This window comes from Bacillus sp. KICET-1 (genome assembly GCF_027721405.1).
Lineage (GTDB): Bacteria > Bacillota > Bacilli > Bacillales > Bacillaceae > Bacillus > Bacillus velezensis.
This window is the reverse complement of the sequence record NZ_CP113515.1, coordinates 2,501-117,843: the sequence shown is the minus strand read 5'-3', so window position 1 is coordinate 117,843 and position 115,343 is coordinate 2,501. Positions and strand designations below refer to the sequence as shown.

Sequence of the window (115,343 nt, the reverse complement as noted above, 5' to 3'; positions counted from 1 at the left end):
AATTTGAAAAGCGCTTAGATGAAGGAAAAGTTCTTCTGTTTGTCACGGATAACGAAAAAGTGAAATCATGGGCGTAAGCTGAACAGATCCCAAGGGGTTTTCGGTCCCTTGGGATTTTTTTGCGGTTTCCGCAATAAAACCGAAAGGCACATTCTGTACATTTTCGGTGCTGTTTCTCAACTGATTTGATACAATTCAATTGTAATAAATTGGAATACGGAATCAGGAGGAGCACAATTCATGAAAAAAATGTTACTTATGCTGGCGATTTGTTTATGTATGATCCCTGCGGACGTCTATGCCGCTGATCTGGGACGGCAGACGTTAGGAACAAATGACGGCTGGGGAGCCGCTTCCGGCGGGACAACCGGCGGCGCGAAAGCCTCATCATCGAATGTATACACCGTATCAAACAGACAGCAGCTCGTTTCTGCATTAGGGGGAAGCGCCAACAGCACGCCGAAGATTATTTACATACAAGGCACAATCAATATGAATACGGACGACCGCAATAAAACGCTCGGCTTTAATGATTATAAAGATCCGGCATATGATCTCAATGCCTATCTCAAGGCGTACGACCCGGACAAATGGGGAAAAAAAGCGCCGTCAGGCACCCAGGAAGACGCCAGACAGCGATCGCAAAAAAACCAGAAGGCACGGGTCGTGGTTGACATTCCTTCAAATACGACGATCATCGGCTCGGGTTCAAATGCCAAAGTGACAGGCGGAAGTTTTAATATAAAGAACGGCGTCGACAATGTCATCATCCGCAACATTGAATTTCAAGACGCTTACGACTATTTTCCGCAATGGGACCCGACGGACGGCAGCAGCGGCAACTGGAACTCGGAATATGACAATATCACCATTAACGGCGCGACGCACATCTGGATCGATCATTGCACCTTTAATGACGGATCGAATCCCGACAGCGGTTTTCCCTACTATTACGGGAGAAAATATCAGCACCATGACGGCCAGACGGATATAGCCAACGGGGCGAATTATATTACATTGTCCTATAATAAATATCATGACCATGACAAAGGCTCCGTCATCGGAAACAGCGACAGCAAGACGTCGGATGAAGGAAAACTGAAGGTGACCATTCACCATAACTATTACCAGAACATCGTCCAGCGCGCACCGCGGGTCCGGTACGGGCAGGTTCATATTTATAATAATTTTTACGCAGGCTCGAAAAGCGCCGCATACCCGTTCAGCTATGCGTGGGGCGCGGGCCACGCGTCAAAAATATATGCCCAGAATAATGTCTTTGAAGTGCCGGGACTGGCTGCTGATAAAGTCATCAGCATCTTCAGCGGCGGAAAAGCGCTTCATGAAGACGGCACTCTTTTAAACGGCGCCTCCATTAACGCGTCAGCCGCCAACGGATTAAGTCAGTCCGTCGGCTGGACACCGTCATTGCACGGTTCCATCGGCTCATCATCAAATGTAAAATCAGATGTTATATCTAAAGCCGGGTCGGGCATATTAAAATAAGAAACAAGAGACACAAAGGAAAATATTCCTTTGTGTTTTTTAATTAACAAAAACGTTTATTAACTTAGTTAAGTAGTAAAATGGGATAGGGGATGGAAGACAACAAAATAGGAGGAGACCTGTAATGGCTTCAGAAAAAGACGCAAAAAAACAGCAGGCAGTAAAAATCATTCCTTTGCTTATTACTGTTGCTGTGGGATTAATCATTTGGTTTATTCCCGCGCCGTCCGGACTTGAACCTAAAGCATGGCATTTGTTCGCTATTTTTGTCGCAACAATTATCGGCTTTATCTCCAAGCCCTTGCCAATGGGCGCAATTGCAATTTTTGCATTGGCAGTCACCGCGTTAACGGGAACGCTATCTATTGAAAATACGTTAAGCGGATTTGGAAACAAGACAATCTGGCTGATTGTCATCGCCTTTTTTATTTCTCGGGGGTTCATCAAAACCGGGCTCGGCGCCAGGATTTCTTACGTATTCGTACAACGGTTCGGGAAGAAAACACTCGGCCTTTCTTATTCACTGCTTTTCAGTGATTTAATTTTATCACCTGCCATTCCGAGCAATACGGCACGGGCGGGCGGCATTATTTTTCCTATTATCAGATCATTATCCGAAACTTTCGGATCAACGCCGGCAGACGGAACAGAGCGGAAAATCGGCGCTTTCTTATTAAAAACCGGTTTTCAAGGAAACTTGATTACGTCTGCGATGTTTTTGACGGCAATGGCGGCGAACCCGCTGATCGCCAAGCTGGCCCACGATGTCGCAGGGGTGGACATCACATGGACAAGCTGGGCAATCGCGGCCATTGTACCGGGATTGGCGAGCTTAATCATTACGCCGCTGGTCATTTATAAGCTGTATCCGCCGGAAATTAAAGAAACACCGGATGCGGCTAAAATCGCAACGGAAAAATTGAAAGAAATGGGTCCGTTTAAAAAATCCGAACTCTCCATGGTCATCGTCTTTTTATTGGTGCTTGCGCTGTGGATTTTCGGAGGAAGCTTAAATATCGACGCAACGACGACGGCCCTGATCGGATTATCCGTTTTGCTTTTGTCACAGGTATTAACATGGGAGGACATCAAAAAGGAACAAGGTGCATGGGATACGCTGACTTGGTTCGCGGCGCTTGTGATGCTGGCGAATTTCCTGAATGAGCTCGGCATGGTGTCTTGGTTCAGCGATATGATGAAATCATCTGTTTCCGGTTTTTCATGGATTGTGGCATTTATGATTCTGATTGTCGTGTATTATTACACGCATTACTTCTTTGCGAGTGCAACCGCGCATATCAGCGCCATGTATGCGGCATTTCTCGCCGTCATCGTGGCGGCAGGCGCTCCGCCGCTGTTGGCGGCGCTCAGCCTGGCGTTTTTCAGCAACCTTTTCGGTTCGACGACGCATTACGGATCAGGAGCGGCTCCGGTCTTTTTCGGAGCGGGTTATATATCGCAAAGCAAATGGTGGTCCATCGGCTTTATCCTGTCAATCGTCCATATTGTGACATGGCTTGTGATCGGCGGATTATGGTGGAAAGTATTAGGGTTATGGTAGAAGAAAAAAGGCAGACTCAGGTCTGCCTTTTTTTATTTCGGTAAGGAATGGGAAGGGCCTGCACATGATGACTTCAGTGCGAATAGAATATTGCCGGGGTGATAATATGAGCAGCGGCCGTAATCAATACATGATATTGAAACAGAAACCTTACAAATATATGAGCAGACATATGAAACGCCGGTATGAACAATTACCATGTGAACTTGAAAGTCCGGAAACAGGGACGGAAAAACGGTTTCCGTCTTCAGATGAAAATCGATCTGCCTTGTGCGTACCCGGGCTGCGAGGTCCCGAAGGCAAAAGAGGACCCGCCGGCTCCCGCGGTCCGCAAGGGGAGGCGGGTCCGCCCGGTCCCCCGGGGCCTGAGGGTCCGCCCGGTCCCCCGGGGCCTGAGGGTCCGCCGGGAGCGGTTCCTGCGGTAGCTTTTCAAAATACAGCAGAACTAATGACGATTCCGTTAGAAGGAACACCGATAAACGTGTTAAGCACAGTGATAGCCTCGCCAACAGATCAATTGGTGAAAACGGATGCCGTCATACAAGTAAATGTGGAATTAGACCCGCTCGCGTCTCATTTCTCATTGGTCTTAGCTGTCGATCTGCAAAGAAATGGCGTATCGATACAAACACAGAGACAAGAGCTGAACCTCTTTTCTTCAGGCGGACAAATCATAGGAATTCCTTTTACGTACATCGACGAAATGAAGGCGGATGAAACAGCCGCGTACCAGCTCTATTTATCCGTCCTTTCTTCGAATCTCGTAACACAAGTCGCAGCGGCAAACCGCTCCCTCATTGCGACGGGATTCCCCATTCAAGGATCGGACTAAGGTGATGAATAGAAATCACCTTTTTTATTTAGGTTGTCAAAACACAGCCCGTATTAATATGCTGTCTTAATAGGTAAGACGGTCAACAACGGGAAGGAGAGGGAAAAAGATTGAATGAATAATCCGATTATAAACGGGAGCTTTGAAACCGGCACATTAGCGGGGTGGAGTTCGGCCAATACCCAGATTAACAGTTTGTTTGCACATTCAGGGAGATATTCCGCGCAATTTATTGGAGCTCAGCCATATGCTTACCTCAGTCAAATCGTTCCCATTTCAGCCAAGTCACTGACTCTATTCGTATCACTCGCAACGCTCGGAAATGAGCCAAGTCCCCAAGTAACTCTCCAGATCATCTATGTCAGCGCAGCAGGTGAACAAATCAGTTCCATTCAAGAAAATATTACACCCGGAAATTTGCCGAACGTGCTCTTTCACACATGGTCTGAAATCTATAAAACAAGCAGTGTGCCTTCTGGCGCGGCCTCTGCCGTCATTGTATTAAGTAAAGTTTCTTCCGGCACGGTTTTAATAGATGACGTTTCATTGGCGCAAACCGGGGGTGAACCTGGCGTAACAGGAATTACAGGTCCCACAGGAGTGACGGGTCCCACAGGAGTAACCGGAGCAAGAGGAGCGACCGGAGTAACTGGTGTAACGGGAGCAACTGGTTCAACCGGGGCAAGAGGAGCGACTGGGTCAACGGGTGCACCCGGGGTTACAGGCCCAACTGGCGCAACAGGTTCAACCGGGGCAACAGGAGGAACTGGGGTAGCAGGTTCAACCGGAGAAACGGGGTTAACCGGAGCCACTGGAGTAACAGGATCAACAGGAGCGACCGGTTCAACTGGAGCAACAGGCCCAACCGGCTCGACCGGTCCAACTGGAGTTACTGGTGCAGCAGGCTCAACTGGGCCCACGGGAGAGATCGGTCCAACCGGAGCCACCGGCTCAACGGGAGTAACAGGAGCGACAGGCCCAACGGGTGCAACAGGAGTAACAGGAGTAACAGGCATAACTGGTGTAACAGGATCGACTGGCTCAGCTGGTGCAACCGGCCCGACTGGAGTAGCGGGTCCAACTGGAGTAACCGGCTCAACGGGAGTAACAGGAGCGACAGGCCCAACGGGTGCAACAGGAGTAACAGGAGTAACAGGCATAACTGGTGTAACAGGATCGACTGGCTCAGCTGGTGCAACCGGCCCGACTGGAGTAGCGGGTCCAACTGGAGTAACCGGGTCGACGGGAGTAACAGGCTCAACCGGGCCAACGGGAGAAATCGGTCCAACCGGAGTAACCGGCTCGACCGGCTCAACTGGTGCGACGGGATTAACTGGAGAAACCGGTGCAACAGGAACAACAGGAGCAACAGGAACAACAGGAGCAACAGGAGAGACCGGAGTAACAGGTGCAACAGGAGAAACGGGATCGACAGGAGCGACTGGGGTAACTGGTATAACGGGATCAACTGGTTCAACGGGAGTAACTGGACCAACAGGAGCAGCAGGGTCAACTGGTTCAACCGGAGAAACCGGTCCAACCGGAGCGACTGGAGTAACAGGCCCAACCGGCGCAATAGGAGAGACCGGTGTAACAGGAATAACCGGCGCAACGGGCGCCACTGGCATAACCGGAGCAACTGGGGTAGCAGGTTCAACCGGCTCAACCGGCCCAACTGGTATAACCGGAGTAACAGGGGCAACAGGAGTTACTGGCCCGACTGGGGTCACGGGCTCAACTGGTGTAACTGGCGCAACCGGAGAAACTGGCTCGACCGGGGATACCGGAGTGACTGGAGCAACGGGGATAACAGGAGCAACAGGAATAACCGGAACTACGGGCTCAACCGGCCCAACAGGAGCAACCGGGTCAACAGGAACAACCGGCGCAACGGGCGCCACTGGCATAACCGGAGTAACAGGGGCAACAGGAGTTACTGGCCCGACTGGGGTCACGGGCTCAACTGGTGTAACTGGTTCTACCGGAGCAACAGGTGTAACTGGATCAACCGGAGTAGCTGGATCAACCGGCTCAACTGGCCCAACCGGATCAACAGGAGAAACCGGGGCGACGGGTGCATCCGGTTCAACCGGTTCAACAGGTGTGACTGGAGCAACGGGTATAACTGGAGCAACTGGAGTAACAGGAGAAACCGGAGAAACCGGTCCAACAGGCCCAACCGGTCCAACTGGAGTTACTGGCGCAACCGGAGAAACTGGCGCAACCGGAGAAACTGGCTCGACCGGGGAAACTGGCTCGACCGGGGAAACCGGAGCTACTGGAGCAACCGGCCCAGCAGGAGTAACGGGACCAACCGGCTCGACTGGAGCAACAGGATCGACTGGAGCAACAGGACCGACTGGAGTAACAGGGGCGACTGGAGCAACCGGCCCAACCGGAATCACGGGTCCAACTGGTGTAACGGGATCAACAGGTGTAACAGGAGAAACCGGAGCAACGGGAGAAACCGGAGCAACGGGAGTAACTGGAGCAACAGGATCAACAGGAGAAACGGGTTCAACGGGAGTGACTGGGGCAATCGGCCCAGAAGGACCAACAGGAGAAACCGGAGCAACGGGGGCAATCGGCCCAACAGGAGGAACTGGGTCAACCGGGTCAACCGGGGTAACTGGAGAAATCGGCCCAACGGGAGAAACCGGGGCGACCGGTGTAACTGGGCCAACAGGAGCCACCGGCTCAACGGGTGCAATGGGATCGACAGGAGCGACTGGGGTAACGGGTGTAACAGGATCAACCGGAGAAACGGGTTCAACTGGAGTAACCGGGGCGACGGGAGTAACCGGAGAAACCGGTCCAACCGGAGCGACTGGAGTAACAGGCCCAACCGGCGCAATAGGAGAGACCGGTGTAACAGGAATAACCGGAGAAACGGGGTCGACAGGAGAAACCGGAGCAACCGGAGAAACGGGTCCAACTGGAGAAACCGGTGCAACAGGAACAACAGGAGCAACAGGAGAGACCGGAGTAACAGGGGCAACAGGAGTTACTGGCCCGACTGGGGTCACGGGCTCAACTGGTGTAACTGGCGCAACCGGAGAAACTGGCTCGACCGGGGAAACCGGAGTGACTGGAGCAACAGGTGTAACTGGATCAACCGGCTCAACTGGCCCAACCGGATCAACAGGAGAAACCGGAACCACGGGCTCAACCGGCTCGACTGGTGTAACCGGAACCACGGGCTCAACCGGTACAACCGGAATAACAGGCCCAACGGGATCGACAGGCCCAACCGGTTCAACAGGTGTGACTGGAGCAACGGGTATAACTGGAGCAACTGGAGTAACAGGAGAAACCGGAGAAACCGGAGAAACGGGTCCGACAGGCCCAACCGGTCCAACTGGAGTTACTGGCGAAACCGGAGAAACTGGCTCGACCGGGGAAACCGGAGCTACTGGAGAAACCGGCCCAGCAGGAGTAACGGGACCAACCGGCTCGACTGGAGCAACAGGGCCGACTGGAGCAACAGGGCCGACTGGAGCAACAGGGCCGACTGGAGCAACAGGACCGACTGGAGCAACAGGATCGACTGGAGCAACAGGACCGACTGGAGTAACAGGGGCGACTGGAGCAACAGGATCGACAGGAGAAACTGGAGCAACCGGCCCAACTGGGGTAACAGGAGCAACCGGTGCAACTGGAGTAACTGGTGCAACTGGAGTAACAGGGGCAACGGGAGTAACTGGGGCAACAGGAGCAACAGGAGCAACCGGTGCAACTGGAGTGACTGGATCAACAGGTGTAACTGGATCAACCGGTCCAACAGGGGCAACGGGCTCAACCGGAGTAACAGGCGCAACCGGAGTAACGGGATCAACGGGATCAACAGGCGCAACTGGTGTAACCGGAATAACAGGCCCAACCGGTTCAACGGGTGTGACTGGAGCAACGGGTATAACAGGAGCAACAGGAGCAACAGGAGCAACAGGAGCAACAGGAGCAACAGGAGCAACAGGAGCAACAGGAGCAACAGGAGCAACAGGAGCAACAGGAGCAACAGGAGCAACAGGAGCAACAGGAGCAACAGGAGCAACAGGAGCAACAGGAGCAACAGGAGCAACAGGAGCAACAGGAGCAACAGGAGCAACAGGAGCAACAGGAGCAACAGGAGCAACAGGAGCAACAGGAGCAACAGGAGCAACAGGAGCAACAGGAGCAACAGGAGCAACAGGAGCAACAGGAGTAACCGGAGCAACGGGTTCAACCGGAGTAACAGGGCCAACAGGAGCAACTGGAGTAACTGGAGCAACAGGAGTAACCGGAGCAACAGGAGTAATGGGAGCAACAGGAGCAACTGGAGTGACTGGGGCAACGGGGATAACCGGAGCGACTGGCGCAACCGGGGTAACAGGCCCAACCGGTCCAACGGGAGTAACGGGAGCAACCGGAATAACCGGAGAAACCGGAGTAACGGGAGTAACCGGGAATACTGGAGCGACGGGAGTAACAGGTGCTACCGGTGTAACCGGGGATACTGGAGTAACGGGAGCCACCGGGCTCACCGGCTCGACCGGAGAAACAGGCTCGACCGGTGTAACCGGGGCGACCGGAGTAACGGGAGCAACCGGGGTAACCGGAGCTACTGGAGCGACTGGAATAACGGGAGCCACTGGAGAAATCGGAGCGACCGGAGTAACAGGCGCCACCGGGATAACGGGAGCCACTGGAGTAACCGGTGCCACTGGAGCAACCGGCGTCACTGGAGATCCCGGCGCGACTGGAGCAACCGGCACCACGGGAGTAACGGGAGCAACCGGAATAACCGGAGTAACAGGCTCGACCGGAGTAACGGGAGTAACCGGGAATACTGGAGCGACGGGAGTAACAGGTGCTACCGGTGTAACCGGGGATACTGGAGTAACGGGAGCCACCGGGCTCACCGGCGCAACCGGAGTAACAGGCGCAACTGGGATAACGGGAGCCACGGGAGAAATCGGAGCCACCGGAGTAACAGGGGCTACCGGGATAACGGGAGCCACCGGAGTAACAGGAGCCACCGGAGTAACAGGAGCCACCGGAGTAACAGGGGCCACCGGAGCCACTGGAGAAACCGGGGTAACGGGAGTAACCGGGGATACTGGATCAACAGGAGCCACCGGAGTAACGGGATCAACCGGGGTAACCGGAGCTACTGGAGCAACCGGGGTAACGGGAGTAACCGGAGCTACTGGAGCGACCGGAATAACAGGAGCCACCGGAGCTACTGGAGCAACCGGGGTAACCGGAGCTACTGGAGCGACCGGAATAACAGGAGCCACTGGAGTAACCGGCGCAACCGGGATAACCGGAGAAACAGGCTCGACCGGAGTAACGGGCTCGACCGGAGAAACAGGCTCGACCGGTGTAACCGGGGCGACCGGAGTAACAGGAGTAACCGGCGCCACCGGGATAACCGGAGATACTGGAGCGACCGGAATAACGGGAGCAACCGGAGCAACAGGAATAACAGGAGCAACCGGGGTAACCGGAGCAACCGGGGTAACGGGAGCCACCGGAGTAACCGGAGTAACAGGAGCGACCGGAATAACGGGATCAACTGGAGCAACCGGAGCAACCGGAGCAGGCGCGATCATTCCTTATGCTTCAGGTCTTCCCACTGCCGTGACGACCATTGCCGGCGGATTAATCGGAACGGTGAGCCTTGTCGGGTTCGGCAATTCTGTGACGGGCGTCAATGTCGGAGGGGGAGGTGCAATTGATCTTACCGGGGCCGGAGGGACTCTGCTGAACTTTGCTTTTTCTGCTCCGAGAAGCGGAACCATTACATCAATTGCCGCCTATTTCAGTACAACCGCAGCATTGTCGCTTGTCGGCTCGACTGTTACGATAACCGCACAATTATACAGTTCCACAGTGCCGAACAATACGTTCACGCCGATCCCCGGAGCATCCGTCACTTTAGCTCCTCCCCTCACCGGCATATTGTCAATCGGCAGCATCAGCAACGGAATCACGACAGGGCTGAACATTGCGGTAACTCCTCAAACCCGGCTGTTAATGGTATTCTCCGCCACTGCGACCGGCCTTTCGCTTATTAATACAGTGGCGAGATATGCAAGCGCGGGAGTTACAATTTCCTGATAGATTACAGACTGACTTCGGTCAGTCTTTTTTATGTGTTATATCAATTGTGTAAAAGTAAATATATACCTATCATCACCTTTTTGGTAAGCCGCAAGAGAAAAAGATCACGAAAATTCTCAAAAATGAGAAATAAAGATTTAAAAAAATGGTATGATTTTAGGAGGAAAGGACGGCTGGTGCTGTGTTGGAAGCGAAGCGGTTTTATGTCTCTCTGCAAATGAAAATCGCCGGATTAATTACGGCTTTATTAATACTTGTTATCGGAACGCTCACGGTTATATTTGCCTTTCAGCAATTAAAGGAAGGGCAGAAGCAGGCTGAACAGCTGGCGGTGCAAACGGCAAAAACCATTTCATACATGCCTCCCGTAAAAGAGGCGTTCCGGCTTGCGGATCAAGAGGCTTTTACAAAGTTAGACGTCATTGAACAAATGAAAGAACAGGCAGGCGCGCACGCCGTCTACATCACTGATCAAAAAGGGCATGTTGCATTTCATTCGGCCCGAAACAGTATTCCGAAAGAAAATCAAAATCTGCAAAACAAAACCGTCATGTTCGGCGGGTCTCCGGTTTCCGACGGAATGAAGGCCGTCCGGGGAAGCGCCCCGGTTATTTTGGAGGAAAAAAATCATAACGAAGTCGTCGGAACGGTGACAGTCGAGTTTCTACAAGATGAGATAGAAAAAGATATGAAAGCGCATCTGCGGCATTTAGGCTATTTTGCATGTTTGGTGTTTCTTATCGGCATCGGGGGAGCGGCGGCGCTCGCAAAAAGCATCCGTAAAGATACACTCGGCCTTGAACCGCATGAAATTGCAGCGCTGTACAGGGAACGCAATGCGATGCTCCTTGCGATTAAAGAAGGGATTATCGCCGTAAACAAAGAAGGCGCGGTAACCATGATGAATTTATCTGCGGCTGATATGCTGAATCTTCCGGAACCGATGATCGGAAGGCATATAAAAGAAATCATGCCGGGCGCAAAGCTCATGCCGGTGTTGGCAGGGGGAGAAATACCGCCGAACGTGGAGGTGCGTGCCGGAGATAAAGTATTTATCTTAAATGTGAAAGAAATGAAACAGACCGGACAAGTATACGGAGCGGTGATCAGCTTCCGCGAAAAAACGGAGCTCAAGAAACTGATCAACAAGCTGACTGAAATGAAAAAATACTCGGAGGATCTCCGGGCGCAAACGCATGAATTCTCGAATAAGCTTTACGCGATACTCGGTCTGTTAGAGCTGGGAGAATATAATGAAGCCATTGAACTGATAAAAGAAGAGTACGCCATCCAGAATGAACAGCATGAAATCCTCTTTCAAAACATTCATTCACAGCGGGTTCAGGCCATACTATTAGGAAAAATGGGAAAGGCGTCTGAGAAGAAAGTGAAGCTTTCAATAGATGAAAACAGCTTTTTAGAATCGCTGCCGGAGCATGTGGGTTCATCCCAGCTCATTACGATCATCGGAAATCTTATTGATAACGCTTTCGAAGCCGTCGCCGAAAAAGAGAAAAAAGAGGTATCCTTTTTCATGACCGATATCGGCAGGGATATCGTCATCGAAGTGGCGGACTCAGGAGACGGCGTGCCTCAGGAAAAAACAGAAACGATATTTGAAAAGGGCTACTCTTCAAAGGGGACTAGGAGAGGATACGGCTTAGCCAATCTGAAAGAAGCCGTCAGTGAATTGCAGGGATCGATAGAGATTTCGCAGCAAAAGAGCGGCGGTGCTGTATTTACGGTGTTTATACCGAAAGAAAGGCCAAAGGGGGAATCGGTGTGATTAACATCGCGATTGCAGAGGACGACTTTCGAATAGCGCAAATTCACGAAAAATTTATCGAACATCTTGATGGATTCAATGTCATCGGCAAAGCAATCAATGCCAAAGACACCATATCGCTGCTTGAGAAACGGCAGCCTGATCTGCTGCTTTTGGATATTTATATGCCGGATGAGCTGGGAACAGATCTGCTCCCGCTTATCCGCGGCCGTTTTCCTTCCGTTGATATCATCATTATTACGGCTTCTGCCGAAACAAGGCTGCTGCAGGAAGCGCTCAGATCAGGCGTTTCCCATTATGTCATAAAACCGGTGTCGGCACATAAATTTACAGAAGTGCTTTTGAAGTACCGTGAAAAAAGAGAATGGCTGCACTCACAGCCGGAGCTGAGCCAGTCCGTGATCGACATGTTTTTCGGAAGCGGTCAGAAAGAACAAAAACAGCACAATGATCTGCCGACAGGCATTAATTCGATTACGCTTCAAAAAATCAAAAACGCGCTCAGGGCGGCCCAAAAAGGGATGACGGCTGAAGAACTGGGCGAAAAAATGGGCGCCTCCAGAACAACGGCGCGGCGCTATGCCGAGTTTCTCGTTTCTCGGGAAGAAGCGCTCGCTGAATTAGAGTACGGCATTATCGGCAGGCCGGAACGGAAATATTATTTAGCACATGAATAAGGGATGGGAGAAATGAAGCGGTTGGGAGTGCTTCTTGTCATGCTGGCGGCGCTGGTTTCTTTTGACGGACGGCAGATGGAGGGCTTCCGCTCAGCTGAAGGGCCGGTTGAAATTGTCGTCCCGGCAGCGCCTCAAGGGGGCTGGGACGTAACGGCAAAAGCTTTGCAATCGGTAATAGAGCGGAAGCAAATATTAGGCCGGCCCGTAAAGATCATCTATAAACCCGGCGGAGGCGGAGACAGCGGCTGGAAATATGTAAACGAACGAAAAACGGATGTCATCAGTATGAATTCAAGCCTGCTGTTAAGCAATGAAATTTTGGGACAAAGCCGGCTGAAGGCAGCTGATTTTACGCCTTTGGCCATTATCGCAAAAGAGTGGCAGACCGTCGCTCTTCCGAAGGATTCAAAGATAAAAAGCGGAAGTCGGCTGCTCGGCGATATTAAAGCAAATCCGGGCGGCATAAAAATCGGATTTGCGCCCGGCCTCGGAAATGATGACCAGCTCTCCTTTGCGAGAGCGGCGGAAATGGCCGGAATTTCTCCGTTTGATATCCGCTTTTTTCAATACGGGAGCAGCAATGAAGTCATTGAAGCTCTTATCAGCCGCGAGATAGACGCCGCCTCAATGACCATTTCAGAAGCGAGAGACGCCTATCGGAAAGGGAAAATCACATTGGCGGCCGTTACGTCTGACAAAAGGCTCTCCGGCTTCAGCGATGTGCCGACATGGAAAGAGCAGGGGGTGCCGTTTGTCTTTGCGCACTGGAGAGGCATCATGGGGCCGAAAGACATGACCGAAGGCGAGATCGTCTATTGGGATCAGGCTTTGAAACAGATTACCTCATCCGCGGAGTGGAAGCAAATGCTGAAAAAACGGGATTGGGAGAGCTTTTATAAAAACAGCAGCGGCGCAAAACGCTTTTTAGAAGAGCAGACCGAGTTTTATAAAGAGATGATGAGCAGCGAAAAATAAGCCTTCCGCATATTTGCGGAAGGCTTTTGATTTATAAATGAACAAAATGAACGAAAAGGTTATAAAAAATTAAAAATCTTTAAAATCCAAAATATTTACTTCAATATCCAATTCTCATAAGATAGCAAAAAGGCGGATAAAGGGGATCGGGCCTTTAAAATGTAAGCGTACTCATGATAAGGGGGACATACTGTGTTAGCAATCTTAGGCTTTCTTATGATGCTTGTTTTTATGGTGCTGATTATGACAAAACGGCTTTCAGTGTTAACGGCGCTCGTATTAACGCCGATCGTGTTTGCGCTGTTTGCCGGGTTTTCTTTTAACCGGGTCGGCGAGATGATGATCTCCGGTATTGAACAGGTGGCGCCGATCGCAGTCATGATTATGTTTGCGATTCTTTATTTCGGCATTATGATTGATACCGGTTTATTTGATCCGATGGTGTCGCGTATTTTAAAGCTGGTTAAAGGCGACCCGCTCAAAATTGTAGTCGGAACAGCCGTTTTGACCATGCTTGTCGCACTGGACGGAGACGGCTCGACGACGTATATGATTACGACAAGCGCAATGCTGCCTTTGTATATCATGCTCGGAATCCGTCCGATTATTTTAGCGGGAATCGCCGGTGTCGGCATGGGTATCATGAACACGATACCATGGGGCGGCGCGACGCCGCGTGCGGCGAGTGCGCTCGGCGTTGACCCGGCAGAGCTGACGGGGCCGATGCTGCCTGTCATTGCGAGCGGAATGGTGTGTATGATTGTGGTCGCTTATGTACTCGGAAGGATGGAAAGGAAACGGCTCGGGGTGATCGAATTAAAGCAGCCGTCCCATACAAATGAAACGGCTGCGGCTGCGGAAGATGAATGGAAGCGGCCGAAACTGTGGTGGTTCAATTTAATGTTAACGCTTTCTTTAGTGGGATTTTTAGTGTCAGGAAAAGTGAATTTAACCGTGCTGTTCATCATTGCGTTTTGTATCGCGCTGATTGTCAACTATCCGAAGCTTAACGATCAAAGGGAGCGTATTTCAGCCCATTCGAGCAATGTGCTTGCGATCGGTTCGATGATTTTTGCCGCAGGCGTATTTACCGGAATTCTAACGGGGACGAAGATGGTCGATGAGATGGCCATTTCCCTCGTATCGCTTATTCCGGAACAGATGGGGGGATTTATTCCGGCGATTGTTGCCTTAACGAGCGGTATCTTTACGTTTCTGATGCCTAATGACGCCTATTTTTACGGCGTGCTGCCCATTTTATCCGAGACCGCCGTGGCGTACGGTGTAGATAAGGTGGAAATCGCCCGCGCTTCGATTATCGGCCAGCCGATTCATATGTTAAGCCCGCTCGTGCCGTCGACGCATTTATTAGTCGGGCTTGCCGGGGTCACCATTGATGAACACCAGAAATTTGCGATGAAATGGGCGGTTCTTGCCGTTATCGTCATGACGGCTTTTGCGCTCATCATCGGCGCAATCACGATTTTTTAACATAAAACACCCGGTTCGTCGCACACTAAAGGCATCAGAGGAGGTGCCATGATGAGTGATCCGTTTATGCCGCTTTTTTCAGTGAGAAGCGGCGCCGGTTTTAAAGCGGCGGACGGCGTTTACGGACTGACCGTGCAGATTGCGAATGTTTACTTTATCGAAAATCCCTCAGCTCCGCGGGAAATCATTCTGGTTGACGCGGGAATGCCGCAATCGGCGGAGATGATAACAGAAGAAATGAAACGCCGGTTCAAAGAGGGGTATCAGCTGAAGGCGGTCATTTTGACACACGGCCATTTTGATCATGTCGGTGCGATTGAAGAGCTGCTTGAGCTTTGGAATGTGCCGGTTTACATTCATGAAAAGGAGCTCCCGTACGTCACGGGGAAAGCGGATTATCCGCCTGCCAGGCCCGATGCGAAAAAAGGGCTTGTCGCAAAGCTGTCACCGCTGTTTCCGCGCCATACGATCCGCATTCCGTCCGTTCAGGCACTGCCTTCAGACGGTACCGTTCCGTTTCTTGAAGAATGGAAATGGGTGCATACGCCCGGCCACACACCCGGCCATATTTCATTATTCCGGGATAAAGACCGCGTTCTGCTTGCCGGTGATGCCGTGATCACTGTTGAACAGGAATCGCTTGCGGACGTTGTCATTCAAAAGCAAGAGCTTCACGGGCCGCCCGCCTATTTTACAGCGGATACACAGACGGCGGCCGCATCCGTTCAGAAACTGGCCGAACTGGAGCCGGAAGCGCTTTTGACGGGTCACGGAATTCCTATGACGGGAAAAAACTACCGTGAGGATTTGCTTACACTGGCTGAAAAATTGCATTCCGTTTTGTAAAACACCTGCGAAAATCACAGGTGTTTTTTCTTTGCAGTTTCCAGTATGATACAAAAAAACCATTGTGTTCACTCCTAAAAACGATACAATGGGAAACAGATGTAAATTGAAGGAGAGAGTTTTTTGAAACATACGGAAATACTTTGGGATGAGGCGAAGGATTTTATTGATGTCTGCTATCAGGAACTCGGAATGGAATCGCAAATCAACGCGCGACTACACGCGATAAAAGATGAGATAGAGCGGACGGGAAGTTACGTTCATACGGCGGAAGAGCTTGAACACGGGGCGAAAATGGCGTGGCGCAACAGCAACCGCTGTATCGGGCGTCTGTTCTGGCAATCGCTGAACGTCATTGACCGGCGCGGTGTGAACACGAAAGAAGAGGTGCGCGACGCATTATTTGAACATATTGAAATCGCCACGAACGGCGGAAAAATTAAACCGACGATTACGATTTTCCCTCCTGAGAAGAATGGGGAGAAACAAGTGGAGATCTGGAATCACCAGCTCATCCGCTATGCGGGATATGAGACTGAAAAAGGAAGAGTCGGTGATCCGGCATCATATGAGCTGACGGCTGTCTGCGAAAAACTCGGCTGGCGCGGGAAGCGGACCGATTTTGATATTCTGCCGCTGCTTTTCCGGATGAAAGGGGACGGGCAGCCGGTCTGGTATGACCTGCCTCAGACGCTCGTGAAAGAAGTGCCGATCACCCATCCGGATATTGAAGAGTTTGCCGATTTAAATCTCAGATGGTACGGGGTTCCGATTATCGCCGATATGAGGCTTGAAATCGGCGGATTGTCGTACAACGCGGCGCCTTTTAACGGATGGTATATGGGAACCGAAATCGGCGCAAGGAACCTTGCTGACGAAAAACGGTATGATATGCTCAAAAAAGCCGCTGCGGTCATGGGGATTTCCGCCAGCCTGAATACCGACCTGTGGAAAGATCAGGTGCTGGTGGAACTGAATAAGGCAGTGCTCTATTCATACAAAAAACACGGTGTCAGCATTGTCGATCACCATACGGCGGCGAATCAATTTAAACGCTTTGAAGAACAGGAACAAGACGCGGGCAGAAAGCTGACGGGCGACTGGACTTGGCTGATTCCGCCGATCTCGCCGGCTTCCACCCACATTTTCCATAAATCATATGACAATACGATTGTGAAGCCGAATTATTATTATCAGGACAAGCCTTATCAGTAACTGATGGAAAAGGTGCGGTACCCTTTCAGACGGTGTGATTCTTCGATGGTTACCCCTGTGACATTTGAGAAGGGGCTGCCTTTTCTGACCGCTTCGGCAAATTGTTTTAACGACTCTTCAGGACCTTCGGCAAGGATTTCCACCCGGCCGTCACCACGGTTTTTTACCCAGCCGGCTATCTTATGTCTGTCGGCTTCCATCTGGACGAAGTAGCGAAAACCTACGCCCTGAACCCGGCCGTCTGCCATCATATGATATTGAAGCATGGAAAAACCACCTTTTTCTTACTATGATAAAGGAAAGATATGAGATTTCGCAAAGGATGTGAACGAGGTGACGCAAGACTATTCTGTCTTATCTATCAATCTCGGAAAGCCCGCGATTCATGAATTTGCCGGCAGACAAATCAATTCCGGCATCATAAAGCGGCCCGCAGATTCTCCCGTCATGCTGTATAAAACCCATTTTGACGGGGACGGGCAGGCTGATCTGAAGAATCACGGAGGCCCCGATAAAGCGGTGTGCGTGTATCCCGCCGAGCATTATTCATATTGGGAAACAACGCTCGCGAGAAAACTTCCCGCCGCCGCGTTCGGAGAGAATGTAACGGTCAAAGGACTGGCCGAACAAGACGTATGGATCGGAGACGTCTTTCAGCTGGGGGAAGCCGTCGTTCAAGTAAGCCAGCCGCGCCAGCCCTGCGTCAAACTCGCGCTCAAATATGGCATCAAAGATATGGTGCTCCGTGTACAGCAGACGGGATTTACCGGCTTTTATTTCAGGGTGCTTGAAGAAGGATATGTCGATCCGCGTCCCGTCCTCAAGCGTCTGTCGAGAGGCAAAGAAAGCATTTCCGTCTGGTATGCGAATGAAGTGAAATACCGTGATTCCGGCAATCTGTCAGCGATTGAAGAAATACTGCGGGAAGAAGCGCTGTCAGAAAGCTGGAGGGAGTCCTTCCTTAAAAAAAGGGACAGGCTCACTAATGTATAGAAAAAAAGCCGTGCTGCACTGACAGCACGGCTGATTTACGTTATGCTTGTTTCTTTGTTTCCAGCAGATTGGCAAGGAAGTACTTTTTGAAGCTTTGAAGCTTTCTTCCTTCATAGTGGGTAATTCCTTTTTTCTTTAACTCTTCTACATACCAGCCTTTACTGCCATAATGCATGTCAGAAAACTCCTTTCTCCGTTCTCCCGCTGGGGAGAGTTTCTTCAGTTTTTGCCAAACTTTTGGCATTGTAACATCTATAAAAAGACGCTGAAAAGGGATAACGCAAAAACTGAGACTTTCGATTCAGAGATGTAAAGCTTTCTTACATATATATGTAAAGGGCGGTCTTTTCATGCTTAATGGCCGGTTAATTTTAACAGCACCGTTCCGAGTGTCATGATTCCGAAAACGACGCCGAAATAAATCAGCATCCCCTTCTTTTTCTTCACTCCGTAAACGGTGAGAATGATGCTTTCAATAAAGAAAATAAACCCGAAGATAATAAACCACATGTTGAAAAATGGCTCCTTTCACAGACATAAGTCCAGTGTAGCACAACTCTTATAACGGGGCATAAAAAAGCCGGGCACTGTATCAGTGTCCGGCAAGTTTGACGAGAAGCTGGGCCAAATGCTGTTTTTCATTGTCATCCGCAATGTCCCACAGTTCTTGTAAAAGTTTTTCTTCCGCATTGCGGGGCTCCTCGTGTTTGGCGAGATAGTCCCCGAGGATGGCGGCGCTTTTGATGATTTTGCTGTCATCCAGACCCAGTTTTTTTCCGGCGGAAATTTTCTGATGAAGGTACGCCTTAAATTCCTCGAAATCCTCTAAAATCTGCTGTTTCGTTACGCCGTGCATGGCGTGTATTTCGTTTTCGATTTTGATTTTTTCTTTATCTTTTTTCATGCGTCTCCCTCCTTCGGGTTAGTTGTTGTATACCTGTTTGGGAGGGAGATGAAACATTACAGTGCAGTTAAAATAATCGGTTTGTCTTTTGTGATCACGATGGTGTGTTCCACTTGGGCGACAAGGCTTTTATCCGGCGTTTTATACGTCCAGCCGTCTCCCGTTTCAACAATCGTTTCCGCTTTCGTGGAAATAAACGGCTCAAGCGCGATCACGGTTCCGTTTTTAAGAAGCGCGTTATCAAACGGATCGTAGTAATTCATGATGTGGTTCGGCGCTTCATGGAGGTTTCTGCCGATTCCGTGGCCCGTCAGCGTTTTAATGACGGTAAATCCGTTGGAGCGGGCTTCATGGTAGACGGCTCTGCCGATCTGATTTTGGCGTTTGCCGGCTTTTGCCTGATCCAATCCTTTCTGAAATGCGGATGCTGCGCAGTTACAAAGCTTTTGCAGACGTTCATCGCCTTCTCCGAGCACAAATGAAATGCCCGTATCGGAATAAAAACCGCCGAACTCCGCCGAAATATCGATATTTACAAGATCCCCGGCTTTTAAGATTTTAGAGGCGCTCGGAATGCCGTGAGCGACTTCGTCATTTACACTGATGCATGTCACGCCCGGGAAATCGTATTCCTTCTCCGGAGCGGAAGCGGCTCCGTGCTCGTCAAGCACCGCCTTTCCGATCAGGTCAAGATCTTTCGTACTCATGCCGGGCTCGGCTTTTTTCTTCATTTCTTCACGCGCCAGCGCGACGATTCTGCCGATTTTTTTAAGCCCTTCTAATTCTTGATCGTTCGTTACAATCATTGTCATTCCCGCTTTCTATTTTTAATCATCTGATTCAAGCTTACCACAACTGGTTTATAAATAGAAAACCAACAAGCCTTATGTGAATAAATGAAGGAAAATTGGTATAGATCACTAGATAACTTATGTGGTATATTTAAGAAAAAAGAAGGGGGATGGGTAAAATGCTTCAATTTTTGCAAAAACTCGGAAAATCATTTATGCTTCCGATTGCCGTTCTGCCCGCCGTTGGTATTATTTTGGCCATCGGCAGAGAGGACTTATTAAATATTCCGTTCATTTACGCGGCGGGGACCGCGGTATTTGATCATCTGCCGCTCATTTTCGCGATCGGAATCGCGATCGGGATTTCCAAAGACAGCAACGGGGCCGCCGCTCTGTCGGGAGCAATTTCTTATATCATGCTGGACGCGGCTGTAAAATCAATCAATTCGACAAATAATATGGCCGTTTTCGGAGGGATTATCGCGGGGTTAATTGCGGGATACACGTATAATCGCTTTAAGGATACAAAGCTGCCCGAATATCTCGGGTTTTTCAGCGGGCGCAGGCTCGTTCCGATTGTAACGGCGCTGATTACCATTATTTTGGCGGGGATCTTCGGATTTGTGTGGCCGCCGATTCAGTCGGTGATTACGTCCTTCGGGGAATGGATGATCGGGCTTGGCGGGATCGGCGCCGGGATTTACGGGATTTTTAACCGGCTTTTGATTCCATTCGGTCTTCATCATGTGCTGAATAATATTTTTTGGTTCCAGTTTGGCGATTTTCACGGAAAAACGGGAGATCTGGCCCGCTTCTTTGCGAAGGATCCGACGGCGGGAACTTATATGACGGGATTCTTTCCGATTATGATGTTCGGGCTTCCGGCCGCATGTCTGGCAATGATTGCCGCGGCTAAGCCAAGTAAGCGCAAAGCGACGGCCGGAATGATGATCGGTCTCGCGCTGACGGCATTTATTACCGGAATTACAGAGCCGATTGAATTTGCATTTATGTTTTTATCACCGCTTTTGTACGGGGTTCATGCTATATTAACCGGGTTCTCTTTATTTATCGTAAATGTTCTCGGAATCAGGTCGGGTTTTTCATTCTCGGCGGGGGCGATCGATTATCTCCTCAGCTACGGCATTGCCGAAAAACCGCTTTTGCTGCTCGTTGTCGGGCTTTGTTATGCGGTGATCTATTTTGTCGTATTCTATATGCTCATCAAAACGTTAAACTTGAAAACGCCGGGACGGGAAGATGATGAGGAAGAGGAAGAAGTGCTTAGTGAAGATACGGCCGGTTCCGTCGAAGAACATGCCATGCTCAAGGGGCTCGGCGGCAGGCAAAACCTCGAAACGATTGATCACTGTGCGACCCGCCTCAGGCTGACCGTGCAGGATACGTCTCTCATTAATGAGGCGGCGCTTAAAAAAGCGGGAGCAAAAGGGGTTATCAAAACGGGGAATAAAACGGCGCAGGTCATTATCGGGCCGAACGTCGAATTTGTCGCGGAAGAGCTGAGAGAGGCCGTCAGCCGTGATGACCAGAAGCAGACTTGAAAAATCCGGATCACCTATGTGATCCGGATTTTTTTTGAACATATATCAAGTTTCACATAATGTACAAAAAACAATGTTTTCTTCTATGTTAAGATTCATGTAGAACAAGTATGGAGATGATGTAAGGTGACATGGATTGCAGTTGTTTCAATTGTTGTCATAAGCCTGATTAAGATTTTGCTGACATGCCTTCCTACCGGAGCGGTGGAATGGATTCTCCGCAAGTTTGAAACCCATTCAAAGCTCAGTGACGCGTCCGCTGCCGTTTCCCTCGGCGGAAAACGTCTGGAAGGCGAAGACAAACGCCGGGTGATTGATGATTTTAACGATGCCGTGTTTATCGAACGGCATTATATATACCCAGGGGATGAAGAGCGTTATCTTCATCCGCAAAACGGAGCCGATCCGCTTGTCATTAAGACGAGAAAAGGAAAAAAAGATGTGACGGTGTTTGTATACAGCTACGAAGATCATGTAGATGTCGTCAAACAGCAGAAAAAGAAAGTCGTCGCTTATTCAGTTCTTTCCGACAGCCTGCAAAAGCGCTCTATGGCCGCCGCCGGGAGCTGAACATAAAAAAGCCAGATCATTGATATGATCTGGCTTTTGTTTATTCTTTTTGATCATCTGCTGAGGAATCTTCACGCTTCGTATAATCGAATTGTGAAGGGTCCACTTTCTTAAAGCCTTTCGGCTGATAGAAACGAAGCAGATCGCCGTTGATGATCTTATCAGACATTTCAAGCTCAGTCTTGACGAGAGAGTCTTCTTTTTTGTCGACTTCTGAATCATCTAAAAGTCTTCCGGTTTTCGTATCGTAATACTTGCCGGACACTTTCGTATAGTTCGGTGAGATGAAGTCTCCGTTACGGAACGGAATGACTTCTCTGTGCTCTTTCGATAAGATATCTGAACCTGACATGAGATAATCTTTCGTATCGACGCCGAGCAGGTGAAGAACGGTCGGCGCAACATCGACTTCACCGGCAAATTTATGATTGCGGCCGCCTTTCACGCCGGGAGCGTGGATAAAGAGCGGCACCCGCTGAAGCTGGGCATTGTCGTATTCAGTGATCTCATCTTTGCCGAGCACTTTCGCCATCGCTTTATTATGGTTTTCGGAGATGCCGTAGTGGTCTCCGTACATCACGATAATCGACTTATCGTACAGGCCGTCTTTTTTCAGGTCATTAAAGAACTGTTCGATTGATTCATCCAGATAGTTCGCGGACTGGAAGTAGTTATTGACGACTGAATCGCCAAAGTCTCCCGCCGGGAAGTCCGTGTCTTCTTTATCCATTCCGAACGGGAAGTGGTTGGACAGCGTAATGAACTTCGTATAGAACGGCTGCGGCAGGCTCTTTAAGAGCGGCATGGATTCTTTGAAATACGGTTTATCTTTCATGCCGTAGTTTTTCGTGTTTTCTTCGCTCATGTCATAATAAGCGGAATCGAAAAACTTATCGATGCCTTCCGCTTTGTACATTTCGTTACGGTTCCAGAAAGTCTGCGTATTTCCGTGGAAAGCGGCAGACGTGTACTTTTTGCCTTTTAGGATCGCAGGAACGGACTGCAGCGTGTTTTGCGCTTTATTGACGAAAACCGAACCTTGCGAAAGCGGGTACAGAGAGTTCTCCATCATAAATTCCGCATCAGATGTTTTACCTTGTCCCGTTTGGTGGAAAAAGTTATCAAAGTAGAATGTTTGATTATCGTGCGCCAGTTTGTTTAAAAACGGCGTCACTTCCTTGCCGTTAATTTTATAGTCAATGATAAAGGATTGCAGAGACTCTAATGAGACGTAGATGACGTTTTTTCCTTCGGCTTTTCCGAAGTAGACGTTGTTCGGCACGTCATAGTTGGCCTTCATATAGTTTTCTACATCCGTTACATCGCTTGAATCGGCAAGCGCGCGCTGGCTGTTTGATTTCACATTCTGCACGGCATCGTAAATCGTAAAGTTGTACGTGCCCAAGTATTTCACCAGATAGTTTCGGTCAAATGAGCGTGTCAAAAGCTCGGGACGATCGGATTCCGCGACGGCGAGGTTGATCAGGAACACAAGCACGGCGGAAGCCAAAACGATTCTGAATGATTTCTTCGCCGGTTTTTCAGCCGGTTTTTTCATCTTAAGGGCCAAAATAATCAAAATGACGGTATCCAGGAAGTAGAAGGCGTCTGTCCATCTCATTAACGAGAACGCGCTGTCTCCGAGCTGGCCGCCGTTTGTCTTTGCCTGCATCATGACCGGGATGGTAATGAAATCATTAAAGAATCTATAATAGACGATGTTTGCAAAAAGCAAAAAAGACAATAAAAAATGAATCACAATAATGGCTGTCTGCTGTAATTTTTTCTTGAAAAGAAGCCCAAATCCAAGAAAGAACAAGCTGGAGCTCAGCGGATTCACAAAAAGCAATATTTTCTGGATCGTGTTGTCTATGCCGAGGTTAAAGTTTAAAATATAAGCGACATATGTTTTCACCCACAATAACACGACCGCTATCAAGAAGAAGGCAAGTCCTCTTTCTTTTATAAATGTTTTCATTGTTACACTCCTTTTTTCCGATCACGGTTTACACGGAACGATAGAAAAAACGAACGTAATCAATATACCATGAAACCAGCAAATAGAAAAGGTGGAAAAGGCTCATCGGAAAAAGGGCGAAAAACGCTGTCGCAACGGGGGTTGATCTGTTGAATGACAGCTTTAAAAAACGCAAATGGCACAAACTGGGATTTGTGTTTCCGTATGATCACACCCGGTTCTATTGAAAAAAGAGGTGAACAGTGATGGATATTGCCCATATCGTGGCTGAAGATAAAATCAAGCGCGCCATTAAGGATGGAGAGTTCGCCGGCATCAAAGGAATGGGAAAGCCCCTGCCCAAAGACGATGCCGCACATCTTCCGGAATCGCTCAGAATGGGCTACCGCATATTAAAAAACGCCGGGATCGCCGAGGATGAGGGCGCGCTGAAGAAAGAGCTGATGACGCTCGATTATTTGATCGCCAAGTGCCGCAATGAACAGGAGCGGGATCACCTGCGGAACAAACGGACGGAAAAACAAGTCAGACTCGATAAACTGACGGAGGAGAAAGCCATGTTCTCAAAACCCGCATCTTCTCATTATAAGGAGAAAGTGTACAGACAGCTGGGCCGCCCGTAAGCCGGCTCTTTAGATTTTTTTCTGAAAAGGAATGTGCTCCATAAGGCGCGGGTAGGAAATGTGGAGCAGGCCGTTTACGCACTGCGCCTGTAACAGGCGGGGCTCAGCCGGTTCAGGAAGCTCAATCGTCTCATCGATTTCCCCGTAATACCGGTTTTGGCAGACGCCCATGTTCTTTGGAAAAAGGGGTGTGATGTTTCCTCTTATATGCAGCCGTGTTCTTGACAGCAGCCTCAATGTCAATTCTTCTTCGTAAACGCCGGGCATTTCCACAATGACAAATGTGTGCTGTTCATCCTGATAAATATCATAAGTCAGGGTGTTTTTTTGTAAGGAGAAAAAATCTTCGGGAGATTTCCGTTTCAGGACATTGGTCCAAAAGTCGCTGGGCTTGTGCTCGTTCGTAATCTCAAGCCACTTTCTCATTTTTTCGATATCCACTTCGGCAGAACCTCCCTATATTTGATTTGCGATCGGCATTGACGGGTTGGCGATCTGATCTTGGTCGCTCACGTCAGGGTCAAGATGGCCCGAATTCAAACATCCGGCGGCCGGCGAAAAATCCCCTAAAGAAAAGTTCGCGCCGACAAATTTGCTGTTGGCGGTGTGGCTGTTTTGTACGGTCTGACCGATATCGACGTTTCCGTTTTGCGTTGCTCCGTTTACTTTTATATTGACGACGTTAATTTGGTAAGGCATTCATAAAAACCCCTTTAATCTATAATGGGCGGCACCGGCGTAATATTTGCGGTATCTGCGGTTCCGATGGCTGTCTGGTCGTTGACATCAGGATCATTTAACAAGTTCTCCATCATCGATTCTATAGGTGACGTATCGCCGAATGAAGAGTTCAGTCCTTGTGATTTGTTATTTGTGGTGGGACTGTTGTATGCCGCTTCCCCAATCGTAATAGATCCGTTGCCAGAAATACTGTTAATCTTCAAATAGTACAGGTTGATAACAGTGGATGGCATCTCTTCACACCTCTTTAACTTAGTTGTACAGTACTGTATGCTTTTTGTGCTCCTGTTGTGAATTCCGCCCGGACATGTTCCCGATAAAACAAGAAGTCAAGGCCCGGTTCCGGCGGGGCTTTTTTTGTTTCAGGGTCTTTCGCAGTATATTTGTGATGAAAGCGCTATAAAAATAGATTGACGACATGTTTATACATCATTACAATAGAGTCATAAACATGTATATACAAGTTTGCAAGACGAAATGAAAACGGTTACGGAGGGGTTGGCATGGGTGAGTTTAACCGGGCTGCGCGGCAGATCGCTGAAGCTGTCGGCGGAATCGAAAATATTGAGGCGGCGACTCATTGTGTGACGCGTTTGCGGTTTGCGTTAATAGATGAAACCAAAGTAAACCAAAAAATGCTTGATGCAATAGACATTGTCAAAGGATCTTTTGCAGTAAACGGGCAGTTTCAAGTCGTGATCGGGCAGGGGACGGTCAACAAAGTATATGCGGAATTAGTGAAGGAAACGGGGATGGGTGAAGCGTCCAAAGATGACGTGAAGAAGGCGGCAGCGCAAAAAATGAATCCTTTACAGCGTGCTGTGAAAACGCTTGCGGACATCTTTATTCCGATCTTGCCGGCGATCGTCACGGCCGGGCTGTTAATGGGTCTGAACAACATTTTAACGGCGGAAGGCATTTTCTACAGCGCCAAATCGATTGTCCAAGTATATCCGCAATGGGCGGATCTCGCCAATATGATTAATCTGATCGCGGGGACGGCTTTCGCTTTTCTGCCGGCTTTAATCGGCTGGTCGGCAGTGAAGCGGTTCGGAGGAAGCCCGCTTTTGGGCATCGTGCTCGGGCTGATGCTGGTGCATCCTGATCTGTTAAACGCATGGGGCTACGGGGCTGCCGAGCAGAGCGGCGATATTCCGGTGTGGAACCTGTTCGGCCTTGAGGTGCAGAAAGTCGGGTATCAAGGTCAGATGCTTCCGATTCTGCTGGCGTCTTATTTACTTGCCAGGCTTGAGCTCTTTTTGACGAAACGGACGCCGGAGGGCATTCAGCTGTTAGTCGTCGCGCCGGTGACGCTTTTGGTCATCGGTTTTCTATCCTTTGTTATCATCGGTCCGATTACCTTTGCGATCGGTAACGCGCTGACGGCGGGATTGATTGCCGTTTTCGGCCAATTCTCCGCCATCGGAGGCCTGCTGTACGGAGGGCTGTATTCGGCGCTTGTGATCACGGGGATGCACCATACGTTTCTCGCGGTCGATCTTCAATTAATCGGCTCAAAGCTCGGCGGCACATTTTTATGGCCGATGCTCGCATTGTCAAATATCGCTCAAGGATCGGCGGCTCTGGCCATGATGCTGATTACAAAAGATAAAAAACAGCGGGGGCTTTCACTGACGGCCGGCATTTCCGCATATTTGGGCATTACCGAACCGGCGATTTTCGGCGTGAATCTGCGTTGCAAATTTCCGTTTGTGATCGCCATGATCAGTTCGGGGATCGCGGGGATGTTCATCTCCGTCAAAGGCGTTCTCGCAAGCTCGGTCGGAGTCGGCGGCGTCCCGGGGATCTTCTCTATTATGAGTCAGTACTGGGGTCCGTTTGCGATCGGAATGCTGATTGTGCTGATTCTCCCGTTTGCGGGGACATACGGGTATGCGCGGCTGAAACGGCAAAAATAGAAAACCTGCGGGGCGCCTTCTAACAGGCTGTCCCTTTTCCTTTCCATTCAAAACAATACAGGCGGTGAAGAAAAATGAAAACAGACAGCACACCATGGTGGAAAAAGGCAGCGGTATATCAAATTTATCCGAAGAGCTTTAATGATACGACGGGAAACGGGATCGGTGATCTGAACGGTATTATCGAGAAGCTTGATTATTTGCAGAAGCTTTTGATTGATGTCATTTGGCTTACGCCGATTTACGATTCGCCGCAGAATGACAACGGTTATGACATTCGCGATTACTGCACCATTTATGAAGAATACGGAACGATGGAGGATTTTGAACGCCTTCTTGATGAAGCGCACAAAAGAGGAATCAAGGTCGTCATGGATCTTGTCGTAAACCATACATCAGTCGAGCATCAATGGTTCAAAGAAGCGGCCTCGTCACCCGACAGTCCGTATCGGGATTTTTACATTTGGAAAGACGGAAAGGAAGACGGCCGGGCGCCGAACAACTGGGAATCAAAATTCGGCGGTTCCGCTTGGGAGCTCGACCCGGCGTCAGGCCAGCACTATCTGCATTTATTTGATGTGTCGCAGGCTGATTTGAACTGGGAAAATGAAGAGATGAGAAAACAGGTTTACGACATGATGCATTTTTGGTTCCGAAAAGGGATCGACGGCTTCCGGCTGGATGTGATCAACCTCATTTCTAAAGACCAATCGTTTCCTGATGCCGAGGATGGGCGTGACGGGCGCCCTTATTATACGGACGGGCCGCGCGTGCACGAATTTCTCCATGAGATGAACCGGGAAGTGTTTTCGAAATATGACAGCATGACGGTCGGTGAAATGTCCTCGACAACGGCGGACCACTGCATCCGGTACACAAACCCTGAGAATAAAGAACTCGATATGACCTTTAACTTTCATCATTTAAAAGTGGATTATCCGAATGGTGAAAAATGGGCGCTCGCTCCGTTTGATTTTCTGAAGCTGAAACGGATTTTAGCGTTTTGGCAGACGGAGATGCAAAAAGGCGGAGGCTGGAATGCATTATTCTGGTGCAACCATGACCAGCCGCGGGCCGTATCCAGATACGGAGACGACGGCGTATACCGCACAAAATCAGCCAAAATGCTGGCGTCGGCCATTCATATGATGCAGGGCACGCCTTACATTTATCAAGGTGAGGAGATCGGCATGGGCAATCCGAAATTCGATGACATCGGCTCATACCGCGATGTCGAATCATTGAACATGTACAAAAAGATGAAGGAAGAAGGCGTGCCCGAAAATGACATTATCGCCATTTTAAAAGAGAAATCAAGAGACAATGCAAGAACCCCCATTCAGTGGAACAGCAGGCCGCACGGCGGTTTCACGACGGGAACGCCTTGGATTCCGGCGGCGGATGATTATCGGGACATTAACGCGGAAGCGGCTTTGCGGGACCCGGATTCAATTTTCTACCATTATCAGAAGCTCATCAAGCTCAGAAAGGAATATGACATCGTGACTGAAGGAACGTTTGAGCTGCTTGCTGAAGACGATCCGGCGGTTCTGGCGTACGTCAGACACGGCAAGGATGAAAAACTGCTGTGCATCAACAACTTCTACGGGAAAGAAGCGGACTTTACGGTTCCGCTTGAAGACACGGACGGCTGGCGGTTTACGGTGCTGCTGACGAATGATGAACCGAGGGAAGGGCGGCCGGAACGATTGACGCTCCGTCCGTATGAATCGATCGTTTATCATCTGACAAAAGCGTGATACACTAATCTGGGTGGTCAAATGAAAGTGAATAAATACATCACAATCTATAAAGATATGGTGCGGCAGATCGAAAGCGGCCAGCGGAAGGCTGAAGACGTTCTTCCGTCTGAAAATGATTTGTGCGATCAATACGGCACATCACGAGAAACCGTCCGCAAAGCGCTCAATATGCTGGCGCAAAACGGCTACATCCAGAAAATCAAAGGCAAAGGTTCCGTCATATTAGACAGAGAAAAAATGCGTTTTCCCGTCTCAGGCCTGATCAGCTTCAAAGAGCTTTCGGAAACGCTCGGAAAAGAGACGAGAACGACGGTTCACCGTCTCGGGCTGATCCTGCCTCCCTCAGAAGCCGCAAAAGAGCTTGGTGCAGAAGCGGATGAAAAGGTGTGGGAAGTCGTCAGATCAAGACGGATTGACGGAGAACATATTATTTTGGACAAGGATTACTTTGTGAAAAAACACGTGCCTCTATTGACGAAGACGATTTGTGAAGATTCGATCTATGAGTATCTTGAAGGAGAGCTCGGCTTGTCCATCAGCTACGCGCAAAAGGAAATTGTCGTGGAGCCGGCGGGGGAAGAGGACCGGAAGTATTTGGATCTCGGCGGATTCAGCCATATGGCGGTCGTGAAAAACCTCGTCTTTTTGGAGGATACCAGCCTCTTTCAGTACACGGAAAGCCGGCACAGGCTCGATAAATTCCGTTTCGTCGACTTTGCGAGAAGAGAAAAATAAGAACGGACTGCCGCGGCAGCCCGTTTTTTTGTCAGTATCAAAATGAATACTATCCAACAAAAATGTGCGTACTGGTACTTTCAAAAATATTGGCTACAATAGTACATAACGATTGAAAAGGAGAGATCATGAATGTCAGATAAAAAACAGCAGATCATCGAAGCGTATCAATTCAGACACGCCACAAAGGAATTTGATCCTGAGAAAAAAATTTCAGAAAGCGATTTTGAATTCATTTTAGAAACGGGAAGATTATCCCCAAGCTCACTCGGTTTGGAGCCTTGGAAATTTGTCGTCGTTCAAAACCCGGAGCTTCGTGAAAAACTCCGCGAGTTCACATGGGGGGCGCAAAAGCAGCTGCCGACCGCAAGCCATTTCGTACTTCTGCTTGCCCGGACGGCAAAGGATATCCGTTTTGACGCCGACTATGTCAAAAACCACCTGCGGGAAGTCAAAAAAATGCCGGAAGATATGTATGAAGGCTATATCAGCAAAACGGAAGACTTCCAGAAAAATGATTTCAATCTGCTTGAATCAGATCGCGCACTGTTTGACTGGGCATCCAAACAGACTTACATCGCCCTCGGCAATATGATGACAGCCGCTGCGCAGATCGGAATCGACTCCTGCCCTGTAGAAGGCTTCAACTACAAAGAAATTCACCGGATTCTTGAAGAAGAAGGGCTTCTGGAAAACGGAAGTTTCGACATCTCTGTTATGGCCGCATTCGGCTACCGTGTCAGAGAACCGCGCCCGAAAACAAGATCTGCCTCAAAAGACATTGTAAAGTGGGTATAAGATAAAAAAAGCTGCCGGGCGTGTCCCGGCAGCTTTTAACGTTTATTTGGTTTTGCTAAAAAACAGGCGGTGATCCAGGATGTAACGGGAATGATGATGCCGATCCCGATTCCGGCACAAAGAATGGTGACGGCTTCCGCACTGAATACTTTTGAGTTCACAATTTTTTCAGCTGAGTATGATAAGTCTTTAAACCAGATAATTAAAGCCAAATAGCTGCCGAAAAAAGCAAAGAATAACGTATTCGTATTCGTTCCTAAAATATCTCTCCCGATGCTTAATCCGAATGTGTACAGATCTTTTCTGCTCATGGACGGATTATGACTGTGAATTTCCCGCATGGGTGAAGTAATGGAAATCGCGACATCGGTAATCGCCCCTATCGTGCCCATGATGATCATCGCAGCGGTCACCTTCACAAAATCCACCCCGACAAAAAGCGTGAATATACCGATATCACCCAGTTCTTCTTCACCAAATCCTTGAATCGAAGTATGTTTCGTTACGGCCATAATAAAAAACAGCAGCAATACAATCGTCAGCATTGCAGAAATAAAGGCGGTTACGGTTTTGACGTTTCCCCCGTTAATATAAAAAAGTGTAATGCTGCAAATCACGGCGGAAGAGAGCAATGTTAAAACAATCGGATTGATATGCGGGTCTGTCATTAAAATGATGGTGAGAAAGAGAACACCGAAATTTAAAAATAACGCAATAAATGATCTCGCTCCCTTTTTACCGCCGATCATGACCATCAATAGAAATAAAATCGCCGCAAGAATTACGATGACATTCATGAGCTTGCCTTCTTTCGTTTAATGAAAAAGATAGAAGCATACAGACTGGCAGGTATGGTTAAAACAATTCCGATCCCCCCGGCCAATGCTCTGGCTATTTCCAAGGAAATGTTCATAGAAAGAGTGAATCCTATCGGTGAATCATTTTTCAGATACAAAAGCATCATCGGAATAGAGCCGCTTATATAAGCAAAAAACAGAATGTTGGTCATCGCCCCCATTATGTCTTTTCCGATCTCCATCCCGGACCGTTTAAGCGCTTGTAATGAGATACTCTTGTTTTCTTCATATAACCCAAAGACAGATGACGTCATGGTAATGGCCACATCCATGACCGCTCCCAGTGATCCGATGAATACCCCAGCCATAAACACCGTGTGATAAGGGCGGGTTAAATACTGCATTTCTTCATATCTGAGCCCTTTCTCTCCGGCAGCCGTCATCACAAGATACGTAATCAGCAGGGAAACAAATGTGCCTGCGAGCGTCGCGGCTATGGCCGCATATGTTTTCGCGTGAAAGCCGCTGACAAGCAGCAATGATATGACAGTAAAGATGAGAATACAGATACCGCAGATGAAAATGAGCCCGATGTTCTGGTGCTTCCGGTACAAATCTAATGCAAACGACAGCAAAACAGCGTTAAAGATCAGGCTGATGATCGAAAAGAAGCCTTGTTTTTTACCGACGATAAGCAAGGTGAATATGAAAATCCAAGCGATCAGCAAAAGCTGTTTATCCCGTTTTTTATCTATAATGCTTCCCGATATATCCTTATTTGACGTGTTTCCTTTATCAATAGAAACGAATACTTCATCGCCGATTGAATATTTCTGATCATTCGCTCCGGAGGATGAATATTGATTGGACAAATGAATGAGCTGTCCTTTCCGACTGCCGTTTTCAAGTTTGGCTGTGATCCTCTGATTGAAAATCCTATCTTTGTTTTTATGCATGTCCTGCACGTCAGATTGATGCTCCAATGTTGTTTTCGTCACTTTGGCAATCGGGCGCTCATAAAAAGAAGCGTTGTAATTGACGAAAATGAGCGAGCCGATAAAACAAAGTGCTGTTATTGCGTAAAACAGCTTTTTTTTGTAAGTCATGCTGTTTCGTATCTTTCCTGTTATCTTCAATAAAAGTCCTCCAAACAGGCGGCGCCGGGAAAGCCAGACCCGCCATGAAGTGTCATACCATAGATTGTACGTCTGTGCGATATTTTATCATTCGGACATGCGGCTGTCGACTCAGAAAGGGACCGACAGAAAAGCTCCCCTGATATCAGATCAGGGGAGCTCTTGTGCCGAACCGCCCGATAAAAGCGGTTTTTTTATGCTTCGTTCACTTTTTTTGCTTTTCTTCTTTGATACAGATACAGTGCCGTTCCGAGCGCGCTGATGAGAAACCCTGCAAGGAGAATGGTATACATAGTTGTGGCCGTATCAGGAAGCAGGCCGCCCGGCGATACTCCGTCCTGCGCAGGGCCGGATGATGGGTTTTGTCCGTTTGGCTGCTTTCCCGAGCCGTGATCTCCGCTTGCCGGCGGCGCGCTCTTCGTGTTTGCGTTTAATATGGTGTATTCACTGAAATGATTTGTATAGCCCGTGACGAGATCGTGTGAAACCGAACCGTTTTCTGTTTTTGTATAGACGTGCTTTTTCCGGTCTACATGATAAATGCCCGGCTGTTTCGCTTTTTTCGTATTCTCAATGCGCAGGGTGAGCTTTACCGGCGCTTTGAATGTTTTTACTTCTTTGTTGTTCTGCTTCATTGTAAAATCGTACACATTTGAAAGCGACCCGCTTACTTTTCCTTTCGGCGATACGCCGAACCTTGTATCAGCTGCGGCTGCGTTTGCCATCGGCATTTTCATGCTGAACTTGTCATGCAGGATCGTAAGGGAAGAATCAGTTGTTCTGTCCTTTAACAGTCCGATCTGTTTTTTGGTCACACTGAGGTCAATCTGCTTTTTGGCGCCGTCATTCTTGTCGTAATACACGATCGGAGTGTTGGCGTTTTTGGCATAGACGGCAAATGCGCTGTCATCTTCAAGGGTCCATGAGCCGTTTTTTTGTTTCGTCGGCAGGTACACCTCCTGCGCGCGGCCGTCAACTTTCGGTTCCACCGCTTTTCCCGCTTTTTCAAGCTGCTCGGTGAAGACCTCATAGTCGACAAAGCCAAGGTCTTCTTTATGGGACGCTTCGTTAAAGACGGAATATCCGTCTCCGCCTTCACCGACAAAGTTACTGGTGGCGACTCTGTATGTCTTCTTATCAGAAATCGGCTTTACGCTGCCGTCATCCTGTACGGCCGCGGCTTGAAGAACGCGGTGTCCCGGCTTTTTATTCAGTGTAAACGTGTATGTTAAACCGGCAACTTGAGGGAAGGCGCCGCCTTGAGCCTCAATTCCGCTTAACCCTTGTTCCAGGGCTTGTTTGATCTGTTTTCCGGTTAAATCCGCGACGTAAAGCGTGTTGCCGAACGGCATCACATTCAGTACATCACCGAGTGTGATGTCTCCTTTATCAATGCCTGCGCGGATGCCGCCCCCGTTTGTAATCGCAAGTTGGGCGCCGGCCGCTTCCTTCGCTTTTTGAAGCATGCCGTCTGCGATGAAGTTCCCGAGATTCGTTTCTTTGGAGCGGACATGCTCACGCTGGCCGTCAAGTGCGACCTTCGTTGAGCCGACTTTTTCATTTTTGACTGAGATGAGCTCTTTTTTAAACGGATCAAGCTCTTCTTTCAGATCCGGGTCTTCTTTCGTCTGCTCGTTCACAGGCAGCGCCTGAAGAGAGGATTGTTTCGGCAGGACGACGCCGTTTTTGTCAAATGCGACATCAACCCGGCCTAGGTATTCACCGTATTCTTTTGCTTGTGCGACGATGGTCGGCTCTTCGTTTTTGACTATCTCCATTTTATCTACAAGCGTATGCGTATGTCCGCCGACGATCAAGTCGATGCCTTTTACCTTTTTGGCGAGATCGAGATCACGCTGATGCCCGATATGGGTCAGGGCGATAATTTTATTGACATGTTCCTTATTCTGTATTTCTTTTACCGTATCTTGTGCGGATTGGAAGGCATCATGAAAGACAATGCTTTTTCCCGGGCTTGATGTGACGGACGTATCTTCTGTCGTTAAGCCGAATACGGCGACTTTTTCTCCGTTTACATCAAGCAGAATGTATGGATAGATGCCTGCTTTTTTCTTTTTCCCTGCCGTAAATGTGTCTGCTTTTTTCATGAATGGTCTGAGTTTTGACTCTTTGGACACATCGACATTTGAGCTGACGAGCGGAAAGTCAGGCGCTTGAAAATTGTATTTTCCGGACGGATCAACCGCGCTCCCGTTACCGCTCAGGAAGCTGGCGAGAGCACCCGGACCTTTATCAAACTCATGATTTCCGAAGGTCATTGCGTCGTAGCCCATGCTGTTCATCAATTTTAAATCAGCCAGCCCCTGCCACTTTGTGAAATAGAGATCGCCTGAGAAAACGTCTCCCGCATCCAGTAAAATGCTGCGGTCGGTTTCGATTCTGATTTCTTTGATTTTCGTCATCCGCCTCGCCGCGTTATCAAGGTGGGCGTGCGTGTCGTTTGTATGCATAACGGTGAGTTTCCATGCATCATCTTTCGGCGGCTTTGTGCCCGGTTCATCATCTTTGAATTGGAGCTTGTACTGTCCGTAGCCCGCGTTTTGTGATTCACCGATATAGGCGACGTCATCTGCGCGGTCGGCAAACGGCTTTGCAGCCAAGGAAGATTCAAATGTCAGGTTTGTCCCTTTGACCGGAAGGATGGACCAGTTATGATCAGCCTGCGGATTAATCGTTTTCTGCTGGATGATGTAATCCATTAAGACCTGCCTGTTCTCATCGGCAGAAGAGTATACGATTTTATCATTGCTTAAGTGAGGGAATCCTCCGCCGCCTGAAGCGCGGTAATTATTTGTGACGATCAGAAATTCCTGCTTGGCGCTGACGGGCTTTCCTTGATAAGAAAGGTTGACGATCCGGCTTGCATCGGGATGAATGACTGTTCCGTTTTCGTTGTATTTCGCCGGTTTTGTGACATCGACCTGATAGGTGACACCGTCAATGACATCAAAATTGTATGAGCGGTAGGCGTCATTTAAAAGCGCTTGGCTGCCGCCTTTTGCCTGATCGATCTGATTAAATTGCCCCGCGGACATTTCGAGCCAGTCTTTCACTTCGCTTCCGTTCAGCTTGACGATCTGAACCGTGTTGTCATACAGGTACAAATCGCCGATGTTTTTGATGGCGAGGTCGCCAGCGGAAATGTTTGTATAGTAATTTGAGCCGTTCCGCCCGCCGGCTTTAAACGGAGCGCCCGCCGAGAGGATAGGCAGATCTTTATATTTCGTATCCTTCATCTTATTTTCGGCGTACCATTTTTGCGCATCCGTTACGATTTGAATGGACGGATCATCTTTGACTTGGGCGAAGAAACTGTTGATATCGGCTTTTGTCTGGCCGACAGGTTCTCTGATATATTTGAGCGTGCCTTCATGCGCTTTTTTGACGGTATTGACGACGGTTTCGTTTTCCGAAGTCACATTTCCGGCAATCGGCTCGATGCTGCCTTTTGCATCTTCCACATGCCACGCGCCGTCTGTTTTCTGGAGCCGGAGGTCGATGACGCCAGCATATTTGCCCCAGCTGCTGGACATGACAACGGGGATGCCGTTAATCGTGCCTTTATCGACGTCGAATTGATCAGCGCCTTTGTATTCGGCATCAGGGAACAGCCCGTGCTGATGCCCGGATACGATGGCGTCAATTCCGCTGACTTTTGTTGCCAGATCAAAAACGGCATTTTCCGCGCCGGAAGACTGCGCTTTTTTTTCGATGCCGCTGTGGGCGAGGGCGATGACGATATCGGCTCCTTCAGCTTTCATTTTCGGAACGGTTTTCTTTGCGGATTCCACAATGTCTTCGACCTGAACGCGGCCTTCGAGATTTTTCTTATCCCACGTCATGATTTGGGGAGGAACAAAGCCGATGTAGCCGACTTTTATCTGATGCTTTCCGCCGTTTTCATCTGTAACGGTTTTCTCTTTTATGACATAAGGCGTATAGCGGTTTTCGCCGCTTAATGTTTTTACATTGGCGTTGACGATCGGATATTCGGCGCCTTTGATCGTCCCGTCCAGAAATTCAAGCCCGTAATTAAATTCATGATTGCCGAGTGTTCCTGCGTCATAATGCAGACTGTTCATCACTTCAATGATCGGATGGGTCTTTGCGCCTGAGATAATATCATTTTTCTCATATTTTACGGCGTATTCTCCGAGGGGATTCCCCTGAATCAGGTCTCCGTTATCGACAAGCAGCGTATTCGGATTTTCGCGCCTGTGCTTCTCAATAAGCTGAGCCGTTCTGGCCAGCCCGAATTCCGTTGTCGGTTTGTCGCTGTAGTAATCGTAGTCCATCATGTTAGCGTGAACGTCAGTTGTGGCTAAAATGCTGAGATTCACACTGGAGGATTTGTTTTCTTCTGCTTTAATGGGTGATGTTGGGAGGATTAGACTAAGTATCATAACTAGGGGCAGCAGAATACGGAGTGTCATATTGACGCTGCATCGTCTTTTCTGTATTCTCACCTGTTCTCCACCTTTCAACAAATTTTGTCATGCAGTACCATTGTAAGAATATTTTGTGAAAGTTCATATAGATTTCATGATGATTCTTGTAAAAAGATGAAAAATGAGGATAATGACCTATGTAAAACGGATGAGCGGCAAACGCGTTACCTATGTTTGATGTTAGTGTGGCTGGGGTACATGGATTTATGTAGACTTCATCAAGCAGGAGGTAGTAACTATGGGTAAAAAAATTGCAGTTGTATTAACGGATTATTTTGAGGATGTCGAGTATACTGAACCTGCGAAAGCTTTTAAAGATGCGGGTCATGAATTAACCGTAATTGAACAGGAAAAAGGAAAAACAGTCAAAGGCAAACAAGGGGAAGCGGAAGTGAAAGTGGACGCGTCCATCGATGATGTGAATCCGAAAGACTTTGACGCATTGCTGATCCCGGGCGGATTCTCGCCTGACATGCTGCGTGCGGATGACCGTTTCGTCCAATTTGCCAAAGCGTTCATGGATGATAAAAAACCGGTGTTCGCCATCTGCCACGGACCTCAGCTTCTCATCAACGCGAAAGCATTGGACGGGCGCAAAGCGACAGGGTTTACTTCAATCCGAATCGACATGGAAAACGCGGGCGCGAATGTTGTGGATGAAGAAGTCGTCGTCTGCCAGAACCAGCTGGTCACAAGCCGCACACCGGATGACATTCCGGCATTCAACCGCGAATCATTAAAACTGCTTGCGTAATATAATAGCGGAGCGCCGTATCAGGCGTTCCGCTTTTTTTGTGAAGATTCCCGGATGACCAGCTCAGGCGCCAGAATAATGCGTTGTTTTTTGTGCTGGGAACTGGTGATTTTATGATGCAGCAATTGAGCCGCTTCTTTTCCCGACTGCCGCGGAAAGGAAGAAACGGTTGTGAGCGGGGGATAAGAAATTTCAGCTTCCGGCACGTTATCAAAACCGACAATATCAATATCTTCGCCCGGGATGAGCCCGGCTTTTCTGATCCCTTGCATGACACCGAACGCGACCAAATCACTGAAGCAGAAAATCGCGGTCGGGCGCTCAGACCGGCGGAGGAGCTCCGTCACGGCTTCACAGCCTGCTTCGCGGGTCGGCGCGCTGTCAATGACATATTCATTTTTCACTTCCAGATCCGCTTCACGGAGCGCTTTTTTAAACCCTTTCATACGCTTCGTCCATGTTGATGAGTGCTTCACGCCGCCCAGAAACGCAATCTCCTGATGGCCTTTCTCAATGAAATGACGCACTGCCTTATAGGTGCCTTCCTCATAATCGGCTCCGACAAAATCACAATCTGCATCGGCAATCTCCCTGACGGCGAGCACGACCGGAATGTCAAGCTGCTCAAGGCGGGAAAGGGTTTCCTCAGCTGTACCTGAAACCGGACACAAAATCAATCCGCCGACCCTGTGCTCCAGCATGGTCGAGATCAGCTGCTCCTGCTTGGCGACGGAATCAAATGTCGTGCCTAACAGCACCGTTAATCCGACTTCCTCAAGCGTATTCTGAACGCCGATCAGAAACTCTGAGAAAAACGTATTGGAAATGTCAGTAATAATCAATCCTACCGTTGTGGACGTCTGTGATCGTAAATTCGCGGCGACCCGATCATATACGTACCCCAGCTCCCGCATGGATTGCAGCACTTTCTCACGGGTCGCTTCGGAAATTCGCGGATTGTTGCGGACGATTAATGAAGCGGTGGATGTTGAGACGCCGGCATGTTCAGCGACCTGCTGCAATGTCACCCGGCGTTTTTTTTGCTGTTTCATACGTCGCATTCCTCACTTGGTTTTTATTCGTTACATCCATTATAAGCGTTTTGGCGCATGAGAAGAAAGAGAGAGGGGAGAAAATGACAAAGCGCCGGAAGACGGAGTGTCCTTCGGCGCTTCTATTACAATAGGTTATTCAAACATTTGCTCTTTAATATACTGAACCGGCATTTCACGGCCTGTCCAATATTCAAACGCCATGGCGCCCTGCCAAAGCATCATGCCGAGGCCGTTAATGGTGTTGCAGCCGGCCGCTTGAGCTTGTTCAAGCAATTTCGACGTAACGGGGTTGTAAACGACGTCTGTCACAATCAAATCAGGACGGAGCATGGATGTATCTTCAATGACGCTCAAGCCTTCAAGCGGTTTCATGCCGACACCCGTTCCGTTTGTGAAAATATCGCTTGAAGCGATTTCAGCACGCAGCGCATCTTGATCTTCGAGCGGGAAGACTTTCGCTTTACAAGAAGATCCCTTCATTTCTTCATTGATAATGCGGACGTTTTCTTCCGCTTTTTCGAAAAACGCGTCATTACGGGCGAAAATAGAGATTTCTCCGAGGCCTTCCAATGCGGATTGAATCGCTATCGGAGTGGCGGCCCCGCCGGAACCGACCAGCGTCATTTTTTTGCCTGTGATATCGATGCCGTGTTCTTTTAAGTTGCGGACGTATCCCATACCGTCAGTCGAGTGTCCGATCAGTCTGCCGTTTTCATTAACGACTGTATTCACCGCGCCGGTGAATTTCGCTGAATCCGCGAGTTCATCGAGGTAAGGGAGAATGTTCATCTTGTTCGGCATCGAGACATTGAATCCTCTGACGTTTAAGGCGCGCATTCCCGTTACCACATCTTCCAGCTGTTCATTGCCGACTTCAAACGCGAGGTAAGCGTAGTTCAATCCTAATTTTTTAAACGCCAGGTTGTGCATCGCCGGAGATAAAGAGTGTCCGATCGGTGTCGCGAATAATCCGATAAGCTGAGTTTTTCCGTTAATCCGTCCTAAATCTTTCTTCATGATGTATTCCTCCGTTAGTCCATTCATTTGTTTTTCATCCCGCTTTGAGGGCAGAAAAACGCTGATTACATATGTTTATTTAAAATGCTGAGTACGCTGCGCAATTCTTCAACGGGAATCTGTCCGGGCGCTGATGCTTCTTTGCCCGCTCCGAACGTGCACGCTGAGCCGAAGACTTCGCCGGCCAGGCGGCTGATCAGGCCTGTTCCCGCCATTGACATCGTGATGATCGGCCGGTCTGCGTATTGTGTTTTCATCGTGTGAGTGGCATCCAATAAGACGAAAACATCTTCAGTGCTTTGCGGCATCACCGCGATTTTCGGAATGTGCGCGCCGTACGCCTGCATGTTCCGCAGCCGGGAAATGATTTCTTCTTTTTTCGGTGTCTGATGAAAATCATGATTGGACATGACGACATATACGCCGTTATCTTCAGCGGTTTTCACAATTGATTTGACTTCCGCTTCTCCCGTAAACAACTCAACGTCTGCAAGGTCAATATGTTTTGTTTCGATGGCGGTTTTCAGCAATTCAATGTAAAAGCGGTCATCAATAACTTTATTTCCGCCTTCTTTATGGGTTCTGAATGTGAAAAGCAGCGGTGTTGCGCCTGCGGCTTTCCGCAGCTTTTCAAGCATGCCTTTTACGGCGTCCAGGCTGTTAACATGCTCGTATACATCCGCCCGCCACTCAATGATATCCGGGCGAAGCCTGTTGACGGCTTCCATTTCTTCGAGCAGTTCTTTCTCTCCGGCCGCCATCAGCGGCACAATGATCTTCGGAAGCCCTTCGCCGATGACCGTGTTTCTGATCGTGATAGATTGCATGATAAATCCTCTCCCTTAAAAAATAGTCAGGCTTTCATCACTTGCTTAAAGCGGATTCCGATAAACAATGCGAGAAGGGCGCTGACGGCCGCAATTCCGATATCAAGCAGAAAAACAGGCGTCAGGCCGGCCGCTTTGGATATCGCTCCCGTTACAAGCGGAATGACAATAAAAGATAAGCTTGATGCTATATTAACAAAAGATGTGATCGTACCTTTATTTTTAGGGAATAAAACAGCCATAACCGTCATCGCCAATTGCAGAATGCCCGCAGTTGAAAGTCCGATGACAAAGGAGCTGATGACTGATACGGCCGGCTGATGAATGAAAATCAGAGCAAGCAGCGCGATTGCCGCGATCACAGGGTACAGCACCATTACCGTAATCGGCTGAATCACTCTGTTTAACAGCACAGCCAGCAATAATACGGATACAAGCGCCCCGATGCTGTAATAGCTCAACAATTTGACGGCCTGCACCTCAGGCATGCCCAAAACGGATTGCCCGAACTTAGGAAGCCATACTTGAACGAGCATAAACAGCGCCGTAGATGAAAAGCCTAACAGAATAATCGCAAGGCCTTCGCGCCATATCGACGGCTGTGATGTGAACGCGTCATCAGACGGAGAGGCTTCCGTCCGGCCGCCGTCTTCTTTTTGCTTATGATTCGGAAACGGAACTTTTAACAGGAAAAAGCCGTTCAGGAAGAAAATAATGCCCGGTACGAAAAACGTCCAGCCGTAAAACAAATGCCTGTCCGCAATAAACGCGATAAAAAATGGAAGCACCGTCGCGCCGATGGATACAAACGCTTTGATTAACACGGTTGCAGAGCTTGCATTTTTCGGAAATCCTTCAATAAGCGCCGGATATGTCCCGGAATCCAAAAAGGAATTGGCGATCCCGGCGAAAATGGCGAAGATAAACGCGGCCGTATAGTTTGTCGAAAGCGGAATTCCGATTAGGAAAATCAGATACAGAAAGGCGCCCGACACGATAAACGGCCGTCTCCCGAATGTATCCGAAAGCTTCCCGGCAAACAGAAGCGAAATCAGCTTCCCGATCCCGATGGCGGAGACCAAATAGCTGACACCGGCTGCGGAAGTATGAAGCTGTTTTGATAATGCCTCCATATTGGATGCGATAATAATATTGATCATGCCCAGCAGGAAATAGTTAATATAAAGACCCGCTGCCATTTTGGTGTATATGTTTTTCATGATGACATCCCCTAATGCGGTTAATAAAGAATTAAATTATTTTTTAAATTGATAAAAGAACAGCGCCATTCCCCTTTATTGAACCACTGCCTTTCTTTGAAAACTGTTTGATAAAACGGTTGCAAAACAAACTTGAATAACGCTGAGATCACAACGAGTATATCGTTCTACTAAATAAAAAAAGACAAGCGGCCCGCTCATTTAGTATATCGTTCTACCAAGTTCACAGTTACTATACTCCTTCTTTTTATATGTGTCAAACCGATGAACTTTTTTTACTTTTTTAAATCAAAAAAAGACCTGCCGTTTTTCGGCAGGTCTGACATGGGTTTATTTTCTGAGAGAGGCGAGCTCCTCGGCAATGGCCTGCATTTCACTCGGGCTGAATGATGCTTTTTTCATGACCATTTGATGAAGGTATGTAAGATCTTCTATTTTTTCATCACTGAAATCTTCCGCTCTGATGACGCCGACATTGAGCATGTTGAGCTTTTGCGAAATGTCTTCAATCATTTTGTTTAACGTTTCTGTTTGTTGGCTCGGCAAATTCATGCATCCTTTCATGACCGTTTTCGTATCCTTTATTCTAACAGAATTCATTTAGAATAAAAGCTTATTTCCACAGCCGCAGAAAAGTTGCTAAGATGATGATAAGGTTTTTGATCCTCAAAATGCGGGGAAAGAATAGGGAGGTTATCGATATGATACATGTGCTGTTTGTCTGTCTGGGAAATATTTGCCGGTCGCCTATGGCAGAGGCGGTATTTTCTGATATGGTGAAGAAAAACGGGCTGAACGGGCAGATTAACATTGATTCAGCGGGAATCGGCGCCTGGCATGCGGGAAATCCGCCGCATGAAGGGACAAAGGAGATCCTCAAGAAGAAAGGGATCAGCGCAAGCGGCATCACGGCGAGGCAGGTGCGTGAGTCTGACCTGACCGATTTTGATTACGTCATTGCGATGGATGCAGAAAATATCGGACATCTGCGCAGCATGGCCGGTTATAAAAAAGCGGCGCCGCGTATTGCAAGGCTGCTTGATTATGTACCGGAGTCGGACCTTGCGGACGTGCCCGATCCGTATTATACCGGGAATTTCAGCGAGGTGTACGCTTTGGTCGAGTCCGGGTGCCGTCATTTGCTGGAGACAATAAAGAAAGACCATCATTTATAAGGGGGATTGACCGATGAAGCAGACACGCATCATGGCAAAAGCGATTCTGATCGGCGCTGCCGCCGGCGGAGCACTGTCCTTATTACATAAGCCGACGAGAGAGGCATGTTTCCGGAACATGGACGCGTGCAGGCGCCGTGCGGCATTTTACCGGAAACATCCTGAAGCCCTGAAGCAGCAGGCTTCCGCAAAAATGGATCATGTGAAAATCTTCGCCAATACCGTATCGGAAGATCTGGGTTTTTTAAACGGGCAGATCACCAAGCTGAAGCAGACGACGCCGCAGGTCATTGACCTGTTAAAAGAAACGAAGGAGCATTTTTCGAAAAACGATCATTGAGGTGGGATGTCATGAGTTTTATAAAGGAGCTGTTTGCAAGGTTTTCTCTGCATGAAGGACAAAGTAAATCGGCGGAGCTGGCGTATTTTTTCCTGCTGTCATTGTTTCCGTTGATGATTTTCATGCTGACGCTCACCGCCTATCTTCCCATATCTGCAGAAGACGTGCTCGGGGCGGTCGATCAATACGCGCCCGACAGCGCCATGTCCATGGTGAAATCCATTACGGAGCAAACGCTGAACAAGCGCAGCGGCGGACTTTTGTCATTCGGGATTATCGCCGTCATCTGGTCGGCTTCGAATGGTATGAACGCGATTGTCAGAGCATTTAACCATGCCTACGAAGTCGAGGAAAACCGCTCATTTATCATCATTCGCCTGACCTCAATTTTTTTAACCATCGCGATGGTGGTTACGATTTTAATCGCATTGCTTCTGCCGGTGTTCGGCAGAGAAATCGGAATGCTGGCCGCAGATTTCATCGGCGCCTCCGGCCTGTTTTTGCAGGTATGGTCGGTTGTCCGCTGGGGTATCAGTCCGCTTATCCTTTTAATCGTGTTTACCGCGCTTTACATTTTCGCGCCGAATAAAAGGCTTTCCCTCCGTTTTGTGCTGCCGGGAGCCGTATTCGCGGCAGCCGGCTGGATTATCGTCAGTATGCTGTTCTCATTTTACGTCGGCACCTTTGCCAACTACAGCGCCACATACGGGAGCATCGGGGGAATTATCGTCCTTATGATCTGGTTTTATCTTACGGGAACACTGCTGATTTTAGGAGGAGAAATCAACGCGCTTTTACATAAACGTAAAAAGCTTCCTGATGAAAATCCGTACCGCGGGAGCAAGCTATAGAGGAACGGATGACGTTCAAGCTGAAAAACGGAGGGGAATCGATTATGACCAAGCATACGAAAAAAGGCGGAAGCCATAATAAACAAAACTCAAAAAACGGCCCGAAGAATAAAACAAGCGGAAGCGCTAACGGGCAGAACGGATACCACTAGAAAGAAGCCGCCTGACTCAGATCAGGCGGCTTTTTTATGAGGCCGGAAAAGAATGGGATTTGGATGCGGGACTGTGCTTTGTTTTCCCGAAGACGAGCGCAAGCCAAATACAGACCAGGATCACCGTAATAAAGTAAAACAAGTTGGCGCTTTCAAACCGCTGCATATACCAGCCGCCCGCCACCGGGCCGATCATGCTGCCGAGGCTGAAGGAAATGCCGCAGAGCAGATTGCCCGCCGGCAGCAGATGGGACGGCAGCAGGTCGCTCATATAGCTGATGCCGAGGGAAAACATACTGCCGACCGCCATTCCCGCCGTGAAAAAGCAGCAGCCGATGACAGAAGGTGACGGAAACAGTCCGGCCGTCAAAAAGCAAAGGGCACCCGTTAATAAGATGACGAGCAGGACACGTTTTCTCCCGAATCGATCGCTTAATAAACCGAGAGGGAACTGGAATACAATACTTCCGATAGCAAAAGCGGGCAATATCATCGCGACGGCATCAACGGATATGCCTAAACGCAGGGCGTACACGGGAAAGCTTCCGTTCAGCGCCGTTTCTAAAAAACCGTACCCGAAAGCCGGGAGAAAAGCGACCCAGCCGAAAAGAAGAGCGCGGTAAAACCGTTTTGCGCTGTTGTCCCCGGATGTTTCATCCGGACCTTGCGCCGGGTACTCGTTACGTAAGACAAACACAAACAGCCAGGCGGCAAGACTGATACAGCCGGATACGATAAACGGAAGGGAAGGACTTGTTTTCACAAGAGGGACCATGAACGGGCCGACAGCGAATCCAAGCCCGAAGGACAGTCCGTACAGCGAAATGTTTCTTCCTCTGTTTCGGGGCGTTGACTTTGACGTCACCCACGTTTGGGTTGAAAAATGCAGCATATGATCCCCGATTCCGATAAGCAGCCGCAGAAAAAACCATAACCATATGGATTGAAGCCAAATAAAACTGAATAAGCTGATGATAACAAGAAATCCGCCCATGACCATCAGAGGTTTGAATCCGAGCTTGCGCAGCGGGGCCTCCATAAACGGCGACGCCAGAAGCACACCGATATAAAGGCCGGTTGCGTGAAGTCCGTTTATAGCGGCTGATTCCCCGTTCGTTTCAAAAATGACGGAGATCACCGGCAGAAGCATGCCTTGGGAAAATCCGGAGATGGAAACAAGCAGAACCAAAATAAAGAAGTACAGTCGTGACATCGCGTATTTCTCCTTCTTCAGTCTCTTTCTTGATCGTACACGGATTTGTCGCGTCCGGCAACCTGAAAATGCCAATTCGGGCTGCCGCGGAAGTGTAATTGAGGGAGTTTTTGAGAAGGATATAAAAAGACTCATTCGAAAAAAGGAGCCAGGCAGATATGAATCGGATTTTTTTCTTTACGGCTGCGGCGGGAGTGCCGCTTTCAGTCATCGGCGGCCTGATGCACTGGCCGTCAGCGGTTTTGTTTATTATTTATTGCTTGACGATTATTGCGCTTGCAAGTTATATGGGGAGAGCGACTGAATCTCTTGCCATTATCGCGGGACCGCGGATCGGCGGTCTGCTGAATGCCACGTTCGGCAATGCGGTAGAGCTGATTATATCGCTTTTTGCCTTAAAAGAAGGGCTGACGGGCATCGTGCTTGCTTCACTGACCGGTTCGGTGCTCGGCAATCTTCTGCTCGTCGCGGGGTTGTCGTTTTTTATCGGCGGTTTGAAATACAAGCGGCAGGAATTCAATATTCATGATGCCCGTCATAATTCTGGCCTGCTGATTTTTGCCATTATCGTAGCTTTTGTCATTCCCGAAGTGTTTTCCATGGATATGGGGGAAAAAAACAAGCTTGATTTGAGTGTCGGCATCAGCATCATCATGATCCTTTTGTATGTGGCAGCTCTTTATTTCAAGCTCGTCACCCATCGCGGTGTTTATCAGCCGAACCAGCCGGAGGCAAAGGAAGAAGAGGAGCAGCCTGAATGGTCGGGGAAAAGAGCGACAGCCGTCTTATTTATTTCAACCATTATCGTCGCCTACATATCTGAAAACCTTGTCCATACGTTCCATGCGGTGGCTGAACAGTTCGGCTGGAGCGAGCTGTTTATCGGAGTGATTATCGTCGCAATCGTCGGAAATGCCGCAGAGCATGCGTCGGCGATTATTATGGCGTACAAAGACAAAATGGATGTCGCCGTTGAAATCGCGGTAGGCTCGACTTTGCAGATCGCCATGTTTGTGGCTCCGGTTCTTGTGATCTGTTCCATCTTTTTTCCGGTCAATATGCCGCTTGTATTCACATTGCCCGAGCTTGTCGCGATGATATCATCCGTCCTTTTGATGACGATGATTTCAAATGACGGTGATTCGAACTGGTTTGAGGGGGCTACGCTCCTTGCCGCCTATGTCATCATGGCGATCGGTTTTTTCCTGCTTTAACCTGTAAAAAATGCGGATAACAACGATTGCGGAGGAAAAGACTAAAGGAAAATGCTATAGAAAGAGTGATATGATGAGAAAGCTGTTTCATGCCACATTGATTCTGCTGTTATCCTTTAGTTTTTTCGCAATGCCGTCTGCCGGTGCAAAGAAACCGTTTAAGGTTCCTAACTCTGTCGTAAGCATTTCAAAGGAAAATACGTATCCGAATGCTTCACAGGACCAGCCGATGCTTCAGCCGAGCAAACTGGCAAAGGAATTGTTAGATACATCCGAGATCAACATCGAAAATCCGCATCTGATAAAAATGCTGAATGAATCCTCGGTTTCCGGTTCACCGCTTGCCATCGGCTACCGGGCGACAATATTTCTCGGGAAATGGGCGCTCGGCTATCAATCGAACGAAACGGTCGCCAACTGGGAATATAAAAAAATCAATACGAACAGAGCGGATAACCGGGGCGGACAGCAAACCGCGATTATCTCATACGCCCAAGAACAGCAATACAAAATCAAAGGCGGGCTCACAGCGAAGGTGCCGAACGCAGAAGACGTAAAAAGTATGATGATGCAAAAAGCGATGAAGAAAACAAAACTGCCGCTCGCTTTTGAAACGGTTATCGGCGCAGGCACAAAACGCGATCAAACCTACAAAATTTCTCCGCAGCGGCTCGGCTACCTGCACGCCTACGCTCCGGCCGTTAATGAAAAAGGAAAAGTAACATACGGTGAAGTGTATTTGGTGCTGAAAGGCAGCAAGCGGAAACTTGTCGTCAAAAATGTGACTTCGCAAGGAATCGGGGCTTGGATTCCGGTTCAGGATCACGTCACATTCGGTTTTCAAATGACAGCGCAGCCGAGATAAATAAAAAAAGCTGATTCCGGTTCGGGAATCAGCTTTTTTGTGTATGATACATTTCCTCAAGCAATTGCACATTGTTGTTGTACAGCTCCCGGGCAAGAACGCGTCTCACCGCAAGGCTCGCCGAGAAGTATTCTGTGTCTTGAACCATGCCTTTGACGGTAAATTCTATGCCTCTGGTTAATTTGTTCAGACTCATAATTCCATGCACTTGAAACGGTTCCGTCGCATTGAGAAATTCATCCCGTTTCAATGAATCGCGAAGCTCATCATTGAGCATGTCACACGCTTTTTCTAAGATGGCATATACCCGTTCAGGATCTTCCTTGTAACTGATCACGACGGACTCGGTAATCCGCATATAATCAATGTTATAGTTTTGAAGCTGTCTGACCTCACCGTTAGATATGGTAAGCAGCTTGCCGGTCCACTCACGGATCTGGAGGGAACGGAGTCCGATTTCTTCCACTGTGCCGTTGAACAGATTGTTAATCGTCACGTAATCGCCTTTATGCAGCTGGCGTTCATATATTAAAAAGATACCGGCCAAAATGTCCTTGATTAACGACTGGGCGCCGAAACCGATAACGATACCGGCAACGCCCGCCCCGGCTAAAATTCGGCCGAAATCATGAACAAATAAAGAAATGACGTAAAAGATAAAACCGATCGTCGCCGTATACTGGGTGATGGACCGGACGAGGCTCTCAATCGTCTTCCCTTTCCGTTCCTCTAAGAAATCTGTGCGTTTAAATAACACCTGGACAAAGCGGTTGATCAGATATACACCGGCGTAAAGAACGAGAGCGACGATGATGATCTCAACCACTTTGCTTTTCAAAATATCCGTAATTGTCGTTTCCATCTTCTGTTAACCTCTGGCTTTTCGTAATGAAAAATCCGTGTCCTGATAATAACTGTTTTTGACAAGGACGTTCGGTCCGAGGCACCGGACGTTTGTGCAGCGGCAGTTCAGCTCTTTGCTCAGCTTCGTCTGTCTCCACTTGTCATATGCATCGGGAAGGCTGTCTGTTTTAATATTGCCGAGCGGCGGTGTATCGCCGAAATCCGTGACAATGATATTTCCGTCAAAAATGTTCACATTCAGGCGGGAGCGGCCGTCAGGGTCGTTTCGCACCGTAACGTTTTTCGCTTCCCGCAGGCGGCGGAGGAGCTTCTGGTCTTCTTCATCAGGGCTGCATGCGTAAAACGGGAGCGTGCCGAACAGCATCCATGTCTCTTCATCGCGAATGTCGAGCAGATGATGAATGGCCTGTCTCATGTCCTTCAGGCTGAGTGATTCAAGCGCGCTGGCGAAATCACTCGGATACATCGGATGGACTTCGTGCCGCTGGCATTTCATTTCTTCCGTAATCTGCCGGTGAATATGTTCAATATGCGGCAGCGTGCGTTTGTTCAGCATCGTTTCCGCTGAAACCATTACGCCTGCTTCGACCAGCGTGCGGCTGTTTTCAATCATTTTGTCAAAATAGCGCGCCCGCTGTTCAAATGTCGGTTTCTTCTCCATCATCGCAAATCCGATATCAGCAAAGTCCTCGACCGTTCCCCAGTTGTGGGAAATGTGAAGAACGTCCAAATAAGGAATAATCCGTTCGTAGCGCCCGATATCAAGCGTCAGGTTTGAATTGATCTGTGTGCGCACGCCGCGTTCATGCGCATATTTCAAAAGCGGGACGACGTATTCCTTTACCGATTTCAGCGAAAGCATCGGTTCGCCGCCCGTAATGCTGATAGAGCGCAACAGAGGAATTTCATCAAGCCGCTTTAATAAAAGGTCGATCGGCAGCGCATTCGGGTCTTTCGGCTGGAGCGTGTACCCGACGGCGCAGTGCTCGCATCTCATATTGCACAAAGTCGTCGTTGTGAATTCAACGTTCGTCAGTTTCATATCTCCATACTGGTCGACATCCATGTACGCTTCCCAAGGATCGTACTCCGGTGTAATCGGACGCAGTGCTGTGTTTTGTGTCATGACTATCTAACTCCTTTATAAATGGGCATACTAACGTCTGCCAACTGTTAATTTTAGACCTGATCTGCCAAGATCGCAAGTAGCGGAACCATTGAAAAACGCCAAAAAATACGCTACCATTATAAAAAATGAATGGAGTGGAAGTATGGGGAATGCAGTAAACAGCAAAGATCAGCAGCTCGATTACTTAAAGAACAGACTCGATATGTTTATGAATGTCATTGATTCATTAGACCCTGAATCAACGGACGTTGAAGATATAGACCGGCTCATCGGCATGCTTGATGATCTGGAAGCAAAATACGAACGCTTTAAAAAGGATTGGGAATAACCCCCGGCGGATGCCGGGGTTTTTCTTTTTCCATAATGCGGCTGTATAAAAGGGCAGGGCCTACTGCAAAATAAGGAAAAATGCAGAAGGAGTGCTGGTCATGAAATGGTTTTGTTCAATTTGCTGCATGGCCGTTTTACTTGCGGGAGGCATCAACAGCGCAGAAGCCGTGCCGAATGAACGGATAAACTGGGGATTTAAACGCAGCGTCAATCATCAGCCGCCGGATGCCGGCAGACAGCTGGACAATCTGGTCAAAAAATATGATGCCTTTTATTTGGGCAATACGAAAGAAAAGACCATCTATTTAACGTTTGATAACGGATATGAAAATGGGTACACCCCGAAAGTGCTTGATGTGTTAAAAAAACATCACGTCACGGGCACTTTTTTTGTCACGGGTCATTTTGTGAAAGAGCAGCCTGATTTGATTAAACGGATGTCAAAGGAAGGCCATATCATCGGCAATCATTCTTTTCATCATCCTGATCTGACGACAAAAACGGGCGATCAGATTCAAGACGAACTCGATTCCGTCACGGAAGCTGTGTACAACATTACCGGAAAGCGGGACAACCTGTATCTCCGTCCGCCGCGCGGCGTATTCAGCGAATATGTCCTCAAAGAAACGAAGCGTCTCGGTTACCAAACCGTTTTCTGGTCCGTCGCATTTGTCGACTGGAAGGTTAACGAGCAAAAAGGGAAACAATACGCCTATGATCACATGATAAAGCAGGCGCATCCCGGCGCGATCTACCTTCTTCACACCGTTTCAAAGGACAATTCAGAAGCTCTGGACGATGCCATTACCGATTTGAAAAAAGAAGGCTACACGTTTAAAAGCATTGATGACCTGATGTTTGAGAAAGAAATGAAGCTGCCGCGCCTGTAGAAAACACCTCTCCTGGTAATGGAGAGGTGTTTTGTTATTTGATACATTTAATCAAAGCGGCCCAATCCAGATCCCCGAAGCCTTGTGCGACCCCGCTTTCAAAATGGCTCTTCGCCAGTTCGGCAAGAGGGAGTTTTGCGGAAACCTGTTCTGCGGCGGCGAGCGCCAGATTGGTATCCTTCAGCCCTAAAGACATTTTGAAACCGGCCGGCTCAAATTTCTCCTCAGCCATGATCGTGCCGTAATTTTGATAGACGGGAGAGCCAAAGAGCGCGCCGGCGATTTCTAAAAATTGTTTCCGTTCTAACCCGTATCTCTCCATCATTAAGAATGATTCAGATAACGCCTCCAGCATGGACACGAGCAAGAAATTGACGCTGATTTTCGCGGCATTGGCCGTTTTTGTTTCTTCACCAGTGTCAAATACTTGCTGACTCAGGATGTTAAGCAGCGGTTCGGCCTTTTTCTTCGCTTCTGCCGGTCCGGCTGTGATGATGCGGAGTTCGGCCTTCTCAGCGGCATCGGGGCGGCCGAGGACGGGAGCGGCGATAAAGGACTGCCCTCTGCCCGAATGTGCGGCGGAAAGCTGTTCTGACAGCGCTGTACTGATCGTGCTCATCGAAATATGAATGCCGTTTTCAGATAACCCGGCAATAATGCCGCAAGCTCCGAAAGTCACGTCTGTTACGGCTTCATCGTCTGACAGCATGGATAACACGATATCTGCATGTTCAGCTGCCTGGCGGGGCGTTTCGGCATATTCGGCCCCTTTTTCCAGGAGGTCAGCCGCTTTTTCTTTCGTCCGGTTATATACAGTCAGGCTGTATCCGGCTTTCATGATATTTTCGGCGATGGGGCGGCCCATATTGCCGAGTCCGACGATGGCGATCTTCATTTCACAGTCCCTCCAATGAAAAGTTTTCCACCATTATACATGCAAAATGGCTATTCTGCTGTGTACAGGATTGCCACTTTCAGTTCAGGTTCTGAAGACCACCCGGAGTCTGAGGCGGCTTTCCCCTTATAAAATCCGGTAAACCGCGTCTTGATGATTGTTTTCGAACGGGGCTTTACAGTGAACGTTTTTGATTTGAATGTGACGTCCTTTATGTTTTCTGATAAATCCGGGGTGACAGAAATGGTTTGTTCCCCTTTTCCGTAATGATTGATATAAAGCGTGCAGCTCATGCCCGCTCTTTTTCGCTCAACCAAATGACTGCATTCGCTGCGGTGCTTCAAATATTCGACAGCCTCTTTTTCGGGCGCGAACTGTTTTAAGGAAAAAGCGGCATATTCAGTGGCGGGACTGATACCGGAAGCGGCCCCCATACTGAGAAAGATCAGAAACAGCCCCGCCGCGGGAAGCGTCCGCCTGAACGCGGCGGCACACCAGATTAACGCCGCAAAGTAAAGCACGACCCCGGGAATGACGGAGATATGGGCTCCATCTTCCGGCCAAGAGGAATAGCCGAGCGACTCAAAGATGTAATCAGACACCGTACGGCCGTTATACAGCGGGGCAATGGACATGACACTGAAAGCCAGGAGGACAGAAGAAATGATTTTGTGAGAAAAGATGGTAACGGCGCACACCTCTTTACGTTTTTTTCCAGACTATCATGTTTTCTTAAAAAAAAGAACAGCCGGCAGCCGTTCTTACTTGAATATATTAAACCAGCCTTTGCGGGCGAACCAAAACAGCATGGCGGCCACAAGAACGGCCATTACGCCCAAAACGATAAAATACCCGTATTTCCAATGAAGCTCAGGCATGTTATCGAAATTCATGCCGTAAACCCCCGCGATGAACGTCAGCGGGATAAAAATGGTCGAGACGATGGTTAATGTCATCATAATGGCGTTCATCCGGTTTGAATTCAGCGTCACATAGCTGTCCCGCAAATCTGACGTCATATCACGGTTTGACTCGATCAGCTCGGCCAGTTTTAACAGGTGGTCATAAATATCGCTGAAATATGCCTTCGTTTCACGGCTTTCTTTTACATGGTCAAGGCTCAAAATCCGGTACATTAAATCGCGCATCGGAATGATCGTCCGCCTCAGGTTCAAAAGATCAGTCCGCAATTCAAACACTTCATTCATTAATGTGCCGTAAGATTTATGGGTTCTGCTGTCTTCAATTTCATTCAGCCGGTCTTCAATTTTGTACAGCACGGGGAAATATTCATCGACAAGCTGATCCATAATCATATAAGTGATGTGCCCCGGCCCTTTTTTGGCTAATCCCGGAGAAGCGAAAAACCGTTCTCTCACCCTTGAGACGCCGGGCGATTCGTGCAAATGGAAGCTGACGATGAAACGGTCGGACTGAAAAATGTCCACCTCTTCCATTTCCAGTGTGTCCGGGTTCAAGGCGTGGAGCACATAAAAACGGTAGCCGTCATAATGGTCGATCTTCGGCCGCTGCATGTGCTGAAAGCAATCCTCGATCGCAAGCGGATGAAAGTGAAAATAATCCCGCAGCAGCTCGGTTTCATGCATCTCAGCGCCGAAAAAATCAATCCAGTACCATGCGATGTCCGGTTGTTCTGTACGTGATAGGGGGATATTATCTAATATCTCATTATGTGTTGTGATTGCGGTTATATGTATCATAAACAACCCTCCGCCTGCCATTATATCATGCGGCGTTATGAAGAAAAGTATACGAATTGCCGCCCGGCCGCTTCATGATATACTTGGACAAAAAGGGGTGGAGCATATGTGGAAGGAAACGGTTTCGGTCACGCCGCCGTATCATTTTGATAAAGTCCTTGAAAGGCTGTCGCTCGATCCGCTGAATGCGGTCGATCTTCATGCAAGATCAATCAAAGTGCCGCTCAGAACACGGGACGGCAAACTGTCCGTCATCACGGTTCAAGCGGAAGGCACCGCCGCAGACCCGGTCTTCCTCGTCAGCGGAGAAACGGACCGCGAGGAGATGATTGAACGGATCAAACACATTTTTCAATGGGAACAGCCGCTTCAGCCTGTGCTTGATCATTTCTCAAAAACAAATCTGTCGGCGCTTTTTGAGGAGCATGCGGGAACCCCGCTCGTCTTGGAATATGACGTCTACAACTGTCTCATGAAATGCATCATCCACCAGCAGCTCAACCTGTCTTTCGCATTTACCTTAACGGAACGGTTCGTCCATGCCTTCGGTGAACAAAAAGACGGCGTCTGGTGCTATCCCGAGCCGAAAACGATCGCGGCGCTTGATTATCAGGACTTGCGGGAGCTCCAGTTCAGCATGAGAAAAGCGGAATATGCGATTGACATTTCACGCATGATTGCAGGCGGAGCGCTCAATCTGGCGGAACTTACCCATTTATCGGATGAAGACATTATGAAAAAGCTGATCGCCATCAGAGGCATCGGCCCGTGGACCGTCCAAAACGTCCTCATGTTCGGCCTCGGCCGCCCGAATCTGTTTCCTTTGGCGGACATCGGCCTGCAAAACGCCGTCAAACGCCGCTTCGCCCTAGAGGATAAACCGTCAAAAGACGTGATGCTCCAGGTAAGCAGCGAATGGGCGCCGTATTTAAGCTATGCGTCCTTGTACTTGTGGAGAAGCATTGAATGATGAGGATTTTTGGAAACTTCCAGTGAAAAACATGAAGGAACCGCCGGCTGCATGTTATACTGAACAGATGTGATATTTCAAATCAGCCGCTTTCCCATGAGAAAGGCTTTATATAGAAACGGAGAGAAAAAAACGTGAATCAACATCAAAAAAAGGCGCCTGCCGAATTGAAAATCGGACAGACATTTCCGCTGACCATCAAACGTCTCGGCATTAACGGAGAGGGCGTCGGCTATTTTAAGAAAAAAGTTGTCTTCGTTCCCGGCGCTCTGCCCGGTGAAGAAGTCGTTGCCGAAGCGACAAATGTGCAGCCGAAATTTTCAGAAGCACGCGTCAAAAAAATCCGCAAGCCGTCTGAACACCGTGTCACGCCGCCATGCCCGGTCTACGACCAGTGCGGCGGCTGTCAGCTTCAGCATCTGGCATACACCCAGCAGCTTCGCGAAAAACGCGACATCGTCATTCAGTCTCTGGAACGTCATACGAGATTCAATGTCGAAGAAATGAACATTAAAGATACGATCGGAATGGACAACCCTTGGAATTACCGGAACAAAAGCCAGTTCCAAGTCGGACGCTCGCAAAGCGGCAGCATCATTGCCGGCTTATACGGACTTGATTCCCATAAAATCGTCCCGATTAAGGAATGCATTGTCCAGCATCCGGCAACAAACAAAACAACGGGTATCGTCCGTCGTATTTTAGAAAAACACAACGTGTCCGTTTATAACGAACGGACCAAAAAAGGCGATGTCCGCACCATCGTGACGAGAGTCGGTTTTGAAACAGGCGAAGTGCAGGTCGTGCTTGTCACTGCGAAAGAGACACTGCCGAATAAAGATGAGATCGTCAAAGCCATTCAGAACCGGCTGCCGGAAGTGAAATCGATTATTCAAAACGTCAATGGCGCGCGCACATCCGTCATTTTCGGTGACAAAACAAAAGCGCTGGCCGGAAGCCATGCCATTCAAGAAGTGCTCGGTGACGTGTCATTTGAACTGAGCGCCCGCGCTTTCTTCCAGCTCAACCCTGAGCAGACGGTCAAGCTGTATGACGAAGTGAAACAAGCGGCTCAGCTGACAGGAAAAGAAAAAGTCGTAGACGCGTATTGCGGCGTCGGTACGATCGGCATGTGGGTTTCAAGCGGCGCAAAAGAGATCCGCGGCATGGACGTCATTAAAGAATCAATTGATGATGCGAAGAAAAACGCCAAAAAACACGGCATCAAAAACGCGGCATATGTCACAGGAACAGCCGAACACTGGCTCCCGAAATGGACGAAAGAAGGCTTCCGTCCTGACGTGGTCATCGTCGACCCGCCGAGAACGGGCTGTGACAGAACATTTTTAGATACCATCAAAAAAGTAAAACCGAAACGCTTCGTCTACGTATCCTGCAATCCTTCCACACTGGCGAAAGACTTGCAGACGCTGTCGAAGGACTATCGCGTCGAATATATTCAGCCTGTGGATATGTTTCCGCAGACGGCTCATGTGGAAGCCGTGGCGAAGCTTGTATTAAAATCGTCTAACTAAAATAAACAATTCGTAATCAGACCTGGATTTCGGTAAATAAACAATTCCGATTTCCGGGTTTTTTCATGTTTTGCCCTTGTCCTACCTGTTTTTTGTCTTTATTTAACTGATAAAAAGAGTTGAAAAAACGTATGGAAAAGCAAGTGAAAAACAGCCAAGCAGGCTGCTTTCTATTAACACTTTCTTTTTTCCGTTTGGAAACGGCATTACAGACAAAATATGAAGATCTTGTTGTGAACCAGCAGCAATAACAAGTCGTTCAAGTTCCATGAATACTTGTAATTCCCGTTAATATTTTGTAAACTCCTTTCTTAAAGAATACTATTAGCAATAGTTGTAATAAATGATAAAAAGGAGGTGGAATCGAATAAGAGATGTATTGGAACTTCAACAACTGTTTGAAGGTTCTGATGTAGAAGCTGCAAAAGGCAAAGGTGGCTTACTTTAATGTATAACGTATTAGCATTACAACAATTAAATAATAGCGCCGAGGCGGAATCGTAAGTGATAACAACTATTACAGTAATACCTGCGATGGTTATATCCTTAATAAGTAATTATCGCGACAATCATGCTTCATCATATAATGATGTTAGATTGACACTTGGCTAAAAAGTATTGCAGAAAAGGAAATGGATAATGAAATGGGTAAAGTATATAAAAAAAGTTGGTTTCTCACGGTTTTGGCATTTTTAGTTTCACAGCTTTATTTTAATTTTGCAGAATTAACGGGATGGGGTCCTAATTATAGAGAAATGAATGGATTCCCAGCAAACATAGCTGAACTGGATTTCTTTCAAACATATCTTTCATTCTATGATAATCCATGGTTTAATATTGTCACTGTTTTCTTGGGGGTTTTCACTGTTATACACATAATCACAGGTATAACAAAGGATATTCGAAATGAAAGCAATAACTTCTGATGCCTTATTTAATGATGAAAGAAAATGAACACTTTCTTATTAATCTTATGAGTGAGGACTGCGACACTTAGTCAGCAGTCTATTTTATTGGTTCTGGATCAGGATTACCGAATCGTAATCTTATACAACATATATAGGTGATTGTATAAAGATATTAACATAAGGGGTTTGAAAGCCAATCGACCCTTAGTACATATACTGTATAGAGCCAGAAGCCACTTGTTGCGTTGGTTATTTCTAAACCATGAGCAAATCTCAAATGGTCCAGATTGAAGTTTTGAATTCTGTTAAGTTCGAGTTTATTTTCTCTTCCCATCCCCTTACTCCATACCATCCCCAACTCATTTTGCTTAATCATATTATTTCTTGAAATTCGTTTTCCGCAAATGATATTGAGATACGGATATGGTGCAGCGTTAAATATTTTATCTTCGATAACAGGACAATTATTTTGCATTGGTAATAGGGAGAACTCATATGATATTCTATTTAGGTTGGAATCCTTTTTGTCCAAAAAGAGCAAAAGTAAGGCCCTAAGAAAGATGAAGGTCAGCGCTACTACTAATAAACCACAATATAAAAAAAATAGGTGTAGATAATCATCACACTTTTTTCTCTTTCGAACCGATTATATGGTTAAGGAGTTGTAAGGTGTTCTATCATATCTATTCTACTTCAGTTTGCTTTTCACTTTTTAACGAGTAAAAAGTGAAATGTTCAAAATTTACTATCGTTTGATAAGAAGTGCTGACACATGCTATAAGTGTAAAAGAAGCATGGTCAGTTTTTAATTTTGGGATAAAGGTTTGGCTGTATCCCATCATGAAAGGATTTGGATTTGTTATGACAGATAATTTCTGGCGTGAATTACCGCGGCCATTTTTTGTACTGGCACCAATGGAAGATGTGACGGATGTCGTTTTTCGCCATGTTGTGAGTGAAGCAGGCAGACCTGATGTGTTTTTCACAGAGTTTACAAACTCAGAAAGCTATTGTCACCCGGATGGGAAGGATAGTGTACGCGGCCGTTTGACTTTCACGGAGGATGAACAGCCGATGGTTGCCCACATATGGGGAGATAAGCCTGAAAACTTTCGCCAAATGAGTATTGGGATGGCGGAATTAGGGTTTAAGGGCCTGGATATCAATATGGGCTGTCCTGTCCCTAATGTGGCGGGGAATGGAAAGGGAAGCGGCCTGATTTGCCGTCCTGAAGTTGCGGCAGAATTAATACAGGCGGCGAAAGCAGGAGGTCTGCCGGTAAGTGTGAAGACGAGACTTGGCTACACGGATGTTGACGAATGGCGCGGCTGGCTGACACACATACTGAAACAAGACATTGCGAATCTTTCCATTCATCTGCGTACAAGAGCGGAAATGAGTAAAGTAGATGCGCATTGGGAGTTGATTCCGGAAATTAAGAAACTTCGTGACGAGATTGCGCCAGATACCCTTTTGACGATCAATGGGGATATTCCTGACCGGGAGACCGGCTTGAAACTCGCTGAACAATACGGTGTTGACGGGATTATGATTGGACGAGGCATTTTTACTAATCCGTTCGCCTTTGAAAAGGAGCCGAGAGAGCATAGCAGTAAGGAATTGCTTGATCTTTTGAGATTGCACCTGGATCTCCATGATGAGTATTCAAAAGAAGAAGCTAGAGCATATAAACCGCTCCCCCGCTTTTTCAAGATATATCTCCGCGGATTCCGGGGAGCAAGTGAATTAAGAAATCAATGCATGAATACAAAGTCAACAGATGAAGTGCGTGCATTGCTCGATGACTTTGAGAGAAAGTATCTTGATGGGATGGAGCAAGAGTGACATAAACAACCTTCATCCGGCCCGGATTTCGATTTGAATTCCGGGTCTTTTTGTGTGCAGTTTTTACCCAGACAGATCCATGGCCAGTTTCGTCATGCAGAAATAAACGAATAATGGTACATTGATAGGAGATACATCATAAAGGGGGAGAGAAAAATGAAACGACTGTGCATCATCCCCTGCGGCAAGAAAAAAATTTGGGATGTCCATTCAGATACAGGTCCGGTAAGGGCGGAAGACGCTTATCTCAGCCCGTTGCATCAGGCGTGCGAGCGATATGCGAAAGCATTTTTCGATGAGTGGGTGATTTTGTCGGCGAAGCACGGATTCCTTTGTCCGGATGATATTGTTCCAGGAAATTACGATGTCACTTTTGGAACCGGTCATCCGGAGATCATGGCAGCGGACGAGCTGCGCCGTCAATTTCATGAAAAAGGCTTTTCCGACATCGAAGAGCTTGTCATGCTTGGCGGGAAAAAATACCGAAGCGTCCTAAACGCCGTCATCGGAGAGCATCAGCATATCACCTGGCCTTTGTCATCGTATAAAGGCATTGGCTACATGCTTCAAGCGCTGAATCGGGCTGTTGAAGAAAAGCATGAACTGCAAGCACGCGGATATGAAAAAAAGAGTGTAACTACTCAAACGCCGCGATAGACTGTATGCAGAAGAATGAAGCAGTTAAAAGATTTCCGAGGAAATAAATACGTCGATCATTGTCAAAGACAGGGTGATGCCCGGTCTTTTTTGTATGCCTTAAAACGAGACAAAGGGAACAGATCGAGACAAAATGAGACACCTGTCTCAAACTGTCTCCATTGTAAAAATAAAAACATTCATTTTACGGGCTTCAAAGGCTGGCATGCTTCTTGCATTTATAAGTGTGAACCCTAAATAGAAGGAGGCGCACAAAATGGAATTGTTAAAACGAGAAGGCTTGTCATTAACTGAGGAGAAAGCGCTGTGGATGTACCAAAAGATGCTGGAAATCAGGGGCTTTGAAGACAAAGTGCATGAACTTTTCGCACAAGGAGTGCTTCCCGGATTCGTCCATTTGTATGCCGGTGAAGAAGCGGTAGCTGCGGGGGTGTGCGCTCATTTAGATGATGGCGACAGCATTACAAGCACACACAGGGGACATGGCCATTGTATCGCCAAAGGCTGTGATCTGGACGGCATGATGGCGGAAATATTCGGAAAAGCGACCGGACTGTGTAAAGGCAAAGGCGGTTCTATGCACATTGCGGATCTTGATAAAGGCATGTTAGGCGCAAATGGAATCGTCGGGGGCGGATTCACGCTCGCATGCGGATCAGCGCTCACGGCTAAATATAAACAAACTAAAAATGTAAGCGTTTGCTTTTTTGGGGACGGAGCCAATAACCAAGGGACTTTCCATGAAGGGCTGAACTTAGCGGCAGTATGGAACCTTCCTGTCGTGTTCATCGCCGAAAACAACGGCTACGGCGAAGCCACGACATTTGAGTACGCGTCAGCCTGTGATTCAATCGCCGATCGGGCGGCTGCCTATAACATGCCGGGAGTCACGGTGGACGGAAAAGATATTTTAGCGGTTTATCAGGCGGCCGGGGAAGCGATAGAAAGAGCAAGAAACGGCGGAGGCCCGTCTTTGATTGAATGTATGACTTACAGAAACTACGGCCATTTCGAAGGGGATGCCCAAACTTATAAAACAAAGGATGAAAAGACTGAGCATCTTGAAGAAAAGGATGCCATTCAAGGCTTTAAAAACTATCTTCTAAAAGAAACAGATGCAAATAAACTGTCAGACATCGAACAGCGTGTCAGCGAATCGATTGAAAAAGCCGTCTCGTTCAGCGAAAAGAGTCCATATCCGAAAGAGTCTGAGCTGTTGACAGACGTCTACGTGTCATATGAAAAAGGGGGAATGTGAGATGGCGAGAGTCATAAGCATGTCGGACGCGATCAATGAAGCAATGAAGCTTGCGATGAGAAAAGATGACAATGTGCTTGTAATCGGTGAAGATGTCGCCGGGGGAGCGGCGGTCGATCATTTGCAGGATGATGAAGCATGGGGCGGTGTATTAGGGGTCACAAAGGGGCTCGTACAGGAATTCGGCAGAAACAGGGTGCTGGACACACCGATTTCTGAGGCGGGCTACATGGGTGCGGCCATGGCTGCGGCATCCACGGGGCTGAGACCGATTGCGGAACTGATGTTTAACGATTTTATCGGCACGTGCTTTGATCAGGTGATCAACCAAGGGGCGAAATTCCGCTATATGTTCGGCGGTAAAGCGCAAGTGCCGATCACCGTCCGCACCACATACGGAGCCGGGTTCCGGGCAGCCGCTCAGCATTCGCAGGCGCTGTATGGCCTGTTCACCAGCATCCCGGGTCTGAAGACGGTTGTGCCGTCCAATCCATATGACGCCAAAGGTTTGCTGCTTTCGGCAATAGAAGACAATGATCCGGTATTCTTTTTTGAAGATAAAACATCCTACAACATGAAGGGCGAGGTGCCGGAAGATTATTATACAATCCCGCTCGGAAAAGCGGATATCAAACGCGAAGGCAGCGACATCACGCTGTTTGCGGTCGGCAAGCAGGTCAATACCGCGCTTGAAGCGGCTGCGCAGCTTTCTGAGAAAGGCATCGACGCCGAGGTGCTTGATCCCCGGAGTCTGTCTCCTTTAGATGAGGAAGCGATTTTCACATCGTTAGAAAAAACAAACCGGCTGATCATCATAGACGAAGCCAATCCGCGCTGCAGCATCGCCACGGATATTGCTGCGATTGTCGCCGATAAGGGCTTTGATTTGCTTGATGCGCCGATTAAGCGGATTACAGCGCCGCATACACCGGTGCCGTTTTCGCCGGTGCTTGAAGATCAATATTTGCCGACACCAGACCAAATTGTCAGCGTCACGCTTGAATTGCTTGGCGAGCCGGCAATGAATTAAAGGAGGGATATAGAATGGCTGTAAAAGTAGTAATGCCGAAGCTGGGAATGGCGATGAAGAAAGGTGAAGTATCCGTCTGGAATAAAAAAGTCGGCGACCCGGTTGAAAAGGGAGAAAGCATCGCCAGCATCAACTCGGAAAAAATAGAAATGGAAATAGAAGCGCCTGAAAGCGGCACGCTTCTTCATATTAAAGTCAAAGAGGGAGAAGGAGTCCCGCCGGGAACGCCCATCTGTTATATCGGGGAAAACGGCGAAGAAGTGCGGGAGAAGGAGGCGCAGGCTCCTGAAAAAGCCGGGAAACCGCAATCTGAACCTGAACATATGCCCGCTCCCAAAGCCGGGCAAAAGCGTAAACACCGCGTGAAAATATCTCCCGTTGCCCGAAAAATGGCGGAGAAAGCCGGGTTGAAAGTTGATACGCTGAACGGGACGGGGCCCGGAGGCAGAATCGTAAAAGCTGACGTCATCAAGGCCATGAAGACGGAATCTGAACCGCAGTCTTCGGTTCAGACGGCACAGCCGGAGGGAAAACCGGCTTCAACGATGAGAAAAGTGATTGCAGACCGAATGCACAAAAGCCTGCAAAACAGCGCCCAACTGACGCTGACGATGAAAGCGGACATTACGGAGCTTGTGAAATGGCAGCAGCAGCTCGCCGACAGCGCGAAAAAGCGGAGCGGTGTTAAACTGACGGTCACACATTTCGCATCCCGAGCCGCGGTGCTTGCGCTGAAACAGCATCCTGAGCTGAACAGCTCTTATCAAGAGGAGCGGATCATCACCTATCCATATGTCCACCTCGGGATGGCGGTTTCTCTTGAAAACGGTCTCGTCGTGCCGGTGATCCGGGATGCGGAAAAGCTTTCATTCCTTGAGCTTGCGGATCACATCAGCACATCGGCACGCCGGGCGCGGGAAGGCAATGCTTCCGGAGATGATCTGCACGGATCGACATTTTCTATTACAAATCTCGGGGGTTACGGAATTGAGCATTTCACCCCGATTCTTAATCCGCCTGAAGCCGGTATTCTCGGAGTAGGCGCAAGCTATGAAACGCCGGCGTTTAAAGGAGATGAGCTTGTCAAAAGCACCATGCTGCCGCTGAGCCTTACCTTTGATCACAGAGTATGTGACGGCGCACCGGCTGCGGACTTCCTGAAAACGGTCAAAGCGCTGCTTGAAGAGCCGGCCGGATTGATTTTATAGAGAGGGTGAAGAGATTGACACTAGCCATTATCGGCGGCGGGCCTGCCGGATATGCAGCTGCCGTGACTGCCGCGCGGAGGGGAGAAGAAGTCGTTCTGATCGACAAAGGGCCGCTCGGAGGCACTTGTCTCAATGAGGGATGCATCCCGACAAAGTCGCTTTTGGAAAGCGCGAATGTGCTCGATAAAATCAGGCATGCAAATACATTCGGCATCGAACTGCCGCAAAACATTACACTCAATTGGGCCCGCATGCAGGGGCGCAAACGGCAAATCGTCAGCCGGCTCGTGCAGGGAATTCAATACTTAATGAAAGCAAATCAGATTAAAGTCATCAGCGGGACAGCTTCATTTCTCACAGAGCAGACATTGCTTGTTGAAGGAGAAGGAGGCGCAAAAGACATTCTGGAAGCGGATCGGATATTGATTGCATCCGGATCTGAACCGGCGGAGCTGCCGTTTGCCCCATTTGACGGCGATTGGGTGATCGACAGCAAAGATGCGCTTTCTTTACAGAAAATCCCTTCTTCTCTGCTTATTGTCGGGGGAGGTGTGATCGGCTGTGAATTTGCCTCTTTATTCAGCCGGTTTAAAACGAAAGTGACGGTGATTGAATCGGCTGACCGGCTGCTCCCGGCAGAAGACGGGGAAATCGCCGCCGTTTTCGAAGACTCTTTAAGAGACAGCGGGGCTGATATTCAGACAAAAGCCGCCCTTCAGCGGATTGATAAAGAAAGGAAAACTGCCGTATGGACAAAAGACGGCAAAGAAATTGAGGCGCAGGCTGATCACATTTTGGTTGCAATCGGGAGAAAACCGCGTTTGCAAGAGCTGAATCTGGAGCAGGCCGGCATCCGGTATTCTCCGCGCGGCATTGAAGTCAATGACCATATGCAGACCAATGTGCCTCATATATACGCATGCGGCGATGCGGCCGGAGGAATGCAGCTCGCGCATGCCGCCATTCATGAAGGAATCACAGCCGCCGCGCATGCTACGGGAAAGGACAGCAAAGTCGATATGCGGGCGGTGCCCCGCTGTATTTATACATCGCCGGAAATGGCCGCTGTCGGGCTGACGGAAACACAGGCGAGAGAAACATACGGAGATGTGAAAATCGGAGAATGTTCATTTTCTGCTAACGGAAAAGCGTTAATTAAACATCAGCATGGCGGCAAAATGAAAATCATTGCCGAACCGGAATTCGGAGAAATCGTCGGCGTGTCAATGATCGGGCCGGACGTGACGGAATTGATCGGTCAGGCGGTCATGATGATGAACGGTGAAATGACGGCGGATATGTCGGAGCACTTTATCGCGGCGCATCCGACTCTGTCAGAAACGCTTCAGGAAGCCCTGCTGAATGTCACCGGACTTGCGGTGCATTCCGTATAACCGGAATACCCTTTCTCAGATGAGAAGGGGTATTTTTCGTTGAAAGCGCTTTATTTTTCCCCTACAATATATGAAAAGATGGTCTGAACAGGGGGGAGCGAATACAATGAATGTCATTCGGAATGATTTTAAAACCTGGAAGCGCTTTGTGAAAGAAGGCGTGCTTGATGAATCCCGTATTCAGAAGCGGGTGGCGGCCTCATGGCACCGCTGCAAAAAAGCCGATGTCAACCCTTATCTCGAAAAGGGGCCGAATGTAATGCCGGCAGATCATTTAGAAAGGCAGGCCGAAAAGCATGCGTTATTTTTAGCGGCCTCAACGCCGCACGCAGAAAGAATGAAAACGGCGATGCGGGAAATGGAAATGATGGTTCTTCTGATTGATTCTGACGGCGTTGTCCATTCAGTTGACGGCCACCCGCGCACCATTCATGAAGCGAACCGCATCAATTTCTTAAAAGGCGCCCGCTGGACGGAAACGGCCGTCGGCACGAATGCGATCGGGACAGCTCTTTATACAAATGAACCGGTCATGATACACGGCTCTGAACATTATTCGCTCGCTTCTCATCAATGGAGCTGTTCCGCCGCGCCCATCCGTTATGAAGACGGGCGGCTGGCGGGTGTCATTGATATTTCCTGCCCCGCCGCCCGCGCTCAGCCTTTTATGCTCGGAATTGCCTCCTCCATCGCTTATACGGCGGAACGGGAGCTTGCCCTAAAGATCAAAATGACAGAACTTGACATGATCAGCAAATTCGCCGGGCTTACCCGGTCTCACGATCCGATCGTGCTTTGCAATGAAATGAGCCGGGTTATCGCCGCAAGCCGTCCCGTTCAGCATTTTACCGGACATATGCTGCGCGAGCTTGAGGAACAGGGCTATCATATCAAGCAGACGAAGCGGGAGGAGAACGGCTTCTCATGCATTTACTTATCTAAACGAGAAGAAAAGCCGTCGTTTATATTTCATGGTGCGGCAGGCAAAAGCCCGTCATCCCGACATATGCTCCAGCAGCTGGAGCTTGTCGCCCGAACGGACGCAACCGTTTGTCTTACGGGAGAAACCGGGACGGGAAAGGAGATTGCCGCCCGGGCGATTCATAACAACAGCTCCAGGAAAAACGGCCCGTTTATCGCTGTCAACTGCGGGGCGGTCCCCGAAAAGCTGATTGAAAGCGAACTGTTCGGCTACTCGGAAGGCGCCTTCACCGGAGCCAAACGGAAAGGACATAACGGCGCTTTGCAAAAAGCCGATAAAGGCACGCTTTTCCTCGATGAAATCGGAGAAATATCACACTCCATGCAGGTCGCTCTGTTACGGGTGCTGCAGGAGCGGAAAGTCACCCCGGTCGGCGGGACAAAAGAGATTCCCGTTGACATCAGAATTATCACTGCCACCCACACTGATCTGAGACAGCTTGTCGAATGCAAAAAGCTGAGAGAAGATTTATTTTACCGGCTTCACGTCTGTCCGATCCACCTCCCTCCATTAAGAGAACGCACCGAAGACATTCCCGGCCTCTTCCTTGAATTTCAGCGAAATCGCGGCTGGCGGGGGGAGCTTCCTGATGATTTTTTAGACCTATTAAAGAGCCGGAAATGGCCGGGGAACATCAGGGAATTGTTTAATGTATTTGAACGTCTTTCCGTCATGTTCCCGGACGGACGGCTGTCAGGGCGCCCCATCGCAGCCCTGCTTGAAGCGTCAGGTCTTAAAGAGGCGGCCGAGTCTTATGAACAGGAAGAAGCGTCCCCCGTCTCCATCCGGGAGCACATTCAGAAAAACATCATCGTAAACGCGCTTGAATCAGCGAAGGGGAATGTTACACAGGCCGCCAAAATGGCCGGAATCCCGCGGAGCACGTTTTACAAACGCCTCAAAAAATTCAAACTCACCGCCGGACAATTGTAAGAAACAAGCATACTTCTCTTGGCTGCCGGACACGTTATGTGTGAGGCCTAAAGGAGGTTTGAGACGTGAATACACAGCGTGCGAAAGACATTTCGGAATCCGCCGCCATGGCGTATGTGACGTATGAAGGAGTTCCGATTTATATTCAGCATGTCAACGAAGACAAGGAAACAGCCAGGATTTTTCCGATCGGAAATCCACAATTTGAGCAGGAAGTGCTGCTTTCTGATTTACAAGAGCATTTTTGAGAAGGGGTCTGCTGATGACAGCAGGCCTTTTTTGTACCTGTGGGAACTTTCCCGATTTTTGAGAAAAATAACTAAAAATGATCAAATGATCTAACTCCTCCAAACCCGGTACAGATCGGACCTTCTCATGATATAAATAAAATGTAAACGTTATCAGAGGAGGGCTTCACATGACAGACAAATCATTCTCAATCGTTATTGCAGGCGGCGGCAGCACATTTACCCCCGGAATTGTATTAATGCTTTTGAACCACCTGGAAGAGTTTCCGATCAGAAAGCTGAAACTTTATGACAATGATAAAGAAAGGCAGGAGCGGATTGCGGGTGCGTGTGAGGTATTCATAAAAGAAAAAGCGCCGGACATTGAATTTTTGGCGACTGATGACCCAGAGACGGCTTTTACGGATGTTGACTTCGTCATGGCGCATATCCGCGTCGGAAAATATGCGATGCGCGCACTCGATGAACAAATCCCGCTGAAGTACGGCGTGGTCGGCCAGGAAACATGCGGGCCGGGCGGAATCGCATACGGCATGCGCTCTATCGGCGGTGTTCTGGAGATTCTTGATTATATGGAAACGTACTCGCCCGACGCATGGATGCTGAATTACTCCAATCCGGCGGCGATTGTGGCCGAAGCTACACGGCGCCTCAGACCGAATTCAAAAATATTGAACATCTGCGACATGCCGGTCGGAATTGAGGATCGCATGGCGAACATCCTCGGATTATCTTCACGAAAAGAAATGAACGTCCGTTACTACGGCTTGAACCACTTTGGCTGGTGGACGTCCATCACCGATCGAGAGGGCAATGATTTAATGCCGAAGCTGAAAGAGCATGTCCGTGAATACGGCTACGTTCCGAAGACGGAGGCCGAACAGACTGAAGCAAGCTGGAATGACACATTCAAAAAAGCGCGCGACGTACAGGCGGCTGATCCGGATACGCTTCCGAACACATATCTGCAATATTACTTATTCCCGGATGATATGGTGAAAAAATCAAACCCGAACCATACGAGAGCCAACGAAGTCATGGAAGGGCGGGAAGCTTTCATTTTCAGCCAATGCGATATGATTACGCGCGAACAATCATCGGAGAACAGTGAAATTAAAATTGATGATCATGCTTCCTATATCGTCGACCTTGCCCGGGCCATCGCTTACAACACAGGGGAGAGAATGCTGTTAATCGTTGAAAATAACGGCGCGATCGCAAACTTTGATCCGTCAGCCATGGTTGAGATTCCTTGTCTCGTAGGTTCAAACGGACCGGAACCGCTCTCAGTCGGGAACATACCGCAATTTCAAAAAGGCCTGATGGAACAGCAGGTGTCTGTCGAAAAACTGACGGCTGAAGCGTGGGAAGAGCGGTCGTTTCAAAAGCTGTGGCAGGCGCTGATCCTGTCAAAAACAGTGCCGAATGCCCGTGTGGCAAGACTGATTCTTGAAGACCTGATGGAGGCTAATAAAGACTACTGGCCTGAGCTTGATGTAAGCCCGTCTCCTATTTCCTGATGACAATCTTCCCCGTTTTCTTTATCTGTTATTCTATATAATAGAAAGAAAACGGGGGGATTTTTGGGATGAGTCTTGAAGAACTGGTTAATCAGCATTACGCGAAATTAAATGACAACGATTTTTATATTTTAAAATATATATTGAATCATAAGCATACGTGCTACCATCTCGGTATCAATGACATGGCGAAAGCCTGCAATGTCTCTCGGTCTTCCATCCTGCGGCTCGCCCAAAAACTGGGCTTCAGCGGCTATAGTGAATTCCGTGTTTTTCTGAAATGGGAGGATCAGCCTGAAGAGGGCGAGAATATGACGTTTGAAAAGCTGCTGGATGATATTGAAGCCAATGTAAAATACGTGAAGTCAAAAGATATGACGGAGATGTGCCGGCTGATAGATGAAGCAAAACGGATTTTCGTTTACGGATCGGGGACGGCTCAGAGGGTGTGCGCCCGTGAGCTGCAGCGGATGTTTGTATCCCGGCGGAAGTATCTGATTTTAATTCAGGACATCACAGAGTTTGATATCATGTGTGATGATTTTAAGGTTGATGACGTATTCATCATTATTTCTTTATCAGGCGAAACACCCGAATTAATTCCGCAGGTAAGGACCCTGTCCGCAAAGGGAGTTCCGTTTATTTCAATCACCAATCTGAAAAACAACGTCCTGGCGCAAACGACGCCGTATAATCTTTATGCGACCAGCAAGCCGGTGACGTTAAGCGATAAAACGGAAATCGTCGCATTTGCCCCGTTTTTTCTGGTGGGCGAAGCGTTATTCCGTGCATATGTTGATTATAAAGAGCTCGAAAATTTTGATAAATAGCGGGAGGTCACGTGAAATGATGCAAAAAGTCCAGCGCTTCGGCAGCGCGATGTTTGTGCCTGTTTTATTATTTGCATTTTCCGGTATTATTGTCGGTCTGAGCACGCTGTTTAAAAATAAAACGCTGATGGGGCCGCTGGCTGATCCTGACGGGCTTTGGTATCAATGCTGGTACGTCATTGAACAGGGCGGCTGGACCGTCTTTAATCAAATGCCGCTCCTGTTTGCGATCGGCATACCTGTCGCTTTAGCGAAAAAAGCGCAGGCACGAGCCTGTTTGGAAGCGCTTACAGTTTATCTGACATTCAATTACTTTATCAATGCGATTCTGACGGTTTGGGGCGGGGCTTTTCATGTCGATATGACTCAGGAAGCCGGCGGAGCGAGCGGGCTGACGATGATCGCCGGCATCAAAACGCTTGATACGAATATTATCGGCGCCATCTTTATTTCATCTATTGTCGTGTATTTGCACAATCGTTATTTTGATAAAAAACTGCCGGATTTTCTGGGGATTTTTCAAGGATCTTCCTACATCGTTATCATTTCTTTCTTCATTATGATACCGATTTCACTTGCGGTGGCATACGTATGGCCGATGGTTCAGTCCGGAATCGGATCGCTGCAAAGTTTTCTCGTTTCTTCCGGGGCGATCGGCGTGTGGATTTACACGTTCCTGGAGCGGATTTTAATCCCGACGGGTCTGCATCATTTTATTTACTCGCCGTTTGTTTACGGTCCGGCTGTGGCTGAAGGCGGTATCGTCACCTATTGGGCGCAGCATCTCGGGGAATACTCTCAAAGCGTCAAACCGCTGAAAGAATTGTTCCCGCAGGGGGGATTCGCGCTTCACGGCAACTCGAAAATCTTCGGCATTCCGGGAATCGCGCTCGCTTTTTACGCCACGGCTTCAAAGGAAAAGAAAAAAATCGTCGCCGGCCTTTTGATTCCGGTCACCTTAACGTCCATTGTCGCGGGAATTACAGAGCCGATTGAATTTACATTCCTTTTTATCTCGCCGTTTTTATTTGCAGTTCATGCTTTGCTTGCCGCTTCCATGGCAACCGTCATGTATATGGCCGGCGTCGTCGGAAATATGGGAGGCGGTTTGATCGAAGCTGCGACCTTGAACTGGATCCCGCTGGCGTCAAGCCACGGCTTGACGTATGTATACCAGATCATCATCGGGTTGTGTTTTACCGCTATTTACTTTTTCGTCTTCCGTTTCCTCATTCTCAAATTCAACATCGCCACACCGGGCAGAGAAAAAGAGGAAGGGCAGGAAACAAAGCTCTATTCGAAAAAGGAGTACAGAGAACGGAAGCAGGCTTCAAAAGAAACAGCGGCGGCAGACGAAACACAGCGGGATACAGCCGCTTTGTATATTGAAGCGCTGGGCGGAAAAGACAATATTACGGAGGTCACCAACTGCGCCACCCGTCTCCGCGTCACTGTCGCTGATGAATCAAAGGTCAAAAGTGACGCCGATTTCAGAGAGCTGGGAGCCCACGGCGTCGTCAGAAAAGGCAGGGCGCTTCAGGTCATTGTCGGATTAGGCGTTCCGCAAATGCGGGAGCGTATTGAACAGCAATTGGATCAATAAGGTCAAAACCTTCCCCTCCCCGGGAAGGTTTTATCTTTTTCGCAGATTATTGAAAAAACGGCACACCAAATTTCTTTATTCATTTGCCGGAAAGGCATAAAATAATAATATTGAACAAAGGATTTGGAGGCTTACACATGTCAAAGGCTTTATCATATGTAAAACCGTATTCCCTTTTGGCGGGAATCGCTCTGTTTTTCATGCTCATCGAGCTTGCGGTAGAGCTGATACAGCCCCTGCTGATCGGGAAAATCATTGACGAAGGAATTTTAAAGCAGGATCTCGGTACGGTTTGGCTGTGGGGCGGCGTGATGATCGGACTGACCGCTGTTTCATTCGCATCGGGCATTTTAAATTCATTCTACTCCGCCCACATCAGCCAGAGCTATGCGTATGATACGCGAAAAGGGATTTTTCAAAAAATTCAATCCTTCTCTTATTCGACGTTTGCGCAATTCTCATCCACATCGTTTATCACCCGGCTGACAAACGATGTGACACAGGTCCAGAATATGCTTTTCATGAGTCTCCGATTTATGCTTCGTGCGCCGTTAATGATCGCGGGCGGCATTATTCTCTCGCTGACCGTTAATGCGAAACTCGGGTTTTTTCTGCTGATCACGGTGCCGATTTTGCTTTTGTTTTTGCTGTGGGTGCTGAAAAGAGGCGGCGCGCTGTTTCGGTCTGTGCAAAAGCGGCTTGATCAGGTCAACACGATCATGCAGGAAAACCTGACGGCGATCAAACTGATTAAAGCGCTCCTCCGTGCAAACCACGAAGTGAAACGTTTTTTGAAATCGAATACGAAGCTGATGGAAAAAACGGTCTCCGCTTTTCGTCTCGTGGAAGCGGCGATGCCGATTTTAATGCTGCTGATGAACATTTGCATTTTGTTTATCTTATGGTTCGGCGCCAAAAGCATTGCTCAGGGCGGAGCGCAGGTCGGCGATGTCGTTTCCGTCATTAACTATGCGACGCGGATTACAGGCGCGCTGTCCGTCCTTCCTTTTCTCATCATGGTATTTTCCCGGGCGAAGGCTTCCGGAGAAAGAATCGGCGAGGTGCTGGAAACAGAAGGCGGCGAGGGAACGGGGCAGGACCCGGCACGGGCGCTTGCAGGCGGGATTGAGTTTCGCGAAGTGTCCTTCCGCTATCCGGGCATGGAAAAAGACGCGCTTCATCACGTGTCCTTTTCTGCCAGCCCGAAAGAAACGGTTGCCATTATGGGCGCGACAGGCTCAGGAAAATCAACGCTTTTTCAGCTGATTCCGCGCCTGTACACGGCTGATTCGGGCAGTATTTTCATAGACGGCAAACCGATCGGTGAATTCTCCGCTTGCGGGCTGCGCAGGGAAATCGGCTATGTGCCGCAGGAAGTGCTTCTGTTTTCGGGCACCATCCGTGAAAATATCGCCTGGGGGCGGGAGGATGCTTCACTAGATGAAGTAATGGAAGCGGCCAAAGACGCGCAAATCCATGACACGATTATGAAGCTGTCAAACGGATACAACACGGTGCTGGGACAGCGGGGCGTCAATTTGTCAGGCGGGCAGAAGCAGCGGATTTCCATCGCGCGCGCTTTTATCAGAAAGCCGTCCCTCCTGCTGTTAGATGACAGTACGAGCGCGCTCGATCTTCAGACGGAAGCGAAGCTTTTACAAGCGATCAGATCCTATGAATGCACGACACTGATTATTACGCAGAAAATAACGACTGCGATGAAGGCTGACACCATCTTATTGCTTGAAGACGGCGAACTGCTGGCCAAAGGCACGCACAAAGAGCTGATGGCACAGTCTCATCTGTACCGGCAGATTTATGAATCACAATTCGGAAAGGAGGGAGCTGACAATGCAAAAAGACATTCGTAAACCTTTCCGATATCCGAAAATACCGCTCAAATCAAATGAAGGCGGCAGAAAACGCGCGAAAGCAAAAGATACAAAAGGCATGCTGCGCAGAATCTGGTCTTATGTAGCCGAGAAAAAAGGGCTTTTAACCCTTGTGATCATCATGGTAGTCATAAGCGCCATATTCGGCCTGCTCGGACCGTTCGTCATCGGGAAAGCGATTGATCATTTTATCGTCGGACAGACGACAGACGGATTGGCGGGGGTGCTGTTCATGCTGTTTGTGATTTACCTCGTGCAATCATTGTCCTTATGGTTTCAAAACTATTGGATGATCAATATCTCGCAAAGCACCGTGTTTAAAATGCGGAGCGAGCTGTTTACCCATCTGCATGAGCTGCCGATTCCGTTTTTTGATAAACAGCGGCTCGGGGACTTGATGAGCCGGGTCACCAATGATATCGAAAATGTCAGCTCCACTTTAAATACATCCGTCATTCAAGTGCTGTCGAGCGTCATTACATTCGTCGGCACAATCGCCGTCATGCTGTACATGAGTCCGCTTTTAACATTGATCACGCTTTTGATTATTCCGATCATGCTTTTGAGCATTAAATGGATCACCAACCGGACGGGACTGCTGTTTAAACAGCAGCAGAAAAACCTCGGCGAGCTGAACGGTTTTATTGAAGAGTCGATATCAGGGGCGAAGGTCATTAAAGCCTATTCGAGGGAAGACCGCGTCATGGAACAATTTTTAGAAAAAAACGCGGCGTTACAATCATCGGGGTTTTGGGCGCAGACAATTTCGGGATTCATTCCGAAAGTCATGAACTCTTTAAACAATTTAAGCTTTACGATTATAGCGGCGGTCGGCGGGCTGTTTGCGCTGAAGGGATTGATCTCGATCGGTGCCATCGTCGTATTCGCCGAATACTCGCGGCAGTTCACGCGCCCTTTAAATGATTTAGCCAATCAGTTCAATACGATGTTATCGGCCATCGCCGGGGCTGAACGGGTGTTTGACGTGCTGGATGAAAAAGAGGAGCGGGAAGATGAAGAGCATGCGCTGTACCAGCCGATCAAAACGGGAGAAATTGAATTCCGAGATGTCTCCTTCGGCTATCAGGAAGACAGCTTGATCTTAAAACACCTGTCCTTCAGCGTTCCGAAAGGACAGTCAATCGCCTTCGTCGGACCGACCGGAGCGGGTAAAACAACCGTTACGAGCCTGATCGCCCGTTTTTACGAGCCGAATAACGGAAAAATCCTCATTGACGGAACGGACATCAAAAAACTGACGAGATCCAGTCTGAGAAAAAACATGGGGTTTGTCCTGCAGGATTCCTTTCTCTTTCAGGGCACCATCAGGGAAAATATCCGTTACGGCCGTCTGGACGCATCTGATCAAGAGGTGGAGGCAGCCGCAAAAGCCGCCAATGCCCACGGATTCATCGAACGGCTCCCGAAAGGCTACGATACCGTCCTTACCCAAAACGGCGCGGGCATCAGCCAAGGACAAAAACAGCTTATTTCCATCGCGAGAGCTGTGCTGGCGGACCCGGTGCTGCTCATTTTGGATGAAGCGACGAGCAACATTGATACGGTGACGGAAGTGAAAATACAAGAAGCGCTCGGCCGTTTAATGGCGGGCAGAACAAGCGTCATCATCGCTCACAGGCTGAACACGATTCAAAAAGCCGATCAGATTCTTGTGCTGAAAGACGGCGAAATGGCTGAAAAAGGAACTCATGCCGAACTTCTCAGCCAGAACGGGTTTTACCGGGAATTATATGAAAGCCAGTTCCGGGAATCATAGATAGGGAAAAAGACCTCCGACAGAGTGCGGAGGTCTTTTTTTCGCGAAGGCAAATAGTACTTTTAAGTTATTTTCGTTAAATGTAACAAAATTACTTGACGTAAATAAGTTATGTATATATACTAGCTTACATAAAGTAAGTGATAATAATTTTCAAGGAGGATTTTATGAATAAATCATTCGAAACAGGAACACTGCTTTTAAGGGTTGTAACAGGTATTATCTTTTTTGTTCACGGTTTATCCAAGTTTCAAGGATTGGAAGGAACTGCGCAATTTTTCCAGAGCATCGGGATTCCGGCCTTTATGGTCTATGTCATCGCGACGATTGAGCTTGTCGGCGGGGTTCTGATCTTTTTCGGTTTGGCAACGCGCATTATCGGCGTTCTGTTTGCCGTCACATTAGTCGGCGCCATTTTCACGGCGAAGCTTTCCTCACCATTTATGGGCGGATCGGAATTTGATTTCATCTTACTGGTTGCGTCAATTCACTTAGCGCTTTCAGGAAGCCGTCTGCTTTCATTGGATCAGCTCCTTTTCAAATCAAAAAAGGGAGAAACTTTTTCAGCATAAGAAAGAAGGCGTTCAAATGACCGGCATTCATCAAGATACGGCAATCGGTTATGTCAAATTGACCATTAAAAATATGGAACGCTCGCTCGGCTTTTACCGGAATGTAATCGGCTTTCAAGTCATCTCGCAGACAGATCGTTCAGCAAGACTGTCAGCAGACGGAAAACGCGTTCTGCTGGTGCTTGAAGAAAATCCAAGCGCCGTCGTTCTGCCGGAGCGGTCTGTCACCGGCCTGTACCATTTCGCGATCCTTCTGCCTGACCGGAAAGAACTCGGCATCGCATTGGCCAGGCTGATTGAAAACGGCATCGCGCTCGGTCAGGGGGATCACGCGGTCAGTGAGGCTCTTTACCTGTCTGATCCGGACGGCAACGGTATTGAAATATACGCCGATCGTCCCCGCAGCACGTGGCGCCGGGATGCAGAGGGCAATTATGTCATGCAAACGGCGCCCGTCGATGTGGACGGGCTTTTGGAAGAAGCCGGAGCTGAACGGAAAAGCCGTCTCCCAGAAGGAACTGTTATCGGCCACATCCATCTTCATGTGACGGATTTACAGGAAGCCAAAGCGTTTTACACCGATATCCTCGGTTTTGACATTGTCGGCAATTACGCGGGCATGTCCGCTCTGTTTGTTTCGGCAGGAGGGTATCACCATCACATCGGTCTGAATATATGGGCCGGAAAACATGCGCCGCCGAAACCGGGAAACGCAAGCGGGCTGGATTATTACACCATCGCGCTGCCGCATCAAAAAGAGCTGTCACGTGTGACAAAAGCGCTGACCGATGCCGGCTTTGAGATCGAAGAAAAAGAAGAGGGCGTATTCGTCAAAGACCCTGTATCAGGGGCGGATATCGCATTTACACTGTAAGAAACAATCCTTGCCGTCTAACCGGCAAGGGTTTTTATTTTTCCGAAGTTTTCTTGGGAAGGCTCGGGAAAGAAGAACGTCGATTTGCAATATACACACGGCTTTTGTGTGACTGGAGAGAGCGAACATCTCAGTGAGGCGCAAAAATGACGCGTGGAGCCCGCCATCGCCGGCCCGGGCTCAGGGCATCCGCTGGATTGAAAATGGTGTCCGTTCGGCGGATCAGGGAGCAGTATGGGCAGACTTTGAATAGAAAAAGGGAAAAGCCGCATCCGGTCACAAGTTGCGGCTTTTCGTATACAATTTACAATTGTGTGAAAAATGTCCAAAACAATTGTGCTTCCTGATTCTTCCTGATATGATAAGCCGAAAAAGGAGAACCTGAACAAATGAACTCAAATGCAGCACAGACGGAACAGTCTATGAAGCATAACGGAAACCGGGTGACGGTCAAGGACTTTATCATTCTTGCCAAACCGGGGATTATCATCTCAAATTCACTCGCCGCATTGGGCGGATTTTGGATCGCGTGGCTTCAGTCGGAAAGCACGGGCGGAGGGCCCGGTATATTTGCCGCCATGGCGGTTGCTATGATCGGAACGGCGTTAGTCATGGCATCAAGCACTGTTTTTAATAACTTCTTTGACCGCGGCATGGACGCAAAGATGGCGCGAACCCGCACCCGCGCAAGCGTCACGGGGAGAATACCGCCGCCGGTCATGATCCTGTACGGCACATGTCTCGGCGCATGCGGATTCATCATGCTTGCTTCGCTAAATGTACTGACCGCCGTTCTTGGGCTGCTTGCCTTTTTGCTGTATGCCGTCGTTTATACGCTTTGGTTTAAAAGACAATCCGTCTGGAGCACATTTGTCGGCAGCTTTCCGGGGGCGGCTCCGCCTTTAATCGGTTATTGCGCGCTGACCGGGTACATTGATATGCCCGCAATTTTGTTATACGCGATTATGTTTTTGTGGCAGCCGCCGCATTTCTGGGCGATCGGAATCAGGCGAAAGGAAGAGTATCGTGCCGCCGGCATTCCGCTTTTGCCGATCATAAAAGGCAACCGCGTCACAAAAATAAAAATGCTGCGCTATATCGCCGTTCTGACTGTGGTTTCTCTGCTCGTTCCTCTTTATATAGACGTCAGCCCGTTTTATACCGCGTCCGCTCTCCTGCTCGGAGCCATCTGGCTGTACCGGAGCGTCAAAGGCTTTCAGGCGGCGGATGACACGCAATGGTCGAAGGGGATGTTTTTTTATTCGATTGTGTATTTCAGTCTGCTTTTTCTTATTTTAATGGCTGATTCGTTTATCAATGCGGTTCTCAGAACGTAAACAGGCGGCCTGCAGATACAGAGCCGCCCCGTTTTGTTTATGCTTTTTTGATGAGAGCCAAAATATCTTCAAGCCAGGAAATATAATTCCGTTCCCGCTCAAGCGCTTTTGTCAGCACGAGATAATGGCCGAAATCAGGAGAAGAAAAAGAATCCGCCTCCGCGGACGATGTCATCAGTTCTTGATAACTGTTTTCCAGATCGGACAATTTCTCCTTCCGCTTTACGAGCTGGTCGGTGAATAGCTCATCCGCTTCTTCCTGCGTCAAAGCTGAGATGAAATAAGCCTTCAGCATAAATTCATCCTTCACCGTTTCCGGAATCGGGTCTTTTTTCGTCAGCCAGGCAGCAAGCTCCAGCTCTCCCTTGTCAGTCAGCGTGTACATTTTTTTCTCAAGCTTCGTTCCTTGAATCGCAGTGCGAAACGTAATAAATCCCTCAGCCGTCAGTTTTTTTAATTCCGGATAAATCTGGCTGTGCTTTGCGCTCCAAAACTGGCCGAGCTCTTCCTTAAAATAGCTCGATATATCATATCCGCTCAATTCGCCTTTTCGCAAAAGCCCTAAAATCGCGTACTTTAAAATTCTCATGTTGTCCTCCAAGCCCATTCATTTGACAGCTAGTATACCATACGGCCGCTTAAAAACGCAGAAGCGCCGGATGCTTGTCATTGAATCCGCGGCGGCAAAATCAGAAAAATATGCAGAAAGGGGTTATCGAAACGGCAGCGGAACTGGAAAAAGCCTTTCTCGTGTCTTTGCCTCATTCATATGACATCATGATATAATCATTGTAAAAATTAATAAATACTGGGAGGGACATATGAAGACGGTGATTGTGTATGCAAACCCGGATGAGAACAGTTTCAATGCGGCTCTCGTAAAATACGTCGCCATGGCTTTAAAGGACAGCGGCCAAAGCTATACGGTCATTGACTTATACGCCGACCAATTTGATCCCGTGCTGAAGTACGGCGGCGAAAAAAAGCGCTCTGACATGAACCGGGACGCTGAAACGAAGAAATACCGGAAACTGATGAAAGAAGCGGATCATCTCATTTTCATCTACCCGCTGTGGTGGGGAGGCGTTCCGGCGATTATGAAAGGCTTTTTTGACAGAGTGCTTGTCGCCGGAGAAGCCTACACATATGAAAACGGCCGCGTAAAAGGACTGCTCCGGGCAGAGACGGCACAGGTCTTTTATACGGCGGACTCCCCGGGCTGGTACTTAAAGTGGTTCCGGAAAAACTCGGACTGGATTACGCTGAAAAAAGGCATTCTGCAATTTTGCGGCATTCAAAAAGCCGAGCGGAACCTTTTTTCTGTCGTCAAAACGAGCACACCCGAGCTGCGGGAAAAATGGCTGCGCCAAGCATACGCTAAAGTCCGGCGCGCTTGTGAAAAAGGAGCGGCCGCATGCAGATAAAAGAAATTTTCGTGATTCGCTGCCTGTCCTGTTTAAGTGTCGTTCTGCTTCACGTTGTTTCAATGGTGCTGATGATTCAGGAAGAGTCCTTAGCCAGTGCCGCCCATACGGTTGATGCTTTTCGGACCCTGTTGATGTTCAGCACGCCGGCGTTTATCTTTATTTCGGAATTTCTGCTTGCCAGGTCATACCCGGGAGGCGTTCCCGCTGGTTTTTTAAAGAAAAGGGGCAAAGTCATTTTCGTGCCGTTTCTGTTTATTGCCGCGGTGGATGCCATTTTAATGAAAAGCGTGGCGGAAGAAGGAGCCGGATTCGTTTCAGTGATCGGTAAATTTTTAGAAAATGTGTTTTTAGGAAACTTCATCGGCTACTTCATTCTTGTGATCTTTCAATTTTACATTCTCCATATGCTGCTGCACCGCTGGCTGAACAACACATCTCCCGTGTGGGTGCTGTCTGTTTCGTTTATCATCAACGCCGTCTATCTGGCTTACTTTTCCATCTTTCATCCGCCGGCATCATCGGGGCTTGATTCTATTTTTCCGTTCTTTTGGGTTCCGTTTCCGGGCTGGGTGTTTTATTTCTGTCTGGCATTTTATTGCGGAAAGGAATATCCGCGTTTTTTAGCGCTCATCAATCAGTACCGTTATGCGGTTTACTTCAGTGCGGCCGTATCGGCAATATTGATTGTGGCCGTTTCATATATCAGCGGCGGCTCCATTTCCTCTAAGCGTCCGGATATTATGATTTACGCGGTCAGTATGATCTTTCTGTGTTTTCATCTGTTTTCAAAGCTCAAAAAAGTGCCCGCGATTGTGATGATGATCAGCAACTATTCGTTTTCAATCTATCTGCTGCACTCCTACTTTTTAATCAGCGGATATCTTCTGGAAGGCTATTTGCGGTCGATGCCTTTGCCGGCTGCCATCCTTCTTTTATTTTTGATCTGCACGCTCGGTCCCATTTTCGTATCTTGGGTGTGCAACCATTTCAGATACGGATACCTGTTTGTCGGGAAAGTGTATCAGCCGAAGCAGACCAAAAGAAATACGGCGGCGCATCAAGGCCGCACAGTCTGAAAAAAAGGCGGCGTTTCGGCCGCCTTTTTGATACGGGTCCGATTTATCAGGCACGAGAACGGATAGTTGTACATCCTGCAAACAAAGACCCCCGCCTGCGGCCGTTTTGACGGATGCATTTATGACAAAATAACGCCATCGATTTTCTCCCTTGTGAAGACCGATATAATGTATACTTATAGGAAATACTTTCAAAAAAAGTGAAAAAGAGAAAAACTGTGAGCTTGGATGAACGACTAAAAAGGAGCGGGGACATTATGAATGACTGTGTCAAAACATTCGGAGAACTTTCGGCCGAACTTTATTCCTTTGCGGGGGGAAAAGGAAGCATTCTCTCTAAAATGTATCAAAGCGGGTATCCTGTGCCTGAAGGGTTTGTGATTTTGCCGTCAGCCTTTCAGGACGGACAGCTCCGCCATCAGGCGAGAGAGGCTATTGATCAATATGTGAATTCCATCCGCAGCCGCCATGCATCTGCGTTGTTTGCCGTACGCTCATCCGCGCTGAGCGAGGATTCCGCTCAGGCTTCCTTTGCCGGAGAATTCGATACGGTGTTGAATGTCAAAACAGATCAAGACATGTCCAGGGCGATTGATGAAGTCCGCCGATCGGTACAGTCAGAAAGGGTAAAAGCGTACAGCGCCGTTCAGGGAATGGAAGATGAGCATGAAATCGCAATCGTCATCCAGCTGATGATACCGTCTGAGATATCCGGAGTGCTGTTTACCGCAGATCCGATTACGGGGAGCAGGCGGGAGATGACAGGCAATTACGTCTACGGTCTCGGGGAGCAGCTCGTTTCCGGGGAAGCTGATGCCTATTCTTTTAAACTGGCACGGCCTAAGAAAAAATATGACGGCCCCGGGGAATTTCGCAAATATGCGTCAACGCTCTATAAACTGGCGAAAAAGCTGGAAAAAGATCTTGGAGGGCCGCAGGATATTGAATGGGCCGCCGCGGGCGGGACATTGTATATTCTTCAATCCCGCCCGATTACGACCTTACAAGCCGGAAATCTGGAAACCTATGAATGGAATGATTCTTTCAGCGGTGATTTTTTATGGACAAACACAAATATAGGAGAAGCGATTCCCGATGTGATGACGCCGCTGACATGGTCGCTCCTCCGGAATCTGGATGAAGAGTCGGGCATCATTCCGGGCTATTATGTCTGGTCCGGCAATATTTGCGGCAGAGCCTATAACAATATGAGCCAGCCTCTTTCCGTTCTCGCCGCTTTCGGTCTGAATCCGAAAGGCGGAAAAATAGGAAAAATGATGAGCGATACATTGGGAGAAATCCCGGCGGAAATGAAGATTCCTTTATATCCGTTCTCAAAGTATGAACTTTTGAAGATCATCTCGAAAAAACTGAAACCGTATCTGTCGAAAATGAAGCACGCGAAAAAAAACATGTCCTCCTATTTGGACGAATCGCCGGAGTGGTGCCGGAATATTGAGGAAAAGCTGAAACGTGCCGAAACGGAGCGGGCATTATTAGCGATATGGAACAATGAGATCTATCCGTATTTATGCAACGCGTGGTTTGCGTTAATATCCGGCGGGCGTGATTCTGCGCAATCCTCTTCGTCGTTAACCTCTCAATTAACAAAACTCGCAGGGATAGAAGATGCGAATCTCCTGCTTTCCAATCTGAGGGGAAAAGGCGGACTGGCCAGCCTGGAGCCGATTATCGGCATTGATCAAGTCATAAAAGGCCGTATGAGCGAGGAAGAATATCTCAGGAACCAAGGCCACCGAGGCCCGCATGAATACGAACTTTCCATACCGCATCCGGGAGAAAACCGGGATTGGCTGACGAAGCAGATCAAAGAACACAAGGAGTCGGGTATTGATGCCGAACAACTGCTTTTGAAACAGCAGCGGGCGCATGAACAGGCCTTCCGAAGATTTGAAGAAAAGTTTCCTCATAAGGTCAAATGGCTCAAAGCCAAAATGGAAAAAGCGTCAGAATACGCGAATATGAGAGAAACAACCAGATCCGAATTTGTCAGGGTGTACCGGACAGCCAGAGCATTCGCGCTCAGAGCGGCGGAAATGACCGGCATGAAGGACGATATTTTCTTCTTGTATCTGCATGAAATAACCGATCTGCTCGCGGGGAAAGAGCCGGCGGTTGCGTCGATTCAAGCGAGAAAGCAAAACTATGAAACCTATAAAAAACTGCCGCCGTTCCCATCCGTTATTAACGGAAGATTCAATCCGTTTAAATGGGCTGAGGAGCCTGACAGAAGAGCGGATTATTACGATGCTTTTATGCCTGCGGAAACTGATGATGCGCATACTTTAAAAGGTTTCGCGGGAGCGGCCGGGAGAGTGGAGGGCATTGTCCGTGTCCTTGATGCTCCGGAAGACGGGGATTCTTTTGCGGCGGGGGAAATTTTAGTGACTTCGACAACCAATGTAGGCTGGACCCCGCTTTTTCCAAGAGCGGCTGCCATCATAACGGACGTCGGCGCCCCTTTGTCCCACGCGGCGATCGTCGCCCGGGAACTTGGGATTCCCGCCGTTGTCGGGTGCGGAAATGCAACGTCAAAACTGAAAACGGGGGACAGGGTGGCCGTTGACGGCGGGCAAGGCATCGTCCAGCTGGAACCGCGGCAGACTCCGGCCACTTCTGAAGAGGAAAATGGTAAACTGATAGAATAAAATCATGGGAAAGGAGCCGCGCATGAATAAAGCAGTTATTAACGGGGAGCAAATCAGAAGTATGAGCGACCTGCATCAGACATTGAAAAAGGAACTTGCCCTTCCTGAATACTACGGTGAAAACCTTGACGCTTTATGGGATTGTCTGACCGGCTGGGTGGAGTACCCGCTTGTTTTGGAATGGAGACAGTTTGAACAAAGCAAGCAGCTTACAGAAAATGGCGCCGAGAGTGTGCTTCAGGTCTTTCGTGAAGCGAAAGCGGAAGGCTGTGACATCACCATCATACTTTCATAATACGATCAGCGGGAGAGAGACAGATATGGAAAAACAAACCCTCAACTATCCGATTGGAGAATATCAGCCGGCTGAATCGATTTCGTCCGGACAGAAACAAGAATGGATCAATGCGCTGGAACACGCTCCGGCCAAACTGAAACAAGCTGTCAGAGCGATGTCGGACAGTCAGCTTGATACGCCGTACCGCGAAGGGGGGATGGAATGTCCGCCAAGTGGTTCACCATCTGGCGGACAGCCACATGAACGGCTATACCCGGTTTAAATTGAGCTTAACGGAGAATGAACCGGAAATCCGTCCTTATGATGAAAAAGGCCGGGCCGATCTTCATGATTCCAAAACCGCCGCTTGCGGGGATGCGCTTGAGCTGTTAACAATCCTGCACAGAAGATGGGCCGCTCTTTTGCGCTCCATGACGGAAGCCCAATTCAAACGGACGTACTTCCATCCTGTATCTAAAGAGACGGTTACGTGGAACAGGCGCTGGGGCTATATGTCTGGCACTCTGAACATCACATCGCCCATATTACTGAGCTTTCCCGGCGGATAGGCTGGCACCTGTCTTAGAGGATGCCGGCTTCCGGAAAAACGCCAAAACAGCCGCAGACACAATCGTGCATAATGAAATGACGGCGGCTGCCGTATAAAGATGATGGTAGCCGCTGGAAATGCCCGCTTCAATCGCATCAGAAACCGCTTTTTTGACGGCGGGAACGGGGATTCGGCTTACCTGCTCCTGCAACGAAGAAAGTCCGCCGCCGATATCGGGCGTTTGCGCCTGATCAGCGGGAATGCCGCTTTTCGTTAAACGGTTTTTAATGTCCTCTCCGATCCGGTCAAAGCCCGCTGTAATGAAGCCGGCATATAAAGCCGGAGCGAGCGTCAGCCCGACCTGCCTTACGAGTGACAGCGTGCCGAGCGCTGTTCCTTTGCTTTGTTCCGCCGTTTCTGATACAAGCACATTCAGCGGAGCCCCGAGCAGAAATCCGAAACCGATCCCCGCAATGACACTCGCCGTGACAAATTCCCATTTATCCGTCACCCATAACGGAAACAGGCTGAAGCCCCCAAATGCGATGGCGCCTGATACAACCGCGGAGAAGACCGGCCCTTTTTTATCCGTGACCGCCCCGCCGAGCCACGCTCCGATGCCTGACGCCAACGCAAGCGGCGTCATCCAATAACCCGCTTTCTCCGCCGATACGTGCAAATATTGCTCCGCATAAGAAGGAATAAAAATGACCGCAGCGAGCAGCCCTCCCGATAAAAATCCGATGACAAGCGTCCATTGAAACACTTTATTTTGCAGCAGCGAGTAGGCGAGAATCGGATCGCCCCCCCGGTTTTCAACCCGCTTTTCGACCTTAAGCAGCACCAGAAAGAGAAGTGCCGCTCCCAAAAGATAGCCGTACACCTTTACGTCCATTATGCTTTCTGACAGCTTCGCCCCATTGAGATTCGTGATACCGATCATACAAGATAAGATCGCAAGAGACAGCAGCATTGTGCCGGCGAGGTCAAGCCGTTTCGCCTCAGGCTCTTTCGTTTCAGCGATAAACAAACCGCCGCACACAACCAAAGCGGCGGCAATCGGCAGGTTAATCAAGAACAGCCAATGCCACGACCCGGTTACATCAAGCAAAAAGCTCCCGATATTCGGTCCGAGGACGGCCGCCATACCGTTCATCGCCCCTAAAAGCCCGAGAGCTTTCCCCTGTTTCTCCTTCGGAAGCACGGCCAGCACATGCGAACTCCCGATTATAAAAATTCCGCCGCCGCCAAGCGCCTGAATGAGCCGTGCCGCCAAAAACATCGGGAAGCTCTGACTGAGTGCGACAAGCAAAGAGCCGAGTCCGAACAGCCCGACCTCCATCATAAACAGCTTTTTCCGCCCGTATCGGTCCGACAGCTTGCCGACAATCGGCACACTGACACTGAGTCCCAATGTGTAGAGGGTCACTCCCCACGATCCCCATGAAGGAGAAACATCAAAAGAGCTGTTAATCGTCGTCAGAGCAGCGGAAATAATTCCGTTGTCCAGCGCCGCCATGAACACACCGATCGTAAAAAGAGTGATGGCCCGGCTCTGGTTTTTTTCTGTTTGCAATAGCTCCCCCATACTGATCAATCCTTCCGTTTTTAGTTCACTTCGAGTATATTATTCACTTTAAGTGAATTAAATGTCAAACAAAAAAAGGCCGCCGATCCCGGCAGGCCTTTTTCATCTCTATGCCTGATTGGAAGATTCAAGCGCTCTTGCCAAAATGGCGAGCCCTTGATTGACCGTTTGTTTTTCTTCGACGGTCAGCGTTTCCAATGAACGCTTCAATTTTACATGTCCTTTTTGATAAAGGCTGCGGAAAATATCTTTTGCATTTTCCGTTAATTGAACGACGACTGAACGGCGGTCTTCTTCTGACGGAGCGCGTGTAATGAAACTTGATTTTTCCAAACGGTCAAGCAGCCCCGTCGTATTTGAAAGGGAAGCGCCCATTTTCTCCGCTATGTCACTCACCTTAAGCGTCCCGTGGTTGTTCAGAAGCATCAGCACCTTCATTTGCGGCATGCTCATATCAAGCTTCATCCACTCCGACACATCGCCGAGTCCCGCCGATGTCATCACTTTCATATACAGCACCCAAATATCCCGTTCCTCAGGAGAAAAAATATCGCCGCCTAATACTGTTGTATCATGCAGATTATAATCCATCGTCTCACTTCCTCATTCATACTCCTGCATACCATATTACTGATTTTAATCAGAGAAAGAAAGTTGCAGGCGAGTTTTGTTTGAATGTGAGGTGGTAGTGTATAATATGTTGGAGATTATTGGGGGAATTATAATAAATAAGCTATTTTATGATGATTGGAGAGAACATTGCTGACTAAAAAGAATGCCTTATCGATATTAAAAGTATTATTTCCTATTGCAGTTTTGCTTTTAGTCATTTATCAGTCCAAAAAGGAATTGACAGACCTTTCTTTTAAACGAACGCTGTATATTATTAACGGGATTGAGCGTTACGATTTATTTATTCTCGTTCTGCTCGGTCTCCTTGCCGTCAGCGCGATGTCCTTTTATGACTTTGTGCTGAAACGGACGCTTCGCCTCAACATTCCGAATTGGAAAGTATTCAGGGTCTCCTTTGTCGCCAATTCCTTTAACAATGTCCTTGGATTCGGCGGTCTGGCGGGCGTCGGGCTGCGGACGATGCTTTACAAAGAGCATACGAATGACGTAAAACGCCTTGTCGCAGGCATCGCCTGGCTTACGTCCTCAGCGCTGCTCGGGCTGTCCGTCTTCAGTATCCTGACCATTGCCCGCATTCTGCCGGTCGGAGAGATTACAGGTGAGAAACCGTGGCTATGGGCTGTAATCGCCGGAGTGGCGCTTATTGTGCCGGCAGCCTTAATCGCCGCTTGGATCAACAATAAAAAAGCTCGCGCAGAAGACGGTGAAGCAAAACCGAGGCATCCGGTTTTTTCTTACATCGGGGCATCGTTTGCCGAATGGTTTGCGGCGGCCGTCGTCATGTATTATTCCCTGTATGTCATGGGGATTCACGCGGATGTCCGCCATGTATTCGGTGTATTTGCCATTGCTGCTATCGGGGGAATCATCAGCCTTGTGCCGGGAGGATTCGGTTCGTTTGACCTTCTGTTTCTGCTCGGCATGCAGAATATGGGCTTTCCGCAGGAGGCGGTTGTGACATCCATCGTCATCTACCGGATTGTGTATTCATTTATTCCGTTTGTGTTCGGGCTGTTCTTTGCGGCCGGCGATTTAACGGAAAATACGCTTAAACGGCTGGAATCAAATACGAAGATGGCGCCCGCTGTGGAAACGACGAACGTGCTTCTCGTATTCCAGCGCGCCATCTTAATCAGAGTGCTTTACGGTTCGCTGTCGCTGTTGGTTTTTATGGCGGGAGTCGTTGTGCTGGCGTCCGTCGCCCTGCCGATTGACAGGGAGACGGTCATCCCGCATATTCCGCGCCCGGCGCTCCTTGCGTTTAACGCGTTATCGTTAAGCGCGGCTTTGATTCTTTTAATCTTGCCGATTGAATTATACAAACGGACGAAACGTTCTTATTCAATGGCGGTTGCCGCGCTGGTCGGCGGTTTTGTGTTCAGTTTCTTAAAAGGATTGAACATCAGCGCGATCTTTATTCTGCCTGTCGTCATCGTATTGCTGGTGTTGTTAAAGCGGCAGTTTATCAGAGAGCAGGCATCGTATACGCTCGGCCAGATGATTTTTGCCGCCGCTCTGTTTATTATCGCCTTGTTTAACTACAATCTCATTGCCGGCTTTATTTGGGATAAAATGAATCGGCTGCTGCGCCACGATTATTTCGTTCATAACAATTCGCACATTACATATGCCACGATGACGGCCATTATTGTTGTGCCGCTGTTTTTCCTTGTGTTTACGTTCTTTTATCATAAAAGATCGAAGCCGATCGGAGAAGAGGCCGATCCTGAACGGCTGAAGTCCTTTTTGGCAGAAGAAGGCGGAAATGCCCTCAGCCATCTCGGCTTTCTCGGGGATAAGCGGTTTTATTTCTCAAGCGACGGCAAAGCGCTTTTATTGTTCAGCCAGATTTCCAGAAGGCTTGTCGTGCTCGGTGATCCGTCAGGACAGAGAGACTCTTTTCCGCTTGTGATTGAGGAATTTCTGAATGAAGCGCATAAGCAGGGGCTGAGTGTCATGTTTTATCAGATCGAACGTGAAGATCTGGCGCTGTACCATGACTTCGGCTATAACTTCTTCAAGCTTGGAGAAGAAGCGTTCGTGGATATGGAGGCATTTACGCTGTCAGGTAAGAAAAAAGCGGGGCTGCGGGCGATTAACAACAAATTTGACCGCGAAGGCTACACATTTCATGTCGGGGAACCGCCGTTTTCCTCCGAGTTTATCGCCAAGCTGAAAGACATTTCGGACGAATGGCTCGGTCCGAAAAAAGAGAAAGGTTTTTCCCTCGGTTTCTTCGACAGGGATTATCTGGAACAGGCGCCGATTGCTTACGTGAAAGACGCGGAAGGGGAGATCATTGCTTTTGCCAACCTGATGCCGATGTATCAGGAAGGCGAGATATCAGTCGACTTGATGCGTTATCGGAAAAGCGCGCCGAACGGTATTATGGACGCGCTTTTCATCCGTCTGTTTCTCTGGGCGCAGGAAAAAGGCTATACCACCTTCAATATGGGCATGGCGCCTTTGTCAAACGTAGGTACGGCTTTTACATCTTTCTGGTCGGAAAGAATCGCGGCCGTCATCTTCAACAACGTCCGGTATATGTACAGCTTCAGCGGGCTGCGGGCCTTTAAAGAAAAATACAAACCGGAGTGGCGCGGGAAATACTTGGCGTACCGCAAAAACAGATCGCTGTCCGTCACGATGATCCTCGTCACCCGCCTGATCGGAAAAACCAAAAAAAGACGCCGTTAAAAGGCGTCTTTTTTTTTGAATAATTGACTAAAAATTCTAATTTCACTCTGTTATACTGAATAACATGATCATAAGGTGAAAGGAAGGCTGATGAATGAAACAGGCAACCGTGTTTAAATATGAAGCGTTTTCCGATATTCCGGATTTGGGAAATCCCGCGGGAATCGTCTTTAACGGAGATGATTATTCAGATGAAGAGATGCAGATGATCGCCGAAATGGCAGGGTACAATGAAACCTCATTTCTCTGTAAAAGCGGAGAAGCCGATCTGCGCATCCGCTATTTTACACCCGGCCATGAAATGAATTTATGCGGACATGCTACCGTCGCCTCTCTTTACGCATTAATTGAAAAGGGAAGGCTTCAGGCTGATCAGGCATATCAAATTGAAACAAAAGCCGGCATTCTTCCCGTAAAAGCCGCTGAACGAAACGGCCGGGTATACATCACGCTCGAACAGGCTCCCCCGCAATTTCTGCCGTTTACGGGCGACAAAGAAAAGCTTGCGGCCTCGCTCGGGATTACGGCTGAGGATTTTCACAGCGAGCTGCCGATTGTTTACGGATCAACGGGGATCTGGACACTGATTGTTCCGCTGAGATCACTTAAAGCATCACGGAATATGGTGCCGGACAACGCACAATTCCCCGCTATTTTGCGCGATCTTCCGAAAGCGAGCGTTCATCCGTTTTCTCTGGAAACCGTTCATCCGGAAAGTGATCTGCACGGACGCCATTTTTCTTCCCCTTTCTCCGGTACGACCGAAGATCCGGTCACGGGAACCGCTTCAGGCGTCATGGCGGCCTATATGCGGCAATACGGAGGCTCCGAAGCCGAATGCCTCACGATTGAACAAGGCCATGAAATCGGGAAAGACGGAAAAGTGGAAATCAGGATTACAGAAGATAACGAAAAGATGAACATCGAGATGACGGGAACGGCCGTGTATGCCGAAACAATCAATTTTCAGCTTCCGTAACGGTTTACAAAAGCCGGTCGTATCCGTTATATTATAAATGATAATCATTTTCATTTGGATAGGAAGGTGAATCGGCATGCCGAAAACCGAACAATTACAGCAAAACGAAAGTCTTGTACATACAATCAGAAACAGAAGATCCATCCGGTCGTTTAAACCGGAAACCGTACCTTCTGAAGTCATATTAGATATGCTTGAAACGGCCGTTTACGCACCGAACCACAGACTGACGGAGCCGTGGCGTTTTATCTACGCAGCAAGCGAAGCGGGAAAAGCAAAGCTTGCGGACAGCTACGTCTCATTTTTCAAAAAGATAAAAGATGATTTCAACGAGGAAAAAGAGCGGAACATGAGAAAAAATCTCAGCGCCGTTCCGGGATTTTTGCTGGTTGTCTTAAAAGAAGATGAAAATGAATTTACGAGAAACGATGATTTCGCGGCGCTGAGCGGCATGATTCAAAACCTTCAGCTTCTCGCACATGAAAACGGCATCGGCATGGTCTGGAAAAGCGGCCGCATTATGTATGACAAACAGGTGCACCAAGACTTCGGCCTTGCTGACAATGAGCGCTTTGCCGCCATCATTCAAACGGGCTATCCGGATGAACAGCCTAAGGCGAAAGAACGGACGCCGGCAAAAAGCCTGTTTACCGAACTGTAAAAAAAATCCCCGTCTCTATACAGAGGCGGGGATTTCGTATTAGCGGGTTTTGCTTTTAGCTCTGTTGTCAGCGGCTTTCATCCGCGCCTGCGCTTCACGGTCAGCGGAATCAGCAAGCTCGCTTGAATATTCCTCATATGTGCCGTCTGTTTCGCGTTTCAAAGCATCCGGAACTTGAGGAAGTTTTTGTTTGTTTTTATCACGGTTTTTGTGAGTATGATTTCTGCCCATATCAATCGCCCCCTGAAAAAAGTGATATCAAACAAACATAGTATCTGCCCGGTCCCGATCTTTATTCAGTTTATTTCCGTTTGGCTGCTCTTTCCGCTTTTTTGAATTCACCGGAATAAAGGACTTCCTGCATTTTTTTCAGATTGGCTCCCTGTTGATGTTTTTCGCGCTTCTTTTCCATAAAAGAAGACCCTCCTTCAAAACAGAATACCAATAGGATTGGCTTTTATTTCCGTTTTTATGCAGATAAGAGATCCTTTAAAGCGAAATCAAGCTCTCCATACGTAAATTGAAAACCGGATGTCAGCGCCTGCTTAGGCAGGGCGCGCTGGCCTTTTACGATCAGCAGGCTCATTTCTCCCAAGGCCTTCTCCAGAAAAAGTTCCGGTACGGGAATCCAATGGGGGCGGTGCAGGACGCCTGCGATCGTCTTTCCGAATTGCTTCATTTCTACGGGGTTCGGCGATGTCACATTCATGGGACCGGACAAGTCATCATGCTCCGCCGCAAAAGCAATAAGTTCCGCGGCGTCATCCACATGAACCCATGACAGCCATTGCCGTCCAGAGCCGATGGTGCCGCCGGCTAACAGCTTATAAGGGAGAACCATGAGCGGCAGGGCGCCTTTTTCACCGAGCATCACCCCGAATCTGGCATATACCGTCCGGATGCCGAGCGCTTCAATTTTCTGGCCTTCACGTTCCCACATATGAGCCGTATGACTGAGAAAGTCTTCATTTGACGTATCGGACTGTTCGGTGAATGTTTTCTCTGTGCTTGTGCCGTAAATGCCGACGGCGCTGGCCTGAATCAAAGCCCGGGGTTTTTTCGGCTGCTGCTTCATAATCCGTCTGACTTCTCTCGTCGCTTCTATTCTGCTTGAGATGATTTGTTCCTTCGTTGTGTCCGTCCAGCGGTCAAAGATGGATTTGCCGGCGAGGTTCACCCATACATCAATAGGGGGAAGCTCGCGCTCAGGCGCCGCGTTTTCGGCCAGCCATTGAACACATGTCACATTTTTTTGTTCGGTTTCTCTCTGTTTTCTTGATAAAATATAGACATGATGTCCCCGGCGGGTAAACACATCTGTCAGATGCCGGCCCAGAAAACCGGTGCCGCCTGTCATCGCGATATTCATATCCATCTCTCCTTACACGTTGATACATATACTGTACCTCATTTGCCAAAAAGAAAAACGCCTGAACATCGGGGCGGGAAAGGAGACCGGGATGCCGTTTATTACAAAAATATCGACCCAAAAGAAAAATACCGAGCGCTTCAACATCTTTCTTGATGAGAAATATGCATTCAGCGTCGACGCCGACGTGCTTGTGCGTTTTGACCTGAAGAAAGGGAAAGAACTGGACGAGCTTGACATTCTTGAAATCCAGCACGGCGATGACGTGAAAAAAGCCTTTAACCGCGCCGTAGAATTTTTATCATACCGGATGCGCTCTGAAAAAGAAGTCCGGGATCATCTGAAGAAAAAAGAAACACCGGACATGGTCATTTCTGAAGTCATCCATAAACTGTACGATTACCGCTACTTAAATGACAAAGAATTTGCCGAAGCTTATGCGAGCACCCACAAAAAAACAAACGGCAAAGGCCCTGACGTCCTGTTCCGCGAGCTGAAAGCGAAAGGAATAGACGACGATACCATCAAGGAGACGCTCAGCGCGTTTACATTTGATGAGCAGATACAAGAAGCGCTGAAACATATCGGCAAAATCCTGAAAAAAGACAAAAAGCTGTCCACAAAAGAGATCAGACAGCGGGCGCAGATGCAGCTTCAGCGAAAAGGTTTCCCTTTCGACGTCATCAATGCCGCTCTGGAACAGACGGAGTATGAAAATGATGATGAAGCCGAGATGGAAGCTCTGAAGGCTCATGCGGAAAAAGCGATCAGGAAATACCGCTATGACGGCAGTTATGAAAGCGGAATGAAGGTCAAACAGTACTTATTCAGAAAAGGATTCTCGATTGACGATATTGATCAATTCTTGCAGGAAGAGGAGTAAACTGAAATGGACAAACGATACAGTCAAATGACGCCTCATGAACTACAGACAGAAATTGCGGGACTGACGGAAAAAGCGCGAAAAGCGGAACAGATGGGCATTGTAAATGAACTGGCCGTGCTTGAACGGAAAATGACGATGGCCAAAGCTTACATGCTGAACCCGGAAGACTTTCGGCCCGGCGGGGTTTATCAGATAGAAGGTTCTGATGACACTTTCCGCATTGATTACATCAACGGCGTATTCGCCTGGGGACACAGATCTTCCCCGTCTGACGGGGAAGAAGCGCTGCCGATTTCCGTTTTAAAAGAAAAAAAATAACAAAAGAGGCCGGTTCCGGCCTCTTTTTCTTTTCGGGCACATTCGTTTCAACCTTTCAGTAAAAAATGATTGAATTCATTTTTGATATCTTTTAAGATGGAATTCGTTGTTTTTTAAATAAAAAGGAGGCGATTTGCGTTGAATATCAAAATGAAACAGCCATCTGTGAAATTAATGATTTTTGTTTTAATGATTTGCACATTTTCCATCGGGTATACGGAATATGCTGTCATGGGTATTCTGACGTCGATTGCCGATGACTTTCATATACATGTATCTTCAGCGGGCATGCTTGTTACGGCGTACGCGGCAAGCGTCTGCCTGACGGGCCCGATCGTAACCATTATCGCGGTTAAGCTGCCGAGAAAGCCGGTTCTGCTAGGGTTGATGGGCATCTTCGTCCTTGCCAACCTGATGAGCGTCTTTGCGCCGAACTTCGCCGTGCTGGCGATTTCCAGAATTTTATCCGCATCCATCCACGGAGCTTTTTTTGCGATCGCCATGGTGTTTGCGAGTGAAATGGTGCCGCCTGAAAAACGTTCCGCCGCCGCGGCTTCCATGAACGGCGGATTAACCGTGGCGCTGATGCTCGGTGTCCCGTTCGGCTCTTATTTAGGGGATGCCCTTAACTGGCGGGCCGTCTTTTTCATTATTTCCGTTTTAGGCATGATCGGGCTGGTCGGACTGATGCTGGTCGTACCGAACCGGAAACCGAAAGTGATTCCGATGCTGATGAATGAATGGAGTGTCTTTAAGCATAAACAAGTGATTTTTTCCTTTGCGATCACCATTCTCGGCTACTCAGGCGTATTTATCGCTTACACGTTTATTGAGCCGATTTTAAGAGATTCAGCGGGGTTCGGCACAGTCGGCATTACAGGCGCGTTATTCGCCTACGGTCTCGGCGGAGTGGCGGGGAATTTCTTCGCGGGGAAAGTGCCGCTCAAACTGCTGACGCGCACGATGATCGGTGTGATGATCGGCTTGATCGGCGTCTTGGCGATTTTCCCTTATATCGCCGTTTTTCCAGCCGCCGCGGTTTCAGCGACATTTTTATTCGGCGCATGTGCGTTCGGCACGCCGCCGCTTTTGCAGACCAAGGTTATTTCTTCCTCTGAAAACGGCACGACAATCGCCGCTGCGGTGAGCGTTTCCGCCTTTAACCTGGCAAACGCGCTTGGCGCCTGGATCGGCGGGTTGATTCTCGGGGGAACGGGATCTTACTCATGGCTGTTTGCCGGCGGTGCGCTGATGACGGCTCTCGGCCTTGTGCTTTCCACGTTCGCTCATCTGTCTGAGAAGAAAGATGTCTATGAATACCAAGTGCATAAAGGATAACAAAAAGCTTGCAGGGGATATTCCGCCTGCAAGTTTTTTTCAGTGTTTCAATGTAATGCTGATCACCGTATGTTTATCACTCTCAGCTAAGGAAATACTCCTGGTTTCCGGTACTCCGTCTTTTTCAAAAACGACGGTATAGGTTCCTTTCGCGCCGCTTTTCCATGCAATCTCGCCGTGGTGATCAGTCTTGCCTATTATCTCTCCGCGGTCTATATTCGGCTGATGATCTGACTCCGCCGCTTTCATCACGGTGACCGTCACACCGGCCGCCGGTGAACCGTCTGCATCCTCAACATGGAGCGTAACGGGCAGTGCTTTTTTGGCGGCGGAATCATCCGCTTTGCCGCATCCGCATAAAACGGCCGCGGCGAGAAAGAAAACAAAAGCTTTATTGATTTGACCAATATTGAATGTTGTCGAATACACTGTTTGTCACCCTTGTTCCCAGATTGTAAGACGACCCGCCGTTTGTATGAATGGCAATGGCGGTCTGGTCGGTGTCGCTGTAATTGCGGTAAACGGGCGATCCGCTCTGGCAGCCGAACGTATCTGTCGTGTAGGTGAGTTTATATGTCTCGGCAGAACGTATCGGCTTGCTGTCCGACCACATGGAACCGGACACTTTGTCGCACGGATACCCTGTCACGGTTGAGGAAAGCCCGGCCGGACTGGAACTGTTGGTCGTCCGGTAGCCGTACCAGCCGACAGTATTCCCGGGCGACCCGTTTACTTTGATTGCGCCGTAGTCATAGTTTGTGTCACCGTTTTCTGTCCACCCTTTGACACTGTAGAATGTCTTTCCTGAATAAGAGCCGTACGGGTACGATGACCCGTTGCGGCCGGGAGCTGCCGTAATTTTCGATGCCCAGCCGTTTTTCTGATCATACACGCAATGTCCCGCCGTAACGATCGTGTCGGCATTGACAAAAAAACCGGTGCATCCGTAAGTGCTTGTGCTGCCGCTGTATGTAACGGTCAGCTGTGCTGTCGCGCGATATGGAAATGATGTTGTAGGAGAAATTCTGATTCGTTCGTCTGTCCCAATAATACTGGAAGGCTTTAATGACTTGATGTCAGCTTTGCTGTTTTGTGCAAGCTGTCTTTTGGTGAGACCCGTTCCTTCATAAGCGGGGGATGTCTGTGTTGTTTGTACAGGCTGATTCAGATGTGCGTCAAACTCCTCACCGCTGTTTGATACAGATGTCTGCGGGCTGCCCGCTGCTTCAGCTGAAACAGCAAATAATGAAACTGACAGTAAGAATGCGGTAAGGCTCAGCAATCGTTTGGAAACTGTCTTCATTTTATAAAACCCCTCCTTTTTTGTCTACCGGCTTTCGGTTGAACATTTAACATATTATGGAATTTATTTAGCGTTATGACCTCAAAAGAATGTTTTTCTCCGCAAAAAAGAGACCGGATCATTCCCGGTCTCTTACGGAGTGTGTTATCGTCTGCCTGAAGCTCTCATGCGCTCTTGCGGGTGCGAATTAATTGAACCGTCCGCCCGTTTAGAAGCGTAGTCATCCTTTGCCCGCGGTTCGCCTTCAAACTTATTATTGTTCTGATTAGGAAATCCTTTTGCCTTGTTCCGGACCATTTGTTTTCCCCCTCGGCCAATATCAAAAGGTTGCGCCTTCTGGACTGAAGACGTAAAGTTAGTATATGCCTGTGACAAGCTGCGTAAAAGCAGCAGGTTTTCCCAAGGAAAGGAGACAGAGACATGAATACATATATCGACAAACTGACGAATTTGCTGCTTGAGAAAAATGACATGCTCAGCTATTTGCAAGCGCGAACTTGGGTTGAGCTTTTATGGGGAGATTTCGAAGCGACTTACGCAAAAGCCGGCCGCCCGTATCAAGGAGAGCAAATGACGGAACGCGTCGTCAAGGAATGGATCGAATCATACGGCAGCAAGCTCCATATGTTCCAGAGCGTTCGGGAAGACGTTTCTCATTATTTGGATCAAAGCAGGGGTCTCCTGCATTAACATAGCAGTGCGCCCGCCGGATATATTCCGGCGGTTTTTTCTTTTGATAAAAGAAATGGGAAAATCATGTTTGACGACCCGCGGAATGTGGAAATGTGTAATAACTTATAAAATAGCGGGGAGGAACCACAATGAACATGAAAAAGGGGTTAACCGCATTTATTCCGGCCGCAGGACTTTGCTTATTTTTAGCCGCAGGCACCGTTTTTTTCGATCCGGCAGCGAATGCCGCAGCAGTTCACCAGACAAAAATAGACACCGCAGCAGATACATATATCGTGAAAGCAGGAGAACTTAACGTCCGCAAAGAACCAAATAAACAAGGGCCGATTATCGGCACGCTTCGTTCAGAGGATTCTGTAAAGGTTAAACGGCTTCAAGGAGCAGATTGGGCTGAGATTGACTACAAAGGTCACAAAGCCTATATTTCCACGCATTTTCTGATGAAGCAGCCGGTGAAGGCGGTGACGGCGAAACAAACCGCTTTTTATACGCCGACTTTGGAAACCGGCAAACAAGGGTCCGTTAAAGCGGGTGAAACCGTCAATGTGCTCGGCTGGGGGTTCAGCCATGACGGAGGGTTTGACCGTAAATGGGCGTACGTCACATACGGCGGGAAAGCAGGTTATGTGAAAACGGCCGACTTAACTCAAAAATAAAGATTCAGGCAGGCGAATGAGCCTGCTTTTTTTCTGAAACCTTCCGCCTTTCCTTTCGTAAAAGATGAAAAGGAGAGTGAGGGATATGATAATGGTGATCGGCGGCCTTCTGATGGCTGCGGCCGGCATTTTAGTCACATTTTTTCCGCCGAAGTCGATCAACAGCCTGTACGGATATCGGACGAAGCGCTCTATGGCGGATGAGTCGCAGTGGAGAGAAGGAAATCGATTCAGTGCGCTCCTCATGATTTTGTTCGGCCTTATTTCGGCGGCAGCTGGATTTGCGGGCAGCCTGCTTATCCGGCTGACTCAGCCGTTCGCCCTGATCGTTCAGGCCGTATTGTTGATTGCGATCAGCGTACTGATCATCGTCTTAACAGAAAGAAGATTGAAACAAACGGGGAGGAGAATCGATGAATGACATTACGTTTCACATGATCGAAACAAACGGAGTGACGCTGCACACGGCTTCAGCCGGTCCGAAAGACGGTCCTTTGGCGGTGCTGCTGCACGGGTTTCCGGAATTCTGGTACGGCTGGAAGAGCCAGATCAAACCGCTGGCGGATGCCGGATATCATGTTGTCGTGCCTGATCAGCGCGGCTATAATCTCAGTGACAAACCGGAGGGCATTGAAAACTATACCATTGATACGCTCAGAGACGACATTATCGGGCTGATCACGCATTTTACAGATGAAAAAGCCGTCGTCATCGGACACGATTGGGGAGGAGCCGTGGCCTGGCATTTGGCATCCACGCGGCCGCAATACGTTGAAAAATTGATCACGGTCAATATCCCGCATCCGGCGGTTATGCGGAAGGTCACACCGTTCTGCCCGCCGCAGTGGAAGAAAAGCTCTTATATCGCGTTCTTTCAGCTTCCGGAAAAGCCGGAACGGAGATTGTCTGAAGACGATTACCGCGTATTGGATCACGCGATCGGCTTATCCGAACGCCCGGCGCTTTTTTCACGGGAAGATATCGGCAGCTACAAAGAAGCTTGGGGCAGAAAAGGAGCGCTCACGGCGATGCTGAACTGGTACCGGGCGATCAGAGCCGGCGGTTTAGGCCCTGCCGTTCCGCTTAAAATGCCCGTTCCGTACCGATTAATATGGGGCGTCAATGACCGCGCGCTGAGCAAAAAGCTCGCCAAGGAAACAAAACGGATGATTCCAAACGGCGACTTAATCTTTATAGACGATGCCTCACATTGGGTCATTCACGAAAAACCGCGCATCGTCAGCCATTTGATTCATGAATACCTTCAGCAATAAAGTCTGTCCCGCGTACAGACTTTTTCTTTTTTTTCTCATATCTGCCGAAAAACATGACAAAATATAAACCATATGCAGAAAAAATTTTCTTTCCCTGTAACAAAAAAAGGGTTTAAACGTCATTAAAAAAAGGAAAAGCCTTACTGAAGTTTTGCGGACAATTCCTTTAAGGACGTCCTAAAAAAAGAATAATACAAAGAAGGTGCCTTCATGAAACAAAGGTTAATCTCAATTATTATTCCGTCTTACAATGAAGGGAACAACGTCAAGCTCATCCATGAATCTTTAAAAAAAGAGTTTCAGACGATTCATTATGACTATGAAATTTTCTACATCAATGACGGAAGCGCGGATGACACCCTTCAGCAGATTAAAGAACTGGCCGCCAGAAACCATCGCGTCAAATACATATCTTTTTCCCGCAACTTCGGGAAAGAAGCGGCCATTTTGGCAGGATTTGAACACGTGCAGGGCGAAGCGGTAATCGTGATGGACGCCGATCTGCAGCATCCGACCCATCTGCTGAAAGACTTCATTCAAGGCTATGAAGAAGGGTATGACCAAGTCATCGCGCAGCGCAACCGAAAAGGGGACAGCCCCGTGCGTTCCGTGCTTTCTTCCCTGTATTATAAATTTATCAACAAAGCCGTCGAAGTGGACCTGCGTGACGGGGTCGGAGATTTCCGCCTGCTGAGCCGGCAGGCCGTTGATGCCCTTTTGAAGCTGAGTGAAGGGAACCGTTTCTCGAAAGGGCTGTTCTGCTGGATCGGGTTTGACCAGAAAATCGTATTTTATGAAAATGTCGAAAGGAAGAACGGCACGTCCAAATGGTCATTCAGCAATCTGTTCAACTACGGAATGGACGGTGTCGTCTCCTTCAACAACAAGCCCCTGAGGGTGTGCTTTTTCACCGGTATTCTGATATTGCTTCTGTCGATGGTTTATATTGTAACGACCTTTGTTCATATTCTGACACATGGCGTGTCCGTACCCGGATACTTCACCATTATTTCCGCCGTGCTGTTTTTAGGGGGCATCCAGCTTTTGAGTCTCGGCATCATCGGAGAATACATCGGCCGGATTTACTATGAAACAAAAAAACGCCCGCACTACTTAATTAAAGAAGCGAATATAACGTATGGAGAACAAAATGAAACGAATTATACAAAAAAGCGCAAGTGGAACCATTAAACAGCCGCCGCTGTGCGCAGGGTCTGGGGACGTTGTATGAAAAAAAATAAATGGATCTTGCCGGCAGCCTGTGTGCTGGCTGCGGCAGCCGCTCATATTTTTTTCTTAAAAGAGTGGTCGGCAGGCCGCTATATGACGGGGTCTGGAGACGGGATCGCCCAAATGGCGGTCTTCAAAAAGCTGCTGTTTGATCAATATATGAACGGCAGGCTGTTTTACAGCTATTCGTTCGGACTGGGCGGGGGAGTGTACAGTCAGCTCGGCTATTATTTCTCTACTTCTTTTCTATTCCTGTTTATCTCCGCCGCTGTCCGCTTTTTGCAGCTTATTCAGCTGACGGGCGAGGCTGATGCGCTGTTCTGGGCGCAGGCCTCCGTTTTTATCAGCATCGCCAAGCAGAGTTTTATCATATTCACGGCGGCGTGTGTGTTCCGTTATTTCGTCAAACGGACGGTGCCTGCTTTTGCCGGCGCCGTGTTGTACGGGGTCTCGATTATCTACTTCCGGCATGAGGTATATTGGGACTTTTTCACTGACAGTATGGTGTGGCTGCCGCTGCTCGTGCTCGGCGCGGAAAAAATCATCAGGGAAAAAAAGCCGGCGTGGTTTATCTTCGCCTGTGCGCTGACATTGATCAACAACTTTTATTTTGCGTATATTAATTTGATTTTCATCGGCATTTATATCTTATTCAGGTGGGTGATCCCCCTTGAAGGCAATGAGGCGAAAAGACTCACTCAATGCAGGATATTTATTCTGTCGGGTCTTCTCGGGTTCGGCATAAGCGCAGTTTCCTTTATTCCTGTCGTATACGGATACCTTCATAATCTGCGGCCGCCGTATTCAGAGCATATTGCATGGCTTGATTTTTCCGACAACATTTTATTTTCAAGCCGGATTATCATCCTGCCGGCGGCTTTTTTGCTCTTTCTATTTACATTTTCTTTATACAAAAACCGCTTGTTCCGGCTGTTTGCGGGAATCAGTCTGCTGTATATTGTGTTTCACTTCAGTCCGTTTGCGGCAAGTGCCTTTAACGGTTTTTCAGCTCCGCAGAACAGGTTTGAATACGTCCTGTGCTTCACGATTGCCGGAACGGTTTCAGCCGGGCTTTCTAAGCTTTCAGACATCAGCATGAAGAGTATGCTGATGTCCGCCGTACTCGTCGTTCTGCTCTATTGGAGCCAGGTGAGGCGGTACAGTCTGGATATTTCTGATCACGCCAACCTGCCCGTCATTCTTCTTCTGGTGCTGACCATAGCCGCTTTCTTCGCTGCAAAGACAAGGCTGAAAGGCGCGGTGCCCGCCGTCTATGCCGTCATTTTGCTTACGGCGGTGCTTACGGCTAATACATATGAAAAATATGCTTTATCAGAAGGCGGGAAGATTTATACGGTATCGCATACATTTATGACGGGTGCTGACTATAAAGGCAAAGAGCAATCAGAGCTCATTCAGTGTCTGAAAGAAAAAGACCCTGATCCGTTTGCCCGTTTAGATTGGATGAACGGTGTTTTCAATAACACCCCGATCATATACGGATTCAACGGATTCAGCGTATACTCAAGCATACTGAACCGCAATCTGCTGTCCTTTTACTGGAACGACCTCCGGATTGACATGGGCAGAGAAAGCGTCAGCCGCTATGCGACATTAGGAAACAGGGCTAATTTATACAGCCTGCTTTACGGAAAATATTATATGACGGAAAAAGCAAACGAGGCCGGCGTGCCGTACGGGTTCAAAAAAATCATGGAATCATCCCATTATGCGGTTTATCAAAATCAATATATGCTTCCGTTCGTACGGACAGCCGATCGCGTATATAACGAGGGCGGTCTGAAAAAAGCGCCCGCCCTTGCCAGGGAACGGGCAATGCTTGACGGGATCGTCATGGAATCAAGCACAACCAACACGAAAAAAGCGCCTGAGGCGAAAAATATGATCCGCCATGCAGAGGTAGCGGCCGAACATGGCGATTATCATAACGGCATCCTGACGGTAAACGAAGACGGCGGCGGCCTGATCATTAAGCCGCAAGCCGCTAAGATGGACGGCGGCGATTATTACGTCAGCTTTTATTTGAAGAATAAAGCGAAGGACCAGGGCTTTACATTAAAAGTGAACGATTACACGACAACGAGAAAATCGAATCAATCCATTTACAAAACAGGTGTCAACGATCTTACTGTGAGAGTGCCGAAAACAAAAAACATCCAAATCCGTCTGCCGAAAGGATCGTATCAGCTTGACAGACTGGCGCTTTATGAAGAACGGTACGATACGCTGAAAAGCGCATACCGAAAAGCGGAAAAAGAACCGCCGGCCGATCTCAGCTGGCGCGGAAATACGCTTCATATCTCGTATGATAACAAAACCCGCGCGCCGTATATCATGCTTCCGATTCCATATGAAAAAGGCTGGGAGCTGAAGATAAACGGCAGAAAAGAGCAGATTGAAAAAGCGGATTATTCCTTTATCGGATTTAAAGCGCAAAAAGGAAAAAACGATATTCAATTAACGTATTACCCGCCGTTTTTTAAACCCGCGGCCGCTCTATCGGTAATCAGCCTCGTGTTTGCCGCTATATATGTGAGAAGACAAAAAAAGCCCGGCTCTTAAACAGAGCCGAGCTTTAATTTTTTCTGCAGTTTTTCCTCGCTGAAAATCCAGCCCGTGTAAGAAGAAAGAAGCTCTAAATCATGACTGAGATGGACGATAGCGACAAAAGGATAGTGGCCTTTGCTTCGGTAGCGCAAATCAATAAAGCGCACCTCATAATGATCTTTAAAGGTATCGACCTCCCACCTGTAAACGGGGGAAAATGAAAGAAAGGCTGCAATATTTTCGTCCTGTTTCGCGGCCTTCATCACATCGGTTTCCGGAACGGGCACGCGGTTGAATGTATCCAATATCACGACATGGCCGTCAAGGCTTCTGCCGACATAAAAGGCATGCGCCGTCGTCACGGCGATACGCCACTGCCTGAATTTCATCGTCGGCGAAATAATGATGGTTTCAATCTCCTCTTCAATCATTTCGCGCAGCCTTCGCTTTATCCGCAGCTGCATCAAAAACCGGACGGCGTAATATCCTGCGAGGATGATATAAAGCATCAGAAATGTCACGCCCGGATGACCTCCGATATACCACACGGCAATCGCGGCCAAATGGCTGACGAAAATAAACGGATCAAAGGTATTGATTAAACCGAGAGCGATCCATTTTCTCGAAAACGGGCGGATGGCCTGCGTGCCGTACGCGTTAAAAATGTCAACAAACACATGCAAAACGACAGCCAGAAGCGTCCACAGCCACAGGTGCAATAAGTTCGCTTCCGGATAAAACATAAACAAAATACCCGGAATCAGAACGGACCAAAATAAAACGGCGGGAATGGAGTGCGTGAACCCTCTATGATTTCGAATATAAACGGCATTATTTTTCAGCTTCAATATGGTATCAATATCAGGTGCCTGAGAGCCGGCAAGAGCGGCGATCATAACTGCCTGAGACATGGGGGTGTGCATGCCGACGGCAGGATCAAGAGTTGCGATTCCGCCAAGCGCGATACCCATGACAACGTGAGTGCCAGTATCCATTGTTGACCTCCTAGCAGGCGTTAAAAATCAGTCGCCCGCATATTTCGTATTATAAGATATTCCCCATTTTCTGTTTGCCCAATCATGGCGTTTATCCGCCGTTCTCATATGTTTCCGCTTTTTCTTTATCACTATTTAATGTAACATATTATCGTAACGTGCCCTAAGTTTACACCAAAATACGGTGTCAAGAAAAGCGGAACCCGAAACATCTGAGGAGAAGATATGAACGCACTTGAAGAAAAAATGAAACAAAAAGATATAGACAAATTTCGCGAGGACTTAATTACATGGTTCGAAAGAGAACAGAGAATTCTGCCGTGGAGAGAAAATCAGGACCCGTATCGGGTGTGGGTGTCAGAGGTGATGCTGCAGCAGACGCGCGTAGAAACCGTCATTCCTTATTTCCGGCGGTTTGTTGAGCAATTTCCGACCGTTTCGGCGCTCGCTGAAGCCGATGAGGAAAAAGTGCTCAAAGCCTGGGAAGGGCTAGGTTATTACTCCCGTGTAAGAAATCTGCAAAGTGCCGTAAAAGAAGTGCATGAGCGGTACGGGGGAGTCGTCCCTGCCGAGGAAAAGGAATTTGGCGGACTTAAAGGCGTCGGCCCTTATACAAAAGGCGCCGTGCTCAGCATCGCATACAACAAACCGATTCCCGCCGTAGACGGCAATGTGATGCGTGTCATGTCGAGAATTCTTTCCATATGGGACGATATCGCAAAACCTAAAACGAGAACCATTTTCGAACAGGCGATATCCGCTTTCATTTCTCATGAAAAACCATCTGAATTCAATCAGGGTTTAATGGAGCTCGGCGCGATCATCTGCACCCCGAAATCGCCGTCCTGTCTGCTTTGCCCCGTACAAAAGCACTGTTCGGCATTTGCGGAAGGGACAGAGCGGGAGCTGCCCGTTAAAAGCAAAAAGAAAAAGCCCGGAATAAAAACAATGGCAGCCGTTGTGCTGACAGACGATCAAGGCGATGTCTATATTCATAAACGGCCGCCAAAAGGCTTGCTCGCCAACTTGTGGGAGTTTCCGAATACCGAAACCCAGAAAGGAATCAAAACCGAAAGAGAGCAGCTTGAAGCCTATTTAGAAAAAGAGATGGGAACAACCGCTGAAATCGGGGAGCTGGAAGGTATCGTAGAACATGTTTTCACCCATCTCGTCTGGAATATTTCGGTCTTTTTCGGTAAAGTAAAACAAGTGTCGGATACAACGGAATTCATACGGGTCACAAAAGAGGAGCTCGAGGAATACGCATTTCCCGTTTCCCATCAAAAGATATGGAAAATGGCGGAAGAAAGCGGCCGCCTGTAAAAAGCGTCAGTCATAGCTGACGCGAGTGCCGTGGCCGTAATCCGCTTCATTCCGTTTCAGTCCGCCGCGGGATTCGATTTCCTGAATCAGTTCCCGGTATTTGGACTGGCCTTCTTCGTTTAAATACGGCATAATTTGCTGGAAGGCATGATGGAAATAGGCGAGCTCTGAATCTCTCCAATCTTTTTTGGGCATCATGGCCAATTCGCCCATATCACGTCCGACATACATATAAAAGACCCCTTTCAACACATATTGCTTTTATTGTTTGTTGAATGAAAAGAACTATACACAGCAAGGAGCTGAGGAAAAATGGAACAAAATAAATGCGCACTGGTCACGGGAAGCAGCCGCGGCGTCGGGAAAGCAGCCGCCATCAGACTCGCGGAAAAAGGATACAACATAGTCATCAATTACGCCCGCAGTAAAAAAGCGGCATTAGAAACCGCCGAAGAAATTGAAAAACTCGGCGTTAAAACGCTCGTCATTAAAGCCAATGTCGGCCAGCCGGCAAAAATCAAAGACATGTTCCGCCAGATTGACGAAACATTCGGCAGACTGGACGTGTTCGTCAATAATGCGGCTTCAGGCGTGCTGAGACCGGTTATGGAACTCGAAGAAACACACTGGGACTGGACGATGAATATCAATGCGAAAGCATTGCTTTTCTGCGCCCAGGAAGCGGCAAAGATGATGGAGAAAAACGGAGGCGGCCACATCGTCAGCATCAGCTCGCTCGGCAGCATCCGCTATCTTGAAAACTATACGACGGTCGGTGTCTCAAAAGCCGCTTTAGAATCGTTAACCCGTTATCTGGCGGTTGAGCTGTCTCCGAAAAATATCATCGTAAACGCGGTGTCAGGCGGAGCGATTGATACGGACGCGCTGAAGCATTTCCCTAACAGAGATGAACTGCTGGAAGATGCCCGCCAAAATACGCCGGCCGGCAGAATGGTCGAAATTAAAGATATGATCGATACGGTGGAGTTTTTAGTTTCTTCAAAAGCGGACATGATCCGCGGTCAGACCATCATAATTGACGGCGGACGCTCTCTGCTCGTATAAGTTTTAAAAAAGATGAATAGCCTTATCGTCTCCTGCGCATTCTATAGTGCGTGGAGGTGATAACAATGGCAAACTCAAAATTCAGCAAAACAGACGTTCAGCAGGTGAAAAGACAAAACCAGCAATCAGCTTCCGGTCAGGGTCAATTCGGCACTGAATTCGGCAGTGAAACTGATGCGCAGCAGGTTAGAAAGCAAAACCAATCTGCTGAACAAAACAAACAGCAAAACAGCTAATCACTGAAACGAAAAAGCACTTCATCTTCGGATGGAAGTGCTTTTTTCTGTTGCTGAAACGACAAAACTTGTGATTCCTCTACAGAATGAGTCAAAGGGTTTTCCCGCGGAAAATCGAAATGGTAAGGAGTATCAACCTAAAAGCCTAAGGAGGAACCCGATGTCAGAGTTTGAAAAGCTTGTAAGTGAACAGATGAAAATCATGGATCAGCTTCTCGAGCTGCAGTCAGAACTTGACCGCTGCCGCCAGGTGGAAGCGGAACTCATCAGTCTTGAAAGAGATGCAAAGCTGGACAATGTACAGGACGAAATTGCGACAAAGCGAAAAGACCTGGCCGGCATACAGGAGTTATTCCAAAGGCAGACAGAGCAAGTCATCCAGTCTTATCGCAGCACGGAAAAGCCGTCTTCCTATGTGCAGAAATGAATGTGCCATTCCGGAAGCGGAGTGGTTCTTTTATTTTCATTTTTTAATTCGTAACGTTATAATAGTGAAAAGACTTGTCGGAAAGCAATTGCGGCTGCATTGACTGCAGGGCTTTACAGAAAGTAGGGGAGAAATATGGGATATCCCAAGGAAGGAGAAACCATTCAAATTCACAGCTATAAGCATAACGGGCTGCTTCATCGAATTTGGAATGAAACGACGATTTTAAAAAGTACGGAATTGTGTATCATCGGAGCCAACGACCGGACAATGGTGACGGAATCCGACGGACGGACGTGGGTGACGAGAGAGCCGGCGATCTGCTACTTTCATGCCCGTCAGTGGTTTAACGTCATCGGAATGCTGAGAGATGACGGGGTACACTATTATTGCAACATCAGCTCGCCGTTCGCTTATGACGGAGAGGCCATCAAATATATTGATTACGATTTGGATGTCAAGGTGTTTCCGGATATGACGTATAACATTCTTGACGAGGATGAATACGATGACCACCGCAAATCAATGAATTACCCTAAAGAGATCGACAGCATTCTGAAGGAGTATCTGAATACGCTGCTGCACTGGATTCATCAGCGGAAAGGACCGTTTGCTCCGGAATTTGTTGATATGTGGTATGAACGGTATCTGCGCTATACAAAATAAAGAATACAATAAAAAACCTGTTGGGGTGTCAACAGGTTTTTCACATGGGCTCACACGCCTTAAAGAGAGAGGGGGATAAAGTGTGGGCGTAATCAGACGCTATATGCAATTTGTAAAACCTTATAAAAAACAAATTTTTATCACAGTGTTAATCGGCATCATAAAATTCTCCATCCCGCTGGCTCTCCCGCTTCTGTTAAAATACGTGGTCGATGACATTATTCAAGGGAGCGGAACGGCAAGCGCTAAAACATTATCGCTATTTACGATAATGGGTATCATGTTCGTGCTGTTTTTAATTCTGCGTCCCCCGGTAGAGTACTATCGGCAATACTTCGCGCAATGGACGGGCAGCCGGGTGCTCTACGATATCAGGGGGGTATTGTTTGATCATATTCAAAAATTGAGCCTGAGGTTTTATGCCAACACGAGAACGGGCGAAGTCATTTCCCGGGTGATAAATGATGTCGAACAGACAAAAGACTTTGTCATAACGGGACTGATGAATATCTGGCTTGATATGATGACGGTGCTGATCGTCATCTGTATTATGTTTACACTCGATGTCAAGCTGACATTGATATCTGTCATTTTGTTTCCGTTATACGGAATTTCAGTGAAATACTTTTACGGCCGCCTCCGAAAACTGACACGTGAGCGTTCTCAGGCACTCGCCCAAGTTCAGGGACATTTGCACGAAAGAGTTCAGGGGATGCCCGTTATCAGAAGTTTTGCCATTGAAGATTATGAACAAGCCAATTTTGATGAAAAAAACGGACATTTTCTGGACAGAGCGATCCGTCATACGAATTGGAACGCAAAAACGTTTGCAGTCGTGAATACCATTACGGATTTGGCGCCGCTGCTTGTTATCGCGTTTGCGGGTTATTTTGTCATAAACGGTCCCCTGACGGTAGGGACGATGGTTGCGTTCGTCGGCTACATTGACAGAATGTACAATCCGGTCAGAAGATTGATCAACTCATCGACGACGCTGACCCAGTCGATCGCTTCGATGGACCGCATATTTGAATTTATCGACGAGCCGTATGAACTGACTGATAAACCGAATGCAGTAAAAGCTGACGGCATTAAGGGCGAAGTTGAATTCCGAAATGTCTCGTTCCGTTATGAGGAAGGAAAAGAAACGATTTTGCAGGACGTTTCCTTAAAGGTGACAAAAGGGGAAACCGTCGCGCTCGTCGGAATGAGCGGCGGCGGAAAATCGACGCTTGTCAGCCTCATACCGCGTTTTTATGATGTATCCGGCGGCAGCCTGCTGATTGACGGCACAGATATTCGCGATTATGAAGCGAGAAGCCTCCGCAATCAAGTCGGAATGGTGCTTCAGGATACGTTTCTGTTCAGTGAGACGATTCGTGAAAATATCGCCATCGGTAAACCGGGAGCGTCTCTGGATGAGGTGGTTGCGGCAGCGAAAGCGGCAAATGCCCATGAATTTATTATGAACTTCCCCGAAGGCTACGAAACCAAAGTCGGCGAACGGGGCGTCAAATTGTCAGGCGGGCAGAAACAGCGGATTTCTATCGCGCGTGTATTCTTAAAAAATCCGCCGCTGTTAATCTTGGATGAAGCGACATCGGCTCTTGATCTTGAAAGTGAACACTACATTCAGGAAGCGATGGAAAAGCTTGCGAAAAACCGGACGACTTTTATCGTCGCCCACAGGCTGTCCACGATTACGCATGCGGATAAAATTGTCGTCATGGAAAACGGCGCCGTCGTCGAAACCGGCACGCACGAGGAATTAATGGCCCAAGGCGGCCAGTACAGACACTTATTTACGATTCAGAATTTGAACTGATACAAAAACTTATGCCGTCCGAATGGGCGGCATACGTTTTTTTGAATGCAAAAAAACCCGGTTTTACGGAAGCACCGGGTTACTCTTCGTCTGTTTCTAATTCGCTGTCTTTCGGGTGGTATGTCTGAAAACTTGTAATTAATGTATCGAGATGCTCCAGCTGCTCGCGGTATTCCGCAACCGCAGCCATAATGCTGAGCATATTGTAATCAAGCAGTTCATCCTCGCAGTTCTGCTGATTTTTCAAGAAAGACTTCGTCAAAAGCTGTTTATATCTTATGCTTTCTTCAGCATCGTCATCATGCGGCTTGATCTTGCCGACCGTCCGCATCAGAATCCTTTCGTGCCAATGAAGCAGATAATCAATTTCTTCTGTCAGCGTCTCCTGAAATTCCTCCGGCATATGATAAATCTCGTTTTCATAGCGGTGCAGCTTTTTCAGCGTATCAAGCGCCCGATTTGCCGTAATAATCGCCTGTCTGAACAATACAAGCTTGCGCGACTTTACATACGTCGTTTTCTTAAAGTAGCTTCTCTCCTCTTTATAAAGAAGGTACGTATGATCAAGCTTCATCATCTTTTCCTTCAGCTTCTCAATATCCTCTTTCAATATCGAGTGTTCCGTGGATTGGCGCATCGTCAGCCTGATCCATTTCATGATCTCATCGGTATATTCAACCGTATGATGAGTCAGCTTCGTTTCGTATTTCGGCGGAAGAAACACAAGGTTCACAATAAAAGAAGACAGCACGCCTAAAATAACGGTGCTTGTTCGTATCAGAGCGAACGTCAGGAAGCTGTTTCCCGGTGTTTCTAAAATCGCGATAACCGTCACGAGCGCAATTGAAATGGTGTGTTCAATTTTCAGTTTTAACATGATCGTGATGACAATCACTACGGTCAATCCGATCATAATCGGACTCGGTCCGAAAATCAGTCCGAATGCCGTAGCGATTACAGCGCCGATGATATTTGCCTGAACCTGATCAATAATGATAAGAAAAGACCTGTAAATAGAGGGCTGTATGGCAAATATAGCTGCAATCCCGGCAAATATCGGCGACGGAAGTCCGATCCATGATGCTAAGTAGAGCGCGAGCGTAATCGCAATCCCTGTTTTAAAAATGCGGGCACCAAGTTTCATTGGTTTGTGCGTGCATTCCTTTCTCTAATAAATTATGTGCCGAACGAACGGCTGACACTTACATTTCCCTGTCGGCTGATTTGCTAAACAATAAAGTAATATACAGGGATCATACCAATTATTCAAGGTCTTTTTTTGAAAAAACCATTATCTCACAAATCGGACAAAAGAAACAAGCGGAAGCCCCGGGCTCCCGCTTGTTTCAGCAGTTATTTTTTCATATGTCTGAACGCATCTTCAACGGCTTGTAGAGTGGCGTCGATATCCTCTTCAGTATGTGCGGTTGTGATAAACCAAGCTTCATACTTTGATGGAGCGAGATTGATGCCGCGCTCAAGCATCAGCTTGAAGAACTTGGCGAATGCTTCTCCGTCCGTATTTTCCGCCTGCTCGTAATTGACGATCTTTTCATCAGTGAAGTATACCGTGAGCGCGCCTTTTAAACGGTTGACGGTGATGGTAATGCCATGTGTCTCCGCATGGGCGAGGATGCCTTGCTCAAGTCTGGCGCCGAGCTCATCAAGCCGCTCATATACGCCCTCTTCCTTCAGGACTTCCAGGCAGGCGATGCCTGATAAGATAGATGCCGGGTTTCCGGCCATCGTGCCGGCTTGATATGCCGGGCCGAGCGGAGCAACCTGCTCCATGATCTCTTTTTTGCCTCCGTAAGCGCCGATCGGCAAGCCGCCCCCGATAATTTTACCGAGCGCCGTTAAATCAGGCTTCACTTGAAGAAGATCCTGCGCGCCTCCGTACATAAAACGGAACGCCGTGATCACTTCATCATAAATGACGAGCGCGCCCGCTTTATGGGTCAATTCATTTACCTGTTCTAAAAATCCTTCTTCAGGTTCAACGATGCCGAAGTTGCCGACGATCGGCTCGACGAGAACCGCTGCAATTTCCGAACCCCATTTATCCAGCGCGGCTTTGTAGCTTTCAATGTCATTGAAAGGAACGGTAATCACCTCATTGGCGATGCTTTTCGGCACGCCGGCGGAATCGGGGGTGCCGAGCGTAGACGGGCCGGAACCCGCAGCGACAAGCACGAGATCAGAGTGGCCGTGATAGCAGCCGGCGAATTTAATGATTTTTGTCCGGCCTGTATAAGCGCGTGCAACCCGGATCGTTGTCATCACCGCTTCAGTGCCTGAGTTTACGAATCGTACTTTATCAAGTGAAGGAATGGCCTCCTTCAGCATTTTGGCGAAAGTGACCTCATGTTTGGTCGGCGTCCCGTACAGCACGCCGTTTTCAGCCGCTGTTTTAATCGCTTCAGTAATATGCGGATGGGCATGTCCGGTAATAATCGGGCCGTAAGCCGCTAAATAATCGATATACTGATTCCCGTCTACATCCCAGAAATAAGCGCCGTTCGCTTTTTCCATCGCAACGGGTGAACCGCCGCCTACCGCTTTATAGGATCTGGACGGGCTGTTCACGCCTCCGACGATATGCTCTAACGCTTCCTTATGAAGTTCAACTGATTTTGTATACAAAAAATGACCCTCCTAATATCTCCTTACATCATGTTCTATTGTAGCATGCTTCATTGCGAGCACAACGGTTCATGCTTCCAGAAAAGAGCGGGAGGATAACGGTTGTAATCTTAACGTGAATTGGATACGCTTAATAAAAAACCCGGAGGTATAAGAAATGACGATTGAAATCGGACAAACAGCACCGGATATGAAATTAGTGAATGACAGCGGGGAAGAAGTAGCATTGACGGATTTTAAAGGGAAGTACGTCGTTCTCTATTTTTATCCGAAAGACATGACACCCGGATGCACAACGGAAGCATGTGATTTCCGTGATCAGCACGAAAGTTTCGCGGGACTTGATGCGGTTATCATCGGAGTAAGCCCTGACAGCCGTGATAAACATGAAAAATTTAAGCAAAAACACGATCTTCCTTTCCAGCTCCTCGTTGACGATGAGCACAAACTGGCGGAAGCTTTTGATGTGTGGAAGCTGAAGAAGAATTTTGGGAAAGAATATATGGGTATCGAGCGATCTACTTTTTTGTTAGATAAAGAAGGCCGTCTTGTGAAGGAGTGGAGAAAGGTAAAAGTGAAAGATCACGTTGCCGAGGCGCTTCGCGAATTGGAACAAATTGCGTCTAATTAATGGACAAATGCTGAACTCACGGGGTTTTCTTCAGATTACATTTGACAGGAGACCGGAAAAAGATGTACACTAATTATAAACATTATAAAGTAAGAATCTTTTTTAGAAGAGAGGTGCATGACGGATGGCTGCACATGAATTAAAAGAAGCCTTAGACACGTTGAAGGATACGGGAGTCCGGATTACTCCTCAACGTCATGCCATTCTGGAATATCTCGTGGATTCTATGGCACATCCGACAGCGGACGATATATATAAAGCCTTGGAAGGGAAATTCCCTAATATGAGTGTTGCGACAGTGTATAACAATTTGCGTGTATTCCGGGAAGCGGGGCTTGTAAAGGAACTGACGTACGGAGATGCGTCCAGCAGATTTGACTTTGTCACCTCTGACCATTATCACGCCATTTGTGAAAGCTGCGGAAAAATCGTAGACTTCCATTATCCCGGGCTTGACGAAGTGGAACAGCTTGCGGCTCACGTCACGGGGTTTAAGGTAAGCCACCACCGTTTGGAGATTTACGGCGTCTGCCAAGAATGTTCCAAAAAAGAAAACCACTAAACGAAGCTGACCGCTTTGATACGGTCAGCTTCGTTTATTTTACACTGTTTTTTCTGTTATAAGACTCATCGAACGCTTTGCCTTCCAATCCTTTATCCAATGTAAGCGGCTCTCTGCAATGCATGCACATATCCACTCTGCCCAGAATCTTCGTTTCTTTCTCGCAAGCGGGGCACATCACCCGGACCGCTTTTGTGGACAGCATGCCGATCCAAAAATAAACGGCGGTGCTGAGCCCGATCGACAGCAGGCCGAGAATCATAAACAAGCTGGCAAGCAAAACAGACTGCTTAAAGAACAGCCCGATGTACATAATGATAAACCCAACGAAAACCAAACTTAACGCAAACGTTCTGATCTTATTAATTTTGCTTGAGTATTTCGCCATGTCCATCCCCCTCTCGTTTAACTATAGCACAAAACAGATGGCATATTCTTCATGTTTTCGTAAGAAAAGGGAAGAATAAATATGGCACCTGAAAGGAAATTTGTTATAATAGTGCAATGTGTTTAGAAAAAAGGACTTTCATGTTTTATCATAGAAATGTAGAAACAATAGCTAGTGAAACAATCGCATTGGAGGAATCGTAATGGACAATCTTCTCCGTCCAATTTACCAAGAAAGAGCAAGTCATCCCGATACGCTGGCCGTCCTTATGATTGAGAGAAGGAGTAAAGCATCATCCATCACGGATAACTTTGATGCGGTCATGCTTGTCATTGTCAAACAGGCTGATGAACCTCTTTTTATAAAGCATTATGAATTCGAACAAAAAACCGCTTCTTTACATATTGTAACGGATGCTCTGCTTCAGGAATGGATTCTGCTTGGGACAAATAGAAGAGTCATAGATTGGATCATCAACGGCAAAGTGCTGTTTGACCGCAATGAATATATATCTGAACTCAATGACCGGCTCAGCACTTTTCCTTTCGCCGAGCGGAAATTAAAGATCGGAATGGAATACGGCAAGCTGATCAGAAGATTTGTAGAAGGAAAAGCGTTTTTTGAAGCTGATCATTTTCTGGATGCATATTATGCGGTAGTGCATGCTCTTCACCACTTGGCCCGCATAGAAGTGATTGACCGGGGGTTTTATCCCGAAACGACAGTCTGGAACCAGGTCCGTCACATTGAGCCGCAGGTATATAAGCTATATTCCGAACTTGTCGAGAGTCACGAAAGTTTGGAGAAAAGGCTCGAATTATTATTCTTAGCAAATGATTTTCTCATCCATTCAAAAGCTGAAATCGGTTCTGCGCACCTTTTTCAAGTGATGAAAGAAAAAGAAATGTGGCAGTTTGGAGAATTGCTGCAGCACCCTGAACTGCTGCACTTCACCCAAGATCTTGGTGTCATGCTTGATTACCTGACGGAAAAAGGCTTTGTTGAAGTATCTCAAATAGAGACCAAAGGGCAGGAAGTATATCATCGAGGATATTCTTTCAAAAAAAGTGTTGACGCTGAATCATAGGCATGGTATATTATTAAACGTCGCTGATGCGCTTCAACAAAAAGCTCACAGCGGCGGAGAAATAAAAACAAAAAAACATTTGACAGCAACTTGCTGGAATGTTATACTGAAAAAGTCGCCTCGAGATGAGGTTGAGATGATCTTTGAAAACTAAACAAGACAAAACGTACCTGTTAATTCGAAGTTTTAAATAAATCGCACAGCGATGTGCGTAGTCAGTCAAACTACTTTATCGGAGAGTTTGATCCTGGCTCAGGACGAACGCTGGCGGCGTGCCTAATACATGCAAGTCGAGCGGGCAGATGGGAGCTTGCTCCCTGATGTTAGCGGCGGACGGGTGAGTAACACGTGGGTAACCTGCCTGTAAGACTGGGATAACTCCGGGAAACCGGGGCTAATACCGGATGCTTGTTTGAACCGCATGGTTCAGACGTAAAAGGTGGCTTCGGCTACCACTTACAGATGGACCCGCGGCGCATTAGCTAGTTGGTGAGGTAACGGCTCACCAAGGCGACGATGCGTAGCCGACCTGAGAGGGTGATCGGCCACACTGGGACTGAGACACGGCCCAGACTCCTACGGGAGGCAGCAGTAGGGAATCTTCCGCAATGGACGAAAGTCTGACGGAGCAACGCCGCGTGAGTGATGAAGGTTTTCGGATCGTAAAGCTCTGTTGTTAGGGAAGAACAAGTGCCGTTCAAATAGGACGGCACCTTGACGGTACCTAACCAGAAAGCCACGGCTAACTACGTGCCAGCAGCCGCGGTAATACGTAGGTGGCAAGCGTTGTCCGGAATTATTGGGCGTAAAGGGCTCGCAGGCGGTTTCTTAAGTCTGATGTGAAAGCCCCCGGCTCAACCGGGGAGGGTCATTGGAAACTGGGGAACTTGAGTGCAGAAGAGGAGAGTGGAATTCCACGTGTAGCGGTGAAATGCGTAGAGATGTGGAGGAACACCAGTGGCGAAGGCGACTCTCTGGTCTGTAACTGACGCTGAGGAGCGAAAGCGTGGGGAGCGAACAGGATTAGATACCCTGGTAGTCCACGCCGTAAACGATGAGTGCTAAGTGTTAGGGGGTTTCCGCCCCTTAGTGCTGCAGCTAACGCATTAAGCACTCCGCCTGGGGAGTACGGTCGCAAGACTGAAACTCAAAGGAATTGACGGGGGCCCGCACAAGCGGTGGAGCATGTGGTTTAATTCGAAGCAACGCGAAGAACCTTACCAGGTCTTGACATCCTCTGACAATCCTAGAGATAGGACGTCCCCTTCGGGGGCAGAGTGACAGGTGGTGCATGGTTGTCGTCAGCTCGTGTCGTGAGATGTTGGGTTAAGTCCCGCAACGAGCGCAACCCTTGATCTTAGTTGCCAGCATTCAGTTGGGCACTCTAAGGTGACTGCCGGTGACAAACCGGAGGAAGGTGGGGATGACGTCAAATCATCATGCCCCTTATGACCTGGGCTACACACGTGCTACAATGGACAGAACAAAGGGCAGCGAAACCGCGAGGTTAAGCCAATCCCACAAATCTGTTCTCAGTTCGGATCGCAGTCTGCAACTCGACTGCGTGAAGCTGGAATCGCTAGTAATCGCGGATCAGCATGCCGCGGTGAATACGTTCCCGGGCCTTGTACACACCGCCCGTCACACCACGAGAGTTTGTAACACCCGAAGTCGGTGAGGTAACCTTTTAGGAGCCAGCCGCCGAAGGTGGGACAGATGATTGGGGTGAAGTCGTAACAAGGTAGCCGTATCGGAAGGTGCGGCTGGATCACCTCCTTTCTAAGGATTTTAACGGAATATAAGACCTTGGGTCTTATAAACAGAACGTTCCCTGTCTTGTTTAGTTTTGAAGGATCATTCCTTCAAAACATAGGAACACCTGCTAAATGCGCCACTTCCTGTGGCAACGCATGTGTTAGCATGTCCTATGCGTTGTTCTTTGAAAACTAGATAACAGAAGTAATTCACATTCAATTAGTAATGCAAGATATCACGTAGTGATTCTTTTTAACGGTTAAGTTAGAAAGGGCGCACGGTGGATGCCTTGGCACTAGGAGCCGATGAAGGACGGGACGAACACCGATATGCTTCGGGGAGCTGTAAGCAAGCTTTGATCCGGAGATTTCCGAATGGGGAAACCCACCACTCGTAATGGAGTGGTATCCATATCTGAATACATAGGATATGAGAAGGCAGACCCGGGGAACTGAAACATCTAAGTACCCGGAGGAAGAGAAAGCAAATGCGATTCCCTGAGTAGCGGCGAGCGAAACGGGACCAGCCCAAACCAAGAGGCTTGCCTCTTGGGGTTGTAGGACACTCTGTACGGAGTTACAAAGGAACGAGGTAGATGAAGAGGTCTGGAAAGGCCCGCCATAGGAGGTAACAGCCCTGTAGTCAAAACTTCGTTCTCTCCTGAGTGGATCCTGAGTACGGCGGAACACGTGAAATTCCGTCGGAATCCGGGAGGACCATCTCCCAAGGCTAAATACTCCCTAGTGACCGATAGTGAACCAGTACCGTGAGGGAAAGGTGAAAAGCACCCCGGAAGGGGAGTGAAAGAGATCCTGAAACCGTGTGCCTACAAGTAGTCAGAGCCCGTTAACGGGTGATGGCGTGCCTTTTGTAGAATGAACCGGCGAGTTACG

109 protein-coding genes, 2 rRNA genes and 3 pseudogenes (2 of these 114 running past the window's edge) are annotated in these 115,343 nt (G+C 48.3%); 76 read left to right on the top strand and 38 right to left on the bottom strand.

Features of this window, described 5'->3' with window-relative positions; all coding sequences use genetic code 11:
• From OVA33_RS00580 to nosA, 11 genes are all read left to right on the top strand, one after another.
• Positions 1-77, top strand: the 3' end of a protein-coding gene (locus OVA33_RS00580) for a YflT domain-containing protein (protein WP_003155650.1). The gene continues 271 nt to the left of window position 1, outside the view; 77 of the gene's 348 nt are visible here — the last part of the coding sequence; its start codon lies beyond the left edge, outside the window; its stop codon occupies positions 75-77.
• A gap of 163 nt (positions 78-240) precedes the next feature.
• Positions 241-1,506, top strand: coding sequence for a pectate lyase (locus OVA33_RS00575; protein WP_025649933.1), 1,266 nt, complete (start codon positions 241-243; stop codon positions 1,504-1,506).
• 124 nt (positions 1,507-1,630) lie between these two features.
• Positions 1,631-3,067, top strand: coding sequence for an anion permease (locus OVA33_RS00570; RefSeq protein ID WP_015417012.1), 1,437 nt, complete (start codon positions 1,631-1,633; stop codon positions 3,065-3,067).
• A gap of 106 nt (positions 3,068-3,173) precedes the next feature.
• The gene (locus tag OVA33_RS00565; RefSeq protein WP_063637005.1) at positions 3,174-3,899 is read left to right on the top strand and encodes a hypothetical protein; all 726 of its coding nucleotides are present in this window, start codon (positions 3,174-3,176) and stop codon (positions 3,897-3,899) included.
• Between the two features lie 114 nt (positions 3,900-4,013).
• The gene (locus OVA33_RS00550) at positions 4,014-9,998 is read left to right on the top strand and encodes an NTTRR-F1 domain (protein ID WP_194266094.1); all 5,985 of its coding nucleotides are present in this window, start codon (positions 4,014-4,016) and stop codon (positions 9,996-9,998) included.
• A 184-nt stretch (positions 9,999-10,182) separates the two neighbouring features.
• Positions 10,183-11,787 (top strand): sensor histidine kinase, encoded by a 1,605-nt coding sequence (locus tag OVA33_RS00545; protein WP_063637083.1) that lies wholly within the window; start codon positions 10,183-10,185, stop codon positions 11,785-11,787.
• Positions 11,784-12,464, top strand: coding sequence for a response regulator (locus tag OVA33_RS00540; RefSeq protein ID WP_003155619.1), 681 nt, complete (start codon positions 11,784-11,786; stop codon positions 12,462-12,464). The genes OVA33_RS00545 and OVA33_RS00540 overlap by 4 nt, the downstream gene beginning before the upstream one ends.
• A 12-nt stretch (positions 12,465-12,476) precedes the next feature.
• The gene (locus OVA33_RS00535; RefSeq protein WP_063637084.1) at positions 12,477-13,439 is read left to right on the top strand and encodes a tripartite tricarboxylate transporter substrate binding protein; all 963 of its coding nucleotides are present in this window, start codon (positions 12,477-12,479) and stop codon (positions 13,437-13,439) included.
• 192 nt (positions 13,440-13,631) lie between these two features.
• Entirely contained in the window at positions 13,632-14,930 is a 1,299-nt protein-coding gene (locus OVA33_RS00530) for an Mg(2+)/citrate complex secondary transporter CitM (RefSeq protein WP_014417175.1), read from the top strand.
• Between the two features lie 51 nt (positions 14,931-14,981).
• Entirely contained in the window at positions 14,982-15,776 is a 795-nt protein-coding gene (locus OVA33_RS00525; RefSeq protein WP_014417176.1) for an MBL fold metallo-hydrolase, read from the top strand.
• Between the two features lie 123 nt (positions 15,777-15,899).
• Positions 15,900-16,991, top strand: coding sequence for a nitric oxide synthase (gene nosA / locus OVA33_RS00520; protein ID WP_029974070.1), 1,092 nt, complete (start codon positions 15,900-15,902; stop codon positions 16,989-16,991).
• On the opposite strand, the gene OVA33_RS00515 is transcribed toward nosA, so the two are convergent.
• The gene (locus OVA33_RS00515) at positions 16,985-17,257 is read right to left on the bottom strand and encodes an acylphosphatase (protein ID WP_017419098.1); all 273 of its coding nucleotides are present in this window, start codon (positions 17,255-17,257) and stop codon (positions 16,985-16,987) included. The two genes, nosA and OVA33_RS00515, sit on opposite strands and share 7 nt — an antisense overlap.
• A 67-nt stretch (positions 17,258-17,324) precedes the next feature.
• On the opposite strand from OVA33_RS00515, the gene OVA33_RS00510 reads away from it, so the two are divergent.
• Positions 17,325-17,984, top strand: coding sequence for an MOSC domain-containing protein (locus OVA33_RS00510; RefSeq protein WP_017419099.1), 660 nt, complete (start codon positions 17,325-17,327; stop codon positions 17,982-17,984).
• Between the two features lie 40 nt (positions 17,985-18,024).
• Here the strand turns inward: OVA33_RS00510 and OVA33_RS00505 are convergent, their stop codons facing one another.
• The 4 genes from OVA33_RS00505 to map form a co-directional block, all read right to left on the bottom strand.
• Positions 18,025-18,159 carry a YflJ family protein gene (locus OVA33_RS00505; RefSeq protein WP_003155609.1) on the bottom strand — a complete coding sequence of 45 codons (135 nt, stop codon included), beginning with the start codon at positions 18,157-18,159 and terminating at the stop codon, positions 18,025-18,027.
• A 179-nt stretch (positions 18,160-18,338) separates the two neighbouring features.
• Positions 18,339-18,494 (bottom strand): hypothetical protein, encoded by a 156-nt coding sequence (locus OVA33_RS00500; protein WP_003155608.1) that lies wholly within the window; start codon positions 18,492-18,494, stop codon positions 18,339-18,341.
• Positions 18,495-18,576: 82 nt separating this feature from the next.
• Positions 18,577-18,888 (bottom strand): DUF3243 domain-containing protein, encoded by a 312-nt coding sequence (locus tag OVA33_RS00495; protein WP_003155607.1) that lies wholly within the window; start codon positions 18,886-18,888, stop codon positions 18,577-18,579.
• A 56-nt stretch (positions 18,889-18,944) separates the two neighbouring features.
• Positions 18,945-19,694 carry a type I methionyl aminopeptidase gene (gene map, locus OVA33_RS00490; protein WP_014417181.1) on the bottom strand — a complete coding sequence of 250 codons (750 nt, stop codon included), beginning with the start codon at positions 19,692-19,694 and terminating at the stop codon, positions 18,945-18,947.
• A 164-nt stretch (positions 19,695-19,858) separates the two neighbouring features.
• Here map and nagE point away from each other — a divergent pair, with 164 nt between their 5' ends.
• The gene (gene nagE / locus OVA33_RS00485; protein WP_017419100.1) at positions 19,859-21,241 is read left to right on the top strand and encodes an N-acetylglucosamine-specific PTS transporter subunit IIBC; all 1,383 of its coding nucleotides are present in this window, start codon (positions 19,859-19,861) and stop codon (positions 21,239-21,241) included.
• Positions 21,242-21,367: 126 nt separating this feature from the next.
• Complete coding sequence (locus tag OVA33_RS00480) at positions 21,368-21,811, top strand: YfmQ family protein (RefSeq protein WP_017419101.1); 444 nt, start codon at positions 21,368-21,370, stop codon at positions 21,809-21,811.
• Between the two features lie 40 nt (positions 21,812-21,851).
• Here the strand turns inward: OVA33_RS00480 and OVA33_RS00475 are convergent, their stop codons facing one another.
• Entirely contained in the window at positions 21,852-23,789 is a 1,938-nt protein-coding gene (locus OVA33_RS00475) for a lipoteichoic acid synthase (RefSeq protein ID WP_017419102.1), read from the bottom strand.
• Between the two features lie 245 nt (positions 23,790-24,034).
• On the opposite strand from OVA33_RS00475, the gene OVA33_RS00470 reads away from it, so the two are divergent.
• Complete coding sequence (locus OVA33_RS00470; RefSeq protein ID WP_063637086.1) at positions 24,035-24,412, top strand: DnaJ family domain-containing protein; 378 nt, start codon at positions 24,035-24,037, stop codon at positions 24,410-24,412.
• A gap of 9 nt (positions 24,413-24,421) precedes the next feature.
• Here OVA33_RS00470 and OVA33_RS00465 read toward each other — a convergent pair whose 3' ends face one another.
• Genes OVA33_RS00465 through OVA33_RS00455 form a run of 3 tightly spaced genes read right to left on the bottom strand, consistent with a single transcriptional unit; the run spans position 24,422 to position 25,386 of the window.
• On the bottom strand, positions 24,422-24,853 hold the full coding sequence (locus OVA33_RS00465) for an Hsp20/alpha crystallin family protein (RefSeq protein ID WP_017419105.1): 432 nt from the start codon (positions 24,851-24,853) through the stop codon (positions 24,422-24,424).
• Positions 24,854-24,868: 15 nt separating this feature from the next.
• On the bottom strand, positions 24,869-25,111 hold the full coding sequence (locus tag OVA33_RS00460; RefSeq protein ID WP_003155595.1) for a spore germination protein: 243 nt from the start codon (positions 25,109-25,111) through the stop codon (positions 24,869-24,871).
• Positions 25,112-25,125: 14 nt separating this feature from the next.
• Positions 25,126-25,386, bottom strand: coding sequence for a spore germination protein (locus OVA33_RS00455; RefSeq protein WP_007408496.1), 261 nt, complete (start codon positions 25,384-25,386; stop codon positions 25,126-25,128).
• Positions 25,387-25,656: 270 nt separating this feature from the next.
• Between OVA33_RS00455 and treP the strand changes: the two genes are divergently transcribed.
• The 4 genes from treP (at position 25,657) to OVA33_RS00435 (ending at position 30,368) form a co-directional block, all read left to right on the top strand.
• The gene (gene treP / locus OVA33_RS00450) at positions 25,657-27,072 is read left to right on the top strand and encodes a PTS system trehalose-specific EIIBC component (protein ID WP_017419106.1); all 1,416 of its coding nucleotides are present in this window, start codon (positions 25,657-25,659) and stop codon (positions 27,070-27,072) included.
• 74 nt (positions 27,073-27,146) lie between these two features.
• Positions 27,147-28,832 (top strand): alpha,alpha-phosphotrehalase, encoded by a 1,686-nt coding sequence (treC, locus tag OVA33_RS00445; RefSeq protein WP_110085582.1) that lies wholly within the window; start codon positions 27,147-27,149, stop codon positions 28,830-28,832.
• A 21-nt stretch (positions 28,833-28,853) separates the two neighbouring features.
• Positions 28,854-29,570 carry a trehalose operon repressor gene (treR, locus tag OVA33_RS00440; protein WP_128974031.1) on the top strand — a complete coding sequence of 239 codons (717 nt, stop codon included), beginning with the start codon at positions 28,854-28,856 and terminating at the stop codon, positions 29,568-29,570.
• 132 nt (positions 29,571-29,702) lie between these two features.
• Complete coding sequence (locus OVA33_RS00435; RefSeq protein ID WP_061861964.1) at positions 29,703-30,368, top strand: NAD(P)H-dependent oxidoreductase; 666 nt, start codon at positions 29,703-29,705, stop codon at positions 30,366-30,368.
• A 35-nt stretch (positions 30,369-30,403) separates the two neighbouring features.
• Here OVA33_RS00435 and OVA33_RS00430 read toward each other — a convergent pair whose 3' ends face one another.
• The 3 genes from OVA33_RS00430 to OVA33_RS00420 form a co-directional block, all read right to left on the bottom strand.
• A complete protein-coding gene (locus OVA33_RS00430; protein WP_017419109.1) occupies positions 30,404-31,165 on the bottom strand; it encodes a YibE/F family protein in 762 nt (253 codons plus the stop codon).
• Entirely contained in the window at positions 31,162-32,301 is a 1,140-nt protein-coding gene (locus OVA33_RS00425; protein WP_013351380.1) for a YibE/F family protein, read from the bottom strand. The genes OVA33_RS00430 and OVA33_RS00425 overlap by 4 nt, the downstream gene beginning before the upstream one ends.
• A 194-nt stretch (positions 32,302-32,495) precedes the next feature.
• Positions 32,496-36,788, bottom strand: a complete 4,293-nt coding sequence (locus OVA33_RS00420; RefSeq protein ID WP_117363983.1) for a multifunctional 2',3'-cyclic-nucleotide 2'-phosphodiesterase/3'-nucleotidase/5'-nucleotidase — start codon at positions 36,786-36,788, stop codon at positions 32,496-32,498.
• A 220-nt stretch (positions 36,789-37,008) separates the two neighbouring features.
• On the opposite strand from OVA33_RS00420, the gene OVA33_RS00415 reads away from it, so the two are divergent.
• Positions 37,009-37,524 (top strand): type 1 glutamine amidotransferase domain-containing protein, encoded by a 516-nt coding sequence (locus tag OVA33_RS00415; RefSeq protein ID WP_003155578.1) that lies wholly within the window; start codon positions 37,009-37,011, stop codon positions 37,522-37,524.
• Between the two features lie 20 nt (positions 37,525-37,544).
• Here the strand turns inward: OVA33_RS00415 and OVA33_RS00410 are convergent, their stop codons facing one another.
• From OVA33_RS00410 to OVA33_RS00390, 5 genes are all read right to left on the bottom strand, one after another.
• Positions 37,545-38,576 carry a LacI family DNA-binding transcriptional regulator gene (locus OVA33_RS00410; protein WP_063637089.1) on the bottom strand — a complete coding sequence of 344 codons (1,032 nt, stop codon included), beginning with the start codon at positions 38,574-38,576 and terminating at the stop codon, positions 37,545-37,547.
• Between the two features lie 135 nt (positions 38,577-38,711).
• Positions 38,712-39,596, bottom strand: a complete 885-nt coding sequence (locus tag OVA33_RS00405) for a shikimate dehydrogenase (protein ID WP_007408504.1) — start codon at positions 39,594-39,596, stop codon at positions 38,712-38,714.
• Between the two features lie 65 nt (positions 39,597-39,661).
• The gene (gene aroD / locus OVA33_RS00400) at positions 39,662-40,423 is read right to left on the bottom strand and encodes a type I 3-dehydroquinate dehydratase (protein ID WP_017419113.1); all 762 of its coding nucleotides are present in this window, start codon (positions 40,421-40,423) and stop codon (positions 39,662-39,664) included.
• Positions 40,424-40,449: 26 nt separating this feature from the next.
• On the bottom strand, positions 40,450-41,643 hold the full coding sequence (locus tag OVA33_RS00395; protein WP_003155573.1) for an MFS transporter: 1,194 nt from the start codon (positions 41,641-41,643) through the stop codon (positions 40,450-40,452).
• A gap of 330 nt (positions 41,644-41,973) precedes the next feature.
• The gene (locus OVA33_RS00390; RefSeq protein WP_003155571.1) at positions 41,974-42,189 is read right to left on the bottom strand and encodes a DUF1128 domain-containing protein; all 216 of its coding nucleotides are present in this window, start codon (positions 42,187-42,189) and stop codon (positions 41,974-41,976) included.
• Between the two features lie 155 nt (positions 42,190-42,344).
• Between OVA33_RS00390 and OVA33_RS00385 the strand changes: the two genes are divergently transcribed.
• The 4 genes from OVA33_RS00385 to OVA33_RS00370 are packed head-to-tail and all read left to right on the top strand — an operon-like array spanning position 42,345 to position 44,161.
• Complete coding sequence (locus OVA33_RS00385; protein ID WP_012117078.1) at positions 42,345-42,818, top strand: low molecular weight protein-tyrosine-phosphatase; 474 nt, start codon at positions 42,345-42,347, stop codon at positions 42,816-42,818.
• A gap of 13 nt (positions 42,819-42,831) precedes the next feature.
• On the top strand, positions 42,832-43,158 hold the full coding sequence (locus OVA33_RS00380; RefSeq protein WP_017419115.1) for a hypothetical protein: 327 nt from the start codon (positions 42,832-42,834) through the stop codon (positions 43,156-43,158).
• A gap of 11 nt (positions 43,159-43,169) precedes the next feature.
• Complete coding sequence (locus OVA33_RS00375; RefSeq protein WP_007408509.1) at positions 43,170-44,009, top strand: YihY family inner membrane protein; 840 nt, start codon at positions 43,170-43,172, stop codon at positions 44,007-44,009.
• 8 nt (positions 44,010-44,017) lie between these two features.
• Positions 44,018-44,161 (top strand): hypothetical protein, encoded by a 144-nt coding sequence (locus OVA33_RS00370; protein ID WP_017419116.1) that lies wholly within the window; start codon positions 44,018-44,020, stop codon positions 44,159-44,161.
• 34 nt (positions 44,162-44,195) lie between these two features.
• Here the strand turns inward: OVA33_RS00370 and OVA33_RS00365 are convergent, their stop codons facing one another.
• Positions 44,196-45,374 (bottom strand): MFS transporter, encoded by a 1,179-nt coding sequence (locus OVA33_RS00365; protein ID WP_063637090.1) that lies wholly within the window; start codon positions 45,372-45,374, stop codon positions 44,196-44,198.
• 158 nt (positions 45,375-45,532) lie between these two features.
• Between OVA33_RS00365 and cax the strand changes: the two genes are divergently transcribed.
• Together cax and OVA33_RS00355 are read left to right on the top strand one after the other, a co-directional pair.
• The gene (cax, locus tag OVA33_RS00360) at positions 45,533-46,588 is read left to right on the top strand and encodes a calcium/proton exchanger (protein WP_007408511.1); all 1,056 of its coding nucleotides are present in this window, start codon (positions 45,533-45,535) and stop codon (positions 46,586-46,588) included.
• Positions 46,589-46,658: 70 nt separating this feature from the next.
• Positions 46,659-47,453, top strand: coding sequence for a YfkD famly protein (locus tag OVA33_RS00355; protein WP_117363985.1), 795 nt, complete (start codon positions 46,659-46,661; stop codon positions 47,451-47,453).
• 28 nt (positions 47,454-47,481) lie between these two features.
• Here OVA33_RS00355 and OVA33_RS00350 read toward each other — a convergent pair whose 3' ends face one another.
• Positions 47,482-48,315 (bottom strand): mechanosensitive ion channel family protein, encoded by an 834-nt coding sequence (locus tag OVA33_RS00350; protein WP_017419118.1) that lies wholly within the window; start codon positions 48,313-48,315, stop codon positions 47,482-47,484.
• A 6-nt stretch (positions 48,316-48,321) separates the two neighbouring features.
• Entirely contained in the window at positions 48,322-49,443 is a 1,122-nt protein-coding gene (gene yfkAB, locus OVA33_RS00345; protein ID WP_017419119.1) for a radical SAM/CxCxxxxC motif protein YfkAB, read from the bottom strand.
• A 145-nt stretch (positions 49,444-49,588) separates the two neighbouring features.
• Between yfkAB and OVA33_RS00340 the strand changes: the two genes are divergently transcribed.
• Both OVA33_RS00340 and pdaA read left to right on the top strand, forming a co-directional pair.
• Positions 49,589-49,774: an SE1561 family protein gene (locus tag OVA33_RS00340; RefSeq protein ID WP_003155558.1), complete on the top strand. Its 186-nt coding sequence runs from the start codon at positions 49,589-49,591 to the stop codon at positions 49,772-49,774.
• A gap of 100 nt (positions 49,775-49,874) precedes the next feature.
• On the top strand, positions 49,875-50,666 hold the full coding sequence (gene pdaA / locus OVA33_RS00335; RefSeq protein ID WP_003155556.1) for a delta-lactam-biosynthetic de-N-acetylase: 792 nt from the start codon (positions 49,875-49,877) through the stop codon (positions 50,664-50,666).
• A 34-nt stretch (positions 50,667-50,700) separates the two neighbouring features.
• On the opposite strand, the gene OVA33_RS00330 is transcribed toward pdaA, so the two are convergent.
• The 3 genes from OVA33_RS00330 to corA form a co-directional block, all read right to left on the bottom strand.
• Entirely contained in the window at positions 50,701-51,561 is an 861-nt protein-coding gene (locus OVA33_RS00330; RefSeq protein ID WP_063637091.1) for an NAD(P)-dependent oxidoreductase, read from the bottom strand.
• A 50-nt stretch (positions 51,562-51,611) separates the two neighbouring features.
• Entirely contained in the window at positions 51,612-52,259 is a 648-nt protein-coding gene (locus OVA33_RS00325; RefSeq protein ID WP_017419121.1) for a hypothetical protein, read from the bottom strand.
• A 63-nt stretch (positions 52,260-52,322) separates the two neighbouring features.
• Positions 52,323-53,282 carry a magnesium/cobalt transporter CorA gene (corA, locus tag OVA33_RS00320; protein ID WP_003155549.1) on the bottom strand — a complete coding sequence of 320 codons (960 nt, stop codon included), beginning with the start codon at positions 53,280-53,282 and terminating at the stop codon, positions 52,323-52,325.
• A 106-nt stretch (positions 53,283-53,388) separates the two neighbouring features.
• Here corA and OVA33_RS00315 point away from each other — a divergent pair, with 106 nt between their 5' ends.
• The gene (locus OVA33_RS00315) at positions 53,389-54,252 is read left to right on the top strand and encodes a DNA-3-methyladenine glycosylase family protein (RefSeq protein ID WP_063637092.1); all 864 of its coding nucleotides are present in this window, start codon (positions 53,389-53,391) and stop codon (positions 54,250-54,252) included.
• 134 nt (positions 54,253-54,386) lie between these two features.
• Positions 54,387-55,787, top strand: coding sequence for a 23S rRNA (uracil(1939)-C(5))-methyltransferase RlmD (rlmD, locus tag OVA33_RS00310; RefSeq protein ID WP_007408520.1), 1,401 nt, complete (start codon positions 54,387-54,389; stop codon positions 55,785-55,787).
• Positions 55,788-55,889: 102 nt separating this feature from the next.
• On the opposite strand, the gene OVA33_RS00305 is transcribed toward rlmD, so the two are convergent.
• A complete protein-coding gene (locus OVA33_RS00305) occupies positions 55,890-56,057 on the bottom strand; it encodes a hypothetical protein (RefSeq protein ID WP_224443563.1) in 168 nt (55 codons plus the stop codon).
• 374 nt (positions 56,058-56,431) lie between these two features.
• Between OVA33_RS00305 and OVA33_RS00300 the strand changes: the two genes are divergently transcribed.
• The 18 genes and pseudogenes from OVA33_RS00300 (at position 56,432) to cyoE (ending at position 76,655) form a co-directional block, all read left to right on the top strand.
• Positions 56,432-56,713, top strand: coding sequence for a YfzA family protein (locus OVA33_RS00300; RefSeq protein WP_017419125.1), 282 nt, complete (start codon positions 56,432-56,434; stop codon positions 56,711-56,713).
• A gap of 843 nt (positions 56,714-57,556) precedes the next feature.
• Positions 57,557-58,540, top strand: a complete 984-nt coding sequence (locus OVA33_RS00295; RefSeq protein ID WP_057080401.1) for a tRNA dihydrouridine synthase — start codon at positions 57,557-57,559, stop codon at positions 58,538-58,540.
• A gap of 156 nt (positions 58,541-58,696) precedes the next feature.
• Positions 58,697-59,197, top strand: coding sequence for a DUF6884 domain-containing protein (locus OVA33_RS00290; protein WP_025650251.1), 501 nt, complete (start codon positions 58,697-58,699; stop codon positions 59,195-59,197).
• A gap of 256 nt (positions 59,198-59,453) precedes the next feature.
• Complete coding sequence (acoA, locus tag OVA33_RS00285; RefSeq protein WP_003155540.1) at positions 59,454-60,455, top strand: acetoin:2,6-dichlorophenolindophenol oxidoreductase subunit alpha; 1,002 nt, start codon at positions 59,454-59,456, stop codon at positions 60,453-60,455.
• A 1-nt stretch (position 60,456) separates the two neighbouring features.
• Positions 60,457-61,485: an acetoin:2,6-dichlorophenolindophenol oxidoreductase subunit beta gene (gene acoB, locus OVA33_RS00280; protein ID WP_025650250.1), complete on the top strand. Its 1,029-nt coding sequence runs from the start codon at positions 60,457-60,459 to the stop codon at positions 61,483-61,485.
• Between the two features lie 14 nt (positions 61,486-61,499).
• Positions 61,500-62,693 carry a dihydrolipoamide acetyltransferase family protein gene (locus tag OVA33_RS00275; protein WP_063637093.1) on the top strand — a complete coding sequence of 398 codons (1,194 nt, stop codon included), beginning with the start codon at positions 61,500-61,502 and terminating at the stop codon, positions 62,691-62,693.
• 14 nt (positions 62,694-62,707) lie between these two features.
• On the top strand, positions 62,708-64,087 hold the full coding sequence (lpdA, locus tag OVA33_RS00270; protein ID WP_063637094.1) for a dihydrolipoyl dehydrogenase: 1,380 nt from the start codon (positions 62,708-62,710) through the stop codon (positions 64,085-64,087).
• A 106-nt stretch (positions 64,088-64,193) separates the two neighbouring features.
• On the top strand, positions 64,194-66,002 hold the full coding sequence (locus OVA33_RS00265) for a sigma-54-dependent Fis family transcriptional regulator (RefSeq protein ID WP_063637095.1): 1,809 nt from the start codon (positions 64,194-64,196) through the stop codon (positions 66,000-66,002).
• A gap of 65 nt (positions 66,003-66,067) precedes the next feature.
• Complete coding sequence (locus tag OVA33_RS00260; RefSeq protein WP_003155535.1) at positions 66,068-66,250, top strand: H-type small acid-soluble spore protein; 183 nt, start codon at positions 66,068-66,070, stop codon at positions 66,248-66,250.
• Positions 66,251-66,420: 170 nt separating this feature from the next.
• Positions 66,421-67,770 carry a maltose-6'-phosphate glucosidase gene (gene glvA / locus OVA33_RS00255; RefSeq protein WP_003155532.1) on the top strand — a complete coding sequence of 450 codons (1,350 nt, stop codon included), beginning with the start codon at positions 66,421-66,423 and terminating at the stop codon, positions 67,768-67,770.
• 68 nt (positions 67,771-67,838) lie between these two features.
• The gene (locus OVA33_RS00250) at positions 67,839-68,600 is read left to right on the top strand and encodes a MurR/RpiR family transcriptional regulator (protein WP_007408530.1); all 762 of its coding nucleotides are present in this window, start codon (positions 67,839-67,841) and stop codon (positions 68,598-68,600) included.
• A gap of 16 nt (positions 68,601-68,616) precedes the next feature.
• A complete protein-coding gene (locus tag OVA33_RS00245) occupies positions 68,617-70,203 on the top strand; it encodes an alpha-glucoside-specific PTS transporter subunit IIBC (protein WP_063637096.1) in 1,587 nt (528 codons plus the stop codon).
• 137 nt (positions 70,204-70,340) lie between these two features.
• Entirely contained in the window at positions 70,341-72,074 is a 1,734-nt protein-coding gene (locus OVA33_RS00240; RefSeq protein ID WP_017419135.1) for an ABC transporter ATP-binding protein, read from the top strand.
• Positions 72,055-73,872, top strand: coding sequence for an ABC transporter ATP-binding protein (locus OVA33_RS00235; RefSeq protein ID WP_128974032.1), 1,818 nt, complete (start codon positions 72,055-72,057; stop codon positions 73,870-73,872). Before OVA33_RS00240 ends, OVA33_RS00235 begins: the two co-directional genes overlap by 20 nt.
• 167 nt (positions 73,873-74,039) lie before the next feature.
• Positions 74,040-74,444 (top strand): DoxX family oxidoreductase CatD, encoded by a 405-nt coding sequence (locus tag OVA33_RS00230; protein WP_012117101.1) that lies wholly within the window; start codon positions 74,040-74,042, stop codon positions 74,442-74,444.
• 16 nt (positions 74,445-74,460) lie between these two features.
• Positions 74,461-75,318, top strand: a complete 858-nt coding sequence (locus tag OVA33_RS00225) for a catechol 2,3-dioxygenase (RefSeq protein WP_063636905.1) — start codon at positions 74,461-74,463, stop codon at positions 75,316-75,318.
• 78 nt (positions 75,319-75,396) lie between these two features.
• Positions 75,397-75,465, top strand: a pseudogene (locus OVA33_RS20635) (hypothetical protein); the annotation flags it as partial.
• Positions 75,466-75,707: 242 nt separating this feature from the next.
• Complete coding sequence (cyoE, locus tag OVA33_RS00220) at positions 75,708-76,655, top strand: heme o synthase (RefSeq protein WP_063636904.1); 948 nt, start codon at positions 75,708-75,710, stop codon at positions 76,653-76,655.
• A 37-nt stretch (positions 76,656-76,692) separates the two neighbouring features.
• On the opposite strand, the gene OVA33_RS00215 is transcribed toward cyoE, so the two are convergent.
• Entirely contained in the window at positions 76,693-77,244 is a 552-nt protein-coding gene (locus OVA33_RS00215; RefSeq protein ID WP_012117104.1) for a PadR family transcriptional regulator, read from the bottom strand.
• A gap of 232 nt (positions 77,245-77,476) precedes the next feature.
• Here OVA33_RS00215 and OVA33_RS00210 point away from each other — a divergent pair, with 232 nt between their 5' ends.
• The 5 genes and pseudogenes from OVA33_RS00210 (at position 77,477) to OVA33_RS00190 (ending at position 82,690) form a co-directional block, all read left to right on the top strand.
• The gene (locus tag OVA33_RS00210; protein WP_025650240.1) at positions 77,477-78,079 is read left to right on the top strand and encodes an NAD(P)H-dependent oxidoreductase; all 603 of its coding nucleotides are present in this window, start codon (positions 77,477-77,479) and stop codon (positions 78,077-78,079) included.
• Complete coding sequence (locus OVA33_RS00205; RefSeq protein WP_063636903.1) at positions 78,070-79,158, top strand: acyltransferase family protein; 1,089 nt, start codon at positions 78,070-78,072, stop codon at positions 79,156-79,158. The genes OVA33_RS00210 and OVA33_RS00205 overlap by 10 nt, the downstream gene beginning before the upstream one ends.
• 257 nt (positions 79,159-79,415) lie before the next feature.
• Positions 79,416-81,827 carry a PEP/pyruvate-binding domain-containing protein gene (locus OVA33_RS00200; RefSeq protein WP_063636902.1) on the top strand — a complete coding sequence of 804 codons (2,412 nt, stop codon included), beginning with the start codon at positions 79,416-79,418 and terminating at the stop codon, positions 81,825-81,827.
• A 22-nt stretch (positions 81,828-81,849) separates the two neighbouring features.
• Entirely contained in the window at positions 81,850-82,122 is a 273-nt protein-coding gene (locus OVA33_RS00195; RefSeq protein ID WP_007408543.1) for a ribonuclease inhibitor Barstar, read from the top strand.
• A 25-nt stretch (positions 82,123-82,147) separates the two neighbouring features.
• A pseudogene (locus OVA33_RS00190) lies at positions 82,148-82,690 on the top strand (YfiT family bacillithiol transferase).
• On the opposite strand, the gene OVA33_RS00185 reads toward OVA33_RS00190, so the two are convergent.
• Positions 82,650-84,242: an MFS transporter gene (locus tag OVA33_RS00185; protein WP_063636901.1), complete on the bottom strand. Its 1,593-nt coding sequence runs from the start codon at positions 84,240-84,242 to the stop codon at positions 82,650-82,652. The pseudogene OVA33_RS00190 and the gene OVA33_RS00185 sit on opposite strands and share 41 nt — an antisense overlap.
• Before the next feature lie 108 nt (positions 84,243-84,350).
• Positions 84,351-84,833: a MarR family transcriptional regulator gene (locus OVA33_RS00180; protein WP_063636900.1), complete on the bottom strand. Its 483-nt coding sequence runs from the start codon at positions 84,831-84,833 to the stop codon at positions 84,351-84,353.
• Positions 84,834-85,001: 168 nt separating this feature from the next.
• Between OVA33_RS00180 and mprF the strand changes: the two genes are divergently transcribed.
• The 3 genes from mprF to OVA33_RS00165 all read left to right on the top strand — a co-directional run bounded on the left by mprF (position 85,002) and on the right by OVA33_RS00165 (position 89,212).
• Positions 85,002-87,572 (top strand): bifunctional lysylphosphatidylglycerol flippase/synthetase MprF, encoded by a 2,571-nt coding sequence (gene mprF, locus OVA33_RS00175; protein WP_063636899.1) that lies wholly within the window; start codon positions 85,002-85,004, stop codon positions 87,570-87,572.
• 94 nt (positions 87,573-87,666) lie between these two features.
• The gene (locus OVA33_RS00170; protein WP_017419144.1) at positions 87,667-88,551 is read left to right on the top strand and encodes a PhzF family phenazine biosynthesis isomerase; all 885 of its coding nucleotides are present in this window, start codon (positions 87,667-87,669) and stop codon (positions 88,549-88,551) included.
• A 76-nt stretch (positions 88,552-88,627) separates the two neighbouring features.
• On the top strand, positions 88,628-89,212 hold the full coding sequence (locus OVA33_RS00165; RefSeq protein WP_017419145.1) for a nitroreductase family protein: 585 nt from the start codon (positions 88,628-88,630) through the stop codon (positions 89,210-89,212).
• Between the two features lie 39 nt (positions 89,213-89,251).
• Here the strand turns inward: OVA33_RS00165 and OVA33_RS00160 are convergent, their stop codons facing one another.
• The 3 genes from OVA33_RS00160 to OVA33_RS00150 all read right to left on the bottom strand — a co-directional run bounded on the left by OVA33_RS00160 (position 89,252) and on the right by OVA33_RS00150 (position 90,581).
• A complete protein-coding gene (locus tag OVA33_RS00160; protein WP_003155508.1) occupies positions 89,252-89,443 on the bottom strand; it encodes a YfhD family protein in 192 nt (63 codons plus the stop codon).
• 70 nt (positions 89,444-89,513) lie between these two features.
• Entirely contained in the window at positions 89,514-89,624 is a 111-nt protein-coding gene (locus OVA33_RS00155; protein ID WP_003155504.1) for a YfhE family protein, read from the bottom strand.
• Between the two features lie 57 nt (positions 89,625-89,681).
• Positions 89,682-90,581 carry a TIGR01777 family oxidoreductase gene (locus tag OVA33_RS00150; protein WP_128974033.1) on the bottom strand — a complete coding sequence of 300 codons (900 nt, stop codon included), beginning with the start codon at positions 90,579-90,581 and terminating at the stop codon, positions 89,682-89,684.
• Positions 90,582-90,672: 91 nt separating this feature from the next.
• Between OVA33_RS00150 and recX the strand changes: the two genes are divergently transcribed.
• The 3 genes from recX (at position 90,673) to OVA33_RS00135 (ending at position 93,123) form a co-directional block, all read left to right on the top strand.
• Positions 90,673-91,464: a recombination regulator RecX gene (gene recX, locus OVA33_RS00145; RefSeq protein ID WP_003155502.1), complete on the top strand. Its 792-nt coding sequence runs from the start codon at positions 90,673-90,675 to the stop codon at positions 91,462-91,464.
• A gap of 6 nt (positions 91,465-91,470) precedes the next feature.
• Positions 91,471-91,785: a YfhH family protein gene (locus tag OVA33_RS00140; RefSeq protein ID WP_063636897.1), complete on the top strand. Its 315-nt coding sequence runs from the start codon at positions 91,471-91,473 to the stop codon at positions 91,783-91,785.
• A 144-nt stretch (positions 91,786-91,929) separates the two neighbouring features.
• Positions 91,930-93,123 (top strand): MFS transporter, encoded by a 1,194-nt coding sequence (locus OVA33_RS00135; protein ID WP_029973982.1) that lies wholly within the window; start codon positions 91,930-91,932, stop codon positions 93,121-93,123.
• A gap of 39 nt (positions 93,124-93,162) precedes the next feature.
• Here the strand turns inward: OVA33_RS00135 and OVA33_RS00130 are convergent, their stop codons facing one another.
• The 3 genes from OVA33_RS00130 to OVA33_RS00120 form a co-directional block, all read right to left on the bottom strand.
• A complete protein-coding gene (locus OVA33_RS00130; RefSeq protein ID WP_014417236.1) occupies positions 93,163-93,552 on the bottom strand; it encodes a DUF2606 family protein in 390 nt (129 codons plus the stop codon).
• The gene (locus OVA33_RS00125; protein ID WP_025650228.1) at positions 93,515-94,426 is read right to left on the bottom strand and encodes a trypsin-like serine peptidase; all 912 of its coding nucleotides are present in this window, start codon (positions 94,424-94,426) and stop codon (positions 93,515-93,517) included. The genes OVA33_RS00130 and OVA33_RS00125 overlap by 38 nt, the downstream gene beginning before the upstream one ends.
• A 144-nt stretch (positions 94,427-94,570) precedes the next feature.
• On the bottom strand, positions 94,571-94,723 hold the full coding sequence (locus tag OVA33_RS00120; RefSeq protein WP_003155495.1) for a small, acid-soluble spore protein K: 153 nt from the start codon (positions 94,721-94,723) through the stop codon (positions 94,571-94,573).
• A gap of 123 nt (positions 94,724-94,846) precedes the next feature.
• Between OVA33_RS00120 and OVA33_RS00115 the strand changes: the two genes are divergently transcribed.
• The 6 genes from OVA33_RS00115 (at position 94,847) to OVA33_RS00090 (ending at position 100,862) form a co-directional block, all read left to right on the top strand.
• Positions 94,847-95,116 (top strand): YfhJ family protein, encoded by a 270-nt coding sequence (locus tag OVA33_RS00115; protein ID WP_003155492.1) that lies wholly within the window; start codon positions 94,847-94,849, stop codon positions 95,114-95,116.
• Positions 95,117-95,247: 131 nt separating this feature from the next.
• Positions 95,248-95,775 (top strand): SH3 domain-containing protein, encoded by a 528-nt coding sequence (locus OVA33_RS00110; protein ID WP_017419151.1) that lies wholly within the window; start codon positions 95,248-95,250, stop codon positions 95,773-95,775.
• A gap of 85 nt (positions 95,776-95,860) precedes the next feature.
• The gene (locus tag OVA33_RS00105) at positions 95,861-96,196 is read left to right on the top strand and encodes an SdpI family protein (protein ID WP_017419152.1); all 336 of its coding nucleotides are present in this window, start codon (positions 95,861-95,863) and stop codon (positions 96,194-96,196) included.
• Entirely contained in the window at positions 96,189-97,049 is an 861-nt protein-coding gene (locus OVA33_RS00100) for an alpha/beta fold hydrolase (protein ID WP_017419153.1), read from the top strand. The genes OVA33_RS00105 and OVA33_RS00100 overlap by 8 nt, the downstream gene beginning before the upstream one ends.
• A gap of 210 nt (positions 97,050-97,259) precedes the next feature.
• Entirely contained in the window at positions 97,260-98,240 is a 981-nt protein-coding gene (locus OVA33_RS00095; RefSeq protein WP_003155484.1) for a glycosyltransferase family 2 protein, read from the top strand.
• A gap of 36 nt (positions 98,241-98,276) precedes the next feature.
• Complete coding sequence (locus tag OVA33_RS00090; protein WP_063636896.1) at positions 98,277-100,862, top strand: YfhO family protein; 2,586 nt, start codon at positions 98,277-98,279, stop codon at positions 100,860-100,862.
• Here OVA33_RS00090 and OVA33_RS00085 read toward each other — a convergent pair.
• Positions 100,859-101,842 (bottom strand): metal-dependent hydrolase, encoded by a 984-nt coding sequence (locus OVA33_RS00085; RefSeq protein ID WP_017419155.1) that lies wholly within the window; start codon positions 101,840-101,842, stop codon positions 100,859-100,861. The two genes, OVA33_RS00090 and OVA33_RS00085, sit on opposite strands and share 4 nt — an antisense overlap.
• A gap of 225 nt (positions 101,843-102,067) precedes the next feature.
• Here OVA33_RS00085 and mutY point away from each other — a divergent pair, with 225 nt between their 5' ends.
• Positions 102,068-103,165: an A/G-specific adenine glycosylase gene (gene mutY / locus OVA33_RS00080; RefSeq protein WP_017419156.1), complete on the top strand. Its 1,098-nt coding sequence runs from the start codon at positions 102,068-102,070 to the stop codon at positions 103,163-103,165.
• Positions 103,166-103,171: 6 nt separating this feature from the next.
• On the opposite strand, the gene OVA33_RS00075 is transcribed toward mutY, so the two are convergent.
• Positions 103,172-103,396 (bottom strand): hypothetical protein, encoded by a 225-nt coding sequence (locus OVA33_RS00075; RefSeq protein ID WP_017419157.1) that lies wholly within the window; start codon positions 103,394-103,396, stop codon positions 103,172-103,174.
• An 81-nt stretch (positions 103,397-103,477) separates the two neighbouring features.
• On the opposite strand from OVA33_RS00075, the gene fabL reads away from it, so the two are divergent.
• The 5 genes and pseudogenes from fabL (at position 103,478) to OVA33_RS00050 (ending at position 107,384) form a co-directional block, all read left to right on the top strand.
• Entirely contained in the window at positions 103,478-104,230 is a 753-nt protein-coding gene (gene fabL / locus OVA33_RS00070; RefSeq protein ID WP_017419158.1) for an enoyl-[acyl-carrier-protein] reductase FabL, read from the top strand.
• 83 nt (positions 104,231-104,313) lie between these two features.
• Positions 104,314-104,466 (top strand): annotated as a pseudogene (locus OVA33_RS00065) (gamma-type small acid-soluble spore protein); the annotation flags it as partial.
• 160 nt (positions 104,467-104,626) lie between these two features.
• The gene (locus OVA33_RS00060; protein WP_003155476.1) at positions 104,627-104,893 is read left to right on the top strand and encodes a YgaB family protein; all 267 of its coding nucleotides are present in this window, start codon (positions 104,627-104,629) and stop codon (positions 104,891-104,893) included.
• Positions 104,894-105,028: 135 nt separating this feature from the next.
• Complete coding sequence (gene ntdP / locus OVA33_RS00055; protein WP_003155475.1) at positions 105,029-105,559, top strand: nucleoside tri-diphosphate phosphatase; 531 nt, start codon at positions 105,029-105,031, stop codon at positions 105,557-105,559.
• An 82-nt stretch (positions 105,560-105,641) separates the two neighbouring features.
• Entirely contained in the window at positions 105,642-107,384 is a 1,743-nt protein-coding gene (locus OVA33_RS00050) for an ABC transporter ATP-binding protein (RefSeq protein WP_017419159.1), read from the top strand.
• 79 nt (positions 107,385-107,463) lie between these two features.
• Here the strand turns inward: OVA33_RS00050 and OVA33_RS00045 are convergent, their stop codons facing one another.
• Entirely contained in the window at positions 107,464-108,528 is a 1,065-nt protein-coding gene (locus tag OVA33_RS00045) for an FUSC family protein (protein ID WP_017419160.1), read from the bottom strand.
• A 209-nt stretch (positions 108,529-108,737) separates the two neighbouring features.
• A complete protein-coding gene (locus OVA33_RS00040) occupies positions 108,738-110,027 on the bottom strand; it encodes a glutamate-1-semialdehyde 2,1-aminomutase (protein WP_007408567.1) in 1,290 nt (429 codons plus the stop codon).
• 157 nt (positions 110,028-110,184) lie between these two features.
• Here OVA33_RS00040 and bcp point away from each other — a divergent pair, with 157 nt between their 5' ends.
• Complete coding sequence (gene bcp / locus OVA33_RS00035; RefSeq protein WP_003155466.1) at positions 110,185-110,658, top strand: thioredoxin-dependent thiol peroxidase; 474 nt, start codon at positions 110,185-110,187, stop codon at positions 110,656-110,658.
• A 124-nt stretch (positions 110,659-110,782) separates the two neighbouring features.
• The gene (gene perR / locus OVA33_RS00030) at positions 110,783-111,220 is read left to right on the top strand and encodes a peroxide-responsive transcriptional repressor PerR (RefSeq protein ID WP_003155465.1); all 438 of its coding nucleotides are present in this window, start codon (positions 110,783-110,785) and stop codon (positions 111,218-111,220) included.
• A gap of 34 nt (positions 111,221-111,254) precedes the next feature.
• Here perR and OVA33_RS00025 read toward each other — a convergent pair whose 3' ends face one another.
• Entirely contained in the window at positions 111,255-111,608 is a 354-nt protein-coding gene (locus OVA33_RS00025; protein ID WP_007408568.1) for a YgzB family protein, read from the bottom strand.
• Between the two features lie 202 nt (positions 111,609-111,810).
• On the opposite strand from OVA33_RS00025, the gene OVA33_RS00020 reads away from it, so the two are divergent.
• The 3 genes from OVA33_RS00020 to OVA33_RS00010 all read left to right on the top strand — a co-directional run.
• On the top strand, positions 111,811-112,695 hold the full coding sequence (locus OVA33_RS00020; protein WP_014417244.1) for a nucleotidyltransferase-like protein: 885 nt from the start codon (positions 111,811-111,813) through the stop codon (positions 112,693-112,695).
• A 229-nt stretch (positions 112,696-112,924) separates the two neighbouring features.
• A 16S ribosomal RNA gene (locus tag OVA33_RS00015) occupies positions 112,925-114,474 on the top strand.
• Between the two features lie 233 nt (positions 114,475-114,707).
• Positions 114,708-115,343: ribosomal RNA gene (locus tag OVA33_RS00010) — 23S ribosomal RNA — on the top strand; it runs 2,294 nt beyond the window's last position.
• The 16S and 23S rRNA genes sit together here, the layout of an rRNA operon.

What these genes read in the sequence shown, in the direction of transcription:
- OVA33_RS00575 (WP_025649933.1), top strand. Translation starts at nt 241, where the DNA reads ATGAAAAAAATGTTACTTATGCTGGCGATTTGTTTATGTATGATCCCT.
- OVA33_RS00570 (WP_015417012.1), top strand. Translation starts at nt 1,631, where the DNA reads ATGGCTTCAGAAAAAGACGCAAAAAAACAGCAGGCAGTAAAAATCATT.
- OVA33_RS00565 (WP_063637005.1), top strand. Translation starts at nt 3,174, where the DNA reads ATGAGCAGCGGCCGTAATCAATACATGATATTGAAACAGAAACCTTAC.
- OVA33_RS00550 (WP_194266094.1), top strand. Translation starts at nt 4,014, where the DNA reads ATGAATAATCCGATTATAAACGGGAGCTTTGAAACCGGCACATTAGCG.
- OVA33_RS00535 (WP_063637084.1), top strand. Translation starts at nt 12,477, where the DNA reads ATGAAGCGGTTGGGAGTGCTTCTTGTCATGCTGGCGGCGCTGGTTTCT.
- OVA33_RS00525 (WP_014417176.1), top strand. Translation starts at nt 14,982, where the DNA reads ATGAGTGATCCGTTTATGCCGCTTTTTTCAGTGAGAAGCGGCGCCGGT.
- OVA33_RS00515 (WP_017419098.1), bottom strand. Translation starts at nt 17,257, where the DNA reads ATGCTTCAATATCATATGATGGCAGACGGCCGGGTTCAGGGCGTAGGT.
- OVA33_RS00505 (WP_003155609.1), bottom strand. Translation starts at nt 18,159, where the DNA reads ATGCATTATGGCAGTAAAGGCTGGTATGTAGAAGAGTTAAAGAAAAAA.
- OVA33_RS00500 (WP_003155608.1), bottom strand. Translation starts at nt 18,494, where the DNA reads ATGTGGTTTATTATCTTCGGGTTTATTTTCTTTATTGAAAGCATCATT.
- OVA33_RS00495 (WP_003155607.1), bottom strand. Translation starts at nt 18,888, where the DNA reads ATGAAAAAAGATAAAGAAAAAATCAAAATCGAAAACGAAATACACGCC.
- map (WP_014417181.1), bottom strand. Translation starts at nt 19,694, where the DNA reads ATGATTGTAACGAACGATCAAGAATTAGAAGGGCTTAAAAAAATCGGC.
- nagE (WP_017419100.1), top strand. Translation starts at nt 19,859, where the DNA reads ATGCTTCAATTTTTGCAAAAACTCGGAAAATCATTTATGCTTCCGATT.
- OVA33_RS00475 (WP_017419102.1), bottom strand. Translation starts at nt 23,789, where the DNA reads ATGAAAACATTTATAAAAGAAAGAGGACTTGCCTTCTTCTTGATAGCG.
- OVA33_RS00470 (WP_063637086.1), top strand. Translation starts at nt 24,035, where the DNA reads ATGGATATTGCCCATATCGTGGCTGAAGATAAAATCAAGCGCGCCATT.
- OVA33_RS00460 (WP_003155595.1), bottom strand. Translation starts at nt 25,111, where the DNA reads ATGCCTTACCAAATTAACGTCGTCAATATAAAAGTAAACGGAGCAACG.
- OVA33_RS00455 (WP_007408496.1), bottom strand. Translation starts at nt 25,386, where the DNA reads ATGCCATCCACTGTTATCAACCTGTACTATTTGAAGATTAACAGTATT.
- treP (WP_017419106.1), top strand. Translation starts at nt 25,657, where the DNA reads ATGGGTGAGTTTAACCGGGCTGCGCGGCAGATCGCTGAAGCTGTCGGC.
- treC (WP_110085582.1), top strand. Translation starts at nt 27,147, where the DNA reads ATGAAAACAGACAGCACACCATGGTGGAAAAAGGCAGCGGTATATCAA.
- treR (WP_128974031.1), top strand. Translation starts at nt 28,854, where the DNA reads ATGAAAGTGAATAAATACATCACAATCTATAAAGATATGGTGCGGCAG.
- OVA33_RS00435 (WP_061861964.1), top strand. Translation starts at nt 29,703, where the DNA reads ATGTCAGATAAAAAACAGCAGATCATCGAAGCGTATCAATTCAGACAC.
- OVA33_RS00430 (WP_017419109.1), bottom strand. Translation starts at nt 31,165, where the DNA reads ATGAATGTCATCGTAATTCTTGCGGCGATTTTATTTCTATTGATGGTC.
- OVA33_RS00415 (WP_003155578.1), top strand. Translation starts at nt 37,009, where the DNA reads ATGGGTAAAAAAATTGCAGTTGTATTAACGGATTATTTTGAGGATGTC.
- OVA33_RS00410 (WP_063637089.1), bottom strand. Translation starts at nt 38,576, where the DNA reads ATGAAACAGCAAAAAAAACGCCGGGTGACATTGCAGCAGGTCGCTGAA.
- OVA33_RS00405 (WP_007408504.1), bottom strand. Translation starts at nt 39,596, where the DNA reads ATGAAGAAAGATTTAGGACGGATTAACGGAAAAACTCAGCTTATCGGA.
- aroD (WP_017419113.1), bottom strand. Translation starts at nt 40,423, where the DNA reads ATGCAATCTATCACGATCAGAAACACGGTCATCGGCGAAGGGCTTCCG.
- OVA33_RS00395 (WP_003155573.1), bottom strand. Translation starts at nt 41,643, where the DNA reads ATGAAAAACATATACACCAAAATGGCAGCGGGTCTTTATATTAACTAT.
- OVA33_RS00385 (WP_012117078.1), top strand. Translation starts at nt 42,345, where the DNA reads ATGATACATGTGCTGTTTGTCTGTCTGGGAAATATTTGCCGGTCGCCT.
- OVA33_RS00380 (WP_017419115.1), top strand. Translation starts at nt 42,832, where the DNA reads ATGAAGCAGACACGCATCATGGCAAAAGCGATTCTGATCGGCGCTGCC.
- OVA33_RS00375 (WP_007408509.1), top strand. Translation starts at nt 43,170, where the DNA reads ATGAGTTTTATAAAGGAGCTGTTTGCAAGGTTTTCTCTGCATGAAGGA.
- OVA33_RS00370 (WP_017419116.1), top strand. Translation starts at nt 44,018, where the DNA reads ATGACGTTCAAGCTGAAAAACGGAGGGGAATCGATTATGACCAAGCAT.
- OVA33_RS00365 (WP_063637090.1), bottom strand. Translation starts at nt 45,374, where the DNA reads ATGTCACGACTGTACTTCTTTATTTTGGTTCTGCTTGTTTCCATCTCC.
- cax (WP_007408511.1), top strand. Translation starts at nt 45,533, where the DNA reads ATGAATCGGATTTTTTTCTTTACGGCTGCGGCGGGAGTGCCGCTTTCA.
- OVA33_RS00355 (WP_117363985.1), top strand. Translation starts at nt 46,659, where the DNA reads ATGATGAGAAAGCTGTTTCATGCCACATTGATTCTGCTGTTATCCTTT.
- OVA33_RS00350 (WP_017419118.1), bottom strand. Translation starts at nt 48,315, where the DNA reads ATGGAAACGACAATTACGGATATTTTGAAAAGCAAAGTGGTTGAGATC.
- yfkAB (WP_017419119.1), bottom strand. Translation starts at nt 49,443, where the DNA reads ATGACACAAAACACAGCACTGCGTCCGATTACACCGGAGTACGATCCT.
- OVA33_RS00340 (WP_003155558.1), top strand. Translation starts at nt 49,589, where the DNA reads ATGGGGAATGCAGTAAACAGCAAAGATCAGCAGCTCGATTACTTAAAG.
- pdaA (WP_003155556.1), top strand. Translation starts at nt 49,875, where the DNA reads ATGAAATGGTTTTGTTCAATTTGCTGCATGGCCGTTTTACTTGCGGGA.
- OVA33_RS00330 (WP_063637091.1), bottom strand. Translation starts at nt 51,561, where the DNA reads ATGAAGATCGCCATCGTCGGACTCGGCAATATGGGCCGCCCCATCGCC.
- corA (WP_003155549.1), bottom strand. Translation starts at nt 53,282, where the DNA reads ATGATACATATAACCGCAATCACAACACATAATGAGATATTAGATAAT.
- OVA33_RS00315 (WP_063637092.1), top strand. Translation starts at nt 53,389, where the DNA reads ATGTGGAAGGAAACGGTTTCGGTCACGCCGCCGTATCATTTTGATAAA.
- OVA33_RS00305 (WP_224443563.1), bottom strand. Translation starts at nt 56,057, where the DNA reads ATGGAACTTGAACGACTTGTTATTGCTGCTGGTTCACAACAAGATCTT.
- OVA33_RS00300 (WP_017419125.1), top strand. Translation starts at nt 56,432, where the DNA reads ATGGGTAAAGTATATAAAAAAAGTTGGTTTCTCACGGTTTTGGCATTT.
- OVA33_RS00295 (WP_057080401.1), top strand. Translation starts at nt 57,557, where the DNA reads ATGACAGATAATTTCTGGCGTGAATTACCGCGGCCATTTTTTGTACTG.
- OVA33_RS00290 (WP_025650251.1), top strand. Translation starts at nt 58,697, where the DNA reads ATGAAACGACTGTGCATCATCCCCTGCGGCAAGAAAAAAATTTGGGAT.
- acoA (WP_003155540.1), top strand. Translation starts at nt 59,454, where the DNA reads ATGGAATTGTTAAAACGAGAAGGCTTGTCATTAACTGAGGAGAAAGCG.
- acoB (WP_025650250.1), top strand. Translation starts at nt 60,457, where the DNA reads ATGGCGAGAGTCATAAGCATGTCGGACGCGATCAATGAAGCAATGAAG.
- OVA33_RS00275 (WP_063637093.1), top strand. Translation starts at nt 61,500, where the DNA reads ATGGCTGTAAAAGTAGTAATGCCGAAGCTGGGAATGGCGATGAAGAAA.
- OVA33_RS00265 (WP_063637095.1), top strand. Translation starts at nt 64,194, where the DNA reads ATGAATGTCATTCGGAATGATTTTAAAACCTGGAAGCGCTTTGTGAAA.
- glvA (WP_003155532.1), top strand. Translation starts at nt 66,421, where the DNA reads ATGACAGACAAATCATTCTCAATCGTTATTGCAGGCGGCGGCAGCACA.
- OVA33_RS00250 (WP_007408530.1), top strand. Translation starts at nt 67,839, where the DNA reads ATGAGTCTTGAAGAACTGGTTAATCAGCATTACGCGAAATTAAATGAC.
- OVA33_RS00245 (WP_063637096.1), top strand. Translation starts at nt 68,617, where the DNA reads ATGATGCAAAAAGTCCAGCGCTTCGGCAGCGCGATGTTTGTGCCTGTT.
- OVA33_RS00240 (WP_017419135.1), top strand. Translation starts at nt 70,341, where the DNA reads ATGTCAAAGGCTTTATCATATGTAAAACCGTATTCCCTTTTGGCGGGA.
- OVA33_RS00235 (WP_128974032.1), top strand. Translation starts at nt 72,055, where the DNA reads ATGCAAAAAGACATTCGTAAACCTTTCCGATATCCGAAAATACCGCTC.
- OVA33_RS00230 (WP_012117101.1), top strand. Translation starts at nt 74,040, where the DNA reads ATGAATAAATCATTCGAAACAGGAACACTGCTTTTAAGGGTTGTAACA.
- OVA33_RS00225 (WP_063636905.1), top strand. Translation starts at nt 74,461, where the DNA reads ATGACCGGCATTCATCAAGATACGGCAATCGGTTATGTCAAATTGACC.
- cyoE (WP_063636904.1), top strand. Translation starts at nt 75,708, where the DNA reads ATGAACTCAAATGCAGCACAGACGGAACAGTCTATGAAGCATAACGGA.
- OVA33_RS00215 (WP_012117104.1), bottom strand. Translation starts at nt 77,244, where the DNA reads ATGAGAATTTTAAAGTACGCGATTTTAGGGCTTTTGCGAAAAGGCGAA.
- OVA33_RS00210 (WP_025650240.1), top strand. Translation starts at nt 77,477, where the DNA reads ATGAAGACGGTGATTGTGTATGCAAACCCGGATGAGAACAGTTTCAAT.
- OVA33_RS00205 (WP_063636903.1), top strand. Translation starts at nt 78,070, where the DNA reads ATGCAGATAAAAGAAATTTTCGTGATTCGCTGCCTGTCCTGTTTAAGT.
- OVA33_RS00200 (WP_063636902.1), top strand. Translation starts at nt 79,416, where the DNA reads ATGAATGACTGTGTCAAAACATTCGGAGAACTTTCGGCCGAACTTTAT.
- OVA33_RS00195 (WP_007408543.1), top strand. Translation starts at nt 81,850, where the DNA reads ATGAATAAAGCAGTTATTAACGGGGAGCAAATCAGAAGTATGAGCGAC.
- OVA33_RS00185 (WP_063636901.1), bottom strand. Translation starts at nt 84,242, where the DNA reads ATGGGGGAGCTATTGCAAACAGAAAAAAACCAGAGCCGGGCCATCACT.
- OVA33_RS00180 (WP_063636900.1), bottom strand. Translation starts at nt 84,833, where the DNA reads ATGGATTATAATCTGCATGATACAACAGTATTAGGCGGCGATATTTTT.
- OVA33_RS00170 (WP_017419144.1), top strand. Translation starts at nt 87,667, where the DNA reads ATGAAACAGGCAACCGTGTTTAAATATGAAGCGTTTTCCGATATTCCG.
- OVA33_RS00165 (WP_017419145.1), top strand. Translation starts at nt 88,628, where the DNA reads ATGCCGAAAACCGAACAATTACAGCAAAACGAAAGTCTTGTACATACA.
- OVA33_RS00160 (WP_003155508.1), bottom strand. Translation starts at nt 89,443, where the DNA reads ATGGGCAGAAATCATACTCACAAAAACCGTGATAAAAACAAACAAAAA.
- OVA33_RS00155 (WP_003155504.1), bottom strand. Translation starts at nt 89,624, where the DNA reads ATGGAAAAGAAGCGCGAAAAACATCAACAGGGAGCCAATCTGAAAAAA.
- OVA33_RS00150 (WP_128974033.1), bottom strand. Translation starts at nt 90,581, where the DNA reads ATGAATATCGCGATGACAGGCGGCACCGGTTTTCTGGGCCGGCATCTG.
- recX (WP_003155502.1), top strand. Translation starts at nt 90,673, where the DNA reads ATGCCGTTTATTACAAAAATATCGACCCAAAAGAAAAATACCGAGCGC.
- OVA33_RS00140 (WP_063636897.1), top strand. Translation starts at nt 91,471, where the DNA reads ATGGACAAACGATACAGTCAAATGACGCCTCATGAACTACAGACAGAA.
- OVA33_RS00125 (WP_025650228.1), bottom strand. Translation starts at nt 94,426, where the DNA reads ATGAAGACAGTTTCCAAACGATTGCTGAGCCTTACCGCATTCTTACTG.
- OVA33_RS00120 (WP_003155495.1), bottom strand. Translation starts at nt 94,723, where the DNA reads ATGGTCCGGAACAAGGCAAAAGGATTTCCTAATCAGAACAATAATAAG.
- OVA33_RS00115 (WP_003155492.1), top strand. Translation starts at nt 94,847, where the DNA reads ATGAATACATATATCGACAAACTGACGAATTTGCTGCTTGAGAAAAAT.
- OVA33_RS00110 (WP_017419151.1), top strand. Translation starts at nt 95,248, where the DNA reads ATGAACATGAAAAAGGGGTTAACCGCATTTATTCCGGCCGCAGGACTT.
- OVA33_RS00105 (WP_017419152.1), top strand. Translation starts at nt 95,861, where the DNA reads ATGATAATGGTGATCGGCGGCCTTCTGATGGCTGCGGCCGGCATTTTA.
- OVA33_RS00100 (WP_017419153.1), top strand. Translation starts at nt 96,189, where the DNA reads ATGAATGACATTACGTTTCACATGATCGAAACAAACGGAGTGACGCTG.
- OVA33_RS00095 (WP_003155484.1), top strand. Translation starts at nt 97,260, where the DNA reads ATGAAACAAAGGTTAATCTCAATTATTATTCCGTCTTACAATGAAGGG.
- OVA33_RS00090 (WP_063636896.1), top strand. Translation starts at nt 98,277, where the DNA reads ATGAAAAAAAATAAATGGATCTTGCCGGCAGCCTGTGTGCTGGCTGCG.
- OVA33_RS00085 (WP_017419155.1), bottom strand. Translation starts at nt 101,842, where the DNA reads ATGGATACTGGCACTCACGTTGTCATGGGTATCGCGCTTGGCGGAATC.
- mutY (WP_017419156.1), top strand. Translation starts at nt 102,068, where the DNA reads ATGAACGCACTTGAAGAAAAAATGAAACAAAAAGATATAGACAAATTT.
- OVA33_RS00075 (WP_017419157.1), bottom strand. Translation starts at nt 103,396, where the DNA reads ATGTATGTCGGACGTGATATGGGCGAATTGGCCATGATGCCCAAAAAA.
- fabL (WP_017419158.1), top strand. Translation starts at nt 103,478, where the DNA reads ATGGAACAAAATAAATGCGCACTGGTCACGGGAAGCAGCCGCGGCGTC.
- OVA33_RS00060 (WP_003155476.1), top strand. Translation starts at nt 104,627, where the DNA reads ATGTCAGAGTTTGAAAAGCTTGTAAGTGAACAGATGAAAATCATGGAT.
- ntdP (WP_003155475.1), top strand. Translation starts at nt 105,029, where the DNA reads ATGGGATATCCCAAGGAAGGAGAAACCATTCAAATTCACAGCTATAAG.
- OVA33_RS00045 (WP_017419160.1), bottom strand. Translation starts at nt 108,528, where the DNA reads ATGAAACTTGGTGCCCGCATTTTTAAAACAGGGATTGCGATTACGCTC.
- bcp (WP_003155466.1), top strand. Translation starts at nt 110,185, where the DNA reads ATGACGATTGAAATCGGACAAACAGCACCGGATATGAAATTAGTGAAT.
- perR (WP_003155465.1), top strand. Translation starts at nt 110,783, where the DNA reads ATGGCTGCACATGAATTAAAAGAAGCCTTAGACACGTTGAAGGATACG.
- OVA33_RS00025 (WP_007408568.1), bottom strand. Translation starts at nt 111,608, where the DNA reads ATGGCGAAATACTCAAGCAAAATTAATAAGATCAGAACGTTTGCGTTA.
- OVA33_RS00020 (WP_014417244.1), top strand. Translation starts at nt 111,811, where the DNA reads ATGGACAATCTTCTCCGTCCAATTTACCAAGAAAGAGCAAGTCATCCC.